At 46.0% G+C, this 114813-nt stretch carries 117 protein-coding genes, 7 tRNA genes, 3 rRNA genes and 2 pseudogenes (2 of these 129 cut by a window edge); 30 read left to right on the top strand and 99 right to left on the bottom strand.

Annotated features, from left to right (window positions below):
* The 5 genes from ICE90_RS01855 to ICE90_RS01835 all read right to left on the bottom strand — a co-directional run.
* Nucleotides 1–643, bottom strand: partial view of an ABC transporter ATP-binding protein gene (locus tag ICE90_RS01855; RefSeq protein WP_215321294.1) — the 5' portion only. Its footprint begins 212 nt before the window's first position; only the first 643 of its 855 coding nucleotides appear in the window; its start codon is at nt 641–643; the stop codon falls past the left edge of the window.
* Nucleotides 644–653: 10 nt separating this feature from the next.
* Nucleotides 654–2117 (bottom strand): glutamate synthase subunit beta, encoded by a 1464-nt coding sequence (locus ICE90_RS01850; protein WP_215321293.1) that lies wholly within the window; start codon nt 2115–2117, stop codon nt 654–656.
* Nucleotides 2118–2164: 47 nt separating this feature from the next.
* Nucleotides 2165–6910 (bottom strand): glutamate synthase-related protein, encoded by a 4746-nt coding sequence (locus tag ICE90_RS01845; protein WP_215321292.1) that lies wholly within the window; start codon nt 6908–6910, stop codon nt 2165–2167.
* Nucleotides 6911–7104: 194 nt separating this feature from the next.
* Nucleotides 7105–7809 carry a transposase gene (locus ICE90_RS01840; RefSeq protein ID WP_215321291.1) on the bottom strand — a complete coding sequence of 235 codons (705 nt, stop codon included), beginning with the start codon at nt 7807–7809 and terminating at the stop codon, nt 7105–7107.
* A 12-nt stretch (nt 7810–7821) separates the two neighbouring features.
* Nucleotides 7822–10158, bottom strand: coding sequence for a penicillin-binding protein 1A (locus tag ICE90_RS01835; RefSeq protein WP_216190691.1), 2337 nt, complete (start codon nt 10156–10158; stop codon nt 7822–7824).
* Between the two features lie 105 nt (nt 10159–10263).
* Here ICE90_RS01835 and ICE90_RS01830 point away from each other — a divergent pair, with 105 nt between their 5' ends.
* From ICE90_RS01830 to aroB, 4 genes are read left to right on the top strand one after another with little or no spacing between them, the layout of a single operon-like run.
* Nucleotides 10264–10992: a hypothetical protein gene (locus ICE90_RS01830; RefSeq protein ID WP_216190690.1), complete on the top strand. Its 729-nt coding sequence runs from the start codon at nt 10264–10266 to the stop codon at nt 10990–10992.
* Nucleotides 10989–12110, top strand: a complete 1122-nt coding sequence (locus tag ICE90_RS01825) for a secretin and TonB N-terminal domain-containing protein (protein WP_255533265.1) — start codon at nt 10989–10991, stop codon at nt 12108–12110. The genes ICE90_RS01830 and ICE90_RS01825 overlap by 4 nt, the downstream gene beginning before the upstream one ends.
* A gap of 12 nt (nt 12111–12122) precedes the next feature.
* Nucleotides 12123–12647, top strand: coding sequence for a shikimate kinase (locus ICE90_RS01820; protein ID WP_215321288.1), 525 nt, complete (start codon nt 12123–12125; stop codon nt 12645–12647).
* Between the two features lie 16 nt (nt 12648–12663).
* A complete protein-coding gene (gene aroB / locus ICE90_RS01815; RefSeq protein WP_251368557.1) occupies nt 12664–13746 on the top strand; it encodes a 3-dehydroquinate synthase in 1083 nt (360 codons plus the stop codon).
* Here the strand turns inward: aroB and cyaY are convergent.
* The gene (gene cyaY, locus ICE90_RS01810; protein WP_255533264.1) at nt 13743–14165 is read right to left on the bottom strand and encodes an iron donor protein CyaY; all 423 of its coding nucleotides are present in this window, start codon (nt 14163–14165) and stop codon (nt 13743–13745) included. The genes aroB and cyaY overlap by 4 nt on opposite strands.
* Nucleotides 14166–14167: 2 nt before the next feature.
* Between cyaY and ICE90_RS10865 the strand changes: the two genes are divergently transcribed.
* Nucleotides 14168–14359 carry a lipoprotein gene (locus ICE90_RS10865; protein WP_223146583.1) on the top strand — a complete coding sequence of 64 codons (192 nt, stop codon included), beginning with the start codon at nt 14168–14170 and terminating at the stop codon, nt 14357–14359.
* Nucleotides 14359–15657 carry a diaminopimelate decarboxylase gene (gene lysA, locus ICE90_RS01805; protein WP_216190689.1) on the top strand — a complete coding sequence of 433 codons (1299 nt, stop codon included), beginning with the start codon at nt 14359–14361 and terminating at the stop codon, nt 15655–15657. The genes ICE90_RS10865 and lysA overlap by 1 nt, the downstream gene beginning before the upstream one ends.
* Nucleotides 15658–15755: 98 nt before the next feature.
* Here lysA and ICE90_RS01800 read toward each other — a convergent pair whose 3' ends face one another.
* Entirely contained in the window at nt 15756–16481 is a 726-nt protein-coding gene (locus ICE90_RS01800) for a cytochrome c (protein ID WP_216190688.1), read from the bottom strand.
* A 114-nt stretch (nt 16482–16595) separates the two neighbouring features.
* Between ICE90_RS01800 and yihA the strand changes: the two genes are divergently transcribed.
* Together yihA and hemB are read left to right on the top strand one after the other, a co-directional pair.
* The gene (yihA, locus tag ICE90_RS01795; protein WP_215321284.1) at nt 16596–17261 is read left to right on the top strand and encodes a ribosome biogenesis GTP-binding protein YihA/YsxC; all 666 of its coding nucleotides are present in this window, start codon (nt 16596–16598) and stop codon (nt 17259–17261) included.
* The gene (gene hemB / locus ICE90_RS01790) at nt 17239–18273 is read left to right on the top strand and encodes a porphobilinogen synthase (RefSeq protein WP_255533263.1); all 1035 of its coding nucleotides are present in this window, start codon (nt 17239–17241) and stop codon (nt 18271–18273) included. Before yihA ends, hemB begins: the two co-directional genes overlap by 23 nt.
* Nucleotides 18274–18290: 17 nt before the next feature.
* On the opposite strand, the gene dsbD is transcribed toward hemB, so the two are convergent.
* The 53 genes and pseudogenes from dsbD to ICE90_RS01525 all read right to left on the bottom strand — a co-directional run bounded on the left by dsbD (nt 18291) and on the right by ICE90_RS01525 (nt 58389).
* Nucleotides 18291–19970 carry a protein-disulfide reductase DsbD gene (gene dsbD / locus ICE90_RS01785; RefSeq protein ID WP_216190687.1) on the bottom strand — a complete coding sequence of 560 codons (1680 nt, stop codon included), beginning with the start codon at nt 19968–19970 and terminating at the stop codon, nt 18291–18293.
* Nucleotides 19967–20317 carry a divalent-cation tolerance protein CutA gene (gene cutA / locus ICE90_RS01780; RefSeq protein ID WP_215321282.1) on the bottom strand — a complete coding sequence of 117 codons (351 nt, stop codon included), beginning with the start codon at nt 20315–20317 and terminating at the stop codon, nt 19967–19969. The genes dsbD and cutA overlap by 4 nt, the downstream gene beginning before the upstream one ends.
* Nucleotides 20318–20386: 69 nt before the next feature.
* Nucleotides 20387–20779: a 50S ribosomal protein L17 gene (gene rplQ, locus ICE90_RS01775; protein ID WP_072582073.1), complete on the bottom strand. Its 393-nt coding sequence runs from the start codon at nt 20777–20779 to the stop codon at nt 20387–20389.
* 16 nt (nt 20780–20795) lie between these two features.
* Nucleotides 20796–21776: a DNA-directed RNA polymerase subunit alpha gene (gene rpoA, locus ICE90_RS01770; protein ID WP_215321281.1), complete on the bottom strand. Its 981-nt coding sequence runs from the start codon at nt 21774–21776 to the stop codon at nt 20796–20798.
* Nucleotides 21777–21799: 23 nt separating this feature from the next.
* Nucleotides 21800–22423 carry a 30S ribosomal protein S4 gene (rpsD, locus tag ICE90_RS01765; protein ID WP_215321280.1) on the bottom strand — a complete coding sequence of 208 codons (624 nt, stop codon included), beginning with the start codon at nt 22421–22423 and terminating at the stop codon, nt 21800–21802.
* Nucleotides 22424–22540: 117 nt separating this feature from the next.
* The gene (rpsK, locus tag ICE90_RS01760; RefSeq protein WP_011901923.1) at nt 22541–22948 is read right to left on the bottom strand and encodes a 30S ribosomal protein S11; all 408 of its coding nucleotides are present in this window, start codon (nt 22946–22948) and stop codon (nt 22541–22543) included.
* An 18-nt stretch (nt 22949–22966) separates the two neighbouring features.
* On the bottom strand, nt 22967–23332 hold the full coding sequence (rpsM, locus tag ICE90_RS01755; RefSeq protein WP_071464450.1) for a 30S ribosomal protein S13: 366 nt from the start codon (nt 23330–23332) through the stop codon (nt 22967–22969).
* Between the two features lie 24 nt (nt 23333–23356).
* Nucleotides 23357–23473, bottom strand: a complete 117-nt coding sequence (gene rpmJ / locus ICE90_RS01750) for a 50S ribosomal protein L36 (protein WP_012357167.1) — start codon at nt 23471–23473, stop codon at nt 23357–23359.
* Between the two features lie 35 nt (nt 23474–23508).
* Nucleotides 23509–23727 (bottom strand): translation initiation factor IF-1, encoded by a 219-nt coding sequence (gene infA / locus ICE90_RS01745; RefSeq protein WP_068320132.1) that lies wholly within the window; start codon nt 23725–23727, stop codon nt 23509–23511.
* Nucleotides 23728–23731: 4 nt separating this feature from the next.
* Nucleotides 23732–25069 (bottom strand): preprotein translocase subunit SecY, encoded by a 1338-nt coding sequence (gene secY / locus ICE90_RS01740; RefSeq protein WP_215321279.1) that lies wholly within the window; start codon nt 25067–25069, stop codon nt 23732–23734.
* Between the two features lie 17 nt (nt 25070–25086).
* Nucleotides 25087–25527 (bottom strand): 50S ribosomal protein L15, encoded by a 441-nt coding sequence (gene rplO, locus ICE90_RS01735; RefSeq protein WP_071464448.1) that lies wholly within the window; start codon nt 25525–25527, stop codon nt 25087–25089.
* 27 nt (nt 25528–25554) lie between these two features.
* The gene (gene rpmD / locus ICE90_RS01730; protein ID WP_216154302.1) at nt 25555–25743 is read right to left on the bottom strand and encodes a 50S ribosomal protein L30; all 189 of its coding nucleotides are present in this window, start codon (nt 25741–25743) and stop codon (nt 25555–25557) included.
* Between the two features lie 24 nt (nt 25744–25767).
* Nucleotides 25768–26286: a 30S ribosomal protein S5 gene (rpsE, locus tag ICE90_RS01725; protein ID WP_011901917.1), complete on the bottom strand. Its 519-nt coding sequence runs from the start codon at nt 26284–26286 to the stop codon at nt 25768–25770.
* An 18-nt stretch (nt 26287–26304) separates the two neighbouring features.
* The gene (rplR, locus tag ICE90_RS01720) at nt 26305–26658 is read right to left on the bottom strand and encodes a 50S ribosomal protein L18 (RefSeq protein ID WP_046329386.1); all 354 of its coding nucleotides are present in this window, start codon (nt 26656–26658) and stop codon (nt 26305–26307) included.
* A gap of 13 nt (nt 26659–26671) precedes the next feature.
* On the bottom strand, nt 26672–27205 hold the full coding sequence (rplF, locus tag ICE90_RS01715; RefSeq protein WP_215321277.1) for a 50S ribosomal protein L6: 534 nt from the start codon (nt 27203–27205) through the stop codon (nt 26672–26674).
* Between the two features lie 10 nt (nt 27206–27215).
* On the bottom strand, nt 27216–27611 hold the full coding sequence (gene rpsH, locus ICE90_RS01710) for a 30S ribosomal protein S8 (protein ID WP_011901914.1): 396 nt from the start codon (nt 27609–27611) through the stop codon (nt 27216–27218).
* Nucleotides 27612–27635: 24 nt separating this feature from the next.
* Nucleotides 27636–27941, bottom strand: a complete 306-nt coding sequence (gene rpsN / locus ICE90_RS01705) for a 30S ribosomal protein S14 (RefSeq protein ID WP_011901913.1) — start codon at nt 27939–27941, stop codon at nt 27636–27638.
* 9 nt (nt 27942–27950) lie between these two features.
* Nucleotides 27951–28493 (bottom strand): 50S ribosomal protein L5, encoded by a 543-nt coding sequence (rplE, locus tag ICE90_RS01700; protein ID WP_046329383.1) that lies wholly within the window; start codon nt 28491–28493, stop codon nt 27951–27953.
* 16 nt (nt 28494–28509) lie between these two features.
* Nucleotides 28510–28818, bottom strand: coding sequence for a 50S ribosomal protein L24 (gene rplX / locus ICE90_RS01695; protein WP_011901911.1), 309 nt, complete (start codon nt 28816–28818; stop codon nt 28510–28512).
* Between the two features lie 9 nt (nt 28819–28827).
* On the bottom strand, nt 28828–29196 hold the full coding sequence (gene rplN, locus ICE90_RS01690; protein WP_072582069.1) for a 50S ribosomal protein L14: 369 nt from the start codon (nt 29194–29196) through the stop codon (nt 28828–28830).
* A gap of 183 nt (nt 29197–29379) precedes the next feature.
* Entirely contained in the window at nt 29380–29649 is a 270-nt protein-coding gene (gene rpsQ, locus ICE90_RS01685) for a 30S ribosomal protein S17 (RefSeq protein ID WP_011901909.1), read from the bottom strand.
* Between the two features lie 12 nt (nt 29650–29661).
* Entirely contained in the window at nt 29662–29856 is a 195-nt protein-coding gene (rpmC, locus tag ICE90_RS01680) for a 50S ribosomal protein L29 (RefSeq protein ID WP_215362451.1), read from the bottom strand.
* 14 nt (nt 29857–29870) lie between these two features.
* Complete coding sequence (rplP, locus tag ICE90_RS01675) at nt 29871–30284, bottom strand: 50S ribosomal protein L16 (protein WP_011901907.1); 414 nt, start codon at nt 30282–30284, stop codon at nt 29871–29873.
* A gap of 2 nt (nt 30285–30286) precedes the next feature.
* Nucleotides 30287–31114 carry a 30S ribosomal protein S3 gene (gene rpsC / locus ICE90_RS01670; protein WP_215321275.1) on the bottom strand — a complete coding sequence of 276 codons (828 nt, stop codon included), beginning with the start codon at nt 31112–31114 and terminating at the stop codon, nt 30287–30289.
* 8 nt (nt 31115–31122) lie between these two features.
* Entirely contained in the window at nt 31123–31455 is a 333-nt protein-coding gene (gene rplV / locus ICE90_RS01665; protein ID WP_202816811.1) for a 50S ribosomal protein L22, read from the bottom strand.
* 7 nt (nt 31456–31462) lie between these two features.
* Nucleotides 31463–31741 carry a 30S ribosomal protein S19 gene (rpsS, locus tag ICE90_RS01660; protein WP_046329379.1) on the bottom strand — a complete coding sequence of 93 codons (279 nt, stop codon included), beginning with the start codon at nt 31739–31741 and terminating at the stop codon, nt 31463–31465.
* A gap of 20 nt (nt 31742–31761) precedes the next feature.
* Nucleotides 31762–32592: a 50S ribosomal protein L2 gene (rplB, locus tag ICE90_RS01655; protein WP_215321274.1), complete on the bottom strand. Its 831-nt coding sequence runs from the start codon at nt 32590–32592 to the stop codon at nt 31762–31764.
* 2 nt (nt 32593–32594) lie between these two features.
* On the bottom strand, nt 32595–32909 hold the full coding sequence (gene rplW, locus ICE90_RS01650) for a 50S ribosomal protein L23 (RefSeq protein ID WP_072582065.1): 315 nt from the start codon (nt 32907–32909) through the stop codon (nt 32595–32597).
* Nucleotides 32906–33526, bottom strand: a complete 621-nt coding sequence (gene rplD, locus ICE90_RS01645; RefSeq protein ID WP_011901901.1) for a 50S ribosomal protein L4 — start codon at nt 33524–33526, stop codon at nt 32906–32908. Before rplD ends, rplW begins: the two co-directional genes overlap by 4 nt.
* 11 nt (nt 33527–33537) lie before the next feature.
* Complete coding sequence (gene rplC / locus ICE90_RS01640) at nt 33538–34194, bottom strand: 50S ribosomal protein L3 (RefSeq protein WP_072582122.1); 657 nt, start codon at nt 34192–34194, stop codon at nt 33538–33540.
* A 197-nt stretch (nt 34195–34391) separates the two neighbouring features.
* Nucleotides 34392–34703 (bottom strand): 30S ribosomal protein S10, encoded by a 312-nt coding sequence (gene rpsJ / locus ICE90_RS01635; RefSeq protein WP_011901899.1) that lies wholly within the window; start codon nt 34701–34703, stop codon nt 34392–34394.
* A 123-nt stretch (nt 34704–34826) separates the two neighbouring features.
* Nucleotides 34827–36017, bottom strand: a complete 1191-nt coding sequence (gene tuf / locus ICE90_RS01630) for an elongation factor Tu (RefSeq protein WP_215321266.1) — start codon at nt 36015–36017, stop codon at nt 34827–34829.
* Between the two features lie 50 nt (nt 36018–36067).
* The gene (gene fusA, locus ICE90_RS01625) at nt 36068–38170 is read right to left on the bottom strand and encodes an elongation factor G (protein ID WP_215321273.1); all 2103 of its coding nucleotides are present in this window, start codon (nt 38168–38170) and stop codon (nt 36068–36070) included.
* Nucleotides 38171–38197: 27 nt separating this feature from the next.
* Nucleotides 38198–38668 carry a 30S ribosomal protein S7 gene (gene rpsG / locus ICE90_RS01620; protein WP_011901897.1) on the bottom strand — a complete coding sequence of 157 codons (471 nt, stop codon included), beginning with the start codon at nt 38666–38668 and terminating at the stop codon, nt 38198–38200.
* A 161-nt stretch (nt 38669–38829) separates the two neighbouring features.
* Nucleotides 38830–39210 carry a 30S ribosomal protein S12 gene (rpsL, locus tag ICE90_RS01615; protein ID WP_072582063.1) on the bottom strand — a complete coding sequence of 127 codons (381 nt, stop codon included), beginning with the start codon at nt 39208–39210 and terminating at the stop codon, nt 38830–38832.
* A 177-nt stretch (nt 39211–39387) separates the two neighbouring features.
* Nucleotides 39388–43650, bottom strand: a complete 4263-nt coding sequence (gene rpoC / locus ICE90_RS01610) for a DNA-directed RNA polymerase subunit beta' (RefSeq protein WP_215321272.1) — start codon at nt 43648–43650, stop codon at nt 39388–39390.
* A 1-nt stretch (nt 43651) separates the two neighbouring features.
* Nucleotides 43652–47752, bottom strand: a complete 4101-nt coding sequence (rpoB, locus tag ICE90_RS01605) for a DNA-directed RNA polymerase subunit beta (protein ID WP_216190686.1) — start codon at nt 47750–47752, stop codon at nt 43652–43654.
* A gap of 226 nt (nt 47753–47978) precedes the next feature.
* A complete protein-coding gene (rplL, locus tag ICE90_RS01600) occupies nt 47979–48353 on the bottom strand; it encodes a 50S ribosomal protein L7/L12 (protein ID WP_173941805.1) in 375 nt (124 codons plus the stop codon).
* 159 nt (nt 48354–48512) lie between these two features.
* Nucleotides 48513–49031, bottom strand: a pseudogene (gene rplJ / locus ICE90_RS01595) (50S ribosomal protein L10); the annotation flags it as partial.
* A gap of 238 nt (nt 49032–49269) precedes the next feature.
* Complete coding sequence (gene rplA, locus ICE90_RS01590; protein ID WP_215321269.1) at nt 49270–49971, bottom strand: 50S ribosomal protein L1; 702 nt, start codon at nt 49969–49971, stop codon at nt 49270–49272.
* Nucleotides 49972–49973: 2 nt separating this feature from the next.
* Nucleotides 49974–50405, bottom strand: a complete 432-nt coding sequence (gene rplK / locus ICE90_RS01585) for a 50S ribosomal protein L11 (RefSeq protein ID WP_068320088.1) — start codon at nt 50403–50405, stop codon at nt 49974–49976.
* Nucleotides 50406–50552: 147 nt separating this feature from the next.
* Nucleotides 50553–51125, bottom strand: a complete 573-nt coding sequence (gene nusG / locus ICE90_RS01580; RefSeq protein ID WP_072582060.1) for a transcription termination/antitermination protein NusG — start codon at nt 51123–51125, stop codon at nt 50553–50555.
* Nucleotides 51126–51132: 7 nt separating this feature from the next.
* Nucleotides 51133–51510, bottom strand: coding sequence for a preprotein translocase subunit SecE (gene secE, locus ICE90_RS01575; protein ID WP_215321267.1), 378 nt, complete (start codon nt 51508–51510; stop codon nt 51133–51135).
* Nucleotides 51511–51530: 20 nt separating this feature from the next.
* Nucleotides 51531–51606 (bottom strand) — tRNA-Trp (locus tag ICE90_RS01570).
* Between the two features lie 27 nt (nt 51607–51633).
* Nucleotides 51634–52824 (bottom strand): elongation factor Tu, encoded by a 1191-nt coding sequence (gene tuf / locus ICE90_RS01565; RefSeq protein WP_215321266.1) that lies wholly within the window; start codon nt 52822–52824, stop codon nt 51634–51636.
* Between the two features lie 64 nt (nt 52825–52888).
* Nucleotides 52889–52963: transfer RNA gene (locus ICE90_RS01560), tRNA-Thr, on the bottom strand.
* Between the two features lie 21 nt (nt 52964–52984).
* Nucleotides 52985–53058: transfer RNA gene (locus ICE90_RS01555), tRNA-Gly, on the bottom strand.
* A gap of 5 nt (nt 53059–53063) precedes the next feature.
* Nucleotides 53064–53148, bottom strand: a tRNA-Tyr gene (locus ICE90_RS01550).
* Between the two features lie 105 nt (nt 53149–53253).
* Nucleotides 53254–53367, bottom strand: a 5S ribosomal RNA gene (rrf, locus tag ICE90_RS01545).
* A 106-nt stretch (nt 53368–53473) separates the two neighbouring features.
* A 23S ribosomal RNA gene (locus ICE90_RS01540) occupies nt 53474–56347 on the bottom strand.
* 268 nt (nt 56348–56615) lie between these two features.
* A tRNA-Ala gene (locus ICE90_RS01535) sits at nt 56616–56691 on the bottom strand.
* A gap of 30 nt (nt 56692–56721) precedes the next feature.
* Nucleotides 56722–56798, bottom strand: a tRNA-Ile gene (locus ICE90_RS01530).
* 58 nt (nt 56799–56856) lie between these two features.
* Nucleotides 56857–58389 (bottom strand): 16S ribosomal RNA (locus ICE90_RS01525).
* The 16S, 23S and 5S rRNA genes sit together here with 5 tRNA genes alongside, the layout of an rRNA operon.
* 481 nt (nt 58390–58870) lie before the next feature.
* On the opposite strand from ICE90_RS01525, the gene ICE90_RS01520 reads away from it, so the two are divergent.
* On the top strand, nt 58871–59527 hold the full coding sequence (locus ICE90_RS01520) for a GNAT family N-acetyltransferase (protein WP_215321265.1): 657 nt from the start codon (nt 58871–58873) through the stop codon (nt 59525–59527).
* A gap of 9 nt (nt 59528–59536) precedes the next feature.
* On the opposite strand, the gene ICE90_RS01515 is transcribed toward ICE90_RS01520, so the two are convergent.
* From ICE90_RS01515 to ICE90_RS01505, 3 genes are all read right to left on the bottom strand, one after another.
* Complete coding sequence (locus ICE90_RS01515; protein WP_251368486.1) at nt 59537–59830, bottom strand: c-type cytochrome; 294 nt, start codon at nt 59828–59830, stop codon at nt 59537–59539.
* A gap of 78 nt (nt 59831–59908) precedes the next feature.
* Nucleotides 59909–60559 (bottom strand): BON domain-containing protein, encoded by a 651-nt coding sequence (locus tag ICE90_RS01510; RefSeq protein WP_215321263.1) that lies wholly within the window; start codon nt 60557–60559, stop codon nt 59909–59911.
* Between the two features lie 34 nt (nt 60560–60593).
* Nucleotides 60594–61196 carry a phosphoheptose isomerase gene (locus ICE90_RS01505; protein ID WP_215321262.1) on the bottom strand — a complete coding sequence of 201 codons (603 nt, stop codon included), beginning with the start codon at nt 61194–61196 and terminating at the stop codon, nt 60594–60596.
* Between the two features lie 104 nt (nt 61197–61300).
* On the opposite strand from ICE90_RS01505, the gene rsmI reads away from it, so the two are divergent.
* Nucleotides 61301–62194, top strand: coding sequence for a 16S rRNA (cytidine(1402)-2'-O)-methyltransferase (gene rsmI, locus ICE90_RS01500; RefSeq protein WP_216154297.1), 894 nt, complete (start codon nt 61301–61303; stop codon nt 62192–62194).
* A gap of 51 nt (nt 62195–62245) precedes the next feature.
* Here rsmI and ICE90_RS01495 read toward each other — a convergent pair whose 3' ends face one another.
* Nucleotides 62246–62473, bottom strand: a complete 228-nt coding sequence (locus ICE90_RS01495; RefSeq protein ID WP_251368485.1) for a hypothetical protein — start codon at nt 62471–62473, stop codon at nt 62246–62248.
* 104 nt (nt 62474–62577) lie between these two features.
* Here ICE90_RS01495 and ICE90_RS01490 point away from each other — a divergent pair.
* The 3 genes from ICE90_RS01490 (at nt 62578) to ICE90_RS01480 (ending at nt 64104) form a co-directional block, all read left to right on the top strand.
* A tRNA-Arg gene (locus ICE90_RS01490) sits at nt 62578–62653 on the top strand.
* Between the two features lie 82 nt (nt 62654–62735).
* A complete protein-coding gene (locus ICE90_RS01485; RefSeq protein WP_251368484.1) occupies nt 62736–63878 on the top strand; it encodes a fatty acid desaturase in 1143 nt (380 codons plus the stop codon).
* A gap of 40 nt (nt 63879–63918) precedes the next feature.
* A complete protein-coding gene (locus tag ICE90_RS01480; protein ID WP_041396810.1) occupies nt 63919–64104 on the top strand; it encodes a hypothetical protein in 186 nt (61 codons plus the stop codon).
* Between the two features lie 35 nt (nt 64105–64139).
* Here the strand turns inward: ICE90_RS01480 and ICE90_RS01475 are convergent, their stop codons facing one another.
* Nucleotides 64140–64784 (bottom strand): MBL fold metallo-hydrolase, encoded by a 645-nt coding sequence (locus ICE90_RS01475; protein ID WP_216863816.1) that lies wholly within the window; start codon nt 64782–64784, stop codon nt 64140–64142.
* A 79-nt stretch (nt 64785–64863) separates the two neighbouring features.
* Between ICE90_RS01475 and gcvH the strand changes: the two genes are divergently transcribed.
* Nucleotides 64864–65256: a glycine cleavage system protein GcvH gene (gcvH, locus tag ICE90_RS01470; RefSeq protein ID WP_255533262.1), complete on the top strand. Its 393-nt coding sequence runs from the start codon at nt 64864–64866 to the stop codon at nt 65254–65256.
* A gap of 13 nt (nt 65257–65269) precedes the next feature.
* Here the strand turns inward: gcvH and priA are convergent, their stop codons facing one another.
* The 26 genes from priA to dnaA form a co-directional block, all read right to left on the bottom strand.
* On the bottom strand, nt 65270–67396 hold the full coding sequence (gene priA / locus ICE90_RS01465; RefSeq protein ID WP_216190684.1) for a primosomal protein N': 2127 nt from the start codon (nt 67394–67396) through the stop codon (nt 65270–65272).
* A gap of 265 nt (nt 67397–67661) precedes the next feature.
* The gene (gene hemE / locus ICE90_RS01460) at nt 67662–68780 is read right to left on the bottom strand and encodes a uroporphyrinogen decarboxylase (RefSeq protein ID WP_216191293.1); all 1119 of its coding nucleotides are present in this window, start codon (nt 68778–68780) and stop codon (nt 67662–67664) included.
* Nucleotides 68781–68789: 9 nt separating this feature from the next.
* Nucleotides 68790–69206, bottom strand: a complete 417-nt coding sequence (locus ICE90_RS01455) for a F0F1 ATP synthase subunit epsilon (RefSeq protein WP_215321259.1) — start codon at nt 69204–69206, stop codon at nt 68790–68792.
* A 12-nt stretch (nt 69207–69218) separates the two neighbouring features.
* Complete coding sequence (gene atpD / locus ICE90_RS01450) at nt 69219–70619, bottom strand: F0F1 ATP synthase subunit beta (protein WP_072582052.1); 1401 nt, start codon at nt 70617–70619, stop codon at nt 69219–69221.
* 55 nt (nt 70620–70674) lie between these two features.
* Entirely contained in the window at nt 70675–71544 is an 870-nt protein-coding gene (gene atpG, locus ICE90_RS01445) for a F0F1 ATP synthase subunit gamma (RefSeq protein ID WP_215321258.1), read from the bottom strand.
* Between the two features lie 17 nt (nt 71545–71561).
* Nucleotides 71562–73103, bottom strand: coding sequence for a F0F1 ATP synthase subunit alpha (atpA, locus tag ICE90_RS01440; protein WP_072582050.1), 1542 nt, complete (start codon nt 73101–73103; stop codon nt 71562–71564).
* A gap of 45 nt (nt 73104–73148) precedes the next feature.
* Entirely contained in the window at nt 73149–73685 is a 537-nt protein-coding gene (locus ICE90_RS01435; protein WP_216190683.1) for a F0F1 ATP synthase subunit delta, read from the bottom strand.
* Nucleotide 73686: 1 nt separating this feature from the next.
* Nucleotides 73687–74157 carry a F0F1 ATP synthase subunit B gene (locus tag ICE90_RS01430; protein ID WP_072582048.1) on the bottom strand — a complete coding sequence of 157 codons (471 nt, stop codon included), beginning with the start codon at nt 74155–74157 and terminating at the stop codon, nt 73687–73689.
* A 63-nt stretch (nt 74158–74220) separates the two neighbouring features.
* Nucleotides 74221–74487, bottom strand: a complete 267-nt coding sequence (atpE, locus tag ICE90_RS01425) for a F0F1 ATP synthase subunit C (protein WP_011901869.1) — start codon at nt 74485–74487, stop codon at nt 74221–74223.
* Nucleotides 74488–74532: 45 nt separating this feature from the next.
* A complete protein-coding gene (atpB, locus tag ICE90_RS01420) occupies nt 74533–75408 on the bottom strand; it encodes a F0F1 ATP synthase subunit A (protein ID WP_215321256.1) in 876 nt (291 codons plus the stop codon).
* Nucleotides 75409–75448: 40 nt separating this feature from the next.
* Nucleotides 75449–75940 carry an ATP synthase subunit I gene (locus ICE90_RS01415; RefSeq protein ID WP_216190682.1) on the bottom strand — a complete coding sequence of 164 codons (492 nt, stop codon included), beginning with the start codon at nt 75938–75940 and terminating at the stop codon, nt 75449–75451.
* A gap of 69 nt (nt 75941–76009) precedes the next feature.
* The gene (locus tag ICE90_RS01410; RefSeq protein ID WP_216190681.1) at nt 76010–76900 is read right to left on the bottom strand and encodes a ParB/RepB/Spo0J family partition protein; all 891 of its coding nucleotides are present in this window, start codon (nt 76898–76900) and stop codon (nt 76010–76012) included.
* 23 nt (nt 76901–76923) lie between these two features.
* On the bottom strand, nt 76924–77694 hold the full coding sequence (locus ICE90_RS01405; protein WP_216190680.1) for a ParA family protein: 771 nt from the start codon (nt 77692–77694) through the stop codon (nt 76924–76926).
* A gap of 17 nt (nt 77695–77711) precedes the next feature.
* On the bottom strand, nt 77712–78380 hold the full coding sequence (gene rsmG, locus ICE90_RS01400) for a 16S rRNA (guanine(527)-N(7))-methyltransferase RsmG (protein WP_216190679.1): 669 nt from the start codon (nt 78378–78380) through the stop codon (nt 77712–77714).
* On the bottom strand, nt 78373–80295 hold the full coding sequence (mnmG, locus tag ICE90_RS01395; RefSeq protein ID WP_216190678.1) for a tRNA uridine-5-carboxymethylaminomethyl(34) synthesis enzyme MnmG: 1923 nt from the start codon (nt 80293–80295) through the stop codon (nt 78373–78375). The genes rsmG and mnmG overlap by 8 nt, the downstream gene beginning before the upstream one ends.
* A 106-nt stretch (nt 80296–80401) precedes the next feature.
* Nucleotides 80402–81139: a TSUP family transporter gene (locus ICE90_RS01390; RefSeq protein ID WP_216191292.1), complete on the bottom strand. Its 738-nt coding sequence runs from the start codon at nt 81137–81139 to the stop codon at nt 80402–80404.
* Nucleotides 81140–81254: 115 nt separating this feature from the next.
* Nucleotides 81255–82184, bottom strand: a complete 930-nt coding sequence (locus ICE90_RS01385) for a branched-chain amino acid ABC transporter permease (RefSeq protein WP_216190677.1) — start codon at nt 82182–82184, stop codon at nt 81255–81257.
* Between the two features lie 2 nt (nt 82185–82186).
* Nucleotides 82187–83107, bottom strand: a complete 921-nt coding sequence (locus tag ICE90_RS01380) for a branched-chain amino acid ABC transporter permease (RefSeq protein ID WP_216190676.1) — start codon at nt 83105–83107, stop codon at nt 82187–82189.
* Nucleotides 83108–83125: 18 nt separating this feature from the next.
* Complete coding sequence (locus tag ICE90_RS01375) at nt 83126–84349, bottom strand: ABC transporter substrate-binding protein (protein WP_215321248.1); 1224 nt, start codon at nt 84347–84349, stop codon at nt 83126–83128.
* Nucleotides 84350–84371: 22 nt separating this feature from the next.
* The gene (locus ICE90_RS01370) at nt 84372–85076 is read right to left on the bottom strand and encodes an ABC transporter ATP-binding protein (protein ID WP_215321247.1); all 705 of its coding nucleotides are present in this window, start codon (nt 85074–85076) and stop codon (nt 84372–84374) included.
* A complete protein-coding gene (locus ICE90_RS01365) occupies nt 85073–85840 on the bottom strand; it encodes an ABC transporter ATP-binding protein (protein ID WP_215321246.1) in 768 nt (255 codons plus the stop codon). Before ICE90_RS01365 ends, ICE90_RS01370 begins: the two co-directional genes overlap by 4 nt.
* A 106-nt stretch (nt 85841–85946) precedes the next feature.
* Nucleotides 85947–86162 carry a DUF3717 domain-containing protein gene (locus tag ICE90_RS01360; protein ID WP_215321245.1) on the bottom strand — a complete coding sequence of 72 codons (216 nt, stop codon included), beginning with the start codon at nt 86160–86162 and terminating at the stop codon, nt 85947–85949.
* Nucleotides 86163–86172: 10 nt separating this feature from the next.
* Nucleotides 86173–86667 carry an SET domain-containing protein gene (locus ICE90_RS01355; RefSeq protein WP_215321244.1) on the bottom strand — a complete coding sequence of 165 codons (495 nt, stop codon included), beginning with the start codon at nt 86665–86667 and terminating at the stop codon, nt 86173–86175.
* A 3-nt stretch (nt 86668–86670) separates the two neighbouring features.
* Nucleotides 86671–89169 (bottom strand): DNA topoisomerase (ATP-hydrolyzing) subunit B, encoded by a 2499-nt coding sequence (gene gyrB / locus ICE90_RS01350; protein ID WP_216190675.1) that lies wholly within the window; start codon nt 89167–89169, stop codon nt 86671–86673.
* 11 nt (nt 89170–89180) lie between these two features.
* Entirely contained in the window at nt 89181–90296 is a 1116-nt protein-coding gene (gene dnaN, locus ICE90_RS01345; RefSeq protein WP_216154274.1) for a DNA polymerase III subunit beta, read from the bottom strand.
* Between the two features lie 264 nt (nt 90297–90560).
* Entirely contained in the window at nt 90561–91988 is a 1428-nt protein-coding gene (gene dnaA, locus ICE90_RS01340) for a chromosomal replication initiator protein DnaA (protein ID WP_255533261.1), read from the bottom strand.
* A 222-nt stretch (nt 91989–92210) separates the two neighbouring features.
* Here dnaA and rpmH point away from each other — a divergent pair, with 222 nt between their 5' ends.
* The 7 genes and pseudogenes from rpmH to mnmC form a co-directional block, all read left to right on the top strand.
* Nucleotides 92211–92345 (top strand): 50S ribosomal protein L34, encoded by a 135-nt coding sequence (rpmH, locus tag ICE90_RS01335; protein ID WP_011903922.1) that lies wholly within the window; start codon nt 92211–92213, stop codon nt 92343–92345.
* A gap of 71 nt (nt 92346–92416) precedes the next feature.
* Nucleotides 92417–92671 carry a ribonuclease P protein component gene (rnpA, locus tag ICE90_RS01330; protein WP_255533260.1) on the top strand — a complete coding sequence of 85 codons (255 nt, stop codon included), beginning with the start codon at nt 92417–92419 and terminating at the stop codon, nt 92669–92671.
* The gene (gene yidD, locus ICE90_RS01325) at nt 92672–92914 is read left to right on the top strand and encodes a membrane protein insertion efficiency factor YidD (RefSeq protein ID WP_216154273.1); all 243 of its coding nucleotides are present in this window, start codon (nt 92672–92674) and stop codon (nt 92912–92914) included.
* A gap of 6 nt (nt 92915–92920) precedes the next feature.
* Nucleotides 92921–94588, top strand: a complete 1668-nt coding sequence (yidC, locus tag ICE90_RS01320; RefSeq protein ID WP_215321240.1) for a membrane protein insertase YidC — start codon at nt 92921–92923, stop codon at nt 94586–94588.
* 43 nt (nt 94589–94631) lie between these two features.
* The gene (mnmE, locus tag ICE90_RS01315) at nt 94632–95993 is read left to right on the top strand and encodes a tRNA uridine-5-carboxymethylaminomethyl(34) synthesis GTPase MnmE (RefSeq protein WP_216191290.1); all 1362 of its coding nucleotides are present in this window, start codon (nt 94632–94634) and stop codon (nt 95991–95993) included.
* Between the two features lie 90 nt (nt 95994–96083).
* Nucleotides 96084–97949, top strand: coding sequence for a phosphoenolpyruvate carboxykinase (GTP) (locus ICE90_RS01310; protein ID WP_216190674.1), 1866 nt, complete (start codon nt 96084–96086; stop codon nt 97947–97949).
* A 48-nt stretch (nt 97950–97997) separates the two neighbouring features.
* Nucleotides 97998–98999 (top strand): annotated as a pseudogene (gene mnmC, locus ICE90_RS10795) (FAD-dependent 5-carboxymethylaminomethyl-2-thiouridine(34) oxidoreductase MnmC); the annotation flags it as partial.
* A 59-nt stretch (nt 99000–99058) separates the two neighbouring features.
* Here the strand turns inward: mnmC and ICE90_RS01305 are convergent.
* Both ICE90_RS01305 and dprA read right to left on the bottom strand, forming a co-directional pair.
* Nucleotides 99059–101731, bottom strand: coding sequence for a DNA topoisomerase III (locus tag ICE90_RS01305; RefSeq protein WP_216190673.1), 2673 nt, complete (start codon nt 101729–101731; stop codon nt 99059–99061).
* 220 nt (nt 101732–101951) lie between these two features.
* Nucleotides 101952–102626, bottom strand: coding sequence for a DNA-processing protein DprA (gene dprA, locus ICE90_RS01300; RefSeq protein WP_215321237.1), 675 nt, complete (start codon nt 102624–102626; stop codon nt 101952–101954).
* A 71-nt stretch (nt 102627–102697) separates the two neighbouring features.
* On the opposite strand from dprA, the gene def reads away from it, so the two are divergent.
* From def to ICE90_RS01265, 7 genes are read left to right on the top strand one after another with little or no spacing between them, the layout of a single operon-like run.
* On the top strand, nt 102698–103213 hold the full coding sequence (gene def, locus ICE90_RS01295; RefSeq protein WP_215321236.1) for a peptide deformylase: 516 nt from the start codon (nt 102698–102700) through the stop codon (nt 103211–103213).
* Nucleotides 103214–103221: 8 nt separating this feature from the next.
* Nucleotides 103222–104220, top strand: a complete 999-nt coding sequence (fmt, locus tag ICE90_RS01290) for a methionyl-tRNA formyltransferase (protein ID WP_216190672.1) — start codon at nt 103222–103224, stop codon at nt 104218–104220.
* A 2-nt stretch (nt 104221–104222) separates the two neighbouring features.
* Entirely contained in the window at nt 104223–105089 is an 867-nt protein-coding gene (gene htpX / locus ICE90_RS01285) for a zinc metalloprotease HtpX (protein WP_215321234.1), read from the top strand.
* 1 nt (nt 105090) lies between these two features.
* The gene (gene rsmB, locus ICE90_RS01280; RefSeq protein ID WP_216190671.1) at nt 105091–106407 is read left to right on the top strand and encodes a 16S rRNA (cytosine(967)-C(5))-methyltransferase RsmB; all 1317 of its coding nucleotides are present in this window, start codon (nt 105091–105093) and stop codon (nt 106405–106407) included.
* Nucleotides 106404–106985, top strand: coding sequence for a DUF4390 domain-containing protein (locus ICE90_RS01275; RefSeq protein ID WP_251368481.1), 582 nt, complete (start codon nt 106404–106406; stop codon nt 106983–106985). The genes rsmB and ICE90_RS01275 overlap by 4 nt, the downstream gene beginning before the upstream one ends.
* Nucleotides 106982–109291, top strand: a complete 2310-nt coding sequence (locus ICE90_RS01270; RefSeq protein WP_216154269.1) for an ATP-binding protein — start codon at nt 106982–106984, stop codon at nt 109289–109291. The genes ICE90_RS01275 and ICE90_RS01270 overlap by 4 nt, the downstream gene beginning before the upstream one ends.
* A gap of 2 nt (nt 109292–109293) precedes the next feature.
* A complete protein-coding gene (locus ICE90_RS01265; RefSeq protein ID WP_215321231.1) occupies nt 109294–109977 on the top strand; it encodes a response regulator in 684 nt (227 codons plus the stop codon).
* Between the two features lie 468 nt (nt 109978–110445).
* Here ICE90_RS01265 and ICE90_RS01260 read toward each other — a convergent pair whose 3' ends face one another.
* The 4 genes from ICE90_RS01260 to ICE90_RS01245 form a co-directional block, all read right to left on the bottom strand.
* On the bottom strand, nt 110446–110820 hold the full coding sequence (locus ICE90_RS01260) for a hypothetical protein (protein WP_216190670.1): 375 nt from the start codon (nt 110818–110820) through the stop codon (nt 110446–110448).
* Between the two features lie 39 nt (nt 110821–110859).
* Nucleotides 110860–111006 (bottom strand): hypothetical protein, encoded by a 147-nt coding sequence (locus ICE90_RS01255; protein WP_216190669.1) that lies wholly within the window; start codon nt 111004–111006, stop codon nt 110860–110862.
* A gap of 55 nt (nt 111007–111061) precedes the next feature.
* The gene (locus ICE90_RS01250; RefSeq protein ID WP_216190668.1) at nt 111062–111505 is read right to left on the bottom strand and encodes a hypothetical protein; all 444 of its coding nucleotides are present in this window, start codon (nt 111503–111505) and stop codon (nt 111062–111064) included.
* A 268-nt stretch (nt 111506–111773) separates the two neighbouring features.
* Entirely contained in the window at nt 111774–111992 is a 219-nt protein-coding gene (locus tag ICE90_RS01245; RefSeq protein ID WP_216190667.1) for a hypothetical protein, read from the bottom strand.
* A 330-nt stretch (nt 111993–112322) separates the two neighbouring features.
* On the opposite strand from ICE90_RS01245, the gene ICE90_RS01240 reads away from it, so the two are divergent.
* Nucleotides 112323–112955 carry a rhomboid family intramembrane serine protease gene (locus ICE90_RS01240; RefSeq protein WP_216190666.1) on the top strand — a complete coding sequence of 211 codons (633 nt, stop codon included), beginning with the start codon at nt 112323–112325 and terminating at the stop codon, nt 112953–112955.
* Complete coding sequence (locus ICE90_RS01235) at nt 112952–113785, top strand: hypothetical protein (RefSeq protein ID WP_216190665.1); 834 nt, start codon at nt 112952–112954, stop codon at nt 113783–113785. The genes ICE90_RS01240 and ICE90_RS01235 overlap by 4 nt, the downstream gene beginning before the upstream one ends.
* An 81-nt stretch (nt 113786–113866) precedes the next feature.
* On the opposite strand, the gene ICE90_RS01230 is transcribed toward ICE90_RS01235, so the two are convergent.
* Nucleotides 113867–114754, bottom strand: a complete 888-nt coding sequence (locus ICE90_RS01230; protein WP_216190664.1) for a hypothetical protein — start codon at nt 114752–114754, stop codon at nt 113867–113869.
* Nucleotides 114754–114813 carry the 3' end of a hypothetical protein gene (locus ICE90_RS01225; RefSeq protein WP_216190663.1) on the bottom strand. It continues 483 nt past the right edge of the window, so 60 of the gene's 543 nt are visible here — the last part of the coding sequence; its start codon lies off the right edge, out of view; the stop codon is at nt 114754–114756. Before ICE90_RS01225 ends, ICE90_RS01230 begins: the two co-directional genes overlap by 1 nt.

Below are 114813 nucleotides of genomic sequence, written 5' to 3'. Positions count from 1 at the left end.
CCAATAAACTCGTGGCTCCTAGGGCGTTATTCAGATCACGAATTAAGCGTGCTGTGATGCCAAGAGAGATGGGATCCAGGCCAGCAAATGGCTCGTCGTACATGATGAGGGGTGGATCTAAAGCAATGGCTCTAGCGAGGGCAACACGTCTTGCCATGCCACCAGAAATTTGCGAAGGCATTAAGTCTCTTGCGCTGCGCAAGCCAACTGCATTCAATTTCATAAGCACTAAGGAGTGCAATAGCTCTTCACTGAGATCTGTATGTTCACGAAGAGGAAAAGCAACGTTTTCAAAAACACTCAGGTCAGTGAACAATGCTCCGAACTGAAAAAGCATTCCCATGCGACGACGGGCAGCCATCAACTCGGGACCATTCATCTTGCCAATGTCTTGACCTTCAAATAAAACTTGACCTGATTGAGCATTAAATTGCCCGCCGATCAATCGAAGAATGGTGGTCTTGCCGCATCCGGAGCCGCCCATTACAGCCACTACCTGGCCGCGTCGGAACTCCATATTGAGTCCAGACAAAATCTGACGTTCACCTAGAGCATAGGAAAAGTTGACGTCTTTAATAGCGACGACAACTTCACCTGCAGCTTGCTTGCTTACATCCAAAGAATTTGGCTGGCCACTGTTCATATCCTCGATATTATCGGGGCAAAACAGATGACCCCATTAAATACTGGTCTACTGCTTGGGCGCATTGACGACCCTCACGAATTGCCCAAACCACCAAAGACTGTCCACGACGCATATCGCCAGCAGCAAATACCTTAGGAACGTTCGTTTGGTAGGCATTTTGACCATCTACGGTTGCTTTTGCATTACCGCGAGCATCTTTCTCAACGCCAAACGCGCTCAATACCTGCTGAACTGGGGACACAAAACCCATAGCCAAAAGCACTAAATCTGCCTTAATTTCGAATTCTGAGTTTGGCACTTCAGCCATTTTGCCGTCTTTCCACTCCAGACGAACGCCAATCAGTTTCTCAACTTTGCCGTTTTTGCCTTCAAAACGCTTGGTTCCAACAGACCAGTCACGATCACAACCTTCTTCATGTGAAGAGGATGTGCGTAATTTTGTTGGCCAATATGGCCAAACTAAAGGGGTGTTCTCAACTTCTGGGGGTTGAGGGAGCAATTCAAACTGAGTAATCTTGGTTGCGCCGTGACGGTTTGATGTTCCAACGCAATCTGAACCTGTATCACCACCGCCAATAACAACTACATGCTTATCAGTTGCACGAATTTCATTTTTGAAATCACCAGCATTTTCTTTGTTTTGCGGAATCAAAAATTCCAACGCATAGTGCACGCCAGCCAACTCACGACCTGGAACCGGCAAATCACGTGGCTGCTCTGCACCACCGGTGATCACTACCGCATCAAAGTCTTTCATCAATTGCTCAGGAGAAACTGTCTTATTGGAGTAATTTTTTACTTCGGCGCCAATCGCCTCTTTACCAACGAAAACACCCGTCTCAAATTTAACGCCTTCAGCTTGCATCTGCTCAACACGACGATCAATCAACCACTTTTCCATCTTGAAATCAGGAATACCGTAACGCAGTAAGCCGCCAACACGATCATTCTTTTCAAATACAGTGACGTCATGACCAACGCGAGCCAATTGCTGTGCAGCCGCCATACCCGCTGGGCCACCACCAACTACTGCGATTTTTTTACCAGTCTTCGTTTTGGAAGGTTGCGGCTTAACCCAACCACTTTCCCAACCTTTATCAATAATGGCATGCTCAATAGACTTGATACCGACTGCAGTGCTATTGATCCCTAAGGTACAAGCAGCTTCGCAAGGAGCTGGGCAAATGCGACCAGTAAATTCTGGGAAGTTATTGGTTGATTGCAAAACATCTAATGCATTCTTCCAATCATTCTGAAATACCAAGTCATTGAAGTCGGGAATGATGTTGTTAACTGGGCAGCCGTTATTACAAAACGGGATACCACAATCCATACAACGTGCGCCTTGAATCTTCGCTTCTTCATCAGTTAGTGCTGCCACAAACTCTTTGTAATGATGGAGGCGTTTAACCGGCGCTTCGTACGTCTCACCGACGCGCTCAAACTCCATAAATCCAGTGACCTTACCCATATCGAATCCTTAGTATCTTTTCTTAATGTCTTTATTAATTAAGTGGCTTATGCCGCAACGGTTTTGTTCTGAGCTTTTTCCCACAATTCACCTAGAGCACGCTTGTACTCAGTTGGGAGAACCTTCACAAAGCGACTGCGGGTATTTTCCCAATCAGCCAAGATTGCCTTAGCGCGCTCAGAGCCAGTGTGACGGAAATGACGCTCGATCAAGCCCTTCAAAATTTGCTCGTCCGTCAAACGCTCGCCGCCATCTTTCACATCGATAGGGGCATGCCATTCAGACTTCGGCATCTTGGCAATTTGCTCTGCAGAAGGCAGCACTTTTTCTAGTGTTGCCATGCTGGTATTGCAACGCTTATCGAACAATCCATCCTCGTCGTAAACATAAGCAATACCACCGCTCATACCTGCAGCAAAGTTACGCCCTGTTGCGCCCAATACAACTACTGTTCCACCCGTCATGTATTCACAACCATGGTCGCCAGTACCCTCAACAACCGTTGTAGCACCAGAGTTACGAACTGCGAAACGCTCACCAGCTACGCCATTAAAGAAGGCTTCACCAGCAATTGCGCCGTAGAGAACAGTATTACCAACGATGATGTTCTTAGCGGTATCGCCACGGAACTCATGAGGAGCACGAACAATCACACGTCCACCTGACAAACCTTTGCCAACATAGTCATTACCGTCGCCAACTAAGTCTAATGTGATTCCCCGTGACAAGAAGGCTGCAAAGCTTTGACCAGCCGTGCCATTTAATTGAATGTGTATCGTGTCATCCGGCAAGCCTGCGTGACCATAACGCTGGGCAACTTCTCCAGAGAGCATTGCGCCTACAGTACGATTCACGTTCTTCACCGGAACAATGAAGGAAACCTTCTCGCCACGCTCTAATGCAGGCTCACTCTTCTCGATCAAGATGTTATCAAGCGCACTAGCTAGGCCGTGATCTTGAGTTAATACTTGGTAACGTGGAACTTCGCTTGCTACTTGTGGTTCAGCAAATATCTTGCTGAAATCCAAGCCGTGCACTTTCCAGTTTTCAATGCCCTTACGGGTATCCAACAAATCAACACGACCAATTAAGTCATCAAACTTGCGAATACCGAGCTGCGCCATGATCTCGCGAGCTTCTTCAGCAATAAAGAAAAAGAAGTTCACCACATGCTCAGGCTTGCCTGAGAATTTTTTACGCAATTCCGGGTCTTGAGTAGCAACACCAACTGGACAAGTATTCAAATGACACTTACGCATCATGATGCAACCCTCAACCACCAATGGCGCTGTCGCAAAACCAAACTCGTCTGCACCTAACAAAGCGCCAATCACTACGTCACGGCCTGTTTTCATCTGACCATCAGCCTGAACACGAATACGGCTGCGCAAACCATTGAGAACCAATGTTTGTTGTGTTTCAGCTAAGCCGAGTTCCCATGGAGAGCCAGCGTGCTTGATTGAAGACAGCGGAGATGCGCCAGTTCCGCCATCATGACCAGCGATCACAACGTGGTCTGCTTTCGCTTTTGCCACACCAGCAGCAATAGTTCCAACACCCACTTCAGATACCAACTTCACAGAAACGTCAGCCTTTGGATTAACGTTCTTCAAGTCATGGATCAACTGAGCGATATCTTCAATTGAGTAAATATCATGGTGCGGAGGAGGAGAAATCAAACCAACACCCGGCACAGAGAAGCGCAACTTACCGATGTAATCAGATACTTTTCCTCCAGGCAACTGACCGCCTTCACCAGGCTTAGCACCTTGGGCCATCTTGATCTGAATCTGATCGGCAGAACGTAAGTACTCAGTAGTCACACCAAAACGACCAGAAGCAACTTGCTTAATCTTGGAGCGCAATGAGTCGCCGTCCAACAATGGAATATTAGCCTCAACTACATCGCTACCCAAGATGCTGGCTAAAGTCTCGCCTTTTTTGATTGGGATACCTTTAAGCTCGTTCACATAACGATTTGGATCTTCACCACCCTCACCCGTATTGGACTTGCCACCGATACGGTTCATAGCAATCGCCAAAGTAGCATGGGCTTCTGTAGAGATCGAGCCCAAAGACATCGCGCCCGTTGCAAAACGCTTAACGATTTCTTTTGCAGATTCCACTTCATCCAATGGAATCGCTTTTGCTGGATCGAGCTTGAATTCAAACAAACCACGCAGAGTCATTTGACGCTTGGTTTGATCGTTAATGATGTTGGCGTACTCTTTATAAGTCTGATAGCCCTTCTCAGCACCAATACGAGTGGAGTGCTGCAACTTCGCAATCGTGTCTGGAGTCCACATATGATTCTCACCACGAATACGGAAAGCATATTCACCACCAGCATCGAGCATATTAGTTAAAACTGGATCGTTACCAAATGCAGCTGTGTGCATACGTAAAGCTTCTTCAGCCACTTCAAATACGCCGATACCACCAACATTTGATGGAGTACCCTTGAAGTATTGATCGATGATGTCGTGATTTAAACCAATCGCTTCAAAAATCTGTGAACCGGTGTAGGACATGTAAGTAGAGATGCCCATTTTGGACATGACCTTTTGCAGACCCTTACCTACAGCTTTTACAAAGTTCTTCACTGCTTTTTCAGCAGATAAATCTCCAGACAATCCTTTAGCCATTTCCGCTAAAGTTTCCATGGCGAGGTATGGATGAATGGCTTCTGCGCCATAGCCAGCCAAGAGCGCAAAGTGATGAGTCTCACGGGCGCTGCCAGTTTCAACCACTAAGCCGACGCTGGTACGCAAACCTTTTTGCACCAAATGCTGATGGATAGCAGATGTTGCCAACAAAGCCGGAATGGCGACATGCTTCTCATCAACCTGACGATCGCTCACGATCAAAATGTTGTAGCCAGAACGTACGGCATCTGCAGCCTCAGCGCACAAGGATGCCAAGCGAGCTTCAATGCCCGCTTTACCCCATGAAGCTGGATAGCAAATATCCAATTCGTAAGAGCGGAATTTGCCATTGGTGTAGTGACCAATGTGGCGAATCTTGGTGATGTCATCAAAATCCAAAATGGGCTGACTAACTTCTAAACGCATTGGAGGGTTGATGTTATTGGTATCTAATAAATTAGGCTTTGGCCCAATGAAAGAAACTAAAGACATCACCATATTCTCGCGAATCGAGTCGATTGGAGGATTGGTCACCTGCGCAAATAATTGCTTGAAGTAGTTATAGAGAGGCTTGTCCTTATTAGACAGAACAGCCAATGGACTGTCATTACCCATTGAACCAATAGCCTCTTCACCATTCATGGCCATTGGTGCCATCAAGAATTTGATGTCCTCTTGCGTATAACCAAATGCCTGTTGACGGTCTAATAATTTAGCTGCTGGACGAATAGTCGTTTTCTCGTCAATCAAATCTGCTTTGCTGGCATCAACTTCATCCAACTTCACACGAACTGCGTCGATCCAGCTCTTATATGGCTTGGCTTTAGAAACGGCATTCTTGAGCTCAACGTCATCAATAATGCGACCTTGCTCCATGTCGATCATGAACATCTTGCCTGGCTGCAAACGCCATTTTTGAACGATCTTACTTTCAGGAATTGGCAATACGCCCGCTTCAGAACCCATGATGACCAAGTCATCGTCGGTTACGTAATAACGTGCTGGACGCAAACCATTTCGGTCCAAGGTTGCGCCAATTTGACGACCATCAGTAAATGCCATCGCCGCAGGTCCATCCCATGGCTCCATCATTGCTGCGTGATATTCGTAGAAGGCACGACGATTGTCATCCATCAACGCATGCTGTTCCCATGCTTCAGGAATCATCATCATCATGGCCTGGGCTAAAGGGTAGCCAGACATCACCAGCAACTCTAAGCAGTTATCAAAGCACGCAGTATCTGACTGACCTGGATAAATCAACGGCCAGAGTTTTTGCAAATCATCGCCAAGAACTGGGGAGCTAATAGCGCCCTCACGTGCATTAACCCAATTGACGTTACCTTTAACAGTGTTGATCTCACCGTTGTGCGCAATCATGCGATATGGATGCGCTAATTCCCATGCGGGGAAAGTATTAGTGGAGAAACGTTGATGCACTAAAGCAAGCGCGGATACAGTGCGCTTGTCTTGCAAGTCTTGGTAATAAGCACCGACTTGATTCGCTAACAGCAAACCCTTGTAAACAATGGTTCTAGCGGACATTGATGCAACGAAATATTCTTTGCCATGCTTCAAATGCAAATCTTGAATTGCATGACTTGCTGTTTTACGAATCACATACAACTTACGCTCGAGCGCATCGGTTGTCATGATGTCGCGGCCACGACCAATAAAAATTTGACGGATAAATGGCTCTGTCATTTGTACTGTTGGAGACATCGGCAATTTCACATCTACCGGAACATCTCTCCAGCCCAAAACAACTTGCCCCTCTAAGCGCACAGTGCGCTCTAGCTCTTGTTCGCAGGCCAAACGGGAAGCATGCTCTTTCGGCAAGAAAATCATGCCAACGCCATACTCACCTAATGGTGGCAAAGTCACGCCTTGCTTTGCCATTTCTTCGCGATACAAAGTATCTGGGATCTGAATCAAGATACCAGCGCCATCACCCATTAAAGGATCGGCACCAACCGCTCCCCGGTGATCTAAGTTCTCAAGGATCTGTAAACCCTGAGAAACGATCTCATGAGATTTCTTACCTTTGATATGTGCAACGAATCCTACGCCGCAAGCGTCATGCTCATTTCTAGGGTCATATAAACCTTGAGCGATAGGGCGAAGATCTGTATTTAATTTTGTAGTCATAGTATTTCCGAGGGGCGACAAAGGCCTAATTACTTTTGGAGGATCCAATATAGGTGAATACCCACACCGATGCAATAGAAATAAAATGAGTCTGTCCCATTTATTTAGATGTCGCACCAATATGAATTCTATATATGGGGACAGAGTCGAAATACTCAATACCCTATTGGAAATATAGGGAAAGCATTAATCAACTAAGTGATTGAATTTAAAGAGTGAATTTTTCTAGGGCGCCCACGATGGCGAATTAATGCAAGCTCCGGAGTATCTTTAAAGAGCTTTTTGGCATAAATATCACTGACCCAAGGCTTGGATCGCAATAGAGATTCTGTGATTTGGCGGTCTTCCCAGTGAGGCGCACCCTCTTTTACAAAGTTTGACCAGCTCATCTGCCTCTCAAAAGGGGTGTTACCCAACTTCCAAAAATGCTGATGGTCTACCAACCAAGGCTCTGCATTGCCACCAATGTGGGTTGCAAAACTCGTCCATGTAGAGCTTTGGGGATTGGATTCATATCCAGCCCTGACCGGGTTGAGCTCTATATAACGCTGGCAGCGTAAAAAATAATCCGGGTCAATCAAAGATGAGCGATATCGCCCCTCCCAAATGGTTCCCGAGCGGCGATGCTGTTGATTGAAATATTGGGCATAACGGCGACCAAGAGACTGCATTGTTTTCGCAAGCGAATCTTCGCTTTGGGGAGTCATGAGCAAATGCACATGGTTAGGCATTAAAGCAAACGCATGCACGGCACAACCAAACTGCCTAGCAGCTTCACGCAGCCACTCTAAATAAGTGCGCCGATCTTCATCGGCAAAGAAAATATTTTCACGATTATTGCCGCGGACCATCACATGCATTGCTTGGCCTGGTATTACTGTGCGCGCTTGCCGTGCCATGTTGAAAACGAACTATTGCAGTTCGCGCACACCGCCATTGGTAGCAAAGTCCGGGATAAACCAGTCGCCATCAACTTGCGTTACGCCGCTTGGCACTTCGCGAGAGATCTGAGGGCTATCCTTTAATGCAGTCGCCATATAAGAAATCCACATTGGCAAAGCAAGTCCGCCACCAGTCTCTCGATCGCCCAAACTCGCAGGCTTATCAAAGCCAATCCATGCAATCGCAACTACTTTAGGGTTATAGCCAGCAAACCAGGCATCATGCGAATCATTCGTTGTGCCTGTTTTACCTGCAATGTCGCTTCGTCCCAACTTACCACGCGCTGAGGCTGCGGTACCCGTCTTGGTTACTTCTTGCAGCATGCTATCCATTACAAATGCAGTGCGCGCATCTAATACACGAGGCGCATCTTCACCCGCATGCGTAGGCTTTGCTTCGAACATGACGGTGCCTTTAGAGTCCACCATCTTGTCAATCAAGAATGGATCCACACGATAGCCCCCATTGGCAAATACACTATAAGCAGAGGCCATCTGCAACGGGGTTACAGAACCCGCGCCCAAAGCCATTGTTAAGTAAGGGGGGTGCTTTTCTGGCTCAAAGCCAAAACGCTGAATATATTCTTGCGCATAAGAAGGGCCGATGGCGCGAATAATGCGAACCGACACTAAGTTCTTTGATTTTGCCAAGGCATTGCGCAGGCGCATCATGCCATCATATTTGCCATCGTAGTTTTTTGGCTCCCAAGCCTGACTGCCAGTCTCCATGCCACCAATAGATAAAGGTGCATCGTTCACCATCGTACTTGGGGTAAAGCCTTTTTCAATGGCGGCGGCATAGATAAATGGTTTAAATGAGGAACCAGGCTGACGTAAAGCTTGCGTCACGTGATTAAATTGGTTACGACGGAAATCAAAGCCGCCCACTAAAGATAGAATTGCGCCGGTCTCTGCATTCATGGACACAAAGGCAGCCTCAACTTGTGGCAGCTGGGCCAATTTCCAAACCCCTCCATCTGAAAGAAGTCGCACTATAGCGCCAGGGCGCAAGCGTTTTTTGGGCTGAGTGCTATCAGTAATAGAAGCAGCCGCCAATTTCATACCCTCACCTTTAATAGTGATGGTGTCACCAGTCGAAATCATGACTTGCATTTCTTTCGGTTTAACGTCGAGCACAATCCCAGACTGCAAATCATCCAACTGCGGATAAGCAAGTAATGCCTCGTCAATCGCGCGCTGGCGCTTCACAGAGTCTTCGGGAAGATCGATAAAACCCTCTGGGCCACGATAAGCATGCCGTAAATCGTATTCAAAAATTCCACGTCGGACTGCTTTATAAGCGGCATCTTGATCGGCTTTTAAGATAGTCGTGTAGACGTCGATCCCTTGTGAATAGATTGCCTCTCCATACTGCGTGAAGAGTAATTGACGAACCATTTCAGCGGGGAAGTCAGCACGAACCGCAAACTCATTACCCAAGCCGCGAATATGTAATTCTTCAATCATCGCTTTTTGGTATTCCTCTGGTGTGATGTAACCCAGATCGCGCATGCGCTGAAGAATGTACTCTTGACGAATCTTGGCACGGCGGTAGTTGGTCACTGGGTTATAAGCCGAAGGCGCCTTAGGCAGGCCAGCCAGCATTGCGGCTTGAGCAATGCTAATGTCCTTCAATTCAATACCAAAGTAAATTTGCGCTGCGCTTGAGAAACCAAAAGCTCTTTGACCCAAGAAAATTTGGTTCATATAGATTTCTAAAATCTTGTCTTTAGTCAGTTGAGATTCAATCTCCCATGCCAAAAGAATTTCGTAAATCTTGCGGCTAAATGTCTTCTCGTTACTTAAGAAGAAATTTCTTGCCACCTGCATTGTGATGGTCGAGGCGCCCTGAGCTAAATGTCCGCGGAGATTGGCAACCCCCGCTCTAAGAACCCCAACGTAGTCAACCCCGCCATGGGAATAGAAACGATCGTCCTCTGTAGCAATAACGGCGTTTCGCATTGCCATCGGAATTTCATTTAGCGGGATGACTTTACGACGCTCTTCACCAAACTCACCAATCAATACCTTATCTGCGGTGTAAATCCGCAGAGGTGTTTTTGGGTTGTAATCAGTTAAAGCGGAAATTTTTGGCAAATTCGGCTTGGCAATTAAAAAAGCATAGCCAAGGGCCAGTGATAGGGCTATCGCGCCTACAGCGGCAACAATGAGTAAAGCCTTTATTAAAGGACTGCCTGATGAATTCCTTGGCAAGCCAGGCTCTACTCGTGAATTCCGAGGACGTCTATCGGATGGACGAATGGGACGCTGATTCAGCGGCGGCTTGTCTTTTGGAGGTAAGGCCATATGTCCAAATTATAGGGCGCTTAGACAATTCCCCTAAAACCTCCAAAATTCTTGTTTTGCTTATAGATAAGATCTGATTTCTGACGGTGGGTTCAATCTAGGCTGATGGATTTTCGGCACCCAAAACAGAAGAATATGGGTATGCCAGCACGCCATATTTCCAGCCAATCTTTTGATGAAATTCTGAGTGATCTCGGCGATGACCCAGCCATCCCCGACCCCCATGGAATACGCAAGCCCCCTCCCCATCAAAGCACACCGCATAGAGCTCCAAACCAAGGCAGAAGTAATCCCTTTACGGAGTCCTTAAATCCTATTCAGATCCGCAATTCACTACAAGGAATTGCGCTTCCAATCGCCTTGATTGGCGTCTTGCTGGCAGCAGCTATTGCATTTTTTGTGGCCTACACCTCACTGAATAAGCAATCCCAAGATGCCTTGGAGAGACCCCAACAACAGCTTTTGGAATTGAAAAAAGAGATGCTATTAATGCGTGATCAAATTAACAATGATCAAGATGAGCTATATCTAGCAATATATGAAATAGAAGTAAGTATTGACTTATTAAAGGAAAGAAAGCCTGAAACAAGGACTCTGAACAGGCCGCAAGCACCAACCCATGAGTCCGAGCTACGCCGCTGGCAGTACCTTGGCACATCCCAAATGGGCAACACCCAGCAAGCCTATTTTCATACAGGGAAAAGCCATCTTGTCTTTGAGAGGGGGGCGCAGGTTTTAGGGGAATGGCACCTAAGCTCTATCGAAAAAGGACTTGTGACCCTGACCCATGCCCAGGGCAAATCTCTGGTTCTGAAGGCTTCAAAAAGCGAATGAAGCTCAGCCTAAATAACCCCCAGAAATACTTCAAACTGCTCACCTCTTGGTTAGCTGTATTGATGCTTTTATCCAGCAATACAGCAATGGGTAATGCGCCCTCACAAAATCATTTCCTGATCCCTATTAGCCTGCAATTTACCGATATTGAATTAACTGAACTTTTAGAAACTATGGCGAAATTGGGTAATACCAATTTTTTATTAAGCGAATCCATTAAAGGGAAGATCTCGATAGACCTTAGAAATACCCCTTGGCAAACAGCCCTTCACTCTATTCTGGCGAGCCGCGGTTTACGACTGGTGCGCAACGGAGAAATCTACTGGATTGGGCCTCACGCAGAAATCCAAGCCTTTCAGAAATTCCGGCGTGAAGACGCCGCCCTTCCGTTTGGTGGAGACCACATGAATAGTCCCAGGCAAATCCTCATAGAAGCCCGAATAGTTGAGGCTGATGAACGCTTTGCCCGTGAGCTAGGGGTTAAGCTGGGATATCAAGCTAATGGTATCGGAGATAAAACAGATCAAAAATTGATTGGCAGCATGGATCTGGGTGGCGCTGGTTTGAGTGGTTTTAATCCAGCAACTATAGCCGCAACCTTAGTCTCCAGAAATGGGAGCCGCATTCTGCAGGCAGAACTTTCTGCGCTTGAGTCTGAAGGTCAGGGAAAGATTCTTTCTAACCCACGCATCATGACTGGCGACCAAGTGAAGGCAACCATTGAGCAAGGTACAGAACTACCCTACCAAACCTCGAATCAAAATGGCAGTAAATTGCAATTTAGAAAGGCAAACCTTCGCCTAGAGGTTTTGCCAAAAATCCATCCAGATGGAAAGATATCAATGCTAGTGGGCATTAATAAGGACACGGTAGGCATGAAAACAGAACAGGGATATGCCATTGACACCAAAAGCCTGAGTTCAGAGGTCACCGTTGAAAATGGCGGGACAGCCATCATTGGTGGCATTTTCCAAACCACTGAACGGGAAGACGAAGTCAAAATCCCGCTCTTAGGCGATATACCCCTCATTGGTCATTTTTTTCGCCATAAATCCAAATTACAAGATAAAACAGAGCTACTTGTCTTTTTAACTCCGACTGTTCTCGACAAACCCTAATAAAATCGGAGGGTGAACTCCTCGACAAACAATATCTTTCTAATCGGCCTCATGGGCGCTGGGAAGTCGACCGTTGGTAAGGTCTTGGCCAAAAAATTAGGGCGCCGCTTTCTAGATGCCGACCATGTGATTGAAGAGCGCTGTGGCGTAAAAATCCCCGTCATTTTTGAAATGGAAGGCGAAGAAGGATTTCGCAAAAGAGAAGCTCAAGCCATCCGTGAAATCACTGCCGAGCAAGATATTATTTTGGCAACCGGCGGTGGCGCTGTTCTCTCACCAGAAAATCGGCAGGCATTAAGTGAGGGTGGCACCGTGATTTATCTTCACGCAAACCCAATTGAACTTTGGCATCGCACCAAAGGTGGCGAGGGTCGCCCCTTATTAAAAAATGGGGATGCCAAAAAGATTTTAGAAAACTTATATGCCGTTCGCGATCCTCTGTATCGTGAAATCGCTGACCATGTGATTGAGACTGGCAAGCCTAGCGTTAATCAGCTGGTCAATACCTTAATCATGCAGCTTGAACTTTCCGCTTAAATATATTGGCACTATGATGAAAACACTTGAAGTTGATCTTGGCAATCGCAGTTACCCGATTTATATTGGCAAAGATCTGATTGATCAAGCAAGCTTATTTAAGGCCTGTGAAAAAGCAACCTCTATTTACATTGTTAGTAACACTACGGTTGCCCCGCTCTATGCTGAGCGCCTAACTAAGACGCTGAGCACCTTTGGGAAGCCTGTTAGGACAATTGTTCTACCTGATGGCGAGTCATACAAAGACTGGAAAAATCTTCAGTTGATTTTTGATGATCTTTTAAAGTTTGGCGCTGATCGCCACACCATGTTGGTTGCCCTGGGTGGTGGCGTTATAGGCGATATGACTGGATTTGCTGCGGCTAGCTTTATGCGCGGCATTCGCTTTATCCAAGTACCCACTACCTTGCTTGCACAGGTAGACTCTTCCGTTGGCGGTAAAACGGGCATCAATCATCCGCTAGGTAAAAATATGATTGGCGCCTTTCATCAGCCGGCCGCTGTGATTGCCGATCTCAATACCTTAAAGACTCTACCCCCGAGAGAGCTATCTGCTGGGCTTGCTGAAGTTGTGAAGCATGGCGCTATTGCAGATGCCGAGTTCTTAAATTGGATTGAATCTAATGCCTCACCGCTGCTAGCCTGCGACACAGAAGCAATGGGTCATGCCGTCTTACGTTCCTGTGAAATTAAATCTGCAGTAGTTTCCGCAGATGAAAGAGAGGGCGGTATTCGTGCAACCCTCAATTTTGGTCATACCTTTGGTCACGCAATTGAAGCGGGTATGGGCTACGGCGAATGGCTACATGGTGAAGCAGTCGGATGTGGCATGGTGATGGGTGCGGATCTGTCACGTCGACTCAACTACATTAGCGACGCAGATTTCCAGCGTCTCACCAAAATCATCCAATCTATGAATTTACCAACTACGCCGCCAAAGTTTGGTGTAGGGCGTTATATGGAACTTATGCAGGTTGATAAAAAAACCGAGGGCGGTCAAATCCGTTATGTTGTTTTAGAAAAGATTGGTAAAGCCCAGATTAAAAGCGTAGCTGATGCCCAAGTGATTGAAACTTTAAGTGCTACTGGCGCAGCTTAAATCAAGCTCATATTAACTGCTTGACCAGCCTGAGCGCTCGTAAACCCAGTCAAATCGCTTAACAGCTCTTTTCCTGTTTTGGTATCAAGCCACAAAGGTTGTGCCATAGTGCCAGCCCAGCGATAGTGATATCCACCCGATTTGGCAGCGACCCAAATCTCATGCAAAGGTGGTTGAGTATTAATCACAATGACACTTTTATCCTTAAAACGAATATTAATAACGTTCCCACCTTGGCGCTCAATATCCAAGTCGAGATCTAATGCTTCATCAGCAGTCTCCAACGCCACCTCTATGGAATGCAATAAATTGCTTCCCAGCTGGTAAAACTGCTTGTCATCGATGGTTTCTACGCCTGGATCGTTTGGATTCATACCGGAGTCCTGCATGCTATATTCAATCATTCGTTTTAGAGACATTCATGATAGCGATTCTTAATAGAACCCTCTGCCTTAGCCTTCTAATATCCCTTGTTGGGTGTGGGGTAAGAGGACCGCTATTTATGCCAAATGTGCCACCAGTTCCGTCAGCTCCTACAGAGCCGGAACCTAAAGGCAAGCTATACCCACCTCAAACCCCTGCTAGCCCAAGCAATTCTTCATCGGCCAAGTAATGAAAAGCAAAGCAATCCCCCTTCCTAAGTTATCCGGGTTTACTGAACGCGATGGCAACTGGAATGCCGAAGAAATTCCACTCGCAGACTTAGCAAAAGAATTTGGTACGCCGCTGTACATCTACAGCAAAAAAGCATTGACTGAAGCTTACCAAGCCTACGACAAGGCATGCGTTGATAGCAATGGCAAACGTCGTGCCCGCGTGCACTATGCCATGAAGGCAAACAGCAATTTAGCGGTGATTGATTGCTTTAAAAAACTGGGTGCTGGATTTGATTTAGTGAGTGGCGGTGAGTTAGCTCGTGCATTAGCAATTGACGCAGATCCAAAGAGCCTAGTATTTGCAGGTGTAGGTAAATCTGCTGCTGAAATCACTACAGCCCTCAAAGCTGGCGTCAAATGTATTAATGTTGAATCGATTGCTGAACTGCATAAGATTAATCGCGTAGCCACTGAACTCAATTGCCGCGCCCCGATTTCCTTACGCGTTAATCCTGATGTAGATGCGCAAACCCATCCTTATATTTCCACTGGGCTTAAGGGCAATAAATTTGGCATCGCATATCACGAGGTTTTAAAAACCTATCGTGAAGCATCGCAACTTTCTCAAATAGATGTAGTTGGAATTGATTGTCACATTGGCTCTCAAATCACGACCACCGCCCCTTACTTAGATGCGTTAGATAAAGTGTTAGATCTTGTCGTGCAACTGAAAAAAGAGGGTATTGTGATTCACCATCTTGATCTCGGTGGTGGTCTTGGTATTTCTTATAGTGATGAAACCCCGCCAGACATTACTGAATTTACGAACACCTTATTGAATCGAGTGGCTGAGCGTGGTTTTGGTCACCTTGACGTTGTGCTTGAGCCAGGCAGGTCATTAGTAGGCAATGCTGGCGTGCTACTAACAACTGTAGAGTATTTAAAGCCCGGTGCTGAGAAGAACTTCTGCATTGTTGATGCTGCAATGACTGAACTGATGCGACCTGCCCTATATGAAGCACATCATGGAATAGTGCCCGTACAAAAGAAGGCAGCAAAAGCATTGACCTATGACATCGTTGGTCCTGTTTGCGAATCTGGCGACTGGCTGGGAAGGGATCGTCATCTTGCGGTAGAGGAAGGCGATCTTCTAGCCATTCTGTCTGCTGGCGCTTATGGTTTTGTAATGGCATCCAACTACAACACGCGCCCTAAACCTGCGGAGATTATGGTTGATGGAAAAAATGCTTACGTTATTCGCACTCGCGAAAAAACTACTGACTTGTTTTCTTCTGAAACAGTTTTACCAAGTTAACAATCAGTAATTGGAGCACATTTAAACACTTTGCAAAAGTTTTAGTCAATAAAAAACCCCGCTGAAGTAGCGGGGTTTTGTTTTAAGGCTTTAGCTAATTAATGCAAGCCTGCGATGTAATCAGCTACCGCTTTCATTTCTTTATCCGAAAGCTTTGAAGCAATCGTTGTCATTTGACTACTGTTGGTGCGCACGCCTTCACGGAACGCTAGCAACTGGGCATTATTGTATTCAGCCCATTGACCGCCAAGGAGTGGGTACTGAGCAGGAATACCAGCGCCTGTTGGGCTGTGGCAGGCAGCACAAGCTGGAACGCCTTTTGCTGCAATACCACCACGATAAATACTTTGGCCTAATGCGATTGTTTCTTTATCTTGAGCAACACCCTGGGAGATAGGCTGCTTAGATAAAAAAGCTGAAATATTTTGCATGTCTTCTTGAGTCAAAGTGGCGGCCATACCCATCATGATTGGATTTGCGCGAGTGCCTTCTTTAAAGTTTTTCAACTGCTTTGTAAGGTATGCAGCATGCTGTGCGGAAAGCTTTGGCCATGTACCAATCGCACTTTGACCTTTAGGGCCATGGCAAGTGATACAGGCGGTTACGCCACGAGTTGCATCACCATTTGAATACAGTGCTTCACCCGCGGCTGGATCAACCTTAGGTTTACCTGGAACTTCTGCTTTAGCTTCTGGAGCGGCTGCCATAGGAGCAGCATCGGCAGCAAAAACTGCACCAGATACGCCGATCAGAGCGAAAATGGAGAGAACCGCAAAACCAGCCCGTAAGCCAGTTAATTTGGAGATTTGAGAGGTTTGACGCATTATGTTTACCTTGGCAAAAATTCCTAAAAGTGTTTGGGCCCTGCATTTACAACTTTTTACCCAACACCATGAGATATTTCATGATTTTGCGTGATTTTACAATAGCTTCTGGACATGTCTAAACTCTTTCAAGCCCGATTCGCCACTACAGTCAATGATACCCATTGTCTACCTGCCACCCCGCTGAGAGAGGTGGCCTTTGCTGGCCGCTCAAATGCAGGCAAATCTAGCGCCCTTAACATCCTTTGCAACCAAAAAAGGCTAGCTTTTGCCAGTAAAACGCCTGGACGCACCCAACATATTAACTATTTCGGTGTTTTTGCAAAAGATGACCTGCTAGCTTATTTGGTTGACTTGCCAGGCTACGGCTATGCAGCAGTCAATCACGAGACCAAATACCACTGGAATGCCCTCCTAAGCGACTATTTACAGGAGCGAGAGCAGTTGGTAGGCATGATCCTGATCGTGGACTCAAGGCGCGGTATCACCGAGCTAGACGAGCAAATGATTCAGTGGTTTGTACCCACTGGCAAACCTATTCACGTTTTACTCAGCAAATGCGACAAACTAAACAAAAGTGAGTGCAAGCATGTGCTGGAGGCGGTACGCCAGCAATTACAACAATATGACCCAGCCCTACCGGATGGAACGGGTGACTCTAAGCAACTTACGGCACAATTATTTTCAAGCACCAAACGGATTGGCCTAGAAGAGGCAGATAATTTAATTATTAAATGGCTATTTGAAGCAGAAACTCATGAAGATGAAATCACCAGCTAACTCATTGCTTAGTTTTCCAGAACACCGTCCTCGCCGCATGCGTCGTGATGATTGGTCACGTCGCCTCATGCAAGAGCACAATGTTTCGGCAAATGATTTAATCTACCCCGTCTTTCTACTTGAAGGTCAAGGCAAATCCGAAGCAGTTGCCTCTATGCCTGGTGTTAACCGCTTTTCATTAGACCTGCTCATGCCAATTGCACAAGAATGTGTGGATTTAGGCATTCCAGTTCTTGCGCTTTTTCCAGTAATCGATAGCGGATTAAAAACACCTGATGGTGAGGAAGCCTTTAATTCAAAAGGACTCATCCCTACGGCTGTTCGTGAACTCAAAAAACGTTTCCCCAATTTAGGCATCATGACTGATGTAGCGCTTGATCCATATACAAGCCATGGTCAAGATGGCGTACTCGATGAGCAAGGTCGTATTCTGAATGATGAAACGACTGCCATCTTGGTTCAGCAAGCGATCACACAAGCAGAAGCTGGTGTTGATATTGTTGCACCATCAGACATGATGGATGGGCGCATCGGAAAAATTCGTGAAGCGCTCGAGCAAAAGAATTTAATTCACACCCGAATCATGGCTTACTCAGCTAAATATGCCTCTGCCTTTTATGGCCCCTTTAGAGATGCAGTTGGTTCTGCAAAAAACCTAGGTAAGGCCGATAAAAAAACATATCAAATGGATTGCGCCAATAGCGACGAGGCTTTGCGGGAGGTTGCTCTTGATATCAGCGAAGGTGCAGATATGGTCATGGTGAAGCCCGGTATGCCTTATTTGGATATTGTGCGTCGCGTCCGTGAAGAGTTTGACTACCCGACTTATGCCTATCAAGTAAGCGGTGAATATGCCATGCTCAAAACTGCCGCACAAAATGGCTGGCTAGATCACGATGCTGTGATGATGGAATCGCTGCTCGCCTTTAAACGCGCAGGTGCTGATGGTGTTTTGACTTACTTTGCACTCGAAGCAGCACGCCTACTTAAAAAAAACGCAGCAGGCAAATAAAAAACAAATTTGATTTTTTATTGAGTGCTTGCTGCTTGTTTTAATCGTTCTATAAAACGCTGGGGTGGCATGTAGCCAATCACACGTTGGTCTTTTAGCTCTCCTGAATTTTGATTGAAGATCAGAATTCCTGGGGGGCCAAATAAACCGAAGCGCTTAAGTAATACCTGGTTCTCAGGGCTATTTGCAGTAACGTCAGCTTGTACTAAGACAAACTGTTTTAGCTCTTTACTTACCTCTGGATTTGTAAAGGTATTTACTTCCATCTCCTTACAGCTAATACACCAGTCCGCATAAAAATCTAGGAGGACCACTTTCTTTTCTTCCTTGGCTTTGCTTAGTTGCGTATCTAACTCTGCAGGCGAATGAATCACTACAAAAGATAAATCACCAACCTCATGAATGCTCTGGCCGTTCACTAATTTTGTAGCTCCTGCAACATCATTTTTCTGGAGCAATGGCGAGGCAATCCATGCTGCCGTGGCGACCAGAAGAACTCCCAAGGTACGCTGTAAATAAACCATCCAAATACCCGTGGATGGAATCAGAATGCGGGCCTCAATCGCAATAAAGAATAGTGGTAGCCCCATTCCTAGGGCCATTACAAAAAGGAGTCCTGCGCCTAGACTCATAGAGCCGGTTTGCGCAATAAAGGCTAAAACGCCTGCCAGGGGCGCTGTAATACAGGGGCTGGCTACTAAAGTAGAAATACCCCCCAAAGCAAAAGCACCAAATACATTGCCGCCCTTTTGGCGCCCTGCCAACCGATCTACATGGTGATGCCATGATTGCGGCAACCGTAGGTCATACAAACCAAACAAACTGCCTGAAAGGGCCAAAAGTAGTAGGGCAAAAGCAGCTAATGCAAAGGGGCTCTGCAATGCACGCTGTACGCTCCCACCAAGGGCCGCCATAAGCACACCTGCCAAGGCGTATACCAACGCCATACCCAAGACATAGGCTAGCGCTAAGATACTGGCACGCCCCTTGGTTACAGCCTTACCGTCTTGAGTACCAAAGATAACGCTCGACAAAATAGGCAACATGGGAAGGACGCAGGGTGTAAAAGCGAGCGCAAGCCCCAATACAAAGAAAGCTAGAAATAAATAAGCAGTTGAAGTGCTTTCTAAAAAGCGACCAATAGCATTGACGTCATCACGCTCACGCCATAAATCGGCCAAGCCGAATTCGCCGCCAACCTGGGAGCTAGATAAAGGCATGCCATCTAAAGCATCTGGAATCGGAGCTACTTTAACCCCAGGACCGGCGAGTAAAAATTTCAGGGTCATAGGTGGATAGCAAATGCCTGCCTCGGCGCAACCTTGCAGTGTTACAGCTGCATGGATCGGCTTGCCATCGGCAGGCTTTACATCTAAAAGTACTAGGAAGGGTTCTTTATAAACTTGCAGTTTTTTCTGAAAAGTTTCATCAAACTTCACCACGCCTGATGGCAATGAAGGCCCTATATTGCTTAGCTTCTCGGCCTGCGTGCCCGCTTGGAACTTTAAAGATTCTTGGTAGATGTAATAGCCTTTAGCAGGCAAAAATTCCAGCTCCACTTGATTGGAATTTTCTAACCAAGAAGCCTCCACTCGGAACGCTTTCTCTGGGGGCAAGAAATCCGGCGCAGCAAAAACTTGCGCGGACAGGAATAAAAATAGGGCAAAGATCCTTGCTACAAAGGAATACATTCTCATGACTTCGAATTTACCTCAGACTGTACCCACTTGCCGTATTGCTTTTCATATTGCTCAGGGGAAAAGGCCAATATTTCCGGCAGGTCATAAGGATGCTGTTCTTGAATAAAGCTGGAAATTTCCAGCCATTTACTTGCGATAGTTTTCGCAGAAAGCAATACTTCATGCTCCTCGCAAACTTTACCCTTCCAGCGATAAATTGATTGAATACCCTCCGTAAGCTGCACACAAGCGGCGAAATTTCTCTCCACCAAGGCTCTTGCCAAGGCTGTGGCAACCTCTAAATTAGGAAGGCTCGTTAGCACCACCAAAAGCTTGCTGGAATTGGCTAGGGAGTTTTCAGACATTCTGTATTTATAACCTGATAAATGAAAAAAGCCAGACCGAAGCCTGGCTTTTTACCGTAACACCGAGACTTAAGCCTCTTCAGTTACTGCTGTTTCTTCAACTTCTGGGCGATCTACTAACTCAACCAAGGCCATTGGCGCATTGTCGCCATGACGGAAGCCAAACTTCAAAATACGAAGATAGCCACCTGGACGTGTTGCGTAACGTGGACCCAGCTCTGTAAAGAGTTTGGCTACGATATCGCGATCACGTGTGCGATTGAATGCTAAGCGACGGTTTGCTAAGTTGTCTTTTTTACCTAAGGTAATCAAGGGCTCAACAACCATGCGCAATTCTTTTGCTTTTGGCAAAGTCGTTTTAATGACCTCGTGCTCCAAAAGTGAATTGGACATGTTGCGCAGCATCGCCAAGCGATGTGATGATGTTCTGTTTAGTTTGCGTAAGCCGTTTCCGTGACGCATGATGCTTCCTTTCTAATTATTTCTCGAGGTTAGCTGGAGGCCAGCTTTCGAGTTTCATGCCAAGACTTAAGCCACGAGCAGCCAATACATCTTTGATTTCATTCAAAGATTTGCGACCCAGATTAGGCGTCTTCAACAATTCATTCTCAGTACGTTGAATCAAGTCACCGATGTAGTAAATGTTCTCAGCCTTCAAGCAGTTTGCAGAGCGAACTGTCAGCTCGAGATCATCAACCGGACGCATCAACATTGGATCAACCATTGATGAGCGGCTTGGTGCTAAATCACCAGAAACTTCGCTGCTCTCAAGAGCCGCGAATACAACTAATTGGTCAACCAAGATGCTAGCTGCTTGACGAATTGCTTCTTCAGGAGACAACACACCGTTTGTTTCAATCGTCATTACTAAACGATCGAGGTCGGTACGTTGCTCAACACGAGCAGACTCAACAGCATAGCTAACACGGCTTACTGGGCTGAATGAGGCATCCAGCACAATACGACCAATGATCTTAGTAGCTTCGTCGCTGTACTGACGAACGTTACCAGGTACATAACCACGGCCTTTTTCAACCTTGATCTGCATGTCTAACTTACCACCAGCTGACAAGTGAGCGATCACATGATCAGGGTTCATGATTTCTACATCATGTGGCAAATCGATATCTTTTGCCGTAACAACCCCTGGGCCTTCCTTGCGCAAATTGATAGTAACTTCATCACGTGACTGCAACTTAAATACGATACCTTTGAGGTTCAACAAGAGGTTTACTACATCCTCTTGAACTCCATCCAAAGTGGAGTACTCATGAACAACGCCTGCAATAGCTACTTCAGTTGGCGCATAACCAACCATCGAGGACAAGAGTACGCGACGTAATGCATTTCCGAGTGTGTGGCCATAGCCACGCTCGAACGGCTCCATAACAACCTTAGCTTGGTTGGCGGTAAGCGCTTCAACAGAAATAATCTTTGGCTTGAGCAAATTTGTTTGCATATTTTTTCCTTGAGAGTGCCTAATTAGCGTGAATACAATTCGACGATCAAACTTTCATTAATTTCACCGCTAATATCTTCACGGTCAGGCACTTGCTTAAATGTTCCCTCGAGCTTAGCTGCGTCAACTGAAACCCAAGTAACAGCTGCCATTTGTCCGACTAAATTGAGTGATTCTGTAATACGCGTTTGCTTCTTCGCTTTTTCACGAATCGCAACTACATCACCAGGCTTAACCTGAATTGATGGAATATTGACAGGGCTACCATTGAGCAAAATTGCACAGTGAGAAACCAACTGACGTGCTTCAGCGCGTGTTGAACCAAAACCCATGCGATACACCACATTGTCTAAACGTGACTCAAGCAACTGGAGCAATGTTTCGCCAGTGTTGCCCTTGCGACGCTCAGCTTCTGCGAAGTAACGACGGAATTGACGCTCTAATACGCCATAGATACGCTTAACCTTTTGCTTTTCACGCAATTGATTACCGTAATCAGATGTTCTTGAGCCAGATGTACGGCCATGTTGACCAGGCTTAGTATCTAACTTGCACTTGTCTGACAGGGCGCGACGAGCGCTCTTTAAAAATAAGTCGGTACCTTCCCGACGTGCTAATTTGGCCTTAGGCCCTAAGTAACGTGCCACGATGCTTTCCTTTCTTTGCCGCAGCCTTACGACCGACGGTGAGTTCGCCCTTTAAATCAGGCGAACAGTGGGCTTTAATAAAAACTACTGAAACTGTTGTACTGCCAACTTCCAAGCTTAAATACGACGACGCTTAGGAGGGCGGCAACCATTATGTGGAACTGGAGTTACGTCTTGAATCTCAGTGATCTTGATGCCTAATGAGTTCAATGCACGAACTGCTGATTCACGACCTGGGCCTGGGCCTTTGATCTGAACTTCCAAGTTCTTAATACCGCATTCAACGGCTGCTTTACCAGCAACTTCTGCAGCTACCTGAGCAGCAAAAGGTGTTGATTTACGTGAGCCCTTGAAACCCTGGCCGCCGGAAGTTGCCCATGAAAGTGCATTTCCTTGACGATCAGTGATCGTAATAATGGTGTTATTAAAAGAAGCGTGAACGTGTGCAATACCGTCAGCAACGTTCTTTTTAACCTTCTTACGAGCGCGCTGTGAAGCGGCGGAAGCGGATTGTTGTTTTGCCATGTCAATAAACTTTCTTGATTATTTCTTCAGTTGCACGCCGGACTTACGCGGGCCCTTGCGGGTACGAGCGTTTGTCTTAGTACGTTGACCACGTACGGGCAAGCCCTTACGATGACGTACGCCACGGTAGCAACCTAAGTCCATCAAACGCTTGATGCTCATAGTTACTTCACGACGAAGGTCACCTTCAGTGATGAACTTACCTACTTCATCGCGTAACTTTTCCAAGTCAGCGTCAGTAAGATCTTTAACTTTTTTATTGATTGCAACACCTGTGGTTTGACAAATTTTGTTAGCACGAGTTGTGCCAATGCCAAAAATTGCTGTTAAACCGATAACAGTATGTTGATGATTTGGGATGTTTACCCCAGCGATACGTGCCATGAGATTTCCTCTTAATTAACCAGATCAGCCTTGACGCTGCTTATGACGTGCGTCAGAAGAACAGATCACGCGAACAACGCGTTTGCGCTTAATGATCTTGCAATTTCTGCAAATACACTTAACGGATGCTAAAACTTTCATAACTCACCTCTAAAAAAATTGGTACTTCTTAATCTTTACTTCGCGCGGAAAATGATTCTGGCGCGCGTTAGGTCGTAAGGAGTCATCTCCACCGTCACCTTGTCTCCCGGCAAAATACGGATGTAGTGCATCCGCATCTTTCCGGAAATGTGCCCTAGAACCACATGTCCGTTTTCCAGCTTCACGCGAAACATCGCGTTCGGCAAATTCTCTACAACTTCTCCCGCCATCTGAATTACATCGTCTTTAGACATTCAGTTAAGCGCCCATCTTAAAGTTGGCTTTCTTCATCAAAGAGCCGTACTGCTGTTGCATGACAAATGACTGAACCTGAGCCATGAAATCCATTGCAACAACAACAATAATTAATAATGAAGTACCGCCGAAATAAAACGGCACGTTGTACTTCAAGACCAGGAATTCTGGTAACAAGCAAACCAGAACCATGTAAATTGCACCAGCCAGAGTTAAGCGCACCAAGATTTTATCGATGTAGCGCGCTGTTTGGTCGCCTGGACGAATACCAGGAACAAAGGCACCACTCTTCTTTAAGTTCTCAGCAGTCTCACGACTGTTAAATACCAACGCGGTATAGAAGAAACAGAAGAAAATAATCGCAGCTGCGTACAAAATCGTATACACGGGTTGACCAGGAGCTAAGGTCGCTGCTAAGTCTTTAATAATTCTGCTGAACATATTGGTTGGCTCGCCTGATGTAAACCAGCCAGCAATCGTTGCAGGAAACAAAATAATAGATGAAGCAAATATTGGAGGAATAACGCCTGCCATGTTCAACTTCAATGGGAAATAAGAGGACTGACCACCGTAAATCTTGTTGCCAACTTGACGCTTAGCGTAGTTCACCAAGATACGGCGCTGACCGCGCTCTACAAACACCACAAAATAAGTTACTGCTGCAACGATCACAACGATCAAAAGCGCAGAAATAATATTCATTGAGCCAGTACGAACCAGCTCTAACAAGCTAGCCAATGCATTTGGTAAACCAGAAACAATGCCACCAAAAATAATGATAGAGATGCCATTACCCAAGCCACGCTCAGTAATTTGTTCACCCAACCACATTAAGAACATTGTGCCTGTTACCAAAGTAACTACTGTATTCAATTCAAACATCAAACCTGGGTTAATAACTAAACCTGGTTGAGCCTGTAAAGCAACAGAAATCCCTAATGCTTGGAATGTAGCCAAGAACACAGTGCCGTAGCGCGTGTACTGAGTAATCTTGCGTTGACCTGCTTGGCCTTCTTTTTTCAAAGACTCTAGAGAAGGCACAACAATCGTCATTAACTGCATGATGATCGATGCGGAAATATACGGCATGATTCCCAAAGCAAAGACAGTGAAGCGAGATAAAGCGCCACCAGAGAATAAGTTGAACATTCCCAAGATACCGTCTTTTTGGCCAGAGAACAACTGCGCTAATTGATCTGGATCGATTCCAGGGACTGGAATATGAGCACCCAAACGGAACACGAGCAAAGCCAACACCAGGAAGACTAAGCGTTGGCGTAATTCGCCAAACTTGCCACCTGTTGCTGCAGTGCTTGCGTTATTGGTAGGTGCTAATGCCATATCTACTAAAAGACCTATTAAACCAATTCAACCAATTTGCCGCCAGCTGCTTCGATTGCTGCTTTTGCGCCGGCAGTAGCTGTAATACCCTTGAGGGTTACAGCAATCTTGAGTTCGCCAGTCTTGATAACCTTAACTGCATTGATTTGCTCACCAGCAAAGCCGTGTGCCTTCAATACCAATAAGTCCACTTCTGGCAAATTGATTTTTGCTAAATCGTTCAATGTAATTTGACCAACGTGACGACGTGTCAAAGACACGAAACCGCGTTTTGGCAAACGACGATACATAGGCATCTGACCGCCTTCAAATCCAACCTTGTGGAAACCACCAGAACGGGATTTTTGACCTTTGTGACCACGGCCAGCAGTTTTACCAAGACCAGAACCAATACCGCGACCAACGCGACGACGGTTTTTCTTGGAGCCTTCTGCAGGTTTAATTGTGTTGAGTTGCATATTCTTCGCCTATTTACTTGCTAGTTATCAGCCAACGACTTTAACTAGATAAGAAACTTTATTAATCATGCCGCGAACAGCTGGAGTGTCTTCCAATTCAGAAACTGAATTGATGCGACGAAGGCCTAAGCCTCGTACAGTTGCACGGTGGCTTTCGCGTGTACCGATCAAGCTGCGTACTAATTGCAGTTTGACTTTAGAGATAGTTGTTGTCATTTGTAGATTCCTAATCTTTTGGTCTTAGCCGAGAATCTCTTCAACTGACTTACCGCGTTTAGCAGCAATCTCAGCAGGAGTACTCATCTTGCTCAAGCCATCAATGGTTGCACGAACCAAGTTGTATGGGTTTGTAGAGCCAAGTGACTTAGCAACCACATTAGTTACGCCCATTACGTCGAAAATTGCGCGCATTGGGCCGCCAGCAATAATTCCAGTACCGTCTTTAGCTGGGGAAATCAAAACGCGTGACGCGCCATGTTGACCAGTAACGGTGTGCTGCAAAGTGCCTTTACGTAAAGTAACTTTGATCATCTTGCGACGAGCTTCATCCATTGCCTTTTGAACAGCAACTGGCACTTCTTTAGATTTGCCCTTACCCATGCCGATGCGGCCATCGCCATCGCCAACTACAGTAAGTGCGGCGAAGCCGAGAATACGACCACCCTTAACCACTTTAGTTACACGATTAACAGCGATCATCTTCTCGCGAAGACCATCATCACGCTCTTCGTTTTGCATCTTAGTTTGCATTTTTGCCATGTTTTTTCCTAAACCCTATTAGAACTTCAGGCCGGCTTCACGCGCAGCTTCAGCTAAGGCCTTAATACGGCCGTGGTAACGATGACCGGAGCGATCAAATGCAACATCAACAATGCCTGCCTTAACAGCACGCTCAGCAACTAATTTGCCGATTTGTTTTGCAGCTTCAGCGTTGCCGCCGTTTTTGATCGCTTGGCGCAAATCTTTTTCCATTGTTGAAGCGGCTGCTACAACTTTGGTTCCGCATGGGCTATAAACCTGAGCAGAAATATGAGTATTGCTACGGATAACTGTTAAGCGATTTGCCAATGCTTCGGCAATGCGAATACGAGTCTGCCTAGCGCGTCTTTGTCTGGATTCGTCTTTATTCATTTTCTAATCTCGCTTACTTCTTCTTAGTTTCTTTCAGATGCACAACCTCATCCACGTAGCGAACACCCTTGCCTTTGTATGGCTCTGGTGAACGGTATGCGCGAACTTCAGCTGCGACCTGGCCAACTTGCTGCTTGTTGGAACCTTTGATAATGATTTCAGTTTGCGATGGAGTCTCAGCTTTTACACCCTTTGGTAGGTTGTAAATAATGTCGTGTGAGAAACCTAACTGCAACTTCAATGTTTCACCTTGAGCAGCAGCGCGGTAACCAACGCCTACTAAGCTGAGCTTGCGCTCAAAGCCAGCAGTTACGCCAACAACCATGTTGTTAACCAAAGCACGGGCTGTACCTGACTGTGCACCAGCTTCTGGTGAGTTGTTATTTAAAACAACTGTCAATACGCCATCTTCTTGTTTCAAACCAACAGAAGGATGCAAGTTGTGTGTCAAAGTGCCCAATGGACCCTTAACAGTTACGTTTGCACCGTTGATGCTGATCTCAGCGCCTTTAGGAACTGTAATTGGTGATTTACCTACGCGGGACATATTTCGCTCCTTAAGCTACGTAGCAAATAACTTCGCCGCCCACGCCTGTTGCACGTGCTTTACGGTCTGTCATTACGCCTTGAGGGGTTGAAATAATTGCAATGCCCAAGCCATTCATTACTTCTGGAATGTCATGGCGACCTTTATAGATGCGTAGACTTGGTGTTGATACACGGTCAATACGCTCAATAACAGGACGGCCTGCATAGTATTTGAGATCAATATGGAGCACTGGCTTAGCTGCTTCACCTTTGATTTCAAAACTTTCGATATAGCCTTCATCTTGCAAAACTTTTGCGATGGCTACTTTTACTTTTGACGACGGCATCAAGACTACGGGTTTCTGCACTGCTTGCGCATTGCGGATCCTTGTCAACATGTCGGCGATTGGATCGCTGATACTCATGAGTTCTCCTAATTCTTTCGCCGCTTACCAGCTGGCCTTGGTTAAACCGGGGATTTCGCCACGGAAGGCGATTTCACGAATCTTGCTACGAGCCAAACCGAATTTACGGAATGTGCCACGTGGTCGACCGGTTAATGAACAACGATTTCTTTGACGAATCGGGCTTGCGTTACGTGGAAGTGCCTGTAGTTTTAAGCGAGCTTCATAGCGCTCTTCATCGCTGCGTGATTGATCAGCGATGATCGCTTTGAGTTCGGCACGCTTTACAGCGTACTTCTCTACAGTTTTTGCGCGCTTATTCTCGCGCTCAATTAGGGATAGTTTTGCCACGTTAGCCTCTTAATTGCGGAAAGGGAATTTGAATGCCGCCAACAAAGCTTTTGCTTCTTCGTCGGTTTTAGCAGTCGTCGTAATACTGATATTGAGACCGCGGAGGGCATCAATTTTGTCGTATTCGATTTCAGGGAAAATGATCTGTTCTTTAACGCCGATGTTGTAGTTACCACGGCCGTCAAATGCTTTACCAGAGATACCGCGGAAGTCACGTACGCGTGGCAATGCAACAGTTACGAAACGATCCAAAAATTCGTACATGCGTGCACCACGCAATGTCACCATTGCACCGATTGGGTAGCCTTGGCGAATTTTGAAACCTGCAATCGCTTTTTTCGCTTTAGTTACAACTGGCTTTTGGCCCGCAACTTTAGTTAAATCACCAACTGCATTTTCGATAATTTTCTTGTCGTTCACTGCATCACCCAAGCCCATGTTCAGGGTTACCTTAGTGATACGTGGAACTTCCATTACAGACTTATAACCAAATTTGGCGATTAAATCTGCAACAACTTTTGCTTGATAGTGTTCTTGAAAACGTGTGCTCATAATTTCTCCGTGCCCCTTATGCGCTTAAAGTTGCGCCAGTGGTTTTGAGGAAACGTTGCTTTTTACCATCCACGAGTTTGATACCAACACGTGATGGCTTGCCGTTACCGTCAACCACAGCCACATTAGAAATGTGAACAGGCATCGTCTTGTCAATCATGCCGCCAGTAACACCGGCTGCTGGATTTGGCTTAACGCTCTTTTTATAAATATTTACGCCTTCGATCACTAACTTGTTCTCGAGAACGGCTGTAACAGTTCCTTGCTTGCCCTTATCACGGCCAGTCAACAGAACTACGGAATCACCTTTACGAATCTTTTTCATATCAGCCTCTTAAATAACTTCGGGGGCGAGAGAAACGATCTTCATGAACTTCTCAGTACGCAACTCGCGCGTCACTGGTCCAAAGATACGTGTGCCAATTGGCTCTAACTTAGCGTTGAGCAATACCGCAGCGTTGCCATCGAACTTAATCAATGAACCATCTGGACGGCGAACACCCTTAGCAGTTCTCACAACTACGGCGTTATAAATATCACCTTTTTTAACACGGCCACGTGGAGCAGCAGACTTAACGCTGACTTTGATGACATCACCAATACTGGCGTAACGACGCTTAGAGCCGCCCAATACCTTGATGCACAACACTTCACTGGCGCCTGTGTTATCGGCAACCTGTAATCTACTTTCGGTTTGTATCATTTCTAATCCCCAACTTATTGGCCAAAGGCAAACAGTCTTGGTTCCGTCTATGGGCTTTAACGAGAGCTAAAACCCGGAATTAATGAAAAACACTGCTTCTCCAATAAAACCAGAGAAGCCTTCTATTCTACTACGAAAAAAAGGGATTTGGGAAGAATCTTCACCAAAATCCCCAATATTTCTTTAAATACCCTTTGAAGCCTCAACCAAACGGGTCACAACCCAAGATTTAGTACGTGAAATTGGCTTAGATTCAGCAATTTCAACGGTATCACCCATCTTGTATGTGCCAGCTTCGTCATGAGCATGATATTTTTTGGACTGGCCAACATACTTGCCAATCACTGGATGCTTAACTTGACGCTCAACCAACACCGTCACAGTCTTTTGCATTTTGTCGCTAACAACGCGTCCCACGAGGGTACGGCGCAAGGGTTTAGATAATTCTGTCATATCCCTTTTTCCTTATTTCTGTGCAGTCTTTTGGGCGATAAAAGTCTTCACACGAGCGATGTCGCGCTTATTTTTACCCAATTGGCTGGTATTTGTGAGTTGCTGAGTGCCTTTTTGCATGCGGAGCTTGAAACCGGTCTTGAGCAACTCGGTTAACTCTGCATTTAAAGCTGTCAGATCTTTTGAAGCTAATTCTGTATTTTTCATAATCTCTATCCCGATCAACCTAAGTGGCGAATCACGAAAGTGGTCTGTAAAGGCAACTTAGCGGCAGCAAGCTTGAAAGCTTCGCGCGCCAATTGCTCATCAACACCGTCCATCTCGTAGAGCACTTTGCCTGGTTGAATTTCAGCTACGTAGTACTCTGGATTACCTTTACCGTTACCCATACGTACTTCAGCAGGTTTTTGTGAAATTGGCTTATCTGGGAAAATGCGAATCCAAATACGGCCACCACGTTTAATGTGACGAGTCATTGCACGACGTGCTGACTCGATTTGACGAGCAGTCAAACGACCACGGCCAACGGCCTTCAATCCAAAGTCACCAAAGGCTACGGAACTACCACGTGTTGCCACGCCAGTGTTGCGACCTTTTTGTTCCTTACGATACTTGCGACGCTTTGGTTGTAGCATGCTTACTCTCCTGACTTCTGCGTATCTGCGGCAGGTGTTTCAACCTTACGCACACGCTTTACTGCTGGCTTAGCAGCAACTAATGGCTTGTCTGTGCCAGCAGCTGGTTTACGAGCAGCTGTCTTGCTTGGGGCACGACGAGTTTTCTTTTCTTCGGCAGCTGGTTCAGCTGATGGAGCAACCACTTGAGCTTCTGCACCACGACCCAATGTGTCGCCTTTGTATACCCAAACTTTTACACCAATGATGCCGTATGTAGTTTCAGCTTCTGATGTTGCGTAATCAATATCAGCCTTCAATGTATGAAGTGGAACACGACCTTCGCGATACCATTCGCGACGAGCGATCTCAGCACCATTCAAACGACCTGATGACATGATTTTGATACCTTGCGCGCCAAGGCGCATTGCATTTTGCATTGCACGCTTCATCGCACGACGGAACATGATACGTTTTTCGAGCTGCTGAGTAATTGAGTCGGCAATTAATTGCGCGTCAACTTCTGGCTTACGAATTTCTTCAATGTTCACGTGAACTGGAACACCCATACGCTTTTGCAATTCGCGGCGGAGCACTTCAATATCTTCGCCTTTTTTACCGATTACAACGCCTGGACGTGAACTATAGATGGTGATGCGGGCATTCTTTGCAGGACGCTCAATCACAACTTTACTTACGGATGCATTCTTCAACTTCTTTTTGAGATAGATGCGGACATCTACGTCCTCTTTCAACATCTTCGCAAAGTCAGTATTGTTTGCATACCAACGTGATGTCCAATTCTTCGTTACCGCGAGTCGGAATCCGGTTGGGTTTATCTTTTGTCCCATATCTTTCCTTAGTTACTCAAGGTCACGGTAATGTGACATGTTTGTTTTTCAATTTGATTACCACGACCCTTAGCGCGTGCTGTGAAGCGCTTCAAGGAAGTACCTTTATCAACAATAATTGTTGAAACCTTGAGCTCATCAATATCAGCGCCTTTATTGTGTTCAGCGTTGGCCACTGCAGACTCAACCACTTTTTTCACAATGAAGGCAGCTTTCTTGGGGCTGAAATTCAAAATGTTTAATGCGCGTGCAATTGGCAAACCACGAATTTGGTCTGCGACCAAACGTGTCTTTTGCGCAGAAATGCGGGCGCTCTTGTGAATAGCTTTAACTTCCATCATCATCCCCTTACTTCTTCGTTACTTTCTTGTCAGCAGCGTGACCTTTGAAAGTACGGGTCAAGGCAAATTCGCCTAACTTATGACCCACCATGTTTTCTGATACATAAACCGGAACGTGTTGACGACCGTTATGCACAGCAATCGTCAGACCAATAAAGTCTGGGAGGATTGTTGAACGGCGTGACCAAGTTTTGATCGGCTTTTTGTCTTTGTTGGCTTGTGCGACTTCAACCTTGTTTACCAAGCTGGCTTCGCAAAATGGGCCTTTTTTAGCTGAACGTGTCATATCTATTTTTCCTTAATCGCTTAACGCTTTTGACGACGTTGAACGATCATCGATGTTGTACGCTTGTTACGACGTGTACGATAACCTTTAGTTGGAGTGCCCCATGGAGATACTGGTACACGGCCTTCACCAGTTTTACCTTCACCACCACCATGTGGGTGATCTACTGGGTTCATTGCCACACCGCGAACGGTTGGGCGAATACCACGCCAGCGATTTGCACCAGCTTTACCAATAACACGCAAGCTGTGCTCTTCGTTGCCAACTTCACCAATAGTGGCGCGGCACTCAATCAGAACACGGCGCACTTCGCCTGAGCGCAAACGCACTTGAGCGTATACACCTTCACGGGCCAACAATACTGCTGAACCACCGGCCGAGCGTGCTACTTGAGCACCCTTACCCGGCATGATTTCTACACAGTGAATCGTGCTACCAACCGGAATGTTGCGAATTGGCAAGTTATTACCAGACTTGATTGGGGCTTCTGAGCCACTCATCAATGCCTGACCAACAGTCATCCCTTTTGCAGCAAGAATGTAGCGACGCTCACCATCAGCAAACACGATCAATGCAATATTTGCACTACGGTTTGGATCGTATTCCAAGCGTTCAACTTTTGCTGGAATACCATCTTTGTCGTTGCGTTTGAAATCAACAACACGATAGTGATGCTTATGACCACCACCTTTATGACGGGTAGTGATGTGACCATTATTGTTACGACCCGCTTTTTGGAATTGTGGCTCTACCAACGCTGCAAAAGGTTTACCTTTATGCAGGTCAGGATTTACCACCTTGACCATTGAACGACGACCTGGTGAGGTCGGTTTTGTCTTCATCAAAGGCATGATTAATTCGCCTCCGCTTCAAAGTTAATTTCTTGACCTGGCTTCAAGCTTACGTAGGCCTTCTTAGTGTGGTCACGACGACCTTCAAAACGGCCATAGCGCTTAGGCTTACCCTTTTGATTCACGATTTGAACAGAATCAACTTGCACTTTGAAGAGCAATTCAACCGCTTGTTTTACATCGAGTTTATTTGCGTCGCGAGCTACTTGGAAAACTACTTGTTCGTTTTTCTCTGCAACCATAGTGGCTTTTTCAGAGATAACCGGTCCAAGCAGAACCCTCATTAGGTTGTGATCATTTTTACGGACTTGGCTCATTTCAGCAACTCCTCAATTTTTGCGATCGCAGCTTTGCTAACCAATACTTTTTTGTATTGGACCAAAGCTAATGGATCAGCGTGCTGTGGCTCACATACAGCAACTTTATGCAAGTTACGTGATGCCAAGTACAAATTCTCGCTAACCTGATCAACAATAATCAAGACTGAATCCAAGCCCATTGCTTTAACTTTGTCAGCTAAAACTTTAGTCTTTGGAGCGTCAAGAGAAAATTGATCAACAACATTCAAACGACCTTCGCGAGCTAACTGAGACAAAATAGATCTCATACCAGCGCGGTACATTTTCTTGTTTACTTTTTGGCTGAAATTCTCTTCTGGAGAATTCGGGAATATACGGCCACCTCCACGCCACAGCGGGGAAGAGCTCATACCAGCACGTGCACGACCAGTACCTTTTTGACGCCAAGGTTTCTTGGTTGTGTGCTTAACTTGCTCACGGTCTTTTTGTGCACGGTTACCGCTACGTGCATTAGCTTGGTAAGCCACTACAACTTGGTGTACCAATGCTTCGTTATATTCACGTTCGAATACTTCTGGTGAAGCTTGTACGCCTGCACCTAAAGTACCGTTGTCTTGGAGAAGCTTAAGTTCCATATTCGCTCTCCTTATTTCTTCTTCAACGGTGTTTTAACCGCTGGAGTAACAATAACTTTACCGCCTGGGGCACCTGGAATAGCGCCTTTAACCATGATCAGATTACGTTCTGAATCAATGCGTGCGATGACTAAATTTTGAACTGTACGTGTAACGTCACCCAAGTGACCGGTCATACGCTTACCAGGGAAAACACGACCTGGGTCTTGCGCCATACCGATAGAGCCTGGTACGTTATGTGAACGTGAGTTACCGTGGGATGCACGACCAGAAGCGAAGTGATAACGCTTGATGGTACCTGCGTAGCCCTTACCGATAGACACACCTTGTACGTCCACTTTTTGACCAGCAGTAAATGCAGTGTCAGCAGGAATTACTTGTCCTGGCGTCATTTCTGCAATTTTTGCTGCATCTAATTGGAATTCGTTGAGGCCGTTACCTGCCATCACACCAGCTTTGGCGAAGTGACCAGCCATTGCTTTAGTAACGCGAGTAGCTCTACGTGTGCCATGTGCTAACTGGATAGCATCATAGCCATCAGTTGCCTGGGTCTTGATTTGAGCGATTCTGTTGTCGCTCACGTCAATTACGGTCACAGGGATTGAGTCCCCTTCGTCCGTAAATAGACGGGTCATGCCGACCTTGCGGCCGATTAAGCCTAAGCTCATATTCATGCTCCACGCCGACTTCGATTGGTCGGCAAAATTAATTTAAGTGATTTACAAGTAAAAGTACTTCTAAATCAATAACTTACAACGTTTTTAGTGCTGATAAAACTAAGATTATCGCCCAAATAATTGAGCGAAGCCTTAGATTCTATCCCGAAAACCCAGTCTTGACAAGCAAAAAGGCTGGAAACAACAAATTACTGCAACTTAATTTCAACGTCCACGCCTGCTGGAAGGTCTAACTTCATCAAAGCATCTACAGTTTTCTCTGTAGGATCAACTATATCCATCAAACGGAGATGGGTGCGGATCTCTAACTGATCACGGGATGTCTTGTTCACGTGTGGTGAACGCAAGATATCAAAACGCTCAATACGGGTTGGCAAAGGAACTGGACCCTTAACAACTGCACCAGTACGCTTAGCTGTATCAACGATTTCAGCTGCAGACTGGTCGATTAAACGGTAATCAAATGCTTTAAGGCGAATACGAATTTTTTGGTTTTGCATATTAATTCCAAAGAGCGTTGTGGTGCTGCCACGTTATACATCTAAAGAGCTCGGTGACATCAGCAGCACTGATGTCACCGGTTAGCAAACCGCTAAATATTTTTACTAATTAAAACTTACTACTTAAGCCAAAATCTTTGCAACCACGCCAGCGCCAACAGTACGGCCACCTTCACGGATCGCAAAACGTAAACCTTCTTCCATCGCGATTGGAGCGATGAGCTTTACGGTAATCGAAACGTTATCACCAGGCATCACCATTTCTTTGTCTTTTGGCAACTCGATTGAACCAGTTACGTCCGTAGTACGGAAGTAAAACTGTGGACGATAGTTGTTAAAGAATGGAGTATGACGACCACCTTCATCTTTACCCAAGATATAAACCTCGGCTGTAAAGTGAGTATGTGGGGTGATTGAACCTGGCTTAGCCAATACTTGGCCGCGCTCAACTTCTTCACGTTTTGTACCGCGTAACAAGATACCAACGTTATCGCCTGCTTGACCTTGGTCGAGCAATTTGCGGAACATTTCAACACCAGTACAAGTAGTCTTGAGTGTTGGCTTGATACCGATAATTTCGATCTCTTCACCAACCTTAACAATACCGCGCTCGATACGGCCTGTAACTACAGTACCGCGACCAGAGATAGAGAACACATCTTCTACTGGCATCAAGAATGCGCCGTCAACAGCACGTTCTGGAGTAGGAATAAAGGTATCCAAAGCTTCAGCCAATTTCATGATGGCTTCTTTACCCAATGGGCCTTCGTCGCCTTCAAGAGCTAACTTAGCAGAACCACGGATGATTGGTGTGTCATCGCCAGGGAATTTGTATTTAGATAAAAGCTCACGAACTTCCATTTCTACGAGCTCTAACAACTCTTCGTCATCAACCATGTCGCACTTGTTCAAGAACACGATGATGTAAGGAACGCCCACTTGGCGTGCCAAGAGGATGTGCTCACGAGTTTGTGGCATTGGGCCGTCAGCAGCAGAGCAAACTAAAATTGCGCCGTCCATCTGAGCAGCACCAGTAATCATGTTCTTCACGTAGTCAGCATGTCCTGGGCAATCCACGTGTGCGTAGTGACGGTTTGCAGTCTCGTACTCAACGTGCGCAGTATTAATCGTAATACCACGTGCTTTTTCTTCAGGAGCAGCATCGATCTGATCGTATGCTTTAGCTTCGCCACCGAATGCTTTAGAAAGCACGGTTGCAATTGCTGCTGTCAATGTGGTTTTACCGTGGTCAACGTGACCGATGGTGCCTACGTTTACGTGCGGTTTTGTCCGCTCGAATTTTTCTTTTGCCATTTTTGTCTGCCTTCTTTAGCTAGTCAATATTCAAAATTAATGTGGATAAATTACTTCGCTTTAGCAGCCATAACTGCTTCAGCAACGTTCTTCGGTGCTTCGGAATAATGCTTAAACTCCATGGTGTAGGTAGCGCGACCTTGGGTCAACGAGCGCAAGCCAGTTGAGTAACCAAACATCTCTGCCAACGGCACTTCAGCGCGAACGATCTTACCGCCGCCTGGAATGTCGTCCATACCTTGCAAAATACCGCGACGGGATGAGAGATCGCCCATTACGTTACCCATGAAATCTTCTGGTGTTTCTACTTCAACAGCCATCATCGGCTCAAGTAACACTGGCGCTGCTTTACGCATACCGTCTTTGAATGCCATAGAGCCCGCCATCTTAAATGCGTTTTCATTGGAGTCAACATCATGGTATGAACCGAAGAACAATGTAGCTTTGATATCAACGACTGGATAACCAGCCAAAATACCGGAGTTCAATGTTTCGCGAATTCCTTTTTCTACAGCAGGGATGTATTCGCGTGGAACCACACCGCCCTTAATAGCGTCAATGAATTCAAAACCTTTGCCTGGCTCTTGTGGCTCAAGCTTCAATACCACGTGACCGTATTGACCGCGACCACCAGACTGCTTAACAAACTTACCTTCGATTTCTTCGCAAACTTTACGAATAGTTTCGCGATAGGCAACTTGTGGCTTACCAACAGTTGCTTCAACACCAAACTCACGACGCATACGGTCAACCAAAATTTCCAAGTGGAGCTCGCCCATACCGGAAATAATCGTTTGACCAGATTCTTCATCTGTCTTAACGCGGAATGATGGATCTTCTTGTGCCAAACGATTCAAAGCAAGACCCATTTTTTCTTGGTCTGGTTTTGTCTTTGGCTCAACTGCTTGTGAGATAACTGGCTCTGGGAATACCATGCGCTCCAAAATAACAATGCTATCTGGGTCACATAATGTTTCGCCAGTAGTTGCGTCTTTTAGACCAACTGCAGCAGCGATATCCCCTGCGTAGACTTCTTTAATTTCTTCACGTTGGTTGGCATGCATTTGCAATAAACGACCAACACGCTCTTTCTTACCCTTGATTGGGTTGTAGATTGTGTCGCCAGATTTCATTACGCCCGAGTAAACGCGGAAGAAGATGAGCTGGCCAACAAATGGGTCAGTCATAATCTTAAATGCCAATGCAGAGAATTTCTCAGCATCGTCAGCTTTACGTGTTGTTGGGGTGCCGTCTTCCAATTCACAAGGAACTGGTGGAACGTCTAATGGGGATGGCAACAACTCAACCACCGCATCCAACATCGCCTGAACGCCTTTGTTTTTGAAGGCAGTTCCGCACATCATTGGAATGATTTCATTAGCAATCGTACGTTGACGCAACGCTTTTTTGATTTCTTCTTCGGTTAACTCTTCGCCACCAAGATACTTCTCCATCAACTCTTCTGAACTTTCAGCAGCGGCTTCAACCATCTTTTCGCGCCACTCATCTGCAGATGCCTTTAATTCAGCAGGAATCTCTTCGTAGCTAAACTTAGTGCCTTGTGAAGCCTCATCCCAATAGATGGCCTTCATTTTTACCAAGTCCACAACGCCCTTGAAGTTTTCTTCAGCGCCAATAGGAATCTGGATCAAGATAGGATTTGCTTTAAGGCGTAACTTCATCTGGTCATAGACCTTAAAGAAGTTCGCGCCAGTGCGGTCCATCTTATTTACAAAAGCTAAACGTGGAACTTGATACTTGTTAGCTTGACGCCAAACAGTTTCAGATTGTGGCTGTACACCACCAACCGCACAGTAAACCATGCAAGCACCATCCAACACGCGCATTGAACGCTCAACTTCAATAGTGAAGTCTACGTGTCCTGGGGTATCAATAATATTGATACGGTGCTCTGCGAAATTACCAGCCATGCCCTTCCAGAACGTTGTAGTAGCAGCAGATGTAATCGTGATGCCACGCTCTTGCTCTTGCTCCATCCAGTCCATGGTTGCAGCGCCATCATGTACTTCACCAATTTTATGATTAACACCGGTGTAGAACAAAACGCGTTCTGTAGTTGTTGTCTTGCCTGCGTCAATGTGCGCAGAGATACCAATATTGCGGTATCTGTCGATGGGGGTTTTACGTGCCACTGTTGGTGCCTTTTCTTTACTATTTGATTAGAAGCGGAAATGTGAGAAAGCTTTGTTAGCTTCTGCCATACGGTGAACTTCTTCACGCTTCTTCATTGCTCCGCCGCGACCTTCTGCAGCTTCTAATAATTCGTTGGCCAAGCGTTGAGCCATAGATTTCTCACCGCGCTTTTTAGCGGCTTCGCGCACCCAACGCATTGCCAAAGCAGAGCGGCGTGATGGGCGAACTTCAACAGGAACCTGGTAGTTAGCGCCACCAACACGACGGCTCTTCACCTCAACCATTGGCTTTACGTTGCCCATAGCTGTTGAGAAAATTTCGAGTGGTTCTTTGTTTGCTTTTTTCTCGATGTGATCAAAGGCACCGTAAACGATACGCTCTGCAACCGATTTCTTACCGTCCAACATAAGGACGTTCATGAATTTAGCTACTTCTACATTACCGAATTTTGGATCCGGCAAAATTTCCCGTTTGGGAACTTCACGACGACGTGGCATAACTACTCCTTCAGTTCAGTTAGGGGCGACCCACATGGATCACCCGCTCCGGCCGCCCTACTATCTAAGAAGATTCTTAGACGAGACAACCACTTACTTGTCTTTTAAGTCTGACAAACGAAGACCTACTACAAATACTTCAGCAAAAATCTATTGAAAGATTAAGCAGATTTCTTAGCGCGCTTAGCACCGTACTTGGAACGAGACTGCTTACGGTCTTTAACACCTTGCAAGTCAAGTGAGCCACGAACGATGTGGTAACGAACACCTGGCAAATCCTTTACACGACCACCACGGATTAACACTACTGAGTGTTCCTGGAGGTTATGGCCCTCACCACCAATGTATGAAATCACTTCAAAACCATTGGTTAAGCGAACTTTGGCTACTTTACGGAGCGCAGAGTTAGGCTTTTTAGGAGTAGTGGTGTACACACGTGTACAAACACCACGGCGCTGCGGACTGTTTTCCAGTGCAGGGCTCTTGCTTTTAACGATCAGCCTGGATCTTGGCTTACGTATTAATTGATTAATTGTTGGCATAAAATAGCTCGGTTAGTACTTCTTTGTTGCTTTCTTCAAGAAAATCAATGACTTAGAGAATTTCTAGGTCAAAAAGACCCTCTTCTGAATCAGTAGAACTCAGCATTCTAGCTTGGCCAGCCTTTTCCGTCAACCAAATGGGGAAAAAACTGGCCATTTCTGGCCAGAATTACCAAATTAGCTCGGATCAGCCTCCCCAGCAGGAGCAACGACTTCAGCCTCAATTTCTACAGGCATATTGGCCATTGCCTCTTCTTCGGCGGCAATCATTTGAGCGCGATCACGCTCGAATTGCTCTCTGACCTTGCGTGCACGGCGGTAAGACAAGCCGGTACCAGCAGGAATCAGACGACCAATAATGACGTTTTCCTTGAGGCCACGGAGTGTATCGGTCTTGCCCATAATTGCGGCTTCAGTCAATACACGGGTGGTTTCTTGGAAAGAAGCCGCTGAAATGAAGCTGTCGGTCGACAAGGATGCTTTTGTAATACCCAACAGCACGTTCTCGAACTGGGCTGGGCGCTTACCTGCAGCAATCACTAAATCGTTAGCGTCATACAGTTTTGAACGCTCAACTTGCTCACCAGTGATGTAAGCGGTATCGCCGCCATCAGTAATTTGCACACGACGCAACATTTGACGCACGATCACTTCAATGTGCTTGTCATTAATCTTCACGCCCTGCAAACGGTAAACGTCTTGAACTTCATCAACGATGTAGATCGCCAACTCTTCAATACCGCGGAGAGTCAAGATGTCATGTGGATCAGCAGGGCCTTCCACAATCATCTCGCCCTTGTTCACAACTTGACCGTCATGAACAAGAACTTGCTTCTCTTTAGGAATCAAGAATTCATTGGCTTCGCCGTCCATATCAGTAATAACCAAACGTTGTTTACCTTTGGTTTCCTTACCGAATGACACTGTTCCAGTCACTTTCGCCAATACTGCTGCATCTTTTGGTGAACGTGCTTCGAACAATTCAGCAACGCGTGGCAAGCCACCGGTAATGTCGCGAGTCTTCTGTGATTCGATTGGAATACGCGCCAATACTTCACCAACTTCAACTTTCTGACCATCTTTAACCGTAATCAAAGCACCTACTTGGAGGCCAATGTTTACTGGATGATCAGTACCGGCGATCATGACTTCGTTACCCTTGTCATCAACCAAGTTGATCATTGGACGAACGCCTTTGCTAGCAGCAGAACGACGCTTACCGTCAATCACCACCAAAGTGGAGAGACCAGTAACTTCGTCAACCTGCTTAGCAACAGTTACACCTTCTTCGACGTTGTCGAAGCGAGCGATACCAGCGTACTCAGAAATAATCGGACGTGTTAATGGGTCCCATGTCGCCAAGCTTGCGCCAGCCTTAACAGCTGCATCTTCTTTTAACAAGAGAGTTGCGCCATAAGGCACCTTATGGCGCTCACGCTCACGACCGTTCTCATCAACGATCAAGGCTTCGCCAGAACGTGAAATCACGATCTGCTCACCCTTCGCGTTCTTGACAACACGCATCGTGGCAGAGAACTTCAAAGCACCGTTAGATTTGGCTTCAATATTGCTTGCAACTAATGCACGTGACGCTGCGCCACCAATGTGGAAAGTACGCATAGTCAACTGTGTGCCTGGCTCGCCGATAGACTGAGCGGCGATCACGCCAACTGCTTCACCAACGTTTACCAAACCACCGCGACCTAGATCACGTCCGTAGCACTTCGCGCACAAACCAAAGCGAGTTAGGCAAGACAATACTGTGCGAACTTTAACTTCGTCGATACCCAATGCAACGATTTGATCAACATGATCTTCATCGAGCAATGTGTCGTTCGGAACAATGACTTCTTGTGTGTCAGGATGAACGATGTCACCGATACATACACGACCCAAAATACGGTCACGCAATGCTTCGATAATTTCGCCGCCTTCAACCAGCGCCTTCATGGTTACACCATTAGTTGCGCCGCAATCATCTTCAATCACCACGAGATCTTGAGTAACGTCGCACAAACGACGTGTCAAGTAACCAGAGTTCGCTGTCTTCAACGCTGTATCAGCCAGACCTTTACGAGCACCGTGAGTTGAAATGAAGTACTGCAATACGTTCAAGCCTTCACGGAAGTTCGCAGTAATTGGGGTTTCAATGATGGAGCCATCAGGCTTGGCCATCAAACCACGCATACCAGCCAACTGACGAATCTGCGCTGCAGATCCACGTGCACCAGAATCCGCCATCATGTAGATGGAGTTAAAGGACTCTTGACGAACAGTCTTACCGTTACGGTCGAGTACGTCAACGTGTGACAACTCGTCCATCATCGCCTTACCAACTTGGTCGCCTGCAGCACCCCAAATATCAACCACGTTGTTATAACGTTCTTGATTGGTTACGAGGCCTGACATGAACTGCTTGTCGTACTCTTTAACCTTGGCAGAAGCCTCAGTGATGATGCGCTCTTTAGAGGTCGGGATCAACATATCGTCGATCGCAACTGAGATACCAGCGTTGGTTGCCAAACGGAAACCAGACTGCAAGAGGCGGTCAGCAAAAATAACCGTTTCACGCAAACCGCACTTACGGAATGATGTGTTGATCAAACGTGAGATTTCTTTTTTCTTCAAAGGCTTATTAATTTCCTCGAAAGACATGCCTTTAGGCAAAATCTCAGACAAGATTGCGCGGCCAACTGATGTTTGGTAGATCTTGGTCTTCTCAGCAAAACGGGCGTCGCCCTCTGCCTTCTTGTCCACAATCTCAAACTCAGTAATACGGACAGCAACACGAGAAGCCAATTCAACTTGACCTGCTTCGTATGCACGTACCACTTCAGTAATGTTAGCGAAGACCATGCCTTCGCCTTTACCGTTGATCTTGTCACGTGTAGCGTAATACAGACCCAACACCACGTCCTGTGAAGGTACGATAGATGGTTCGCCGTTGGCTGGGAACAATACGTTGTTCGAAGCCAACATCAATGTACGCGCTTCCATTTGCGCTTCGAGCGACAAAGGTACGTGAACCGCCATTTGGTCACCGTCAAAGTCTGCGTTAAATGCCGCGCAAACTAATGGGTGCAATTGGATTGCCTTACCTTCAATCAGCATTGGCTCGAAAGCCTGAATACCGAGACGGTGCAATGTAGGCGCACGGTTCAACATGATTGGATGTTCACGAATCACTTCTTCGAGAATATCCCAAACGATTGGAGTCTGGCTTTCAACCTCTTTCTTCGCAGCCTTAATCGTGGTTGCAATTCCTAAAGTCTCAAGCTTGTTGAAAATAAATGGTTTGAACAATTCCAAGGCCATCAATTTTGGTAAGCCGCACTGATGCAATTTCAATGTAGGGCCAACCACGATGACTGAACGACCAGAGTAGTCAACACGTTTACCCAACAAGTTTTGACGGAAACGACCGCTCTTACCTTTAATCATCTCAGCCAAGGACTTGAGAGGACGCTTGTTAGCACCAGTCATAGCCTTACCGCGACGACCGTTGTCGAGCAATGAGTCCACCGCTTCTTGCAACATCCGTTTTTCGTTACGAACGATGATCTCTGGTGCACGCAACTCTAACAAGCGCTTTAAACGGTTGTTACGGTTAATTACACGACGATAGAGGTCGTTCAAATCTGAGGTAGCAAAGCGACCGCCATCCAATGGCACCAATGGGCGCAATTCTGGTGGCAATACTGGCAGCACTTCCATGATCATCCAGTCAGGCTTAATGCCTGAAGTCTGGAACGCCTCGAGCACTTTTAAGCGCTTAGCGTATTTCTTGATCTTGGCATCGCTACCAGTAGCTTTTAAATCAGCGCGAATCGTTTCTACTTCGCGATCGATATCAATCGAACGTAAGAGGTCACGAATACCTTCCGCACCCATGATGGCGGTAAATGCACCGTCACCATACTCTTCAGTCTTGGCAATGTATTCATCTTCAGACATGATCTGACCGCGCTTCATTGCGCCTTCAGGAGTCATACCAGGATCTACAACTACATATGCTTCAAAGTAAAGAACGCGCTCGATATCACGCAATGTCATATCGAGAACCATACCTAAACGGGATGGTAAAGATTTCAAGAACCAAATGTGCGCTACAGGGGCTGCCAACTCAATGTGGCCCATGCGCTCACGACGTACCTTAGCGAGAGTAACTTCAACGCCGCACTTCTCGCAGATAACGCCACGGAACTTTAAGCGCTTGTACTTACCGCATAAGCACTCGTAGTCTTTAGTTGGTCCAAAAATCTTGGCGCAGAACAAACCATCACGCTCGGGCTTAAAAGTCCGGTAGTTGATGGTTTCTGGTTTGCGTACTTCACCAAAAGACCATGAGCGAATTTTCTCAGGAGATGCGAGACCAATTTTGATGACATCAAACTGCTCTTCGCCCTGCGTTTGCTTAAATAAATCGAGCAATGCTTTCATATCAGTTGCGCTCCATGTCAATGTCAATACCCAACGAACGGATTTCTTTTACCAGCACGTTGAAGGATTCGGGCATGCCAGCATCAATCGTGTGCTCGCCCTTGACGATGTTTTCGTAAACCTTGGTACGGCCTGCGACGTCATCGGACTTCACTGTCAGCATTTCCTGCAAGACATATGAAGCACCGTATGCTTCGAGGGCCCAGACTTCCATCTCACCAAAGCGCTGACCACCGAACTGAGCTTTACCGCCCAATGGCTGTTGCGTTACTAAAGAGTAAGGTCCGGTTGAACGAGCATGCATCTTGTCATCGACCAAATGGTGGAGTTTCAAGACGTGCATTACGCCAACAGTTACTGGACGCTCAAATTGGTCGCCGGTACGGCCGTCGCACAAAATCATTTGCTGACGTGATGGCGTCATCTTCAAAGATTTAGCAACATCTTCTGGATACGCCAACTCGAGCATACGTCCGATTTCAGCTTCAGTAGCACCGTCAAACACTGGGGTTGCAAATGGCAAGCCTTGGCGGAGATTCTCAGCCAAAACAGTGATCTGCTCATCAGTGAAGTTGTCGATATCTTCAACACGACCTGTTTCGTTGTAAAGCTGCTTGAAGAACTTACGCAATTCAGTTTGCTTAGCGTGCTCACGAACCATCTCATCGATACGCTTACCAATACCTTGGGCAGCCCAACCTAAGTGGGTTTCCAAGATCTGTCCAACGTTCATACGGGAAGGAACGCCCAATGGGTTCAAGACGATGTCTACAGGGCGTCCGTCAGCCATAAATGGCATATCTTCTGCTGGGGCGATTTTAGAAACCACACCCTTGTTACCGTGACGACCGGCCATCTTGTCACCAGGCTGCAAGCGACGCTTAACGGCCAAGTACACCTTAACCATCTTCGTTACGCCAGGTTGTAAATCATCGCCCTGGGTAAGCTTGGTGCGCTTCTCTTCAAAAGCTTCATCAAACTGTTTACGCTTCGCTTCGATAGAAGATTTAATCGCTTCAACTTGTGAGGCAACCTCATCATCCGCTGGACGAACATCGAACCAATGGTATTTGTCCAAATCAGCAAGATATTCCTTGTCGATCTTGGTGCCTTTAGCCAATTTCTTAGGGCCACCGTTGGCAACTTTGCCAATCAACAGCTTTTCTAAACGCATGAAGGCATCGCCCTCAACAATACGGAGCTGGTCGTTTAAGTCCAAACGATAGCGTTGTAATTCTTCTTGAATGATTGACTGTGCACGTGCATCGCGCTCAATACCTTCACGGGTGAAGACTTGAACATCGATAACAGTACCAATCATTCCAGATGGAACGCGCAATGAAGTATCTTTAACGTCAGATGCTTTTTCACCGAAGATCGCACGGAGCAGCTTCTCTTCCGGAGTGAGAGTTGTCTCACCCTTTGGAGTTACCTTACCAACCAATACGTCGCCAGCTTCAACTTCAGCACCGATGTAAACAATACCGCTCTCATCCAAGCGGGAGAGTTGTGACTCAGCCAAATTGGAAATATCGCGAGTAATTTCTTCTGAACCAAGCTTGGTATCACGGGCAACAACCGACAACTCTTCAATATGAATAGAGGTGTAGCGGTCGTCAGCAACAACTTTTTCAGAGATCAAGATTGAATCTTCGAAGTTGTAACCGTTCCATGGCATAAATGCCACAGTCATGTTTTGACCCAAAGCCAATTCACCTAAGTCGGTAGATGCGCCGTCAGCAACCACGTCGCCGCGGACAACACGATCACCAGCCTGAACGATTGGGCGTTGGTTAATGTTGGTATTTTGATTTGAACGGGTGTACTTGATGAGGTTATAAATATCCACACCAACTTCACCAGCCGCTGTCTCGTCATCGTTTACACGAATAACTACACGGTTTGCGTCAACATAATCAACGATACCGCCGCGGGAAGCCAAAATCACAGTACCAGAGTCAACCGCAACAATACGCTCTAAACCCGTACCAACCAATGGCTTGTCTGGACGCAAGCAAGGAACTGCTTGACGCTGCATGTTCGCACCCATCAACGCACGGTTTGCATCATCGTGCTCTAAGAATGGAACGAGTGAAGCAGCAGCAGAAACAATCTGGCTAGGAGCAACGTCGATGAAATCGATGCGCTCTGGGCTAACCATCATGGTCTCACCAGCTTGACGAGCAGAAACCAATTCGTCGGCCAACTTACCGCTCTTGTCGATTGTTGCGTTTGCCTGAGCAATCACATACTTTGCTTCTTCAATAGCAGAGAGGTAAACCACTTCGTCGCTTACCTTGCTATTGGAAACCTTACGGTACGGAGTTTCTAAGAAGCCGTGCTCATTCAGACGCGCAAATAACGCGAGTGAGTTGATCAACCCAATGTTTGGTCCTTCTGGAGTTTCAATTGGGCAAACACGTCCGTAGTGGGTTGGATGCACGTCGCGCACTTCAAAGCCTGCGCGCTCGCGGGTCAAACCACCAGGTCCCAACGCAGAAATACGACGCTTGTGCGTAATCTCTGAGAGTGGGTTGGTTTGGTCCATAAACTGGGACAACTGTGAAGAACCGAAGAACTCACGAATAGCAGAAGAGATTGGCTTGCTGTTAATCAAGTCATGAGGCATGAGGTTTTCTGTTTCGGCTTGGCCGAGACGTTCTTTAACCGCACGCTCAACACGTGACAAACCAGCACGGAATTGGTTTTCAGCCAATTCACCTACGCAACGTACGCGACGATTGCCTAAGTGATCGATGTCATCGACTTCGCCTTTGCCGTTACGCAAGTCAACCAAAGACTTGATGGTGTCGAGGATGTCTTCATCCGATAAAACCATTTTGCCTTCCATCTCAGAACGACCGAGACGGCTGTTAACTTTCATACGGCCAACGCGTGATAAATCGTAACTATCTTCGTTGTAGAACAAGCGCTGGAACAAGGCTTCAACAGCATCTTCTGTTGGAGGCTCACCAGGACGCATCATGCGATAGATGGCAATACGAGCAGCCATTTGATCCGCAGTTTCATCGGTACGCAATGTCTGAGAAATGTATGCGCCAGAATCTAAATCATTGGTGTAGATAGTTTCTAATTGCTTGATGCCTGCATCGCGCAATGTCGCCAATACCTCTTCAGTGATTTCATCATTAGCATAAGCCAAAATTTCACCAGAATCTGGATCAACAATATTGCGTGCAACTACACGACCAATTAAATAGTCATCTGGTACAGCGATTGTTTTTGTCTTAGCAGCCTCGAGTTCACGGATGTGCTTTGCATTGATACGCTTGTCTTTTTGAATAACTACAACGCCATTCTTGTCGAGCACATCGAAGCTAGCCAACTGACCACGCAAACGCTCTGGTACAAATTCCATTGAACCGCCATTGGCTGTTAATGAGAAATGGTCAAAGTTAAAGAAGTTAGCAAGAATCTGTTCGTTGTTTAAACCAATTGCTTTGAGCAAAATGGTGACAGGCATCTTACGACGACGGTCAACGCGGAAGTAGAGAATATCTTTTGGATCGAACTCGAAATCGAGCCATGAACCACGGTAAGGAATGATGCGTGCTGAGAACAGCAACTTACCTGAGCTGTGTGTCTTGCCCTTATCGTGTTCGAAGAACACGCCTGGGGAACGATGCAACTGAGAAACGATGACGCGCTCAGTACCGTTAATCACAAAAGAGCCATTTTCTGTCATGAGTGGAATTTCACCCATGTAGACTTCGCTCTCTTTTACCTCTTTAACCTTAGTAGGCGCTTCGCGATCATAAATAATCAAGCGAACTTTTGCGCGTAAGGCAGAGTGGTATGTGTAACCACGTTGCTGACATTCTTTAACGTCAAATGGTGGTTGTGACAACTGGTAAGACACGTATTCCATACGTGCATAGCCGTTGTTAGACACAATTGGGAATGCTGATGTAAAGGCAGCTTGAAGTCCCTCAGTAAGACGAGACGTTGCTGGCTTTTCAGCCTGTAAAAATTTAGCGTAGGATTCCAGCTGCGTTGCGATCAGGTACGGAACCTGGTGGTTATTTACTCGCTTAGCAAAGCTTTTACGGACTCGCTTGCGTTCGGTGAAGCTATAGTTCATTTCATCTCCGAATTCAGCGACTGTACAAAGATTTGGCGATTGGCCACTACCAATCACTGGCGGACAACACTAAACCGATAGATTTAGTGTCCGACCAAACTTGCATTCTGCAGTCGTATCAGAAGGCAAACCCGATTTCAATCAGAAATGAAATCGGGTTTGACCTCTAAAGATCAAACCCAACGTAACTAACGACTCCTTTTGGGAGGCGCTAGAAAAGTTTGTATTACTTGATTTCTGACTTAGCGCCTGCTTCGTCAAGCTTCTTCTTAGCTTCTTCAGCTGTCTTCTTATCAACAGCTTCTTTGATTGGCTTCGGTGCACCATCAACCAAGTCCTTAGCTTCTTTCAAGCCAAGACCAGTAATTTCGCGAACTGCCTTAATTACTGAAACCTTGTTTGCGCCAGCTTCGAGCAAGTTAACAGTGAATTCTGTTTGCTCTTCAGCAGCAGCGCCGCCAGCTGCACCAGCAGGACCAGCAACAGCCATCGCTGCAGCTGAAACGCCAAACTTCTCTTCGAACGCCTTAACCAAGTCGTTCAAATCCATAACGGACATGCTACCTACTGCATCAATGATTTCTTCTTTAGTAATCGCCATTTTTAGCTCCTAATACTTAAATAGTTAATTTGTCGCTTATTCAGCGGCAGGGGTTTCAGGTGTTTCTGTTCCAGCTTCTGGGGCTGCGGCTGCAGGCTCAGCACTTGCTTCTGGAGCGGCGGCTTCAGCAACTACTTCTGCTGGGGCTGCCACTACTTCTGCTACCGGTGCTGCAACAGGAGCAGGTGCTCCTTCTGCCTTTTGTGCTGCTACTGCGCCCAATACGCGAGCCATCGCAGATACAGGCGCCAACATCACACCCAACAACTGAGATAACAACTCATCGCGGCTTGGAATAGACGCGAGGGATTTAACACCCGCTACGTCCAACAACTTGCCGTTATATAAGCCAGCAGTAATGACTAGCTTGTCTTGAGTCTTAGCAAAGTTCTGCAATACTTTTGCCGAAGCAATCGGATCAGCAGAGATGCCGTAGATCAAGGGGCCAACCATCGAATCAGCAAGGGGCTCAAACTGTGTGCCTTGTGCAGCACGGCGTGCCAATGTGTTCTTCAAAACGCGAAGATATACACCTTGGTCACGTGCGCTAGCACGTAGCTTTGTCAACTGCTCTACTGGAATACCACGGTATTCAGCGAGCACGACAGTTTGGGCTCCAGCCAATTGAGCGCCGACATCAGCAACAATCGCTTTTTTGTCTTGTACATTCAAAGGCACGGTTTAACTCCATAAAAACCAACTGTTTCCAGTTGGGGTTACACACCAGCGTCTGATCATTTGTTCACAAAGTTCTTGTGAAAATCTTTTCAGGGTCGCCATCTGCGCTGGTTATTACTTTCGTAACGATTAAGAATTCATCTCTATAAAAGCAAGCTCATTCACCAACGGTCTTTGATGTTCGACTCTCACTCGAAGAGCAGGAGTCGACCCAAAGTTCTTTTTTGTTACAGGCTAATTAAGCTGCTGCCTGTAACGATGCTTGGTCTACGCGTACGCCTGCACCCATAGTGCTGCTTACGGCAACCTTCTTTAAATAAATACCCTTAGATGCAGGTGGCTTCGCTTTATTTAAAGCTTCGAGCAAAGCGAGCAAGTTTGATTTCAATGCAGTCGGCTCGAATGAACGACGGCCAATGCTTGCGTGCACTATACCGGCTTTGTCCACACGGAACTGAACTTGACCAGCTTTTGCATTTTTAACTGCAGTAGCAACGTCAGGAGTCACTGTTCCAACTTTTGGATTCGGCATCAAACCACGCGGGCCCAATACTTGACCTAAAGTACCAACAATTTTCATTGTGTCTGGAGATGCGATCAAAATATCGAAATCAATTTTGCCGCCTTTAATTTGTTCTGCAAGCTCTTCCATGCCAACAATTTCTGCACCAGCGGCTTTAGCTTGTTCAGCCTTCTCGCCTTGAGCAAAAACGGCTACACGAACATGCTTACCTGTACCAGCTGGGAGCACTACCGCGCCACGCACAACTTGGTCAGATTTCTTAGCATCAATGCCTAACTGAACAGCAACATCGATAGACTCATCAAACTTAGCAGTTGCACACTCTTTAACGAGGTTCAATGCGTCATCTAATGAATAGAACTTGTTGCTATCAACCTTAGATTGAATTGCTTTAACGCGTTTAGATAATTTAGTCATGATTAGAGACCTTCCACAGTGATGCCCATGGAACGGGCGCTACCAGCGATTGTTCTAACAGCTGCGTCCATATCGGCTGCTGTCAAATCTGGCATTTTTGCTTTAGCGATTTCTTCCGCCTGAGCACGAGTAATGGAGCCCACTTTATCGGTATGAGGACGTGGTGATCCTTTTTCAATCTTCGCAGCCTTCTTAATCATGATGGTTGCTGGAGGAGTCTTCATGATGAATGTGAAGCTCTTATCAGCAAACGCTGTAATCACGACTGGAATTGGTAGGCCAGGTTCCATGCTCTGAGTTTGAGCATTGAACGCCTTACAGAATTCCATAATGTTAAGACCGCGTTGACCCAATGCTGGACCTACGGGTGGTGATGGATTTGCTTTACCTGCAGGGATCTGCAGCTTAATAAAGCCAATAATCTTCTTTGCCATGTGTGCTCCTTAAAGCGCGCCTAACCCCATAAGGAAAGACCGCCGTTGAGTAAACGCTTCGCTAGTTTTTGGCTTTCTAGCTCCGCTCCTCGGTTATTGCTAACCACTTAACTACTAACTACTAAAACCAGGACTAAGTCCTCGTTTTTACATCTTTTCTACCTGGCCGAACTCCAGCTCAACTGGGGTACCGCGGCCGAAAATTGTAACAGAAACGCGCAATCTTGACTTCTCATAATTGACTTCTTCGATATTTCCGTTGAAATCAACAAATGGTCCTTCTTTAACTCGCACGATCTCGCCAACTTCAAATAGGGTCTTAGGCTTGGGTTTATCCACCCCAGCCTGCATTTGATCCATGATTTTTGCTACTTCCGCAGTGGAAATCGGGCTTGGGCGGTTGCGTACGCCGCCTACGAAACCGGTTACTTTTGGTGTATTTTTCACCAAATGCCAGCTCTCATCGGTCATTTCCATCTCAATTAGGACATAGCCTGGGAAGAAACGACGCTCAGAAACTGACTTGGTACCGGACTTGATTTCCACAACCTCTTCGGAAGGGACCAAAATACGGCCAAATTTCTCAGGCATTCCAGAGCGTGCAATACGCTCTTCAAGACCTCTTTTCACGCTCTTTTCCATTCCGGAATAAGCATGAATGACGTACCAGCGCATATTGCCGATAGCCTGTGGATTAGTAGCTACTTCAGAATCAATCATTTTTTACTCACTTCCAGCCCAAAAAGACTGAAAAAACTAGCCATTCAATCAATTTGTCTGCAATCCATAAAAATAAGGACATGATCAGAACAAAGCCAAATACGACTAGAGTCATTTGGGTGGTCTCTTTACGAGTTGGCCAAACAACCTTTTTTACTTCATACCAAGAATCTTTTGCGTAGGCGATAAAACGGCGCCCATCTGGTGAAATCGCCACAATTAAAACTGCAGCAGCAATACCACCAAACAAAACAGCGAGACGAATCAACATAGATTGATCTACCAGCGTGTAGTACAAGACTAGCGCTGCAACGACGACTAAAGCAGCTAGTCCAGAGACCCAGCCGCTTTTTTCTTCAGTATGACTTGCTGTTTGATGAGACATTTTGCTTTCAGTTCAAATCGTGGCAGGGGCGGAGGGCATCGAACCCCCAACCTTTGGTTTTGGAGACCAACGCTCTGCCAATTGAGCTACACCCCTTTATAAAAACTAATTAAAACTTACTACTTAAGCCAAAATCTTTGCAACCACGCCAGCGCCAACAGTACGGCCACCTTCACGGATCGCAAAACGTAAACCTTCTTCCATCGCGATTGGAGCGATGAGCTTTACGGTAATCGAAACGTTATCACCAGGCATCACCATTTCTTTGTCTTTTGGCAACTCGATTGAACCAGTTACGTCCGTAGTACGGAAGTAAAACTGTGGACGATAGTTGTTAAAGAATGGAGTATGACGACCACCTTCATCTTTACCCAAGATATAAACCTCGGCTGTAAAGTGAGTATGTGGGGTGATTGAACCTGGCTTAGCCAATACTTGGCCGCGCTCAACTTCTTCACGTTTTGTACCGCGTAACAAGATACCAACGTTATCGCCTGCTTGACCTTGGTCGAGCAATTTGCGGAACATTTCAACACCAGTACAAGTAGTCTTGAGTGTTGGCTTGATACCGATAATTTCGATCTCTTCACCAACCTTAACAATACCGCGCTCGATACGGCCTGTAACTACAGTACCGCGACCAGAGATAGAGAACACATCTTCTACTGGCATCAAGAATGCGCCGTCAACAGCACGTTCTGGAGTAGGAATAAAGGTATCCAAAGCTTCAGCCAATTTCATGATGGCTTCTTTACCCAATGGGCCTTCGTCGCCTTCAAGAGCTAACTTAGCAGAACCACGGATGATTGGTGTGTCATCGCCAGGGAATTTGTATTTAGATAAAAGCTCACGAACTTCCATTTCTACGAGCTCTAACAACTCTTCGTCATCAACCATGTCGCACTTGTTCAAGAACACGATGATGTAAGGAACGCCCACTTGGCGTGCCAAGAGGATGTGCTCACGAGTTTGTGGCATTGGGCCGTCAGCAGCAGAGCAAACTAAAATTGCGCCGTCCATCTGAGCAGCACCAGTAATCATGTTCTTCACGTAGTCAGCATGTCCTGGGCAATCCACGTGTGCGTAGTGACGGTTTGCAGTCTCGTACTCAACGTGCGCAGTATTAATCGTAATACCACGTGCTTTTTCTTCAGGAGCAGCATCGATCTGATCGTATGCTTTAGCTTCGCCACCGAATGCTTTAGAAAGCACGGTTGCAATTGCTGCTGTCAATGTGGTTTTACCGTGGTCAACGTGACCGATGGTGCCTACGTTTACGTGCGGTTTTGTCCGCTCGAATTTTTCTTTTGCCATTTTTAATCTGCCTTTAGTTAACTCTTAAACCAAACACGAAATACACAATTAATAAAATCAAACATGGTGCCCATGGGCAGGATCGAACTGCCGACCTCTCCCTTACCAAGGGAGTGCTCTACCACTGAGCCACATGGGCGAAATCTAATGCAACAAATTCTGGAGCGGGATAAGAGAATCGAACTCTTGACCGAAGATTGGAAATCTGCTGTTTTACCATTAAACTAATCCCGCACATCTGGTGGAGGGGGTAGGATTCGAACCTACGTAGGCATAGCCAACAGATTTACAGTCTGCCTCCTTTAGCCGCTCGGACACCCCTCCGCGAACCCAATATTCTGACTCCAAATGGAGTTTCTGTCAATATCTCTAAACGCTTTGCACAAGTAAAAACGCCCAGACCTAAGAGGGTCTGGGCGTCGCATTGGTGCCCGGCAGTTACCTACTTTCACACGGGTAATCCGCACTATCATCGGCGTAAAGTCGTTTCACTGTCCTGTTCGGGATGGGAAGGAGTGGTTCCAACTTGCTATGGTCACCGGGCGTAGAGGGTCGAGTTGCTGATTAAATCAACAACTCTATTTGAGTAAGCATGTAATAAGGATGCAGATTAAATCTGGCAAACATCCAACACAATAGTGCTGGTTATAGGATCAAGCCTAACGGGCAATTAGTATCGGTTAGCTTAATGCATTACTGCACTTCCACACCCGACCTATCAACGTTGTGGTCTTCAACGACCCTTTATGTAGGTTAAACCTACGGGAGATCTCATCTTCAGGCAAGTTTCCCGCTTAGATGCTTTCAGCGGTTATCTCTTCCATTCATAGCTACCCTGCGATGCTTCTGGCGAAACAACAGGTACACCAGCGGAATGTCCACTCCGGTCCTCTCGTACTAGGAGCAGCCCCCGTCAAATCTCCAACGCCCATGGCAGATAGGGACCAAACTGTCTCACGACGTTTTAAACCCAGCTCACGTACCTCTTTAAATGGCGAACAGCCATACCCTTGGGACCGGCTACAGCCCCAGGATGAGATGAGCCGACATCGAGGTGCCAAACACCGCCGTCGATATGAACTCTTGGGCGGTATCAGCCTGTTATCCCCAGAGTACCTTTTATCCGTTGAGCGATGGCCCTTCCATACAGAACCACCGGATCACTATGACCTGCTTTCGCACCTGCTCGACTTGTCGGTCTCGCAGTTAAGCACGCTTTTGCCATTGCACTTTAGGTACGATGTCCGACCGTACCAAGCGTACCTTCGTACTCCTCCGTTACACTTTGGGAGGAGACCGCCCCAGTCAAACTGCCTACCATGCACTGTTCCCGACCCGGATAACGGGCCAAGGTTAGAACCTCAAATAAATCAGGGTGGTATTTCAAGGTTGGCTCCAACAGAACTAGCATCCTGTTATCAACGCCTCCCACCTATCCTACACAGACCGATTCAAAGTCCAATGCAAAGCTACAGTAAAGGTTCATGGGGTCTTTCCGTCTAGCCACGGGTAGATTGCATCATCACAAACATTTCAACTTCGCTGAGTCTCAGGAGGAGACAGTGTGGCCATCGTTACGCCATTCGTGCAGGTCGGAACTTACCCGACAAGGAATTTCGCTACCTTAGGACCGTTATAGTTACGGCCGCCGTTTACTGGGACTTCAATCAAGAGCTTGCACCCCATCATTTAATCTTCCAGCACCGGGCAGGCGTCACACCCTATACGTCCACTTTCGTGTTTGCAGAGTGCTGTGTTTTTATTAAACAGTCGCAGCCACCTTTTTATTGCAACCCTTTCGTCCTCCCCTTGTACAGGGTCAAACTACCAGGGCGTACCTTATCCCGAAGTTACGGTACAAATTTGCCGAGTTCCTTCTCCTGAGTTCTCTCAAGCGCCTTAGAATACTCATCTCGCCCACCTGTGTCGGTTTGCGGTACGGTCTTGTTAGACTGAAGCTTAGAGGCTTTTCTTGGAACCACTTCCAATTGCTTCGCGAATAAATTCGCTCGTCTCACGCCCTTGAATTACGCTACCGGATTTACCTAATAGCCATCTCCAACGCAAGAACCGGGACTTCCAACACCCGGACAACTTTCCGCGATCCGTCCCCCCATCGCATCTAACAATGGTCAAGGAATATTAACCTTGTTCCCATCAGCTACGCATCTCTGCCTCGCCTTAGGGGCCGACTCACCCTGTTCCGATGAACGTTGAACAGGAAACCTTGGGCTTACGGCGAGGGGGCTTTTCACCCCCTTTATCGCTACTCATGTCAGCATTCGCACTTCTGATACCTCCAGCATCCTTTACAAGACACCTTCACAGGCTTACAGAACGCTCTCCTACCATCACATTGCTGTGATCCGCAGCTTCGGTTATATGCTTAGCCCCGTTACATCTTCCGCGCAGGACGACTCGATCAGTGAGCTATTACGCTTTCTTTAAAGGATGGCTGCTTCTAAGCCAACCTCCTGACTGTTTTAGCCTTCCCACTTCGTTTCCCACTTAGCATATATTAGGGACCTTAGCTGGCGGTCTGGGTTGTTTCCCTCTTGACACCGGACGTTAGCACCCGATGTCTGTCTCCCGTGCTTGCACTTGTAGGTATTCGGAGTTTGCTATGGCGCAGTAATCCGCAATGGACCCCACTACCATGACAGTGCTCTACCCCCTACAGTGATACACGAGGCACTACCTAAATAGTTTTCGGAGAGAACCAGCTATTTCCAGTTTTGTTTAGCCTTTCACCCCTATCCACAGCTCATCCCCTAACTTTTCAACGTTAGTGGGTTCGGTCCTCCAGTACGTGTTACCGCACCTTCAACCTGGCCATGGATAGATCAACTGGTTTCGGGTCTACACCCAGCAACTAGCGCCCTATTCGGACTCGCTTTCGCTACGCCTTCCCTATTCGGTTAAGCTTGCTACTGAATGTAAGTCGCTGACCCATTATACAAAAGGTACGCAGTCACCCCTTACGAGGCTCCTACTGTTTGTATGCACACAATTTCAGGATCTATTTCACTCCCCTCCCGGGGTTCTTTTCGCCTTTCCCTCACGGTACTTGTTCACTATCGGTCGATTACGAGTATTTAGCCTTGGAGGATGGTCCCCCCATATTCAGACAGGATTTCACGTGTCCCGCCCTACTTGTCTCTAGCCTAGTACCACTCAATAATTTTCACATACGGGACTATCACCCTTTATTGTTGGACTTTCCATTCCATTCTGTTAATTACTGAGATATCACTAGAAGGCTGTTCCCATTTCGCTCGCCACTACTCTGGGAATCTCGGTTGATGTCTTTTCCTCTTGCTACTTAGATGTTTCAGTTCACAAGGTTCGCTTCTCATACCCTATGTATTCAGGTATGGATACCACAAAAGTGGTGGGTTTCCCCATTCAGAAATCCCCGGATCAAAGCTTATTTACCAGCTCCCCGGGGCTTATCGCAGGTTATAACGTCTTTCGTCGCCTGTAATCGCCAAGGCATCCATCATGTGCACTTATTCACTTGATCCTATAACGAGCACCATTGCTAGTACCTGTTAAAGGTTTTACTTCTACTTCTGACATGTTTGCCGTAATCCAAACTGTAAGTACTTTGTTAAGAACTTGGTAAAACTCGTTTGTATTACTGATTGATGATTCAATCTTTACCCTTATTACATTGCCAAATGTCCTCTCAAAGAAACATTTGACACTTTGCTTACTCAAATTTTTAAAGAACAGCCATAAATGGCAAAACTAAACGATTAAATATTCGCTTAGTTTTGACATTTAGATGATGGTGGAGGATGACGGGATCGAACCGACGACCCCCTGCTTGCAAAGCAGGTGCTCTCCCAGCTGAGCTAATCCCCCAACGTCCCACTAAGTCTTGTTTCTGGCTGGTGGTGGGTCTGGTAGGACTTGAACCTACGACCCCTGCGTTATCAACACAGTGCTCTAACCAGCTGAGCTACAGACCCGTGGCTTTTATTGTCAACCGATAAGTGTGGGCACTAGGATTCAGCATCTTTTCTCTAGAAAGGAGGTGATCCAGCCGCACCTTCCGATACGGCTACCTTGTTACGACTTTACCCCAGTCATGAACCCTGCCGTGGCAGTCGCCCTCCTTGCGGTTAGGCTAACGGCTTCTGGCAAAACCCACTCCCATGGTATGACGGGCGGTGTGTACAAGACCCGGGAACGTATTCACCGCGACATTCTGATCCGCGATTACTAGCGATTCCAGCTTCACGTAGTCGAGTTGCAGACTACGATCCGGACTACGATGCATTTTCTGAGATTAGCTCCCCCTCGCGGGTTGGCAACCCTCTGTATGCACCATTGTATGACGTGTGAAGCCCTACCCATAAGGGCCATGAGGACTTGACGTCATCCCCACCTTCCTCCGGTTTGTCACCGGCAGTCTCTTTAGAGTGCTCTTGCGTAGCAACTAAAGACAAGGGTTGCGCTCGTTGCGGGACTTAACCCAACATCTCACGACACGAGCTGACGACAGCCATGCAGCACCTGTGTTCACTTTCTCTTACGAGCACCTAATGTATCTCTACTTCGTTAGTGACATGTCAAGGGTAGGTAAGGTTTTTCGCGTTGCATCGAATTAATCCACATCATCCACCGCTTGTGCGGGTCCCCGTCAATTCCTTTGAGTTTTAATCTTGCGACCGTACTCCCCAGGCGGCTGACTTCACGCGTTAGCTACGTTACTCAGGATGTAAATCCCGAACAACTAGTCAGCATCGTTTAGGGCGTGGACTACCAGGGTATCTAATCCTGTTTGCTCCCCACGCTTTCGTGCATGAGCGTCAGTGTTATCCCAGGGGGCTGCCTTCGCCATTGGTATTCCTCCACATATCTACGCATTTCACTGCTACACGTGGAATTCTACCCCCCTCTGACACACTCTAGCTATACAGTCACAGGCGCCATTCCCAGGTTAAGCCCGGGGATTTCACGCCTGTCTTGTATAACCGCCTGCGCACGCTTTACGCCCAGTAATTCCGATTAACGCTCGCACCCTACGTATTACCGCGGCTGCTGGCACGTAGTTAGCCGGTGCTTATTCTTCAGGTACCGTCATTCCCGGACTGTGTTAGAGCCGGTGTTTCTTCCCTGACAAAAGAGCTTTACAACCCGAAGGCCTTCTTCACTCACGCGGCATTGCTGGATCAGGGTTTCCCCCATTGTCCAAAATTCCCCACTGCTGCCTCCCGTAGGAGTCTGGGCCGTGTCTCAGTCCCAGTGTGGCTGATCGTCCTCTCAGACCAGCTACTGATCGTCGCCTTGGTGGGCTTTTACCCCACCAACAAGCTAATCAGGCATCGGCCGCTCTAATCGCGCGAGGTCTTTCGATCCCCCGCTTTCCCCCTCAGGGCGTATGCGGTATTAGCACAGCTTTCGCTGCGTTATCCCCCACGATAAGGTACGTTCCGATGTATTACTCACCCGTTCGCCACTCGCCACCAGGTGCAAGCACCCGTGCTGCCGTTCGACTTGCATGTGTAAGGCATGCCGCCAGCGTTCAATCTGAGCCAGGATCAAACTCTTCAGTTCAATTCCTGTGATCCTTGCGGATCGTCGCACTCATTCAAGAAATTGACTTGGTAATAAAACCAAATCTTTTTACTGTCTATGAGTACTATTTATTTACATCTGTCCCGAAGGACTGGATGCTTTCACTTAGTACCCACAATTATCGGTTGACTAATTTTTAAAGAGGGCTGACTTGTTTCGTATTTCATAAAACATTCAGCAGAGAGGTGAGACTATATCCCACATTTTCAGGGTCGTCAACACCTTTCGTACTCTTTTACTTAAAAAAGGCTAAGTTTTTTCTTACTTTAAAAATATAGTCAATTAAAACAATGGTTTAGATTTTAAAAAAAATTTCAACTTTTTTAAAAAAATCCTATTTTTTAAGGTTTAGACCTAGTCAACCCAAAAATTACACTGTTTTTTCATTCTTATTTGGCGTATTTCCAACAAACCTAGGGAAAACCCTGAAATTTTCCCTTATCCCTGCTAAAATATTGCTATGCACAATAAATTAGCGAATAGCCACTCACCCTCAAGCCCGCATTCTGCCGGGAGAGCTGTGCCTGTTCGCGAACTTCACGCTGGATATAAACAGGAAATACTGAATCATTTATTGCAACTTAATGATGAAGATAGACGTCTACGATTTGGTACTCAGACCCCCGACGAAGTGATTCGTCACTATGTGGAGGGTCTAGATTTCAATCGGGATGTCATTTTTGGTGTTTTCAACTTAGATCTGAAACTTGTTGGCATGGCCCATTTAGCCTATTTGCCAGAGCACAAAGGCGAGGCACGAGCTGCTGAATTTGGTGTGTCAGTGCTACCAGAAGGGCGCTCTCAGGGCCTGGGCACAGCATTGTTACAACGCTCAGCCGTTCACTCACGCAATACCAGCATTGAAACCCTTTACGTTCATTGCCTTGCCAATAACAAAGCCATGATGCATCTGGCGCAAAAGGCAGGGATGACAGTTGAGTACGCCTATGGCGATGCTGATGCTTGCCTTAAGCTGCCCCCAGCAAATACCGCAACTATTGTGGAAGAGGCCGCCAATGAGCAGTGGGCTGGCATGGACTACGCCCTAAAAGAAAACCTCAAGCGCTCTAATGAAGCCTGGTGGTGGTTTCTAGGCAGACCAGGCTTAGCGCGCTAATTTACAGCTCTAGTTTTTGTAGGGCGCTCCACGCAAGATCCAGCCGCTTAATGTAGATAGATCTGCATTACTTAATTTTGAGTTGGCCGGCATAGGTACAACGCCCCATGAACCAGACCCCCCTTTAGCAATCTTATTTTTTAAAAATACTTGAGCGTTTGAATCGTTTTTATATTTTTCTGCCACCGCTTGAAAACTAGGGCCCACAATTTTTTTATTCACTGCATGACAACCCAAGCAAGCGTTTTGTTTTGCAAGTACGAATGCATTCTCATCTTCAACATTCGCCTGCGCAACAGACATGAAAAGAGCGAGCGTTGTAAATAAAAAAACTATTTTTACAATTACTCGCTTTTTTAGCATCGACAACCTACGAAAAAATTATTGAAATTTTGGAGGGCTACTAGATTGAGTTTGATCTGCTTTGCCTTGCTTTTCTAAGCGAACTTTTTCTTCTTGAGAAATGATGTCGAAGTAAACATAAACATCTTTTACGCCATTGGTATTGCTCGCAATTTTCTTGGCAAGGTCAGCCTCACTTTGCGTCAAGATCCCCATAAGATAGACGCTACCCCCTTCCGCCACTATAACCATAGAGTTTGACGGTAACTGGTCAGTAAAGACCATTTGTGTTTTGATCTTAGACTCCAGATAAGAGTCATTTGCGCGTGATGTGTAGTTACTGTTTGGCCCAACAACCAATTCATTAAACACGGAGCGCGCATTCTTCATCGCCTTGACATAAGCTCCTGCGTCACCCTTAATATCAGCATCCTTCACTTCGCCAGTGAGCAATACTTTTTGATTAAACGAAGTCACGTTAATGTGTGCGTTATCACCAAATCTTTTTGCTAGCGCATTCTCTGCCTCTAACTCAATGCCTTTGTCAATTGCTTGCACGGCTGGTGTGCGTCGATCCGCCATAACGGCAGCGCCCGCCGCTACCCCGCCAACAGCAACCACTGCGCATGCAGAAAGTTGTGAAACAACGAGAGTAGCGAGAAACAGTTTTCTGAGGAATGAGATTTTCATTTGGGTAATTTCTGTATTGAAGTAACAATAATTTTCAGTCGAGTAGTACGTGATCTACGCCATCACATAAAGCATGTAGCAAAACCAAATGCGTTTCTTGAATGCGCGCAGTTCGCGTAGATGGTGCACACAAGTGGACATCATCTTTATCTAATAGTTGTGCAATCTTGCCACCACCATTGCCAGTGAATGCGATGACTTTCATACCAAGCTTTTTGGCAGCCTCAATGGCTTTAATCACGTTCTTCGAATTCCCTGAGGTTGAAATACTCAACAGAATGTCGCCTTTTTTCCCAAGGCCGCGAACTTGCTTACTAAAAATCTCGTCGTAGCTATAGTCATTTCCAATAGCCGTAAGAATTGAAGTGTCTGTCGTCAAAGCAATCGCAGCCAACTCTTGACGCTCTCTCTCAAAGCGACCAACGAGTTCTGCTGCAAAGTGTTGCGCATCAGCGGCAGAGCCGCCATTGCCACAGGCCATGATCTTACCGCCGGTACGCAAACAATCCACCATCGCCAGTACGCCCCTAGCAACAGATTCGGGGAGCAGTTTTTCAGCCTCTTGTTTTACGGCAATGCTATCCAGAAAATGCTGGGAGGCACGCTGACGCAAACGTTCGTTGATATCTTTTTCCATAACAATATTATGCGCCAAAGATGTCCTAATCTCAGTAGCAATCAGCTTATCCCAAAAGCAACGTATCCTCTTACTAATTGTTTAACTTTTTTCAGGCAGCCCCCATGGAATTTAGCTCTTTCGATTTTTTAAAGCAGCAGGACTTGCCTGCTGGGGCTTTGTACATGGTTGCGACACCTATCGGCAATTTGGGTGACATTACTTTGCGGGCCCTGCATGTTCTCAATTCAGTCGATGGGATCGCCTGTGAGGACACTAGACATAGCGCGGCATTACTCCAACAATTTGGCATTCATAAAAAATGTTTAGCGTTGCACGAACACAATGAAATTGGCGGTGCTCAAACAGTCATACAACACCTCTTAAATAATGAGCGCTGGGCCTATATTTCAGATGCCGGAACCCCAGGAGTCTCGGACCCAGGGGCAAAGCTGGTAAATGAGGTTCAAAAAGCAGGGCTAAGAGTAATTCCCATTCCGGGCGCAAGCGCTGTATCAAGCGCCATCTCAGCAGCCGGCTCAGTGATGCATCACTCGGAAGGGCGCTTTCAGTTTTTAGGTTTTTGGCCCAACAAAACTAAAGAACGCGATGCTCTACTGCAGGACATCTCCAGCAGTAAAAAGGCAAGCATCTTTTTTGAGTCTCCACACCATATTAGAGAAACCCTTACATTGCTTGCAAAAAATTTAGAGGCCGATCGTCAGCTTTTAGTCTGCCGTGAATTAACCAAAAAATTTGAGCAGCTGGTGCCACTTCAAGCGCAAGACGTTACTCACTGGCTAGAGACAGCAGAGAGCCTTAAGGGTGAATTTGTCATTGTGGTTGCAGGGCGATCAGCCAATAGCGATGAGACTCCAGAGCATTCAGCTCTCTTGTTGTGGGCTAATGCGCTGAGCCCCTATATGGGGAGCAAAGAAATTGCTGCCGTTCTTTCGCAAACTTTAGGCCTCACAAAAAAAGAAGCCTACCAAATTGCTTTAGATGCAAAGAGTGAGTAGTTAAAAATAAAAAGCTGGCACAAGGCCAGCTCTTCAATATGCACCGAGGGCTTATTTGGCGCTAGTGGCAGGAGCCGCAGGCTCGTTAGCATCTTTAAAATTCAATTGCGCTACTGGCTTAATGATTTGATCAGCAGAAGCAGATGAATCTGCGCGCTTGCCATTGTTCACAAACACCATTAACAACAAAATGATGATGAGTGGCACAAAAAAGCTTGCAAACACCATGATGATGAGTTGTTTTGGGGACTTAATTAGACTTCCGTGCTCGTTGCTCATAAGAATTTATCGTTTGACGGGTTTTAGGGTGGTTTTGTCGAGATTATAACTAGAGAGAAGGGTTATAGACACTTACAATAGAGGGGTAACCAGTTTTTCCACTAGCGCCCGTAGCTCAGTGGATAGAGTATTGGCCTCCGAAGCCAAGGGTCGCAGGTTCGATTCCTGCCGGGCGCGCCAAAAATCAAGGGGTTTTTGACCTACATCATGCGGAAAATTGCGAAAACCGCTATCATTTGCACCTAACTTATTGATTCTTATCGTGTCTACACATCTAAATACCGCCCTTTCAGAGCCTTCCTTAACTAACCCTTTGCACCCAGAGGCGCCATTACCGCATCGAAAAATCATTCGAAGCTGGCTAATCCCGATGGCACAAGGCGAAACTGGGCGCGCAATCATGCTCCTAGCAATCGATGCCTTCCTCTGGCTAGGCTGTATTGCAGGAACGATCTTCGTAGAGAGTGTTTTACTCAAAATTGTTTTTGGTTTGATTGCCGGTTTTGTAACAGGTCGCATCTTTATTTTGGGTCACGATGCTTGCCATCAAAGTTACACACCCAATCGCGAACTGAATAAAGTATTGGGTCGTATTGCGTTCTTGCCATCTCTTACACCATATAGCTTGTGGGATGTTGGTCATAACGTTGTGCATCATGGTCAAACCAATCTAAAAGGTTTTGATTTTGTATGGGCACCCCTATCAAAATCAGAATACGACGCGCTTCCCCCGCTGCGTAAGGCTCTAGAACGCCTTTACCGTAGCGGCTGGGGCCCTGTTTTTTATTACCTCATTGAAATTTGGTGGAGACGTGAGTACTTCCCAAATGCAAAAAACAAGCCTGGTGATCGTCCTATTTTCTTAAAAGACAATTTGCTTGTTACCGCATTTGCAATCATTTGGATTGGTTGCTTAATTGCTGGAGCCATCGCTACCGGGCAGTCTATTTGGATTGGCTTGATCACTGGCTTTGCGGTGCCATTCTTGTTCTGGAACGGCATGATTGGATTTGTGGTTTACGTGCACCATACCCATCCAAAAGTCTCTTGGTATGACAAGAAATCGGAGTGGTTACGCGCCCAGCCGTTTGTATCCACAACTGTTCACCTGACTTTTAACTGGATTTGGGGCAAATTGATGCACCACATCATGGAGCACACTGCGCATCATGTGGATATGAGCGTACCGCTTTATCGCCTGCCAGAGGCCCAACAGACCCTAGAAACGATCCTTCCAGAGCGTATTTTTGTACAAAAGTTCTCTTGGGGCTGGTATTTCGATACTGCGCGCAAGTGCAAGCTCTATGACTTTGAAAACAAGGCTTGGTTAGATTTTGACGGGAACAAAACGGCCGATTCGGTACGGGTTGTGCTAACCCCAGCCCCAGCGGGACAAAACGGGTAAAATAGATCTCTGTATAAGATTTGCCTTACCCGGATTGCCCATGACTACATCGACTCCAGCAGCTACCCAAGAAACCTCCCAGAGCCTGAAATTTTGCTCTTCTTGCAGCCGTGAAAAACGACTTGAGGGTGGCACATGGATTCCGACAAGTAATCGCAAGCAGCGCTGGATCTGCGCCAGCTGTTTATACAACCGTACGCATCGTACCGGTTCAGCCAAAACCTAATACTCACTTGTAGTTCAAATGGCTAGATTCATTAGCTACGCGCCATCTCCCACATAGGGATTCGTTTTGCGCTCTTGACCAAACGTGGACATTGGTCCATGACCCGGAACAAACTGCACGTCATCGCCTAAGGGCAATAATTTCGTTTTAATCGCATTAATTAAATCCGCATGATTGCCACGTGGAAAATCCGTTCTGCCAATTGAACCAGCAAACAAAACATCCCCAACTATTGCTAGACGATCTTCTTTATCAAAAAATACAACGTGGCCGGGCGTATGACCAGGACAATGAAATACCTCAAGATCAATATTTCCCACCTGAACATGATCACCATTATTTAACCAGCGGTCAGGCTCGAAAACTTTGGCATACCCAAAACCAAAACGCACTGTTTGTTCTGGTAACTGATCAATCCAAAAACGCTCTTCCTCTTGTGGGCCCTCAATAGGAACGCCCAGTTGGTCGGCCAAATCTTTCGCAGCCGCACAATGATCCAAGTGCCCATGAGTAAGCAAAATCTTTTTAGCCTTACCGCCCATCTGCTTAAGGCCCTTAAGGATCTTTTCAATATCACCGCCAGGATCAACCACAGCAGCGTCGCCAGTCTCTTGGCAAACTAGGATTGAGCAATTTTGCTCATAGGGAGTAACGGGAACAATTCCTAATTTAATTGGCATACGTACAAGCAGTTAAATGAATCATTTGGGAAAGCTAGTTTATGGGAGTCGGCATAAAATGCACCTAAAGGATAAAACAATGAACAGCCAAGATACATTTAAATTTGCAGAAACTCACGAATGGGCCGATCAAGAAAATGATGGCTTAGTTTGGGTTGGTATTAGCAATCATGCACAAGAAGCGCTAGGCGATGTGATGTTCTTTCAAGCCCCAAAACTTGGGCAACAAGTAAAGCAGGGTGAGGCTATTGCGGTTATTGAGTCAGTGAAGGCGGCCAGTGATATTCATGCGCCAATAAGTGGCGAGATTGTTGCCCTCAATGAAGAGGTTGATACATCGCCTGAAATCGTCAATGAAAATCCATATGGTATTTGGTTATTCAAAATCAAACCCGCCTCCGATGAAGTTCTTGCTCAAGAACTCAATCAACTCTTGACCTCAGAAATATATAACGCGGGCCCTGGCGTCTAATATCTGAAATCAATTAGATTGAAATGGGGTCGCGTTCAATTAACCATCGAATGCGCCCTTCTTTACTAATGCGTCCCTGGGAGCGCTCTCGCAAATAAAGATCCGTTGCCTCTAAGATTTCTTGCAGGTTTTTACGATTATCAGACTCCACCAGAAGTTGGGCGCGTTCCGAGCCCGCTACGCGCATCATTGCCTTGGGGACCGGATCATAGACTCTGAGGTCATTATTTATATGGCCCCGAGACTTTAAATATCCCTTCAGGCTACTCAAAAACTGAATTGCTTTATCTAAACTTTTAGCCTCAGCATGGATAAGGGCCTGGTAGGCAAAAGGCGGCAAGCCAGCCTCTTTTCTTTCATTGGCCGTAAAGCTTAAAAACCCATCTACGTCATGGTGCAGTAAAAACTGAAAAACTGCAGACTCCGGAAACTGCGTTTCAATATAAATAGCACCACCTGCTTCACCATCCTTATTGGATCGCCCAGCCCGCCCTGCAACCTGAACTAACTGGGCAAATAATCGCTCTGCCGCCCTAAAGTCTTGAGAGAACAATCTACTATCTGCATCCAGCACAGCAACTAAGCCAATATTTTGGTAATCGTGCCCCTTGGCAATCATCTGGGTCCCAACAACGATATCGACATTACCTTCGTGAATTTCCTGAAATAACTCTTCGGCGCCCTTACTCTTTCTACTGGAATCTGTGTCGACCCTCAGCACTCTTGCGCCTGGCCACATCTCCTCAATGGAGTCTTCGATCTTTTGAGTACCTTGTCCCAAAGTTTTTAAGTCGGCATTGCCACAGTCAGGACAATGGCTTGGAATTGATTTAACCAAGCCGCAGTGGTGGCAACTTAAAACCGACTTCCTGCCTAGTGCTCCTGATTTATGCAGCACCATATAGGAGCTACATTGCTCGCATCTTGAGAGCCATGAGCAAGCGCCGCAGCTAAGCACTGGAGCATAACCTCGTCGATTGATGAGTATTAGGCTTTGCTGCTTATTTTGTAGATTCTGGCTAACGGCCTTCGCAAGGGCTTTAGTAATCAGGCTTTTGGATTTTGGCTTCTCTATATCGCCCGGACTAAATTGTGTTTGTGGATCGCGCGTATTGATCAAATGCACTTTTGGCAAGCTTGCGCCTTGCGCGCGCTGATCCAGACGAATATATTCATAACGGCTAGCCCTGGCAGCCATCCAAGTCTCAAGCGATGGTGTAGCAGAGGCCAATAAGATCGGTATCTTAAGGTCGTGGGCACGCCATATCGCAAGATCCCTTGCAGAGTAACGGATACCATCTTGCTGTTTATAAGATGGATCATGCTCTTCATCAACAACAATGGCGCGCAGACTAGGCAGGGGAGTTAATGCAGCCAATCTTGTTCCCAAAATAATTTGGGCTTTACCACTCATCGCATCATGCCAGGCGATGCCTCTAACTTTTTCACTCACGCCACTGTGAAGCACGACCATTTTTTTATCTGGAAAATAAGCGCGCACTCTGCGCTCCAACTGTGGCGTTAAATTAATTTCCGGCACCAAGAGCAATGCCTGTGCGCTTGCATCTTCCAAAATGCCGCTTAACCAATTTAAAAATACAGCCGTCTTTCCGCTACCAGTTTGTCCTTGTAACAGTATTGCTTTGAATTCACTTGAAGGAATGGTGCGCAATTTTTTTAAGGCAAGTTTTTGGCCATCGTTCAGATGGACCTCATCAACATAACCCTCAATTGCTTCTAATGTGATTTTTTTCTTTTGTTTTTCTTCGTCCGCCGCTAATTTCTTGGGGATCTTTTCCCAATCATCTGGCTTTTTCCACATCTGTGGAATGGTGGGAATAATGGTCTCGCCTAGCGCATGAATGTAATACTGGCTGGCAAAGTTCATTAACTTCAATACTGCTGGGTCCAAGGGGGGAAGGGGCGCAATTTTGCTTACCCCTTTTAATTTATCAAGATCATAGTCTGAGTGAGCGCTTACTTTAATTACCAATCCCACCAGTGAACTGCGCCCAAAGGGAACCTCAACAATTGCCCCCACCTGTGGGCTCCCCCCCAATGCCTTGTCGTCCCACAAGTAGTCAAAACCCTGGGCAAGGGGCTTATCAACAACAACTTGGACAACGATCGGAGGGGGCATGATTTACTTCAAATCTTTAGTTTGCTTGTGGATAAGTCTGTGGATATCATCCGAGGATTCTGATTTATAAGCTAATTTATCAGCTTTCAGATTCTGCACTCATTTAAAGCTTTTTAGTAATTATTTATATAAATCAATGACTTGTAAAGATATTCGAAAGTGAATTTTCATCATTATTCGCAATCTCACTGAATTTCGAATTTTCCCGTTATCTGTGCATAACTTTCGCTAAAAATCCTAGCGTCAAGTTAGCAATCACTCAGTATTACGACTTAGTCCTGAGAGCCCTTGAGCTCTCAATGACCGCTTCGGCAAGAGCCGTAACACTTTCAGGAGGGGTAAATTGAGAAATCCCATGCCCTAGATTAAAGATATGTCCGTCTAGAGGATGTAAGCCCGATTTAAGGGCTGGAGCACTCGCCAAATCCTCAAGCAAAAGGTTTGCTTGCCGTGCAATTTCTTTTGGCTCCGAGAACAGAATAAGCGGATCTAAATTACCTTGCAATGCTAATGGCTTGTTCAATGCCAGCAATTGTTTGCGTGCGCGACTCAGTGACATTGTCCAATCAATGGCAATAACATCAGCACCAACTTGCGCCATATCGCTCAACCAAATCCCACCGCCTTTGGTAAACATGATTACTGGAATTTTTCTGCCTTCATGTTCGCGTGGCAATAAAGAAATCACTTTTTGCATTGAAGCCAGAGACATTTTTTGATACCAGCCATCTGGCAGCATTCCACCCCAGGTATCAAAAATCATCAAAGCCTGAGCGCCTGCTTTAACTTGCTCTATCAAATAGGCTGCGACTGACTGAGCATTGATATCAAGGATGTGCTGCATCAAGTCAGGACGACTAAACATCATCGTTTTGGCATGACGAAAATCATCGGCACTTGAGCCATCAATCATGTAGCAAGCTAATGTCCAAGGGCTTCCGGAGAAGCCGATCAAAGGCACACGCTGTTTACCCTCCTGTATCAATGCTTTGCGAATTTCTGAAACTGCATCAAAGACGTACTTCAACTGATCCATGTCAGCAACGCGTAATTTCATAACCGCCTCTTCAGTGCGAAGAGGATGTTCAAAGCTTGGGCCTTCGCCAGCGGTAAATTTCAAGCCCAATCCCATGGCATCAGGGATAGTCAAAATATCGGAGAATAAAATCGCCGCATCCAATGGATAGCGATCTAAAGGTTGAAGGGTTACTTCAGTAGCGTATGCAGGATTTTTTGCGAGCCTTAAAAAACTTCCAGCTCTGGCGCGAGTAGCGTTGTACTCGGGAAGATATCGACCGGCTTGACGCATGAGCCAAAGCGGTGTTTGATCAACCGCTTCGCCCAGGCAGGCCTTTAAAAACCGATCATTTAACAGCAAGGAGATGACCAGCTATTACTTTTTACGACGGAAACGTGCAATTGCAGCCAGCTGTGCAGCCGCCATTGCAAACTCAGATTGGGCCAAAGCCAAATCAAAGTCAGTGCCACGGTTTTGCATCGCTTCTTCAGCACGTTTCTTAGCTTCAATCGCTTTAGCTTCATCAAGATCATGTCCGCGAATAGCGGTGTCCGCTAAAACAGTAACGCGATCTGGCTGAACTTCTAAATAGCCACCTGCTACGAAAACAAACTCTTCATCACCATCAGCTTTTTCAATACGAACTGAGCCTGGACGAATACGTGTAATCAAAGGAGTGTGGCCGCGCAAAATGCCGAGCTCACCACTTTCGCCAGGAAGCGCAACAAATTTGGCCTCCCCGCTGAAAATAGACTGCTCAGCACTCACTACATCGACGCGTATGGTTGACATAATTTCCCTAGATTAAAGCTTCTTGGCCTTCTCGATGGCTTCATCAATTGAACCCACCATATAGAACGCTTGCTCTGGCAAGTGATCCAATTCGCCGCTGCAGATCATTTTGAAACCACGGATAGTTTCTTTCAGTGGAACGTATTTGCCTGGTGAACCAGTAAACACTTCAGCAACGTGGAAAGGCTGGGACAAGAAACGTTGAATCTTACGAGCACGTGATACTGACAACTTATCTTCTGGTGACAACTCGTCCATACCCAGAATTGCAATAATGTCGCGCAGCTCTTTATAGCGCTGCAATGTCATCTGTACTTCGCGAGCTACTTCATAGTGCTCTTGACCAACCACTTGTGGGTCGAGCTGACGGCTGGTTGAATCCAATGGATCAACCGCTGGGTAAATACCCAATGCAGCGATATCACGTGACAACACAACTGTGGAGTCTAGGTGCAAGAATGTTGTAGCTGGTGATGGATCGGTCAAGTCATCCGCAGGAACGTAAACGGCCTGAATAGATGTAACGGAACCAGTCTTGGTAGAAGTAATACGCTCTTGCAATTTACCCATCTCTTCAGCCAATGTAGGCTGGTAACCCACAGCAGAAGGCATACGACCGAGCAATGCAGAAACTTCGGTACCGGCCAATGTGTAACGATAAATATTGTCAACAAAGAACAAAATGTCACGGCCTTCATCACGGAACGCTTCAGCCATTGTCAGACCAGTTAACGCAACGCGCAAACGGTTGCCAGGAGGTTCGTTCATCTGACCAAACACCATCGCCACTTTGTCGATAACGTTAGATTCTTTCATCTCGTGGTAGAAGTCATTACCTTCACGAGTACGCTCACCAACACCAGCAAACACTGACAAACCTGAGTGTTGCTTAGCGATGTTGTTAATCAATTCCATCATGTTCACGGTCTTACCAACACCCGCGCCACCGAACAGGCCAACCTTACCGCCTTTAGCAAAAGGGCAAACTAAGTCAATAACTTTAATGCCGGTTTCTAACAAGTCCACAGAAGGTGAAAGCTCATCAAACTTAGGGGCTGGCTGGTGAATAGCACGACGCTCTTCGGTTGCAATCGGACCTGCGTCATCGATTGGGCGACCTAAAACGTCCATAATGCGGCCGAGGGTTGCTGGGCCAACAGGCACAGAAATTGGACCGCCAGTAGATTTCACTTCCATGCCACGACGCAAGCCATCGCTGGCGCCCATGGCAATCGCGCGAACTACGCCGTCACCAATTTGTTGCTGAACTTCAAAGGTCAAACCTTTTTCAGCAAATGATTTTTCACCGCTATCAACTAATGTCAACGCATCATAAATGTTTGGCATTTTGTCGCGTGGGAACTGAATGTCCACCACTGGACCGATACATTGCACGATATTTCCGTTACTCATCGCATTTCTCCGCTTTTAATTCCTGAATTCTTTCGTATTCCTAAACGCTGACTGCTTAAACCGCAGCCGCTCCGCCAACAATTTCTGACAACTCTTTAGTAATAGCAGCCTGTCGTGTTTTGTTGTATTCCAATTGCAATTCGCCAATGACGTTCTTCGCATTATCTGAAGCGGCCTTCATAGAGACCATACGTGCAGACTGCTCAGAAGCCATGTTTTCAGCAACTGCCTGATAAATCATTGCCTCAACGTAACGCTTAAGCAGGCCATTCAAAATAGACTCTGCGTCAGGTTCGTAGATGTAATCCCAAGAATTGCCTGTTTTCTCTTGTGGAGTCAAAGCTTCTGGCTCCAAAGGTAAGAGTTTTTCTAAAACAGGCTCTTGTTTCATTGCATTTACAAAGCGGGTAAATGCCAAATAAACGGCATCAATCTCGCCACGCTCAAACGCTTCTAATTGGGCAACAATTGCGCCAATCAAAACATCCATATGTGGTGTATCGCCAATTTGAATTGTTTGAGAAATCAATTTTGCTTTTGAGCGATTCAAAAATTGCAAACCTTTTGAACCAATTGCGGTGTACGCAATCTCAACATTTTTTTCTTGCAAATCGCGCACTTGGTTAGCAATCAAACGCAAGACGTTGGTATTTAAACCACCGCACAGGCCTTTGTCTGTAGTAACCAAAATCGTGCCAACTTTCTTCACCTCACGAGTTGCCATGTAAGCAGGGCGGAACTCAGGATTAGCTTTTGATAGATTGGCAACAATCTCACGAATTTTTTCAGCGTATGGACGCGCATTACGCATGCGCTCTTGGGCGCGACGCATCTTGGATGCGGCGACCATTTCCATTGCCTTCGTGATCTTGCGCGTGTTTTGCACGCTCTTGATCTTAGATCGTATCTCTTTTGTGCTTGCCATGATTTATGCGAGCCCTCTTAGAAAGAGGCAGAACGCTTGTAATCCTCAATAGCAGCGCGCAATGCAGCTTCGTCATCTTTACTCAAATCCTTGGTTTCTTCAATACGCGCAACTAAGTCAGCGAATTTAGATTTCAAATGATCTTGCAAGCCTTTTTCGAATGGCAATACGTTCTTTACCTCGAGATCATCGAAGTAGCCGTTATTAACAGCATAAAGTGAAGCGGCCATTTCCCAGACTTGGAGTGGCTTGTACTGAGCTTGCTTACACAATTCCGTAACGCGACGACCGCGCTCGAGCTGCTTGCGGGTTGCTTCGTCAAGGTCAGATGCGAACTGAGCAAACGCTGCCAATTCACGATATTGCGCCAAGTCAGTACGAATACCGCCAGATAACTTCTTAATCACTTTAGTTTGTGCAGCACCACCAACGCGGGAAACAGAAATACCGGCGTTAATCGCAGGACGTACACCAGCGTTGAACAAGTCAGTTTCCAAGAAGATCTGACCGTCAGTAATCGAAATTACGTTAGTTGGAACGAATGCAGAAACGTCGCCAGCTTGAGTTTCGATGATTGGCAATGCAGTCAATGAACCAGTCTTACCTTTTACGGCACCATTCGTAAACTTCTCAACATACTCAGCATTTACACGTGCAGCGCGCTCGAGTAAGCGTGAGTGGAGGTAGAAAACATCGCCAGGATAAGCTTCGCGGCCTGGTGGGCGACGGAGCAATAAGGAAATTTGACGATAAGCAACTGCTTGCTTAGTTAAGTCATCGTAAACAATCAAAGCGTCTTCGCCGCGATCGCGGAAGTATTCGCCCATGGTGCAGCCTGCATAAGCAGAGAGATACTGCATCGCTGCAGACTCAGACGCACTCGCTGCAACAACAACGGTGTACTCCATCGCGCCCAATTCTGTGAGCTTACGAACAACGTTAGCAATAGTTGAAGCTTTTTGACCGATCGCCACGTAAACGCAATAAACACCTTTACCTTTTTGGTTAATGATCGCGTCAACCGCAACGGCAGTTTTACCAGTTTGACGGTCGCCAATGATCAACTCACGCTGACCGCGGCCAATTGGAACCATCGCATCAATCGCCTTTAAACCAGTTTGTACTGGCTGGCTAACGGATTGACGTGCGATAACGCCTGGAGCAACTTTTTCGATAAAGTCAGTTAACTTAGTATTGATTGGGCCTTTGCCATCAATTGGCTGACCGAGCGCATTTACAACGCGACCAAGCAACTCTGGGCCAACTGGAACCTCCAAAATGCGACCCGTACATTTCACTGGGTCGCCTTCTTTAATGTGGGTGTATTCACCCAACACTACGGCACCAACAGAATCACGCTCAAGGTTTAATGCAAGGCCGATAGTGTTGTTAGGAAACTCCAACATTTCGCCCTGCATAACGCCTGACAAGCCATGTACGCGGCAAATACCGTCGGTCACTGAAATTACAGTGCCTTCGTTGCGAACTTGGGAGTCAACGCCCAATTCGCTAATTCGGCTTTTGATCAGCTCGCTGATCTCGGAAGGGTTGAGTTGCATTACTTACTCCTGGGTCTTATTTCGTATGTTCTTAATAGGGATCACTTATGCGCCAAGACTTGCTTGCATTTGAGCTAACTGAGCCTTAACTGAACTATCCATTACTTCATCGCCAACTTGAATGCGAACTCCGCCAATCAATGTTGGATCAATTTGGATGGTTGGGCGCAATTCTTTACCCCCAAAGCGCTTCTTCAAACTTGACAACAAATCATTTAACGCAGAACCCTCTAAAGGGAATGCGCTAGTAATATTTACTTCTGCAGCGCCTTCGCTTTTGTTCTTCATTGCTTCAAATTGATGGGCAATTTCAGGAACGGCTGCTAAGCGGTGGTTTTGATTAACAAGATTCAAAAAGCTGGCAACCTTGCCATCTAGCTTGGTTTTCACCATGCCAGAAAGTAACTTGCTTAAATCATCAGCCGATACTTTTGGGTTGTTTGACAGTGCAGCAACTTCTGGCAAAGCAGCAATCTGAGCCAATTCGTTTAATTGCTCCAAACAGCCTGTAAGCTCAGCTGGCTTAGCGCTTTGAAAAAGCGCTTCAGCATAAGGACGTGCAATAGTGGCTAATTCAGCCATATCAAAGTTCTGCCTTTAGTTGGTCAAGTAATTGGCCATGCGCTTTTGCATCAACTTCACGACGCAAAATTTGCTCGGCGCCTTTAACTGCGAGAACAGCCACTTCAGCACGCAGAACTTCACGGGCACGAGTAACTTGCTGAGCTGCATCTTGTTGGGCTTGAGAAATGATTCGAGCGGCTTCAGCTTGTGCGTTAGCACGAATTTCTTCGGCTGACATTTGTGCACGTTTCTCAGCTTCGGCAACGCGTTGAACACCTTCTTGACGTGCTTTAGTTAATTCTTGCTCAGCTTCATTGCTGGCTAGTGCGAGAGCTTCTTTACCACGCTCGGCAGCAGCTAAACCATCAGCAATTTTGCTTGAACGCTCATCTAACGCCTTAACCAGCGGTGGCCACACGAAGCGTGCAACAACCCACCATAAGACGAAGAAAACGATCATTTGCGCGAATAGGGTCGCGTTCAGATTCACGATATTCCTTTCAGTATTGTTGAGAACAGTTGGATGACTTGTTGGTCATCCACGCCAAAACAATTACTTAATAACTGCGAGCAGTGGGTTTGCGAAAGCAAACAACATTGCAACACCAACGCCGATCAAGAACGCAGCGTCGATCAAACCTGCCAAAAGGAACATCTTAGTTTGGAGTGGCTCCATCAATTCTGGTTGACGTGCACAAGCTTCGATGTACTTGCCGCCCATCAATGCGATGCCCAAACATGCACCGATCGCGCCGAGGCCGATGATGATGCCGATACAGATAGCTGTTGAACCTTGAATAGTTGCTAAAAATGCTTGCATGTTGCTGACTCCTGAAGTTAAAAGAGGTAAGTTAAAAATAAAATCTTAGTGATGGCTATGCGCTTGCCCGATGTAAACCAAAGTCAACATCATGAAAATAAAGGCTTGCAACAAAATAACCAAAATGTGGAAGATGGCCCAAGCTGATCCAGCAATAACGTGGCCCACCAATCCGAACAGGGATAAATCTAAATTAAAGGTCCATACGCTACCAAGCAAGGCAATCAATAAGAAGACCAATTCGCCAGCGTACATATTGCCGAAAAGTCGCATTCCTAAGGAAACGCCTTTCGCCAAATACTCAATAATATTCAAAGCGAGGTTAAATGGGGCTAAATACCATTTCGCGCCAAAAGGAGCGGAAATGAGTTCGTGCAAGAAGCCGCCGAAACCTTTTACCTTGAAGCTGTAAAAGAACACCAAAACCAACACTGAAAGGGACATGCCCATCGTTGCGTTTAAATCGGTTGTTGGAACCATGCGGTTATGCGGTACATGACCACCAAAGTTACCGATGAAATGATTTACGCCCAACACCCAATCCACAGGAATTAAGTCGAGGGTGTTTAAGAGAATGATCCAGAAAAATACGAAGAGCGCGAGAGGCGCAATGAAAGTACGATCGCCATGAACAATGCTCTTGGCTTGTGTATCGACCATCTCCACAATCATCTCAATCAAAGACTGAAACCGACCAGGAACACCAGGAGTTGCGCGACGCGCCGCAATCAACAAAATAAATACCGCTATGAAGCCCATCAATGAAGCCCAAAAAATGGTGTCTAAATTGATGACGCTGAAATCAACAATGGAGGATTGGTGCTCACCAGTGCTGGTGAGGTTTTGTAAATGCTCAGAAATGTACGCAGTTGGCGTCATTTGCTCGGCTGCCTCGTGGGCTTGGTGTACTTCGCTAGACATCTCTTAACTAGTCCTTTGTTTCAATCTCAATTGTCACTACTTAGCGCCACAACCACGCCAGCCACACACACTTCAAGGCAAGCAGGTAAGTCACCAACAAGGGGACCCAAAGCACGCCAGGGACGTAATACGCAATCCCTACAAACAACATCAATGTCACGGCGATTTTGATAAATTCACCCGAAACCAATGCCGCCAAAAATCTTCCCGGATTCAATCTTTGCGATTTTTTTGCTAACTCCAGCCTGACTAAAAACAGGGCTGTAGGCAAGACGCTAATTAAACCACCTAAAAAGGCCGACTGAGTATAAAGGCTTACCCGTACCGGCTCCCCAAAAATTGACCAAAACACCATGCTGATAGCCGTAATCAACACTTGGGCCAAAATAATTTTCCATGGTGAAAGGGATCGGTACTTTGTTGCATCACTTTGCTGCAGCGCAACAATTTCCTCTTTGCTGTAAACCCGAATAACTTCCTCGGGCTCATCCCACTCGTCTACCTCGGAAAATTGATTTTTTTGAGGAATCAATTTAGCCCCGGAAGTTTAGTGTGTGCAGTGCAATATGTCAAAGGATTTGGGGACATTTTTCGACCTAATTTAAGACTCAATACCCAATTTTTTTAATAGGGAATCTAATTCATCGAATTGGCTGAAGCGGAGCCTGAGCTCTCCACCCTTACCTTTAAGCTTAAATTCCGTGCTTAGGCCAATCAAATCTGCAATTTCTTGCGTCAAACGCTGCATATCTGGATCGCTGCTGGGTGAAGAAGTGCCTGGCTTACTTTTAGCCTTTTTGTCTCCAATTTGACCGCCCGCAATCACCAAGGCAGCCGTCATTCGCTCCGCCTCACGGACAGACAGACCCTGTGCCGAGATTCTCTGGGCTAAAGCCACCTGGCTAGATCCAGGAAGGGGCAGTAGCGCACGAGCGTGCCCCATATCAATATCTCCTGCCAACAACATGGCCTGCACCGGCTTTGCTAGCTGGGCGAGGCGCAATAAGTTGGTAATAGCACTGCGCGACTTGCCTACAGCCTTTGCTGCCTGTTCGTGCGTAAATCCAAACTCCTCAATCAACCTAGCTAAACCCTGCGACTCTTCGAGAGGATTTAAATCCTCTCGCTGCATATTTTCTACCAGGGCCATTGCTGCCGCAGCCTGATCATCGGCACCAGAAACTAAAACCGGAACCTCCTTTAAGCCCGCAATGGTTGCCGCACGAAAGCGTCTTTCGCCCGCAATAATTTCGTACTTACCAGGAGCCACCAGGCGAACCAAAAGGGGCTGCATAACACCTTGCTCGCGAATACTTTCTGCCAACTCTTGCAATGCACCGGCTTCCATTTTTTGACGTGGCTGATATTTGCCTGCCTGCAAAGCAGTTAATGGCAAACGATTGATTTCAGTGGAAGAATTTGCTTGCTGCGTCTTCTCTCCAAGCAACGCTTCAAGGCCTCTACCTAAACCTTTTTTCTTAACGGCAACCATGATCTTTATTTTCTTTCTAAAAATTACATGTGCTTGATGCGCTCAACCATCTCAGCACCAAACTCTAAATAGGCTTTTGCGCCACGTGATGATTTATCGAAAGCCACCCCAGGAAGCCCATAAGAGGGGGCTTCAGCAAGACGCACATTGCGCGGAATAATGGTCTTAAATACTTTGTCGCCGAAGTGCTCAAGCAGCTGATCGGAAACCTGTTGTTGCAAAGTCATGCGCGCATCAAACATGACGCGCAATAAACCAATGATGACTAAGTCGGGATTCAGATTTGCATGCACTTGTTTGATGGTATTTACCAAATCGGACAAGCCCTCCAATGCAAAGTATTCACACTGCATCGGCACAATCACACCATTTGCTGCGCACAATCCGTTGAGCGTAAGCAAAGACAAAGCAGGTGGACAATCAATCAAAATAAAGTCGTAATCGTTCACCACTTGAGCAAGCGCATCTTTCAAACGCGCTTCGCGCAAATCTAGATCTACCAATTCAATTTCAGCGCCCGCTAAATCACGATTCGCCGGCAACACGTCGTACCCAGAGCTTTCGCAACGCTGCACACATTCTTTAACTGCTGTCATACCAATTAATACCTGATATACGCTTGCGTTTAAGTCTGCCTTCTCTACTCCGGAGCCCATCGTGGCATTACCCTGAGGATCAAGGTCCACCAACAAAACACGCTGTTGTAGCCCTGCTAAACCCGCCGCCAAATTAACGGCGGTAGTGGTCTTACCAACACCACCTTTTTGATTTGCGATACAGAAAATTTTTGCCATGGCTACTTTTGGTTTACTTAAGAGGTGAGGGTGGATTTTCTCACGGGGGCCAACACCAAAAGGCGTCGCTCCACCGCTAAATTAGGGATGTGAAGGGGCTCATCGGCAACTAAGCGCCAATCGTCCATGGAAACATCTTTCATTTCGTCGTCAGCGCGCTTGGCCTTCATTGCAAATACCAGGCCATCGGGCTTTAAGAAGGGCAAAGACAAATCCAAAAAACGTGCGAGATTTGTAAACGCCCTAGAAATCACTGCATCAAACTGTGCCGGTTGTTGCACCGCAGCATCCTCCACTCGCTCACAAAGCACTTCAATATTTTTCAACTTCAACTTCCCGCGTACATGCTGCAAAAAAGCCGTCTTCTTCCGTATTGCCTCAATCAATGAAAGGTGCCAATCTGATTGAACAATAGCAATCGGAATGGCTGGTAGGCCGCCCCCTGAACCAAGGTCCGCAATCTTAGGAGACGAGGTCTTTAAGAAACGTTTCAATACTGGCAAAACTGCAATGGAATCAATAAGATGTAGTCGAATAGAATCTTTCTCGCCTTCGATTGCTGTGAGGTTATGAACCCGATTCCAGCGTCCCATTTCTTGCAAAAACAACTCTAAATCAGCGATATTGCTTGGACTTAACTCCAGCCCAAGATCCTCAATTCCCAAAGCAAGCAAACCCTCACTCATAGGTTTCTTGAGTACGGCCCAAGCCTTTTTTAAGGTGCACCAATAAAAGTGAAAGGGCGGCAGGCGTGACCCCTGAAATGCGGCCGGCCTGACCTAATGTTTCGGGTTTATGCAAATTCAGTTTTTGCTGAACCTCCTTAGATAAGCCAACAACCTGAGAGTAATCGAGTGATTCCGGTAAGGGGAATGATTCATTGTGTTCTTGACGAGCGATTTCAGTCGCCTGACGATCGATGTAACCCTGGTATTTAACTGAGATTTCTACCTGATCGCTAATTTGAGCAGCCAAGCCAAGATCTTCGTCTAGAGTTGCTGGAGCCCACATTCCATTGCCCAAAGCAGTAATTGCTTCATAAGTAACCCCTGGGCGCCTCAATAACTCCGTTAAGTTGCATTCATGAGACAGGCCTTGACCTAGCAACTGAGAAACTAGGGGTGCGGCCTCGTGTTTTGGGCCAACCCAAATATCTTGCAAACGAGATGTTTCACGTGAAACAGCCTCTTGTTTTCTGCAAAAAACTGCCCAACGATAATCATCCACCAAACCAAGCTCGCGCCCAATTGTGGTTAAGCGCATATCTGCATTATCTTCACGCAAGCTCAAGCGATATTCTGCTCGGCTTGTAAACATGCGATATGGCTCCTGGACTCCGCGGGTAATCAGGTCATCAACCAAGACACCAATATAGGACTCGCTGCGCTTGGGCAACCATGGCTCTTTTCCTTTGGCCGCTAAGCCAGCGTTAATTCCAGCCAACATGCCTTGCGCTGCAGCCTCTTCATAGCCAGTGGTGCCATTAATCTGGCCAGCAAAGTAAAGCCCACCAATAACCCTGGTCTCAAGGCTATGGCGTAATTGGCGTGGATCAAAGAAGTCATATTCAATTGCGTAGCCAGGGCGGACAATCACCGCAGACTCCATACCCCGAATACTGCGGACTAAGTCCCACTGAACATCAAAAGGTAAGCTGGTAGAAATCCCATTGGGATAAAACTCATTGGTTGTGAGGCCTTCTGGCTCCAAGAAGATCTGATGACTATTTCTAGAGGCAAAGCGATGAATCTTGTCCTCAATAGAGGGGCAGTAGCGGGGACCAACCCCCTCAATCACACCGGTATACATCGGTGAACGATCTAAACCGCCCCGAATAATATCGTGAGTCTTTTCGTTTGTATGAGAAATCCAGCAGGGAACCTGCTTAGGATGCTGCTCTGGACGCCCCAAATAAGAAAATACTGGCACTGGATCCAAGTCCCCAGGCTGCTCAAGCATGACTGAAAAGTCGATTGTTCGACCATCAATGCGAGGTGGAGTACCAGTCTTCAATCTTCCCTGAGGAAGCTTCAATTCCTTTAATCTAGCCGATAAGGAAACTGCTGCAGGATCACCCGCACGCCCACCGGCGTAGTTATTTAAGCCTACATGGATCTTTCCATCTAAAAAGGTGCCCGCCGTAAGAACAACTTTCTTTGCAGCAAACTCTAGGCCCATTTGAGTAACCACACCCTGAACCTCATCACCCTTAACCAATAAGTCATCAACTGCGGCCTGGAAGAGGGTTAAATTAGGTTGATTTTCTAGACGGCGCCGAATGGCGGCCTTATACAGAACTCGGTCCCCTTGAGCACGAGTAGCCCGAACAGCAGGGCCCTTACTAGAATTTAGAATGCGGAACTGAATGCCGGCTTCATCAGTAGCCGCAGCCATAGCGCCGCCCATCGCATCAATTTCTTTTACTAGATGGCCCTTACCAATCCCGCCGATGGAAGGATTGCAGCTCATGGCGCCCAAGTTTTCAATGCTATGGGTAATTAATAGGGTGTCGCACCCCATACGCGCCGACGCAAGCGCGGCCTCAGTCCCAGCGTGACCGCCTCCAACCACAATGACATCGAAACTTTTGGAATAACGCATGATTTGCCTCAGATAGGGCGATGATCATAGCATTTTGTTTGTTTCACGTGAAACAAAAGATTAAAAATTCCTAGAAAAACAATAGGCAGATTTCTAAGTAATTGATTTAATTGATGAAATAAGCATTCCAGGCTGACTTCAATATCAGCGCACTAACAATAGCTAAAAAGGCCTTTCTGACAAAGGCGCTACCATGCTTAATTGCCAATCGACTACCAAACTGACTGCCAGCTATATTAGCAACCATCATTGCAAACCCGAGAGGCCAGTTAATTTGACCGAGACTAGCCAACATCAAAATAGCTGCCAGATTGGTTGCCACATTTACCAATTTCGTTGCCGCAGACGCATGAAGAAAATCAAAACCAAAAAAGCGCACGAAACCAAACAACAAAAAACTGCCGGTACCAGGACCAAAGAAGCCGTCATAAAAACCAATTGTTAAACCAAGGACTACACCCTTGAGCTGTTGAAAACGCCCAAGAATTTTCGGCGCATGCGCCTCTCCAAGCGAAGGTTGAAACCAGGTGTACAGAAGCAGGAACAACAAAACAAATGGCAACGCTTTGCGCAAAGGCTCGGCTGGAAAATTGCTCACTGCATTTGCACCCAAAAGAGAGCCTACAAAACCCGCAACAATTGCTGGTAAAACAATTGCCCAAGGTAAAGAAACATGGCGCAAAAATTTACGCGCAGCATTAAAAGTCCCACCAACCGCAGCAACCTTATTCGTCGCTAGCAAAGTTGCGGGTGGAACATTGGGGTAAGCAGCAAACAGGGCGGGCACCTGAATCAAGCCACCACCTCCAGCTACGGCATCAACCAGACCAGCAAAGAAAGCCATTGCCAAAAGCAGTGGCCATATGAAAATTGAAAATTCGATGAGAGTCTCTTTTAATTGAATGAGTGCGGCGAAAGCGCCGCACTAAAAATCAAATAATAAAAGGAAAAACAAAAACTCAGTTTTTGTTTTTATAGTGCGCAGCAATCTCGCCAACAACGCCTCGACGGAATGCTAAAACACAAATGACAAAAATGAAGCCTGTTGCAATTGTGCTCCATGAGCCAATATTGGCAAGATAATTTTGCAGGCCAACGACAATTCCCGCGCCAACCACTGGGCCCAGAATGGTTCCCATACCACCAAGCAAGGTCATCAACACAACCTCGCCAGACATATGCCAATGAACATCGGTCAGTGTTGCCAACTGGAATACCAAAGATTTCATGGAACCAGCCAAGCCAGATAATGCGGCTGAGATCACAAAAGACATCAACTTAAAACGATCAACGTCATAGCCCAGGGAAATAGCGCGGGGCTCATTCTCGCGAATTGCCTTAAGAACCTGACCAAACGGAGAGTGCACTGTGCGCATGATGACGGCAAAACCAAACAAGAAAACCGCCAAAACAAAGTAATACATCGCAACATCGTCCTTTAGGTCAATCAAGCCAAATAACATGCCGCGGGGGACACCCTGTATTCCATCTTCGCCACCCGTAAATGGAAGCTGAACAGCTAAAAAGTAAACCATTTGCGAAAGAGCCAAAGTCACCATCGCAAAGTAAATGCCTTGTCTGCGAATGGCCAACGATCCAATTAAGAATCCCAAAACACCAGAGCCAACAACGCCCAACACAATTCCTAACTCAGGGGAGAGGCCCGCTTCTTTGCAGAAGTAGGCGGTAATGTAAGCAGCAGTTCCAAAAAATGCTGCATGACCAAAAGATAGAAGCCCGGTAAAACCCAAAAGCAAATTGAATGCGCATGCAAAAAGGGCGAAGCACAACACCTTCATTGCAAACACGAGATAAATAAAATCTTGGAAGGGCAATAACAGGGCAATTAAAACCAAGATGCCGTAAAGCAATTTTGTTTTTGGACTCATGCTTATTTCTCCCGCCCAAACAGTCCAGCAGGGCGAATCAAAAGAACAATTGCCATGATCACAAAAATCACAACGCCGGAGGCCTCTGGATAAAAGACCTTAGTCAGGCCCTCAACCAGACCCAAGCCCAAACCAGTAAGGATGGCACCCATAATCGAGCCCATACCACCAATCACCACCACCGCAAACACAACAATGATGAGGTTGGAACCCATCAACGGGTTCACCTGGAAAATGGGGGCTGCTAATACACCAGCAAAACCTGCTAGACCAACGCCATAGGCGTAGGCCAAAGAAATCATCAGCGGGACATTGATACCAAAGGCTTGTAGTAATTTAGGGTTTTCGGTTCCAGCGCGCAAATAGGCGCCCAACTTTGTTCTCTCAATCACATACCAGGTTGAGAAACATACCGTCATAGAAATGACCACAACCCAGATGCGATACTTCGGCAAGATGATGCCAAGAGACTCAAGGGGGATTGCCCCCTGCAGCATCTCTGGGGCTGGATAGCCCTCTCCAGAGATGCCGTACCAATGACGGAACATGCCCTCAATAATGAGAGCCAAACCAAAAGTCAACAACAAACCATATAGGTGGTCAAGGTGGTACAGGCGGCGCAACATCGTGCGCTCCAAAATTAAGCCAAATCCCGCCAAAACCAATGGCACAACAATAAGAGCAAACCAATAATTAATAGATAGGTCAGGAAAGCCAAGCCATTGGCTAATCTGGGTTAAACCAATCCAGGCAATAAAAGCGCCCATAGTGTACTGAGCGCCATGTGCAAAATTAATGATGTTGAGAAGGCCAAAAATAATGGCCAATCCCAAACTCAATATGGCGTAGAACGAGCCATTAATAAGCCCCACCAAGAGCTGGGCTACCAGCCCTTGAGGGGTAATTCCGAGAAGTTCAAACATTCTTGATTTCTAAATTTCTTACTTATTAACTAACTTGCACTTCGATTGCGAAAGCGGCAAAGTTGCTTCAGCAGCAGGGATCGTCGCGCGCACATTGTAATAATCCCACGGGCTCTTAGAGTCAGCAGGTTTCTTCACTTCCAACAAATACATGTCATGCTCAAACTTGCCATCCGCACGAATCTTGCCTTTGAAGAGGCCGTCATCGATGTTGGTTGATTTAAGCGCCTTCATTACAGCCTGCGTATCGTCTGTACCAGCTTTTTGAACCGCATTCAAATAAGCAAGAACGGATGAGTAAACACCGGCTTGAACCATGGTTGGCATACGCTTGTGTTGCAAGATAAAACGTTTGGAGAACGCGCGGGTCTTGTCATCCTTGTCCCAATAGAATCCTTCTGTAAGGTACATGCCTTGTGCGGCAGGTAGGCCCAAAGAATGCACGTCTGAGATAAACATCAATAAAGGAACAACGGTTTGTTTTTTGTTGATACCAAACTCAGAGGCTTGCTTAACGGTGTTGATAGTATCTTGACCAGCATTTGCCAAAGCAACTACATCCGCACCACTAGCTTGCGCCTTTAAAAGGTATGAAGAGAAATCGCTATTAGGGAAGGGGTGTTTGCTAGTACCCAAAACTTTACCGCCATTAGCAGTCACAACAGCTGTCGCATCTTTCTCAAGAGCAGCGCCGAAAGCATAGTCGGCAGTAATAAAGTACCAATTCTTTTTACCCTGTTTTACAACTGCTTTACCTGTGCCGTTTGACAGCGCATAGGTGTCATAAGCCCAATGCACATTGTTTGGCGTGCATTTTTCATTGGTAATGGTTAAAGAGCCTGCGCCAGAAACCAAAGTAATCTTGTTCTTTTGCTCTGCGACTTCCATCACAGCTAAGGCAACGTTGGTTGAAACCAATTCAACAATTACATCCACACCATCTTTGTCGTACCATTCGCGTGCTTTGTTAGCAGCGATGTCGGCTTTGTTCTGGTGGTCAGCGCTTACGAGCTCAATCTTCTTGCCAATTACAGTGCCGTCTTTGGAAAAGTCGGCAATCGCCATCTTTGCCGCAATTACCGCACCAGGGCCAGCCAAATCAGAGTAGGTTGATGAAAGGTCGGTTAATACACCAATCTTTACAACATCGCCACTTACCTTAGATCCACTTTGTGCAAACGCTGGGTTTGTACCAAACATAGTCGCCGCAACCAGACACGCGGTTATTTGCTTTAACTTCATTACCGTCTCCTATAGAAATCCACTAAACACCAAGATACTCATTTAATAAGGTTGCTTTTTCGGCAAGCTCGCTTTGTTGCACTACCTCAACCACATTTCCATGCTCAACAACATAATGACGATCAGCCAAGGGTGCAGCAAAACGAAAGTTTTGCTCAACCAACACAATCGTGAAACCTTTGTTGCGCAAACTGGTAACAACTTCACCAAGCTTTTGCACAATCACGGGCGCCAACCCCTCAGTAATCTCATCCAATAACAATAGCTTTGCGCCGGTTCTCAGAATTCGCGCCATCGCTAGCATTTGCTGCTCACCACCAGATAGGCGGGTGCCAGGGCTATTTCTTCTTTCATAGAGATTTGGAAACATTTCATAAATCTCATCCAAACCCATGCCGCCAGGAGCAATCTCCGGTAATAGCAAAAGGTTTTCCTCTGTACTCAAACTAGCAAAAATGCCTCTTTCTTCTGGGCAAAAACCAACCCCCAGACGAGCAATCTTATAAGTGGGCATGAAGATAGTTTCCGCCCCATACACCTCTACAGAACCAGCTCTTTTGCTAGTTAATCCTAGGATGGTCTTCAGAATGGTGCTTCGACCGGCGCCATTTCGTCCAAGTAAAGTAACCACCTCACCATCACGCACAGCAAAATTCACGCCATGCAAAATATGGGATTCGCCATACCAAGACTCTAAATTTTTAACCTCTAGCGCCATGGTGCTCATGAGTTATCTCCCCCGTGGCTACCCATATAAGCCTCAACAACCAATGGGTTGTTTGAAACCTCATGATAAGAACCCTCGGCCAGCACGGATCCACGCTGTAAAACGGTAATACGATCTGCAATTGAAGAAACCACCTTCATATTGTGTTCAACCATCAGAATAGTACGGCCCTTGGCCACTCGATCAATCAACTCTGTTACACGCTCAACATCTTCGTGGCCCATTCCCTGGGTGGGCTCATCCAAAAGCATTAACTCTGGCTCCATAGCTAAAGTTGTTGCAATTTCAAGCGCCCTTTTACGGCCATAAGCTAGGTTGAGAGTTTCCTCGTTGGCAAAATCTTCTAAGCCAACCTCATGAAGCAGCTCTAGTGCGCGCTCGTTAAGCACATTCAAGGAATTTCCAGACTTCCAGAAGTGAAACTCGGTACCCAATTCTCGCTGCAGTGCAACACGAACATTTTCAATAACCGTTAAATGTGGAAAAACTGCAGAAATCTGAAAAGAGCGAATAATGCCCCGTCTCGCAATTTGTGCGGGGGCCTCTTTAGTAATGTCAAAACCGTTGAATAAGATTTGTCCGCTGCTGGGCTCTAAAAATTTAGTCAGCAAATTGAAGCAAGTTGTTTTACCGGCTCCATTGGGCCCAATTAAAGCGTGAATAGTTCCCCGAGCGACATCTAGGTTCACATCGGTGACCGCGGAAAATCCCTTGAAGGATTTCCCCAGTCCAATTGTTTTTAATATTGTTTCTTGCAATGTCATACCCTCTACCCCCTACTTGGGAGCAAGAATACGAGAATACCCGAAGATGGCTTGGGTTTATATAGCAATAACCCTAAACAATTAAAGTGGCAACGCTAAAAAAATTTTAGGAAAGTTTTTGAAATTCCTGAATTGCTGAACGGGCCAATTCGTCTAAGACATCAACCGGAACCCTTTGGGCGCCCTGCACAATCATTAACGCATATGGTTTGGCGAGGGCCGAAGCTTCAGGGCAGAGCCGCAACTCATCACCCTCTGATGGGGACTGGCTGCGCCAGTAATTGATGGCAGCCTCTAATTCTTGGATTGTTACAAACAACATTAAATTGTTTTTACTTATCTTTGGTTGCAAGCATAGTGCCACGGCATTTTTTTGCACCACAACGGCACTCGTAATCTTTTTTCATTTGCTTGGTAATTTTGCCCTCAATATCAAGTGAGTAGTCATAAAACAACTCTTCACCAACCTTAAGGGCGCGCTTTGCATAAATAAACACGCGGGGCTCACCATCAAAACTATCTTCCCGAGTTTCGCAAATTGGCTTACATGAATGATTGATCCAGCGCGCAGCATTCCCGCCATATTTCGCATCAATCACACGGCCATCTTCTAAGGAAAAGTAAAAGGTGTGATTGGGGTCTTTGGGGTCATGTGGGTGGCGCTTCTCAGCAAGCTTCCAACTAATGCGCTCGCCTTTATATTCAATGATTGCTTGACCCTTTTTAATGGGCTTAGCAACAAAGACCCCTTTTCCATGAATCGGCGAAGACTTCACAACAATAGAGGAGCGGTCCACCTTAGGTGGTTTTAATTTTTTGGATGTCATAAATTAAACGTCTAAGTTGCGGGCAATGAGGGCATTTTTTTCAATAAATGCACGACGAGGCTCCACCTCATCCCCCATGAGTGTAGTAAAGACTTGGTCTGCAGCAATTGCATCTTCAATCTTTACCTGCAAAAGTGTCCTGGAGCTTGCATCCATCGTGGTTTCCCATAGCTGCGAAGGGTTCATCTCACCAAGACCCTTATAGCGTTGACGACTCAATACGCGCTCCGCCTCAGACAACAACCAGGCAAAGGCTGCTCTAAAGTCGCCAATAGTTTGCTCTTTTTGGTTTTTGTCTGGGTCACCACGACGAACCTTGGAGCCCGCCACAACTTTACCTGATAAAACAGCTGCGGCATTTGCAAGGCTTTGATAATCATCGCCATGAACAAAGTCAGAATTAATGGAAGAGAGCTTCAGATTCCCATGAATGCGGCGCGATAACAATAAACGGAAGCGCTCAGTACGGTCTTCTTTTTGAACAATAATTTCTGGTGGCAAAGCTAAAGGATTCAAAGAGTCCGCAAGCGCTTGCCTTAAACGATCAGCAGATTCATTTGCTGATTTTTCTGTATCCAAATTTAATGGTGTTCCTGAAGCAATTGCTCGCAGAGCATCTTCATCAATGGTGCGAGACAAGCGGTCAACAATGGACTGAATCACTTGATAGTGTTTTGCTAACTCATTGAGCGCCTCACCCTCAATAATTTCACCCAATGGTGTTTGTAGGGATGCTGTTTCAAGCGCAATTTTTAATAACAACTGATTTAGCTCGTTGTCGTCTTTAATGTACTGCTCATTCTTACCAAACTTTACTTTGTAAAGGGGTGGTTGGGCAATATAGATATGGCCACGCTCGATCAACTCAGGCATCTGTCTATAAAAGAAGGTTAATAGCAGGGTGCGAATGTGGCTACCGTCAACGTCCGCGTCGGTCATGATGATGATGCGGTGATAGCGCAATTTGTCTGCTTTATATTCTTCGATCCCGATGCCGGTGCCCAGAACGGTAATTAAAGTAACCACCTCTTGGCTAGCAAGCATTTTGTCAAAACGAGCTTTTTCAACGTTAAGGATTTTTCCTTTTAAAGGAAGAATTGCTTGGAAGTGACGATCACGCCCCTGTTTCGCAGAGCCCCCCGCAGAGTCTCCCTCAACAATAAAGAGTTCAGACTTCGTTGGGTCTTTTTCTTGGCAGTCGGCTAACTTGCCGGGCAGACCAAGTCCATCCAACACACCTTTACGCCTGGTCATATCACGCGCTTTGCGTGCCGCCTCTCTAGCGCGGGCAGCGTCAACAATCTTGCCGCACAGAATCTTGGCATCCGCTGGGCGCTCTTGCAGATATGCACTTAAGGCCTCAGCAACAATCTCCTCAACAGGCCCACGGACCTCGCTGGAAACTAATTTATCTTTTGTTTGGCTAGAGAATTTTGGCTCTGGAACTTTCACCGACAAAACACAGGCTAAACCCTCACGCATATCGTCGCCAGAAATTTCTACTTTTGCTTTCTTAGCAACTTCATGCTCATCAATGTATTTGTTAATGACGCGTGTCATTGCGGCACGCAAACCGGTCAAGTGTGTTCCACCATCCCGTTGTGGAATGTTATTAGTAAAGCAAAGTACTTGCTCACTAAAGCTGTCATTCCACTGCATAGATACTTCAGCGGTAATTTGACCACCTAAGTCTGAAGGGCGATTACCCTCAGCATAAAAAATATTAGGGTGCAGTACGTTTTTAGTTTGGTTGATGTACTCCACAAAGCCTTTTACACCACCAGAGAAAGCAAAATCTTCTTCTTGACCGGTACGTTGGTCAATAAGTTTGATGTGAACACCATTATTTAAAAACGAGAGTTCACGAATACGTTTAACCAAGATTTCATAATGAAACTCAACATTTCCAAAAATTGTCTCGTCGGCCAAAAAGTGAACTTCAGTTCCCGATAACTCAGTGTCGCCAGTAACGGTAATTGGAGAAACTAAAACACCATTCTCATCAACAACATTGCGATTTTGAATAACGCCGCGTGCAAATTCCATGTAGTGAGCTTTACCATCACGACGAATGGTTAACTTTAACCATTTGGATAGCGCATTTACACAACTAACACCCACACCATGAAGGCCGCCAGAAACTTTATAACTATTTTGATCGAACTTACCACCAGCATGGAGCTCAGTCATGACAATTTCAGCAGCACTACGTTTCGGCTCATGCTTATCGTCATATTTAATCCCTGTTGGGACACCACGACCATTATCGACAATAGAAATAGAGTTATCAGTTTGGATAACTACTGTGATTTCAGAACAATAGCCAGCCAAAGCTTCGTCAATGGAGTTATCCAAAACCTCAAATACAAGGTGGTGCAAACCCGTGCCATCGGATGTGTCTCCGATATACATCCCAGGACGTTTACGAACAGCCTCAAGACCCTCTAGGATTTGAATCGATGCAGCGCCGTACTGCTCTACTACTTTTTTTTCTTCAGTCATTTTTTTCTAAGTTAAATACGCATTGGCATCACAACATACTTAAAACTCTCTGAGCCAGGCAGAGTAATTACAGCACTGCTGTTTGCATCACCTAAGCTAATTTGAATCTTTTCGCTCTTTAGGTTTGATAAAACATCCAACAAATAGCTAACGTTAAATCCAATTTCTACTGCATCACCAGCATAGTCAGTCTCAATCTCTTCTTGAGCTTCTTCCTGCTCAGCATTGGTTGATTGAATGGTGATGCGGTTTGGGGAAAGAGAGAAACGGACACCCTTAAATTTGTCTGTTGTCAAGATAGCGGCACGCTGGAGTGCTGATTGAAGGGCATCACGACCAACTACGAGTGAGTTTTTATGACCCTTTGGAATGACCCTTTGGAAATCTGGAAACTTACCTTCAACTAATTTCGAAATTAATTCAATATCACCAAATGCAAACTTCACTTGATTAGCTGTCAGGCTAATTTCTAAAGATTCATCAGAATCCTCAAGTAAATGTTGGCACTCCAAAATTGTTTTGCGGGGAATAATAATTTCTTGTTTTTGACCAGAGCCCGATGGGGCCTCTGCCAGTTCAACTTGAGAGTAAGCAAGGCGGTGGCCATCTGTTGCCACCGCAACCACCTCTTTACCTTCAACCACCAACAACATCCCGTTTAAGTAGTAGCGAATATCTTGTTGAGCCATTGAAAAATGTACTTGGCTAATGAGTTGACGGAAACTCTTTTGTGACATCTTCCAAGCAGCGGTTACTTCACCCACACTTTGCATTACTGGAAATTCAGTTGCAGAAAGTGTTTGCAAAGAGAAGCGGCTTTTGCCGCTTTGAACAACCATTTTGTTATCTTTAAGATTTAAGGATACCGGGCCCTCTGGTAATGCACGCAATATATCTAGAAGTTTTCTGGCGGCAACGGTTGTTGTTACATCCTCTGTACCAACACCAAAATTAGCGTTCGTTGTAATTTGAATTTCAATATCAGTGGAGATGAATGAAACTTTTTCCCCAACTTTTTTAAATAAGAGGTTTGCCAAAATTGGCAGCGTATGTCTACGTTCAACAATTCCACTAACAACCTGAAGTGGTTTTAGTAGGCTATCGCGAGAAGTGTTAACGAGTTGCATTGCTTTTAAATCCTTGTATATATCTTAGTAGTAATAGTAATAAGGGCTCGAAATTCCGTGGATAAGTCAAAAACCCCTTACAAAACAACACATTGGAGACTAAAAAACCTGTGGAAAACTTTTGTATAAGCGCTGCATAAAAAGGGGATAACTTTTTATCAACACCCTATTTTTGCATGAAGCTGAATCTTTCCACAATTTATCCACATCTAATCCCCAAACTTATCCCTAGGGTTGTCCACAACCTTATCCACAAGTAAAAAACTACGCTTTTAAAGTTTGCTCAATAACATGAATTTCATGGTTTAGCTGCCCATCGTGTGCTCGCTCATCTGCAATTTTACGAACGGCGTGAAGGACTGTTGTGTGGTCCCTACCGCCAAATAATTCACCAATCTCCGGCAGGCTTTTTTGTGTCAACTCTTTGGCCATAAACATTGCAATTTGACGGGGTCGAGCAATGTTGGCTGGGCGCCTCTTGGAATACATGTCTGCGACCTTGATACTATAGAAATCAGCAACCGCCTTCTGAATATTCTCGACAGAAATTTGCCGGTTTTGAATAGAAAGCAGGTCTTTTAGGGCTGTTCTGGCAACCTCAATCGTTACTTCACGACCGTGGAACCGAACAAACGCCAAAATCTTTCTCAAAGCCCCCTCTAGCTCACGAACGTTTGAGCGTAAGTGTTTTGCCACAAAAAATGCAACATCCTCACTCATGGGGATGCCTTCACTAATAGCTTTTTTCATCAAAATGGCTACACGCATTTCAAGTTCTGGGGGCTCAATTGCAACTGTCAATCCAGAATCAAAACGGGAAATAAGGCGATCATCGATACCCGCCATTTCCTTGGGGTAGGTGTCACTAGTAATAATAACTTGAGCCTTATTGCTTAATAAAGCCTCAAAAGCATAGAAAAACTCTTCCTGAGTCCTGGATTTACCGCTAAAGAATTGAATGTCGTCAATTAGCAAAAGGTCTAAGGAGTGGTAGTAACGCTTAAAGCGGTCAAACGCTTTTTGCTGATAGGCACGAACCACATCAGAAACATACTGCTCAGCGTGGATATAACGAATTCGGGCGTTAGGCTTTTCTTTTAAGAGGTGGTTACCAATCGCATGAATTAAATGGGTCTTACCCAGACCTACCCCACCATATAAGAACATGGGGTTGTAAGAGGTTCCAGGGTTATGCGCCACCTGAATCGATGCCGCCCTGGCAAGTTGATTGGCTTTGCCAGTAACAAATGTTTCAAAAGTGAGGTTTGGGTTGAGCTTTGAGTGGTCCTCAATCTCAAAAGCGCTCTCCTCTACCGATATGTTTGGTGCCGGGACCTCTATAGAAACATTTTTTTCTATAGGCTCTTCCGTTGTTATGGGGGGCGCGGTATTGGTTGTGCCACCCTCTACAGAAAGCGTAAAACCGACATTAATGGGGCGCCCAAAATACTGGGAGGCTAACTCTTGGAATCGGTCTGCAAAGGTCTTTTTGGTCCAGTCCAACTTAAATCGATTGGGGGCTCCAATTGTTAGTGAGTCATCACTTTCAATAAAAGACAATAAAGTAAGGGGTTGAATCCATGTTTTAAACTGTTGGGGCGACAGTTCGCGGGATAAAATGCCTATAGCATCATCCCAGAACCCCAGTGGGCTAATTGAATTCAAGGCGGGAGGATTGTGTAAGTTGCTCATATTTTTGGAGGATCCATTGTAGCGATGCTCCAAAGTTATCCACAAGCAACAAAAACGTGGAAAAGCTGTGGATAACTTGTGAATAATAGAAAAATCTCTATTTAAATTAATGATTTGAGAGAAATTTCACAAAAAATAGAGAAAAACACCTACATATTCATCAAGATCGATTGACCTTTTGCTCTGCAACAAGGAAAATACTTGGTTTTCCAGGGATCGAACATGAAAAGAACTTACCAACCCTCAGTAACTCGTCGCAAGCGTACACACGGCTTCCGTATTCGCATGAAAACCAAAAGTGGACGCGCAGTTTTAAATGCTCGTCGTGCAAAAGGCCGCAAGCGTTTGGCTGTGTAATTTAGCCATTGAATAGCGCAAGGATTTCTGAACTACTAAAAACACGCCCCAAGACAAGTTTGTATTGGGGTATGTATGTTGCATCCACTCAAGAGGGCGTTAAACCTGACTTGGGGGTTGCAGTAGCAAAGAAGCTAGCCAAAAGAGCGGTTGATCGAAACCGCCTAAAGCGGATGATTCGCGAATTGGTTTGGACGGCTCAAGCCAGCAAGCTAAACAAAGATATTGTGGTTAAGCTCAAAAAACCAATTGGTCGCGAAACTCGAGGCAGACTCAGAAATAAAGAAAAAGAAATTTTGCGCTCTCAAATTTCGGGGCTGCTTTAGGTGCGAGTTTTAAATAATGTGGCAATTAAGTTGGTAAAAATATATCAACTAGCTTTAAGTCCTTATTTAGGTATGCACTGTAAGTATGTGCCGAGCTGTTCGCAATATGCATGTGACTGCTTTGGTCACTACGGATTTATTAAAAGCTTTGGTCTTACGGTGTGGCGTATTTTGCGCTGCAACCCTTTGTCACACGGCGGTTATGATCCTGCTGTAAAAGATACAAAACACCAACTTAAGTGAATATAAATGGACTTTAAAAAAACAATTCTTTGGGCAGTATTCTCGATGTCGGGTCTCATGCTCTACAACAATTGGCAGGTTCATGAGGGCAAACCATCCTTGTTTGGTGGAACTCCAGCTGTTGTTGCTTCATCAAACGATAAGGCGACACCACCCAAGGTTGATACCCCGGCGGCAATAGCAGGCACACCCATTACCCAGGCGCCTAACTCCAAAGCAATAACAGGCGAGAATGCTGAAAAATTTGTTTTGTCTAACGACCTTCTTTCATTGGAGATAAGCTCTGCGGGCGCAAACGTCGTTGGTGCGAAATTATTAAAAGAACTAACCGCAGATCAAAAACCAGTAGAAATTTTCCAACATACACCTACCCACACCTATGTAGCTCGCTCAGGTTTGGTAGCTGTTGGTAATGCAGATTTGCCCAACCATACCAGCACATTTAAGCTTGACCGCTCAGGTAAAGACGAGTCTGGTAGACCGTTTTTGGTTCTTTCCGCCGAGCGTAACGGTGTGAAACTAGAAAAAACATTTCTCCTGAATCCTCAAAGTTACGATGTTTATGTTGGGCATCGGGTTACACAGGTGGCAGCAAATGGAGCTCCACTGAGTTTGTATACAGAGATTGTGCGAGACGGCTCCCAGGAGCAAAAAATTGGACCTTTTGGAGGTGCTTTTTCTGCAAGCACTTTTACTGGGCCAGCAATTTATACCGATGGGGATAAGTTTAAAAAGGTCCCATTTACAGATATAGAGAAAAATAAATTTACTGCACCCGCACAGATATCGGCCGGACAGCCTGGCTGGGTTGCTATGGTTCAACACTACTTCGCTAGTGCATGGATTCCAGATGACAAATTGCCGCGAGATATTTACTCAGGAAAAATCGATAGTGATTTGTACCGAGTCGGAATGCAGACACAATTAGGCGCAATTCCAGCTGGAACCACATTAATCGCTAATGCGCAGTTATTTGTTGGTCCACAAGAAGAGCGCATGTTGGAAACCATAGCACCTGGACTGGAGCTGCTTAAAGACTATGGCTATCTAACTATTCTGGCCAAACCTATTTTTTGGTTGCTGGAGCACATTCACAATATTGCTGGTAACTGGGGCTGGTCTATTATTTTATTAACCATTTTGATCAAACTGGTTTTCTTCCCCTTGTCTGCTGCAAGTTACAAGTCTATGGCTCGCATGAAGGAAGTTCAGCCACGCTTGGCGGCTATGAAGGAGCAGTACAAGGGCGAACCACAAAAACTCAATCAAGCCATGATGGAGATGTATCGCAAGGAAAAGATTAACCCGGTGGGTGGATGTTTACCAGTTGTGATTCAGATCCCTGTGTTTATTTCTTTGTATTGGGTGCTGCTGTCATCAGTTGAGATGCGCGGTGCACCATGGGTTTTGTGGATTCATGACCTCTCAGTGCCTGATCCGTACTACATTCTGCCAGTCGTCATGGCTGTCTCGATGTTTGTGCAAACGAAGTTGAACCCAACGCCTCCAGACCCAATTCAGGCGAAGGTGATGATGTACATGCCGATCGTCTTTTCAATCATGTTCTTCTTTTTTCCTGCCGGTTTGGTGTTGTATTGGGTCACCAACAATATCCTGTCGATTACTCAACAATGGCAGATTAATCGGATTTTTGGAAAAAAGCCCGCTAAGTAGTTTGAGCGCAGCATAACTCGCTTGTAATAAATAAACAGCAATGATGACAAGAAAATTGCCCATCATTGCTGTTGCAACCGCGCCCGGCAAGGCGGGCGTCGGAGTTATTCGCATTAGTGGGAAAAATTTAAGCGCGATGACGAGCGCCCTGTTTCAAAAAAATCTTTCCCCAAGACAAGCAAACTTATTAACACTCTGTGATGAGAATGGCCAAGCCATTGATCAGCTCATTGCAATTTATTTTGTTGGACCAGCCTCTTTTACGGGTGAAGATGTTTTAGAGCTTCAGTGTCATGGTGGACCACAACTTCTTGAGCTAGTGATGAAGCGCTGTCTTGAGTTGGGCAAAGACGAGGGGCTTGTCATTGCGGAGCCTGGCGAATTTACCCTGCGCGCCTATCTCAACAACAAGATTGATTTAACCCAGGCTGAGGCTATTGCAGATTTAATAGACGCGCAAAGCGAGGCAGCTGTTCGCGGTGCAGCGCGTTCTTTGCAGGGTGCTTTTTCTGATGACATTAACAATCTCATTGAAGAAATTACTCAACTCAGAATTTTGGTTGAGTCAACTTTAGATTTCCCAGAAGAAGAAATTGAGTTTCTAGAAAACGCTCAGGCACGCCAGCGCTTAACCGCCGTTAAAGAAAAGTTACAGGCTTTACGTGCTGGCGCTAAGCAGGGAAAAATTTTGCGTGACGGCATTCAGCTAGTGTTGGCTGGAGCACCCAATGTGGGGAAAAGCTCTTTGCTTAATCGCTTGGCCGGTGAAGAGGTGGCCATTGTTACTCCTATTGCTGGGACAACCCGAGACCGGGTTAAAGAAAGCATCACCATTGACAGCGTGCCCATGCACATTATTGATACAGCTGGTCTGCGCGAAACAACTGATGTTGTGGAGGCAAAGGGCATTGAAAGATCCTGGGATGCCATTCGTTTGGCAGACGTAGTGATTTTTTTGACTGATGCTCAGTCGGCCCCCCAACAGGACGACCTAAAAACCCAGATTTTGAGGGAATTACCACCTAAATGCGCTGTGCTTGAGCTTGTGAATAAGGCTGATTTGCTCCAAGAATCATCAAAAACTGCATCCAGTGAAACTTTGCTGATTTCCGCCAAAACTGGAGAGGGAATTGAGGGGCTAAAACAGAAGATTTTGGAGCTTGTGGGCTGGGCTGGACCCCAGGAGGGTGCTATTTTGGCTCGTAGAAGACATTTGGACTGCATAGAGCGTGCGGCCGAACATATTGAAAAATCGGAAGAATTCGCGGCAAATGGCAACAATTCGCTGGAATTATTTGCAGAAGAGCTCTCTTTGGCCCAAAGACGCTTGGGTGAAATTACCGGAAAACTACTTCCAGACGACCTTTTGGGGAAAATCTTCAGCCAGTTCTGTATTGGCAAGTAAAGGGTTTGTGCTGTGTGTAGGTAGGGGTAAAAATTTGCCCAAAATGATAAAATTGTCGGATTAAAAAATTCAACCTTCATAGGGAAACATATGACTTCAACTACTGGCGGCCAGATTAATGTGAATGCGCCTGCTTACGTAAAAAACAAACGTCTAATTGAGTGGGTTGCCGAAGTAGCCGCCTTGACCAAACCAAATGCCATTCGCTGGTGTGATGGTTCTCAGGCTGAGTACGATGAGTTGTGCGAGTTGTTGGTAGGCGCGGGGGTCTTTAAGCGTCTGAACCCGGCCAAACGTAAAAACTCATTTTTAGCATTATCTGATCCTGAAGATGTGGCGCGTGTTGAAGACCGCACCTTTATCTGTTCAGCAAAGAAAGAAGATGCCGGCCCAACCAATAACTGGGTAGAGCCAAGCGAAATGCGCGCAACATTGAACCCATTGTTTGATGGCTGCATGCGCGGTAGAACAATGTATGTAGTGCCATTCTCCATGGGCCCAATCGGTTCACCAATTGCACACATTGGTGTTGAGTTGTCTGATAGCCCTTATGTTGCAATCAATATGAAGCTGATGACCCGCATGGGCAAAGCGGTTATTGATCAGTTGGGCGCCGATGGCGAGTTTGTTCCTTGCATTCATACGGTTGGCAAGCCTCTGGCCGCTGGCGAAAAAGATGTTGCATGGCCTAACAATAAAAACAAATATATTGTTCATTACCCCGAGACTCGTGAGATTTGGTCTTTTGGTTCTGGCTACGGCGGTAACGCATTATTGGGTAAAAAATGCTTTGCATTACGCATTGCATCCAATATGGGTCGCGATCAAGGTTGGTTGGCTGAGCATATGTTGATCTTAGGCGTAACCTCACCCGAAGGTAAGAAATATCACATCGCAGCTGCATTCCCATCTGCGTGTGGCAAAACCAACTTCTCCATGATGATTCCTCCAAAAGGATTCGAGGGATGGAAAGTTACTACCATTGGTGATGACATTGCTTGGATCAAACCACGCAAAGACCCCGTCACAGGCAAAACCCGTTTGTTTGCAATCAATCCAGAGTCTGGTTACTTCGGTGTGGCTCCTGGAACCAACCGTCAAACCAACCAAAACTGTATTGATTCTTTAAATCAAGATGTGATTTTCACTAACGTTGGTTTGACCGATGATGGTGATGTTTGGTGGGAGGGCTTGACAGAAACTCCGCCGGCGCATTTAATCGACTGGCAAGGTAAGGACTGGACTCCTGCTGATGGAGCCGCTGGTCGCAAAGCCGCACATCCAAATTCACGCTTCACTGTTGCTGCAACCAACAACCCAGCAGTTGATCCAAATTGGGATGATCCAGCAGGCGTTCCTATTGATGCCTTCTTGTTTGGCGGCCGTCGTTCAAATACCGTGCCTTTGGTTAGCGAGGCACGTGATTGGATTGAAGGCGTTTACATGGCTGCAACCTTAGGCTCCGAAACTACCGCAGCCATTACAGGACAAATCGGCGTTGTACGTCGTGATCCATTTGCAATGATTGCGTTTGCTGGTTACAACATGAGCGACTACTTCCAACATTGGCTCAATATTGGCAAGAAGCTCGAAGCTGAAGGCGCAGTATTGCCGAAGATCTACTGTGTGAACTGGTTCCGCAAAGATGAGAATGGCAAGTTTGTATGGCCAGGCTTCGGTGAAAATATGCGCGTTCTTTCTTGGATTTTGAATCGTGCTGAAGGCAAAGCTAGCGGTAAAGAAACGCCGTTCGGCATCACTCCAGAGTACAACGATATGCATTGGGGCGGTTTGGACTATTCGGTAGAGAAGTTCAGCAAAGCTATCACTGTAGGAGTTGATGATTGGAAGAATGAGCTTAAGTTGCACACAGAATTGTTCGAACACCTTGGTGATCGCTTGCCAAAAGAGATGAAAGAAACTCGTTCCAAGATTGAACAACGCTTGAATGCTTAAGCCCCATAAGTTTTTAGTAATATCAAGCGTTTTATCTAGACTTAATCAATGACCAAACCCCAACACCATGAAATAGTGGTGATTGGGGCCGGCATTTGCGGGGCAACCATTGCAAATGAGTTGCTCGAGCGCGGTAGAGCCGTTTGTGTTGTTGACGCCGCGCCTTCCCCAGCCACCGCCTGTTCAAGCCATGCTTATGCCATTGCGCATCCACATATCGGCAAAGGGTCCCCTCGTTTATTGCGCCTAACGCACCTTGCATTTTTACTAGCAGAGGCACGTTGGAAAAATGTGTGGCAGCAACACGGGATATTTCAGCCGACCAAAAAAAATAAAACTTTTGACCGAGCTGCAACAGAAGAGCATCTGCGTTCATTAGGTCTTGATGAAAATATAGCTATTGCTATGGATGCTCCAGAGGCTAACAAGTTTTGTGGAATCGAGCAAAGCGGTGTTTGGTTGCCGCGCGGTGCCGGCCTAAATTTGCATGAAACAAGTAAAGATTTATTACAAGAACATCAGCGATTAACTTATATATGGAATACGCGCATCGCGCGTTTAGAAAAGCTCGGCAATCAGTGGCATTTATTTGATGCCTCAAACAAATTGATTGCAACTGCAAGTCAAGTTGTGGCGGCCTGCGCCATGGAGGCCAAAGCTCTCATGAGCAGTATCGGCATTCGGTTGCCCTTAAGGCCTGTGCGTGGTCAGTTGAGTATTTTCACGGTAAAAGAAGGCGACCTTTGGGTCAAAAAACTACCCCAAGTTGGCATCTCTGGAGATGGATATTGTTTGCCCGCCAAGCAGCTTGATGATGGTAGCTATCAATGGATTGTTGGCTCTAGTTTTGATGAGGGTGAGGATGATCTCTCGCCAAGAGAAATCAGTGACGACTTCAATCGTGAGCAAGCTAAGCGCTTAGTAGATTACGAAGAGGGCAATCTTTCTTCATTAATGAAGTCTGGAGATTTTGTTGGTGTGCGTTGTGTGGCTGGAGATCGTTTGCCAATCATCGGCGCGCTTACACAGCGCCCAGGAATATTTTTAGCTACTGCCTTGGGGTCGAGAGGAATTTTGTGGTCCGCTCTAGCGGCTAAGCTGATTGCAGCTCAACTGCTAGAGGATGACTTTGCTTTACTTGCTCGTTTAGGTTTCGCTGCAGACTTAGTCGCCGCACTAGCGCCTGCCCGTTTTTTTGCTGGGGCAGCACCTTCGGCTTTAGGTGCTTTGGCCTCAAATTCAAAACCAATTTTGCCAGCAGAATCTAGCGCTAAATAGGCCTTAAAGCCACGCCCAGTACGGTTTGACTTAAAGTTGGTCAAAAGATCCGTCTTACCCTCTTTCAGCAATTTCTGAACCTGTTCTGGTGACACCTCTTGTTGCAACACCACTTTTCCGGTTTTGAAATCGCATGACTTATTTGGGCCAGTATTGTTTTCGCAAACGTAACGCATTCCATCTTCATATACTGCGCCTGAACATTTTGGACAAACACCTAGCGCTAAACGGCCAGTGAAATCAACCGCTTCAGTTTCATCATCTTGCGTATTACCAAAATCAAATTCGAGCTTGAAGCCTGCGTTCGGATAATCTTTATCGTCTTCCGGAATTTCGCTTAGCTTAATAATCGCTGCAAATGGGCGCCCCATTTTGCTGCGGAAGCCTTGTAGTGGCCCGATAGTTTTTTCTCGCAACAACTCTTCAACTTCAGGGTATTCAAATGCGCGTCCACCAGGTGTTTTGCTGATCGTAAAGCCACACTTTTCACAGGCAAAACGACGATAGTTTTCTTTTACCGGACCCTTACAGTGAGGGCATGGCGTGGTCATGGTGGCGTAGTCGCCTGGAATGGTATCGCTATCGTATTCTTTAGCGCGCTTGACGATACGTTGAGTCATTTGCGCGATCTCTTGCATGAAAGTATCGCGATTCATCTTGCCCTGCTCGATGAGAGAAAGTTTGTTCTCCCAACTGCCGGTGAGATCTGGGCGGGTTAACTCTTCGACATCTAAGCCGCGCAACAAAGTCATCAATTGGAACGCTTTAGCTGTTGGAATCAACTCACGAGCTTCTCGCACCATGTATTTTTCAGCGAGCAGACCTTCGATAATGGCGGCTCGAGTTGCTGGCGTACCCAATCCCTTTTCGGCCATCGCTTCGCGCATGTCATCATCATCAACCCACTTACCCGCGCTTTCCATTGCGGAGAGCAAGGTTGCTTCTGTGTAGCGTGCTGGAGGCTTGGTTTTCAATGGCACGGCTGCAATAGATTCAGTTTGCACTGCCTCGCCCTCTTGAACCGGGACGAGCTCATCGTCTGCTTGATTGGATTTGCCATAAACCGTTAGCCAACCAGGGTTTACAAGAACACGACCTTCGGTTTTAAAGTGGTGTCCGGACGCCTCGGTAATGCGTGTGGTCACGCGGAACTCTGCGGCAGGATAAAACACGGCTAAGAAGCGACGCACAACCAAGTCGTAGAGCTTGGCTTCGGGCTCGCTTAAAGTCTTAGGTGTTTCTAATGTTGGAATGATTGCAAAGTGATCAGAAATTTTAGAGTTATCAAAAATTCGTTTGTTTGGTTTTACCCAACCATAACCAGACTTGACCTTAGGATCCTTCGGGTCACCCTTCAAAATTTGTTTAGCAAAAGCACGATAGTCTTGCGAATGCTCGGCAAGGTTTTCCATGGTTTGTTTAACGGTATCAAGGTAGTCTTCGGGAAGCGCTTTTGCGTCGGTACGTGGATAGGTTAATACTTTGTGGCGCTCATACAAAGCCTGTGCAAGACCCAATGTATTTTTTGCAGAGAATCCAAAACGCGCGTTTGCCTCGCGTTGCAAGCTGGTTAAATCAAATAGTTGAGGAGCAAGCTGTGTAGCGGGCTTAGCTTCTTCAGTGACATTTGCTTTTTTGCCTCGGCATGCAGCCACAATACTTTGAGCTGCGGCTTCACTCCATAAGCGGTTCTCGCGCGCATCTGGCTCTGCAACATCCTTTTTAAATTTCGGGTCAAACCAGCGACCTTCGTATACGCCAGCAGCAGCGATAAATTCAGCCTTCACTTCCCAGTAATCTTTAGAGATGAACTTACGAATGAGCTCTTCCCGCTCGACCACAATAGAAAGTGTTGGGGTTTGTACGCGACCCACTGTCGTTAAGAAGAAGCCGCCGCTCTTACTATTAAAGGCAGTCATTGCACGGGTGCCATTGATGCCGACCAACCAGTCTGCCTCTGAGCGACAACGAGCTGCATCAGCAAGGGGCTTCATATCTTCATCGCTGCGTAAATTGGTAAAACCTTCGCGAATGGCGGCTGGAGTCATCGATTGCAACCATAAGCGCTGAATAGATTGCGACGCCTTTGCGTGTTGCGCAATCAAGCGGAAAATTAATTCCCCCTCACGTCCTGCGTCACAAGCATTAATGAGGGCGGTAACATCTTTGCGCTTAATGAGCTTTTGTAAAACCTTGAGTCGAGACTCAGTTTTTGCAATCGGACGTAAATCAAAATAAGGGGGCACCACTGGCAAGTTGGCGAATGACCATTTGCCACGCTTTACGTCAAATTCTTCGGGGGCGGCAATTTCCAATAAATGGCCAACCGCAGAAGAGATCAGGAATTCATCGCTCTCAAAATAATCTTCATACTTTGTAAAGCCACCCAAGGCCTTAGCAATGTCATTAGCAACAGAAGGCTTCTCTGCAATGATAAGTGCCTTAGGGTGGTCCCCAGCGGTAGTCTTTGGGCTGCTTTTTTTGGTAGTTGCTTTAGTTGCCACGCGTTATGCCTAAATTTGAGCTAGAAATGATGTTTTTTTGGTAAAACGGATGGCCAATTTAAACCAAAATCGGACTTGGCCAATTGCGTACCCTTTTTTATTATTAACCGATAAATTGGGAAAAGTCCAAAAACCGCTATTTTTGGCCACTTTTGGACGGCCCTATACCCCCCGGTTTTGGGTTCAAACCCCCTTTAAGTCATTTAAAGACAGTTTTTAATTAAAAACAAAGCTCTTCAAGAACATCATCTGGCCTAAAGGCTAGTTTTGCACCTTGCTGAATAAGTAGATGGCAGCCGGCAGAATTTGCGCTGTGGATGGGCCCAGGAAGGGCAAAAACTTCTCTTCCAAGGTCTGCGGCCAGGCGAGCAGTGATAAGGGAGCCCGACTTTTCAGCCGCCTCTATTACAACGACGCCAAGCGCTAAAGCGGCAATGATGCGATTTCTTCTAGGAAAGTGCCATGCCTTAGGCCCTGACCCCAGAGGGAACTCAGACACCAATACGCCCTGCTGGCTGATGGCCCTAGATAGTTCGATATTTTGCCGGGGGTAGACAACATCTATGCCGGTTCCTAATATTGCCGCAGTGCAGTGATTGGGCCCAAGCCCAATGGCAGACCTATGGGCAGCACTGTCAACCCCTTTTGCTAGGCCAGAAACGATCAAGGCGCCCGCTTTCGATAGCGCTTGGGCAAACAGGCATGCATTTTTTAAACCTTCAGGGCTGGCGTTTCTTGAGCCTACGATCGCAATCATAGGTCTCTTCAGAAGGTGAATGTCCCCATGGATATAAAGAGACCCTGGGGGATCATATAAATCATGGAGGCGATTTGGGTAATGGGGGCTCTGGCAGTTGACTTGGAGAATGGAATTGGGTGTCGGCGAAGTTTGCATAAATCAATTTTGTTCTTTGGGGGAATTGCGGCAATCAGGACAGACTGATAGCTCTGTTGGATAATTCTTATATGGCTTTGTTATCCGTCCTTTGTTACCCAGACCCGCGCTTGCACAAGGTTGCTAAACCAGTGGAGCAAGTGGACGCTCGCATTAAAAAAATTGTCGCCGATATGGCAGACACTATGTATGACGCTCCCGGCGTTGGCTTGGCTGCGACGCAGGTCGATATTCATGAGCGCATTGTGGTGATTGATGTGTCTGATGAACAAAATGAATTGATGGTTTTTATCAACCCAGAAATTGTTTGGGCAAGCTCTGAAACAAAATCTTGGCGCGAAGGTTGTTTATCTGTTCCAGAGTTTTATGACGAAGTCGAGAGGCCATCCGAGATTCGAGTGAAGGCATTAGATGTTGAGGGTAAAGAATTTGAAATAGAGGCCGATGGTTTATTGGCAGTTTGTTTGCAGCACGAGTTAGACCATTTGCAAGGCAAGGTGTTTGTGGAGTATTTATCCATACTCAAAAGAACTCGTATTTCACAAAAAATGAAGAAGCGCGCTAAAGAATTAGTAGGTCAGCGCTAAGCGCACCAATGAAAATTGTCTTTGCTGGAACTCCTGAGTTTGCTGCGCAAGCGATGCGCGCAATTTACGATGCTGGTCATGAAATTGTTTTGGCTTTAACGCAGCCTGATCGCCGTGCCGGCAGAGGTATGCACCTTCAGGCAAGCCCAGTTAAAGAGTTTGCTTTGCAAAAAAATATTCCTGTGCTGCAACCAGAGACATTGCGAATTACCAGCACTGATCCGCAAAAGCAGGCTCAATCTGCAGCCGCTAATGAGCGTTTATCCTCTATAGACTTTGATGTCATGGTGGTAGTTGCCTATGGTTTGATCTTGCCCCAAGAGGTCTTGGATATTAGCGAGAGAGCGGGAAGACACGGCAGCTTTAATATTCATGCTTCTCTATTGCCCCGTTGGCGTGGTGCAGCGCCAATTCAGCGAGCAATTGAATCTGGCGATCCCAAAACGGGGGTTTGCATTATGCAAATGGATGCTGGTTTGGATACCGGAGACACTGTTTTAGTCGCGGAACTTGAAATTGCTCGTGATGAAACGAGCGCAAGCTTGCATGATCGCTTAGCAGAGCTTGGCTCAAAATCGATAGTAGATGTTTTAAATGCTTTAGAGCAAGACAAAAATTTATCTCGAGTACCCCAAGAAAAAGACGGCATTACTTACGCTGAAAAAATACTGAAGAGTGAGGCTGAGATCGATTGGGCCCTTAGCGCCAAAGAAATCGACCAACGTATTCGGGCCTTTAATCCCTTCCCGGGGGCAAGCAGCAATCTCAATGGACTGGCTGTGAAGTTTTGGGATTCAAGGCTTGCAGACCCTAAGGCTGTCATCGCCACCGGTACTGTAGGCGAGGTCCTTGGGTTTGGTAATAAGGGCGCATATATACAGTGTGGTGAAGGGGTGCTTGAGGTCTTAGAGATGCAAAAACCGGGCGGTAAAAAAATAGATGCCAAAACGTGCTTGCAGCCGATTGGTGTTGGTGAAAAATTGTTGCGCTTTAAAACAAAGGAGTAGAAATGTTTAATTTTGCAAAGACTGCTGTTTTGATGGCAGCAATTACTGCACTCTTTATTGTGGTTGGCGGTATGTTGGGTGGTGAACAGGGCATGTTGATGGCCCTAGTACTGGCCATTGGAATGAATTTTTTCAGTTATTGGTTTTCCGACACCATGGTGTTGAAGATGACTAATGCACAGCAGGTTGATGAAAGATCTGCCCCCCAGTTTTACGGACTCGTTAAAGAGTTGTCGGAGAAGGCTGGCTTGCCGATGCCTAAAGTATTTTTAATTAATGAAGATGCTCCTAATGCTTTCGCAACAGGACGCAATCCAGACAATGCATCGGTTGCCGCAACAACAGGCATTCTGAAAATTCTCTCGAAGCGCGAACTGCGCGGCGTGATGGCACATGAGCTTGCCCACGTTCGCCATCGTGATATTTTGATTTCGACTATCGCCGCCACTATGGCGGGAGCCATTTCAGCATTGGCTAACTTTGCCATGTTCTTTGGTGGGCGCGATTCTGAGGGTAGACCAAACAATCCGATAGCTAGCTTGATGGTGGCAATTTTGGCCCCGATCGCAGCAAGCCTGATTCAAATGAGTATTTCTCGCGCAAGAGAATACGAGGCAGATCGCGGTGGTGCAGAAATAAGCGCTGATCCTGAGGCGCTAGCGCAGGCATTAGAAAAAATTCACAACTACGCACAAGGCATCCCGTTTCAAGCGGTTGAACAACATCCTGAAACAGCGCAGATGATGATTCTCAACCCCTTAAGTGCCGGCGGCCTTGCGCAACTATTTTCAACCCATCCACCTACTGAAGAGCGGGTGGCACGCTTAATGAGTATGGCTAAAAACGGGGTATATCCCGGAGTAAATTAATTTGACTGATCAAAAAACACCACGCAGTCTCCCGCTCTCGGAAGCAATCACGATTGCCGCACAAGCGGTCAGCGAGGTCATGAGCGGAAGATCGCTTACAGAGGTTCTGGATCAACTGGAGGCCCATGAGCGCCCGATCGTGCAGAGCCTGAGTTTTGATGCGCTCCGCAAATGGGTGCGCTCCCATGAATTCATTAAGCAATTTATTCCAAAGACTCCGCCTCTTGAGGTGGATCATTTGCTCAGCGTTGCGATTGCCTTATTTTTGCAAGATCCAGCCGAGAGCAAGGGCTATCCAGCTCATACGATTGTGGATCAGGCAGTGAAAGCCTGTGGCGAATATGACGAAACCATGTATGCCAAAGGTTTAGTGAATGCGGTCCTACGCAAGGTAAGCCTTGTAGTGCAGCCGCCAGAGGGCGAGAAGCATTTTCCACCCGATCCAATTCCAATGTACGTACCTGCTTGGTGGCGAGCAAACCTCAAGCGCAATTACTCTAAAGCATGGCAATCGATTTTGTTTCAACAAGCCAAGCGTGCACCATTAATTCTGCGTGTAAATCAAAAGCAATATACGCGTGAGCAATATCGATCCTTATTATCCGAGGCTGGCATTTCATCAAAACCAATAGATACATTGGCTGGGGTTCAATTGCCCGCCGCTCTCTTGTTGCCTGAGGCGGTTCCCGTATCGGACTTGCCTGGTTTTTATACTGGCGCTGTGTCTGTGCAAGACGCAGGTGCACAGCTGGCTGCGATCTTATTAAATCCCCAGGCGGGAGAGTTAGTGTTGGATGCCTGTGCAGCTCCCGGTGGAAAAACGGCGCATCTATTGGAGCTTGCAGATTGTTCAATGCGCGCTTTAGAGCTAGACGGTGAGCGCATTGGAAAAATTGGCGGCAACCTAGACCGACTTCGTTTGCAGTCTGACAAAGTCCGCGTGTTACGCGGCGATGCTTCCAAGGCGGCTTGGTGGGATGGCGTTCTTTTTGACAAAATTCTTCTTGATGCACCCTGCTCAGCTTCTGGAATAGTGTCGCGACATCCTGATATTTCATTTTTAAGGCGTGAAGCAGATATCAGGGCTTTGCAAGAAAGGCAGCGAGCCATTTTGAATCAGGCGTGGAAGATGCTCCAAGTGGAGGGCACCCTTTTGTACGTCACTTGCTCAATATTTCCAGAGGAGGGCGAGGAGCAGGCTGTTTGGTTTGCTGAGCAGCACTCCAATGCGGTACGATTAGCCGCTCCGGGCCAGATTTTGCCTGGTGAGCTAAACGACGGTTTTTACTATGCTTTGTTTAAGAAAAATGGGCCATGAGCCGAAGAATTAAACAATTCCTCTTTTTGTTCTTGATGGTGTTGGGTATTTTTTCAACCACCGTTAGCGCCGAAGGAATCAAGATCAAATCCTTTGAGTTGGAGAAGGTGGATAACGACTGGCTTCTCAATGCAGCTTTTCAGATCGAGCTATCTCCCGGACTGGAAGACGCAGTACAAAAAGGCGTCGTCCTCTATTTCCAAACGGAGTTTGATTTAATGCGATCGCGTTGGTATTGGTTTGATGAAAAGTCTGTGCTTGTGCAAAGGCAGACGCGGCTTTCTTATCAGCCATTGACACAGCAGTACCGAATTGCTTCAGAGGGCTTTACCTTTTCTGCCAAAACTATGTCTGAGGCATTGCAGGCGGTGGGGAGTATTGGTGGGTGGCGAGTCATTGACGGCACTCAACTAGATTCCAGTAAATCATATACGGCCAGCATGCGAATGAGCTTAGATCTCAGTAAGCTACCAAAACCATTTCAAGTAAACGCACTCAATAACCGCGAATGGAATGTATCAAGCGATTGGTATCGCTTCCTATTTTCTCCTAATGGCCCTAATTTAATTAAGCGATGAGATCGATAGCAGCCATGCTAGACCCGGGCTTTTTTACATCCAAGGCTTGGAGTAAAAAAATAATTCCAATCACGATAGGCGTGATTGGCGCCTTTGCTTTATTACTTTTAGTTTTATTGGCGATTGCCTCATCCAATACAGAATTTTTTGATAATTACTTCATTTGGCTCTATGCCGCTAATGTAGTGATTGGGGTTTGCTTAACTCTGGTTATTTTGATTTTGGTGGCTGTTATCGCCGTGCGATGGTATCGCGGGCACTTTGGCACGCGCTTGATTGCAAAGTTAGCAATGATTTTTGCTTTAGTCGGAATTGTTCCGGGCTTAATTTTGTATGGCGTTTCATTACAGTTTGTGTCGCGTAGTATTGAGACTTGGTTTGACGTCAAAGTGGAGACAGCCCTGAACTCGGGCTTAGAGTTGGGGCGCGTTACTTTGCGAGTGGCCCAAGAAGAAATTTTGGGCGAGGGTAATTTCATCGCCGAGCAGATTGTCCAAGTTCCATCGGGCACAACTACTGAGCAGGTAGCTGCATCAGTAATGAAAATTCGCAATCAATTTGGCATTCAAGAGGTTAGTCTCTTCAATATGCAGCGCAATTTGATTTTCACTAGCGAGCTAAAGCCTAAAAAATACTTTCCTGCGCCCAGCGCCGATGTGATTGCAGAAGCATTTAGCAAGAAAGGAGTGACCTTTTTAGACCAAATTGAAGTAGAAGGTGGCCAACGCGGTTATCGAGTCAGGGCAATTGTTCCCGTTATAAGAAAAAAATTGATTCACAACAAATTAGAATCTGGCAAAGAGATCGAAGACAAATATTTTTTACAACTAGTGCGCTATATACCTACCCCGTTGGCAAAAAACATTTTTGCTGTGGAGTCTGCATACAGTGAATATCAAGAAAAAGCGTTGGGGCGTACCGGCCTTCGCAAGATGTTTGTGGGAACCTTAACCCTTACCCTTTTCTTTGCAGTATTTGTGGCCATTACTTTGGCTTTGATGTTGGGTAGGCAGCTTGCACGCCCCCTTCTAATGCTTCTGAGAGGCACCCAGGCAGTTGCACAGGGAGATTTATCTCCCAAGCCAGAGCTCGATACTGGCGATGAACTTGGCATGCTTACACGGCAATTTAATGTCATGACTAGGCAGTTGGCCGACACCCGAACTTCTTTGCAAGAATCCAAAGCATTCTTAGAGCGCGTATTGGGAAGCCTCACGGCAGGCGTATGCATTTTTGATAAAAACTACAACGTTGTTTCTAGCAATGCGGGCGCAGATCGTATTTTTGGTCAAGACCTTACCCTACTCGATGGAAAGCCCCTCGGCAGCAGACCAGCTCTATTGGAGTTTGAGGGGGCCATCAAAGAAGGCTTTTCTACTATGAAGCTCGCAGTCCTGGGCGAGGGAGATGTAGAACAAAAGACCGCGCCGACTAATGCGCCGGTGTGGCAAAAACAAATTCAACTACACACTACAAATGAATTTGAAAATGAATTGGGGGTAACTCTGTTTGTGCGCGGTACAGAGCTGACTGGCGATTTACGTATGGTTGTTTTTGATGACATTACTGATGTGGTGAGCGCACAAAGATCTATCGCTTGGAGTGAAGTTGCTAGACGTCTTGCTCATGAAATTAAAAACCCTCTAACGCCCATTCAGCTCTCTGCGGAAAGATTGCAGCATAAGCTTGCGGGTAAGCTGAGCCCAGAGCAAGAGGAAATGATTAATCGCAGCACCGAAACCATCATTGGTCAGGTACAAGCCATGAAAGAAATGGTGAATGACTTTAGGGATTTTGCGAAGACGCCAACTCCACAACTCAAGCCTGTTTCCATCAACACGCTCACCTCAGAAATTTTGGGTCTATACGAGGGCAGTCCATTGCGCACTCAGTTAGATCCTCATTGCCCAGAGATCATGGGGGATCCCACACAACTAAGACAGGTAATCCATAACTTGCTACAAAATGCTCAAGATGCCACTCTTGAGGGGCCTCGCCCTAATAGTCCAGTAGAGGTTAAGACAGAATTAGTCCCTTATGGCGAACACAATGGCGTAGCTCAAAATGCTGTGCGATTAACAATAAGTGATAGTGGGGTTGGATTTCCAGCTAAGATATTGGCAAGAGCCTTTGAGCCTTACGTAACAACAAAGAGCAAAGGCACAGGTCTGGGTTTGGCAGTAGTTAAGAAAATTATTGATGATCACTCGGCCAAAATTGAAATTCGGAACCGTATGCAGGGTGAAGAAGTAGTTGGTGCGAAAGTGTCAATATTGTTTATGAATCTAGCAAAAGAGGCAGCATAAGCATGGCTAGTATTTTGGTTGTTGATGACGAGATGGGAATTCGTGAGCTTCTCAATGAGATTCTCACGGATGAAGGCCATACTGTGTACGCTGCAGAAAGCGCTGTACAGGCGCGCACTATTCGCGAACAAATGCGCCCCGATTTAGTCTTATTAGATATTTGGATGCCCGATACCGATGGTATTACCTTATTAAAGGAGTGGTCCAATACTGGCCAGCTCACGATGCCAGTAGTAATGATGTCTGGGCACGCAACGATTGACACTGCAGTTGAGGCCACGCGTATTGGCGCACTCAATTTTTTAGAAAAACCGATTGCTCTACAAAAGCTTTTAAAGACGGTTAGTAAAGCCCTGGAGAGCTCTCCTAAATATGTAGAGCCAGAACAGGTTAGAGCCGTTCAGTCGAGTGCTAGCTCCGTTATCGCACCAAAGCAAACAACAACCGAGTTGGTTGCCCCACCTACTGAGGGTGAATACATCAGTGGAATTGCAAAAACGTACTTTGATCTTCCTTTGAGGGAGGCAAGAGATTTGTTTGAGAAGGCGTATTTTGAACATCAAATGCAAATCATGGGCGGCAGTATGACCAAGATTTCAGAGTACACAGGTCTAGAGCGAACCCATTTGTACCGCAAACTGAAGGCCTTGGGAATAGATACCTCACGCAATAAGGGCGAGAGCTAGGTGACCGCCTAATAAGGGCAAGTACCACAAAACCTAGAAATCACGGGGTACTAAGCAAATTTGAGGATGATCCAACCCAATTCGTTATAATTCCAAGTCTTGGCCTGGTAGCTCAGTCGGTAGAGCAGAGGATTGAAAATATCCTGTGCGACGGCTCAAAGCCATTGTTTATAAGGCTCTCAGGGCGATAGCAAAAATGGTATGTGACACATTGTGTGACACACTACCCACAAAAAACTTTCACAGTACAAAAACTTTTTAGCAAACGTGGCGAACAGCGCGGGGAATATTTTTTCGTGTGGTGTGTTGCAAAAGTGTTAATGCTCGGGGGTATAGGTAAAAAATCACCAGCCCGAATCTGTAAGTACTTCACCATAATTTTTAGCGCGGTAAATTTTTTTGGACGCTAATACCATTTTCGCTATGCCTGTCGTCACCATACCCAATCTTTTCTGTAGCACTAGCATTTCACCTTAAATACCCGTCTTTCGGTGCTGTAGCTTGGTTTGAGGGTGGTATGGGTTGGGTGACATTAGTGGTGGGGGTTGGCAAAGGCTTGCGTGGGGCTACAGCAGTTTGTATGGGGGTTGGCAAAGGGGTGGCTTGCTGTACTTGAGGGGTTGATGATTTATTAGGTGGGGGTTGGTGTGGGGTTGATACACGTTTACCCATACGTCTGCCACCCTTAGCTTTACGTGGCAAAGCCCTAGCCTGTGCCTTGCGCTGTGCCTCAGCGTCCTTTTGCTGTTTAGCCTGTTGCGCTATAGCCGTCCACGTGTTGTCAATAATTACTCGCAGTAGCCCTAGTTGCTCTTCTGCATTTGTAAATTCATAAAGTCGCATTGCCTCTCTCCTTTCCTTATATTTAGCGAGAGGCTGTAATTAATAAACTTCTGTTGGTAAGTGAACAATATTGTCTTTGCCATATTGCCCTTGCAGTAGAAAGTAAGCGTCTTGTGAATTGCTTGCAACTATAAGTGTCTTAACAACAATGCCGCCTGCACGTACATAAGCTTCAAACGTTTTCATTAGTTCTCCAAAATTAAAAGGACTAATACTAGAAGTAGCATTAGTCCCGTTGTGCTCACTTACCAAAACCACTTTTTGTTAGCAAACTCATTTCATTAAGTGCTTCATCAAATTCACCATTAGCGGTTGCAAGTTTTAATTCAGTTAATGCTTTGACAAGCTCATCGTTGTCATTTAACTCAATTGCATTTGCTCCTTTTTTATTAAGCGGAATTGTTCTTGCTCCGTACTTAATAGCCAAATTAATTTTGCCGTTCTCAGCAACCCAAAACCACTCACGTACACGCTTAACTTTTTCTACAGTCATACGCTCGCCAGTTAATTTATTTGTGTAGCTACGCAGGTGTTTCGGCGCATACGTATTTCCGTTGCGTTTTGCCTCACACAGCATTAATTGGTGGTGAAGTTGAGAAATGAGCTTATTTCGCTTTACTACTATTGGTGCAACGCTTTTGCCCTTGTTTCCAGTCACCAGTTTTAGACTTGGTAAAAATGCCATTTTTGACTCCTATTTCACATTGTGGAATTACTAATGTACTGTCAGATATACTTTTTTCCTACGAAATTGCCTAATTTTTAGGCATCGTAAGTCTATGAAATATAAGGAAAAATAAGAAATTTTTAGGCTTTATTTGGTATAGCTAAATAAATGTACAAATGAGATATAAAAGTTGGCACGCTGAAGGTAATAGTGCTGTGAAACCCGTTCTGACGTGTGACGGTACACAATCGAGTTGCTCATTACTTGCCTCTTCGCACTACCTAGCCTAAATGGCTAGATGCTTAAAACGACGTCCCTGTGTGACAGTACCGTTTGCGAAGCTGTAATAGTTGGTAGCGCAGTAATGCGTGAATGTAGGCAAATACATATGTATAGGCTGAAAGTGAATGGGAACGCCACGATTTAACCCATAAGCACTCCACAAAGCTACTGATATAGGCTGTGGAAGTGTTGCGTTAGGCAAGCACATAAAAGGTGACAGCAAAACCTACCTTATCTTGTTAGTTCAAGTTGTGTGTATATCAGTTGTTAATCCTCAGTAAAAAGTGATTGGCTATAGCTACGCCCTTTAACAGGGCGTGGCTTGTGCTTCCTAGTAAAAAGGATTTAACAACAAAATTCATTAAATCAATAAGAAAGAAAAATGCGGAGAGCGTAAGCGATACGCAAGCTAACTACGCAGTAGTTTGCTTTTCACTCTTAAATCAAATAGCAAGTAGATATACTAGTGTTAATAAATTTAATAATTAATAGCTAAAAAATGTTTTTTATATATGCTGACAATTTAAGGCACGGGAAGATACAGCTAGGAGTTATGCTGTTAATAGCTTTACAAATATTATTCTTTTGTTTAAATGAGGTATATGGAAGCATCAGTTTTGGTGAAGACTATCCGCTTCAATTTGTGCCTATATTGTTCAGCTTAAAGCCAGTTGTTTATTCATACACATTAATTACGGCTACATTTCTACATACGGGTTTTTGGCATTTGTTTGGAAATGTAATGTTCTTTCTTGCTTTTGCAAGGACGCTGGAAAGACTATTTGGTACGCTGGTATTTCTTTCTGCCTATGTGTTTATTGGTGCATTGGCATTTATAGGCGATTGGATATTAAATCCAAATTCACTTACCCCTATTGTTGGAAGTAGTGGCGCAGTCTCTTTTTTAATGGGCGTTTATTTAATGCTCTTTCCTAAGTCCAAGCTACGATTAATCATTACCATCCCGCCTTTTTATAAAAGGTTTTGGATATCAGCTTACATATTTTTATTGCTATGGATTGGATTGCAGGCGTACGATATATTGACTGACAAAGGGCAAAGCGGTGTTGCGTATGCCACGCATATTTTTGGTTTTATTGTCGGCGTGATTGCGGCAATGGCGTGGAAAGAAATGGCGCCAGATACAGATAGGAAGTTAGGGGAATTAATGGAGAAAGAACAATGAATAGAAATGACGGATTACATATCCAAATTATCGCGTTTGCCCTACTAACGTCAGTACTCACGGCGCTAGCTAATTTATTGGTTGAAAATTGGTTTGGAATAAATGTATTTTCATTTGGGCTTTGGTTCATCTTGCCTGTTGGCGCAGTGATTGTTGGAATGGGTGGAGCAAGTGGCGGATTCTTGGCTTGTAAATATTTCAATATCAAACCTAACTGGCTTGATGCACTGGCATTAGCTGTTATTGCCGCCTTCACTATGTACCTAATTTATTACTTGGGATACATCACCCTTTTATTAGAAGACGGAAGTAAGGCTTCTGATTTAGTGGACTTTGGCACTTACTTGGACGTGATTGTGACTAAGTCCCATATGCGTATTGGGCGAGCACTTCAAAACGATACTGGTGAAGTTGGAAACTTTGGCTACCTATTGCTAGCAATTAAGTTTGTGGGTGTTCTACTCGGTGGATTTGCAATATTCGCAAATTTGAAGTCCCTTGCTATGTGTGAAAAATGTGGCGTTTATTACAAGAAAATTGCAAGCAAAGAAACTTCACACGCTACCACCAATGATGCACAAGCTGTTTATGAAAAAATGAATAGTGGCTCAATTGACGACTATAAGGAAGCTTTGCAAACTACAGCCAAGGGCGACTGTGAGGCAAAGATTAAATTTACTTTAATGCGCTGTCCCAAGTGCAAAGATGAATACATTTCAGAAGAATTCTTTGTGAAGGGTAAAGATAAAAACTTTGTTGCAGTTGCTGGACTAACTGGCAAAACTAATATCCCTAAAGATTCAGACTTTCAGCCTTTATTTCAGAAATAGACTTTGCTGAGATTAAATTAATGAATATATAAAAAACAAGACAAGCTATCCTGTGGCTTGTCTTGTTTTGGTGTAGCGACATCAGAAATCTGTGACGCTATTATTTTTAGCTGGCTTGGGCGTGCCGTTAATAATCTTATTGCTGTTTGTGATGATTTCGTTAAGCTCTTCATTTTTAGCGCTAAATGGAGCGGGCTTGCTGGTATCGGCTTGATTACCACTTGCAGTATTGTCTAAGTTGAATTGTGGATACTTATCCCATCTAATTATTGGCACTTCATTAAGCATTGAATATGTGTTGTCAGTCAGCTTCCGCTCTTTCATACAGGCGAGTGGCGCAGCCTTTGGGTTCTCATTTGCCAACTCTTGCAATTTACTGACTGGATACTGGTTGTACATAGTCGATGCTTTTAATGCATAAATTTTCCAGCCATCCTCACTAATAGCGTTTTTGTCTATACCAATTAAACCAACAGCTTCGTTAAGAGATTGGTTAACGTTTGCAATACTCACATTATTGTTTTTACGTATTCTGTAGTTAATGGCTGAAAGCATCATTGCGCTCCTTAACCTACATTCCGTTTCCATTTGTTTAGCGTTCAGTACTGTTGGTTTATATAGTGCAGGCTTATTGTTTTCCACAAGTGGTTTGTAGTGTCCATTCGGATACATACACAAATCCATCATTTGTTGTTGAAATTTCATACCACGTGCGTATGTAAATCTTGCATCAAAATAAACTTCATTAATTGCTTTTTTAATTAAAGCTGGCTGCATACCGCTCTGCTCAAAACTCGCAAGTGTTCCATATGCCTGTTGTGGTGATGCGCCGCTATCGCGCATTGATGCGGCGGTTGAATAAATAACACCAAGTTGAGCGCAATTTACGCCATTATTTGTAATGTCAGCACAGGCAATGTTGCTGAATGCAAGGATTGCGAGACAAATTAAAATATTTTTATTATTCATTAGTAGTTAATTACAAAATTGGCGTCTTTAGCATTGTCCCAGTTGATGATTGAGGCGTG

It is taken from the genome of Polynucleobacter sp. AP-RePozz3-80-G7 (assembly GCF_018882145.1).
In the GTDB taxonomy this organism is placed as follows: Bacteria; Pseudomonadota; Gammaproteobacteria; order Burkholderiales; family Burkholderiaceae; genus Polynucleobacter.
The sequence above is the reverse complement of the archived record's forward strand: the minus strand, read 5'-3'. Positions and strand labels throughout refer to the sequence as shown.

Bases quoted from the DNA above. Each gene is read 5' to 3' on its own strand.
- ICE90_RS01850 (WP_215321293.1), bottom strand. From the start codon at position 2,117: ATGGGTAAGGTCACTGGATTTATGGAGTTTGAGCGCGTCGGTGAGACG.
- ICE90_RS01845 (WP_215321292.1), bottom strand. From the start codon at position 6,910: ATGACTACAAAATTAAATACAGATCTTCGCCCTATCGCTCAAGGTTTA.
- ICE90_RS01840 (WP_215321291.1), bottom strand. From the start codon at position 7,809: ATGGCACGGCAAGCGCGCACAGTAATACCAGGCCAAGCAATGCATGTG.
- ICE90_RS01835 (WP_216190691.1), bottom strand. From the start codon at position 10,158: ATGGCCTTACCTCCAAAAGACAAGCCGCCGCTGAATCAGCGTCCCATT.
- ICE90_RS01830 (WP_216190690.1), top strand. From the start codon at position 10,264: ATGGATTTTCGGCACCCAAAACAGAAGAATATGGGTATGCCAGCACGC.
- ICE90_RS01825 (WP_255533265.1), top strand. From the start codon at position 10,989: ATGAAGCTCAGCCTAAATAACCCCCAGAAATACTTCAAACTGCTCACC.
- aroB (WP_251368557.1), top strand. From the start codon at position 12,664: ATGAAAACACTTGAAGTTGATCTTGGCAATCGCAGTTACCCGATTTAT.
- cyaY (WP_255533264.1), bottom strand. From the start codon at position 14,165: ATGTCTCTAAAACGAATGATTGAATATAGCATGCAGGACTCCGGTATG.
- ICE90_RS10865 (WP_223146583.1), top strand. From the start codon at position 14,168: ATGATAGCGATTCTTAATAGAACCCTCTGCCTTAGCCTTCTAATATCC.
- lysA (WP_216190689.1), top strand. From the start codon at position 14,359: ATGAAAAGCAAAGCAATCCCCCTTCCTAAGTTATCCGGGTTTACTGAA.
- ICE90_RS01800 (WP_216190688.1), bottom strand. From the start codon at position 16,481: ATGCGTCAAACCTCTCAAATCTCCAAATTAACTGGCTTACGGGCTGGT.
- yihA (WP_215321284.1), top strand. From the start codon at position 16,596: ATGTCTAAACTCTTTCAAGCCCGATTCGCCACTACAGTCAATGATACC.
- hemB (WP_255533263.1), top strand. From the start codon at position 17,239: ATGAAGATGAAATCACCAGCTAACTCATTGCTTAGTTTTCCAGAACAC.
- dsbD (WP_216190687.1), bottom strand. From the start codon at position 19,970: ATGAGAATGTATTCCTTTGTAGCAAGGATCTTTGCCCTATTTTTATTC.
- cutA (WP_215321282.1), bottom strand. From the start codon at position 20,317: ATGTCTGAAAACTCCCTAGCCAATTCCAGCAAGCTTTTGGTGGTGCTA.
- rplQ (WP_072582073.1), bottom strand. From the start codon at position 20,779: ATGCGTCACGGAAACGGCTTACGCAAACTAAACAGAACATCATCACAT.
- rpoA (WP_215321281.1), bottom strand. From the start codon at position 21,776: ATGCAAACAAATTTGCTCAAGCCAAAGATTATTTCTGTTGAAGCGCTT.
- rpsK (WP_011901923.1), bottom strand. From the start codon at position 22,948: ATGGCAAAACAACAATCCGCTTCCGCCGCTTCACAGCGCGCTCGTAAG.
- rpsM (WP_071464450.1), bottom strand. From the start codon at position 23,332: ATGGCACGTATCGCTGGGGTAAACATCCCAAATCATCAACATACTGTT.
- rpmJ (WP_012357167.1), bottom strand. From the start codon at position 23,473: ATGAAAGTTTTAGCATCCGTTAAGTGTATTTGCAGAAATTGCAAGATC.
- infA (WP_068320132.1), bottom strand. From the start codon at position 23,727: ATGTCTAAAGACGATGTAATTCAGATGGCGGGAGAAGTTGTAGAGAAT.
- secY (WP_215321279.1), bottom strand. From the start codon at position 25,069: ATGGCATTAGCACCTACCAATAACGCAAGCACTGCAGCAACAGGTGGC.
- rplO (WP_071464448.1), bottom strand. From the start codon at position 25,527: ATGCAACTCAACACAATTAAACCTGCAGAAGGCTCCAAGAAAAACCGT.
- rpmD (WP_216154302.1), bottom strand. From the start codon at position 25,743: ATGACAACAACTATCTCTAAAGTCAAACTGCAATTAGTACGCAGCTTG.
- rpsE (WP_011901917.1), bottom strand. From the start codon at position 26,286: ATGGCAAAAATGCAAACTAAGATGCAAAACGAAGAGCGTGATGATGGT.
- rplR (WP_046329386.1), bottom strand. From the start codon at position 26,658: ATGAATAAAGACGAATCCAGACAAAGACGCGCTAGGCAGACTCGTATT.
- rplF (WP_215321277.1), bottom strand. From the start codon at position 27,205: ATGTCCCGCGTAGGTAAATCACCAATTACAGTTCCTAAAGGCGCTGAG.
- rpsH (WP_011901914.1), bottom strand. From the start codon at position 27,611: ATGAGTATCAGCGATCCAATCGCCGACATGTTGACAAGGATCCGCAAT.
- rplE (WP_046329383.1), bottom strand. From the start codon at position 28,493: ATGAGCACACGTTTTCAAGAACACTATCAAGCAAAAGTTGTTGCAGAT.
- rplX (WP_011901911.1), bottom strand. From the start codon at position 28,818: ATGAAAAAGATTCGTAAAGGTGATTCCGTAGTTCTGTTGACTGGCCGT.
- rplN (WP_072582069.1), bottom strand. From the start codon at position 29,196: ATGATACAAACCGAAAGTAGATTACAGGTTGCCGATAACACAGGCGCC.
- rpsQ (WP_011901909.1), bottom strand. From the start codon at position 29,649: ATGACAGAATTATCTAAACCCTTGCGCCGTACCCTCGTGGGACGCGTT.
- rpmC (WP_215362451.1), bottom strand. From the start codon at position 29,856: ATGAAAAATACAGAATTAGCTTCAAAAGATCTGACAGCTTTAAATGCA.
- rplP (WP_011901907.1), bottom strand. From the start codon at position 30,284: ATGCTACAACCAAAGCGTCGCAAGTATCGTAAGGAACAAAAAGGTCGC.
- rpsC (WP_215321275.1), bottom strand. From the start codon at position 31,114: ATGGGACAAAAGATAAACCCAACCGGATTCCGACTCGCGGTAACGAAG.
- rplV (WP_202816811.1), bottom strand. From the start codon at position 31,455: ATGATGGAAGTTAAAGCTATTCACAAGAGCGCCCGCATTTCTGCGCAA.
- rpsS (WP_046329379.1), bottom strand. From the start codon at position 31,741: ATGACACGTTCAGCTAAAAAAGGCCCATTTTGCGAAGCCAGCTTGGTA.
- rplB (WP_215321274.1), bottom strand. From the start codon at position 32,592: ATGCCTTTGATGAAGACAAAACCGACCTCACCAGGTCGTCGTTCAATG.
- rplW (WP_072582065.1), bottom strand. From the start codon at position 32,909: ATGAGCCAAGTCCGTAAAAATGATCACAACCTAATGAGGGTTCTGCTT.
- rplD (WP_011901901.1), bottom strand. From the start codon at position 33,526: ATGGAACTTAAGCTTCTCCAAGACAACGGTACTTTAGGTGCAGGCGTA.
- rplC (WP_072582122.1), bottom strand. From the start codon at position 34,194: ATGAGCTTAGGCTTAATCGGCCGCAAGGTCGGCATGACCCGTCTATTT.
- rpsJ (WP_011901899.1), bottom strand. From the start codon at position 34,703: ATGCAAAACCAAAAAATTCGTATTCGCCTTAAAGCATTTGATTACCGT.
- tuf (WP_215321266.1), bottom strand. From the start codon at position 36,017: ATGGCAAAAGAAAAATTCGAGCGGACAAAACCGCACGTAAACGTAGGC.
- rpsG (WP_011901897.1), bottom strand. From the start codon at position 38,668: ATGCCACGTCGTCGTGAAGTTCCCAAACGGGAAATTTTGCCGGATCCA.
- rpsL (WP_072582063.1), bottom strand. From the start codon at position 39,210: ATGCCAACAATTAATCAATTAATACGTAAGCCAAGATCCAGGCTGATC.
- rpoC (WP_215321272.1), bottom strand. From the start codon at position 43,650: ATGAAAGCATTGCTCGATTTATTTAAGCAAACGCAGGGCGAAGAGCAG.
- rpoB (WP_216190686.1), bottom strand. From the start codon at position 47,752: ATGAACTATAGCTTCACCGAACGCAAGCGAGTCCGTAAAAGCTTTGCT.
- rplL (WP_173941805.1), bottom strand. From the start codon at position 48,353: ATGGCGATTACTAAAGAAGAAATCATTGATGCAGTAGGTAGCATGTCC.
- rplA (WP_215321269.1), bottom strand. From the start codon at position 49,971: ATGACTAAATTATCTAAACGCGTTAAAGCAATTCAATCTAAGGTTGAT.
- rplK (WP_068320088.1), bottom strand. From the start codon at position 50,405: ATGGCAAAGAAGATTATTGGCTTTATTAAGCTGCAGATCCCTGCAGGT.
- nusG (WP_072582060.1), bottom strand. From the start codon at position 51,125: ATGATTGATTCTGAAGTAGCTACTAATCCACAGGCTATCGGCAATATG.
- secE (WP_215321267.1), bottom strand. From the start codon at position 51,510: ATGTCTCATCAAACAGCAAGTCATACTGAAGAAAAAAGCGGCTGGGTC.
- tuf (WP_215321266.1), bottom strand. From the start codon at position 52,824: ATGGCAAAAGAAAAATTCGAGCGGACAAAACCGCACGTAAACGTAGGC.
- ICE90_RS01520 (WP_215321265.1), top strand. From the start codon at position 58,871: ATGCACAATAAATTAGCGAATAGCCACTCACCCTCAAGCCCGCATTCT.
- ICE90_RS01515 (WP_251368486.1), bottom strand. From the start codon at position 59,830: ATGTCTGTTGCGCAGGCGAATGTTGAAGATGAGAATGCATTCGTACTT.
- ICE90_RS01510 (WP_215321263.1), bottom strand. From the start codon at position 60,559: ATGAAAATCTCATTCCTCAGAAAACTGTTTCTCGCTACTCTCGTTGTT.
- ICE90_RS01505 (WP_215321262.1), bottom strand. From the start codon at position 61,196: ATGGAAAAAGATATCAACGAACGTTTGCGTCAGCGTGCCTCCCAGCAT.
- rsmI (WP_216154297.1), top strand. From the start codon at position 61,301: ATGGAATTTAGCTCTTTCGATTTTTTAAAGCAGCAGGACTTGCCTGCT.
- ICE90_RS01495 (WP_251368485.1), bottom strand. From the start codon at position 62,473: ATGAGCAACGAGCACGGAAGTCTAATTAAGTCCCCAAAACAACTCATC.
- ICE90_RS01480 (WP_041396810.1), top strand. From the start codon at position 63,919: ATGACTACATCGACTCCAGCAGCTACCCAAGAAACCTCCCAGAGCCTG.
- ICE90_RS01475 (WP_216863816.1), bottom strand. From the start codon at position 64,784: ATGCCAATTAAATTAGGAATTGTTCCCGTTACTCCCTATGAGCAAAAT.
- gcvH (WP_255533262.1), top strand. From the start codon at position 64,864: ATGAACAGCCAAGATACATTTAAATTTGCAGAAACTCACGAATGGGCC.
- priA (WP_216190684.1), bottom strand. From the start codon at position 67,396: ATGCCCCCTCCGATCGTTGTCCAAGTTGTTGTTGATAAGCCCCTTGCC.
- ICE90_RS01455 (WP_215321259.1), bottom strand. From the start codon at position 69,206: ATGTCAACCATACGCGTCGATGTAGTGAGTGCTGAGCAGTCTATTTTC.
- atpD (WP_072582052.1), bottom strand. From the start codon at position 70,619: ATGAGTAACGGAAATATCGTGCAATGTATCGGTCCAGTGGTGGACATT.
- atpG (WP_215321258.1), bottom strand. From the start codon at position 71,544: ATGGCAAGCACAAAAGAGATACGATCTAAGATCAAGAGCGTGCAAAAC.
- atpA (WP_072582050.1), bottom strand. From the start codon at position 73,103: ATGCAACTCAACCCTTCCGAGATCAGCGAGCTGATCAAAAGCCGAATT.
- ICE90_RS01435 (WP_216190683.1), bottom strand. From the start codon at position 73,685: ATGGCTGAATTAGCCACTATTGCACGTCCTTATGCTGAAGCGCTTTTT.
- atpE (WP_011901869.1), bottom strand. From the start codon at position 74,487: ATGCAAGCATTTTTAGCAACTATTCAAGGTTCAACAGCTATCTGTATC.
- atpB (WP_215321256.1), bottom strand. From the start codon at position 75,408: ATGTCTAGCGAAGTACACCAAGCCCACGAGGCAGCCGAGCAAATGACG.
- ICE90_RS01410 (WP_216190681.1), bottom strand. From the start codon at position 76,900: ATGGTTGCCGTTAAGAAAAAAGGTTTAGGTAGAGGCCTTGAAGCGTTG.
- ICE90_RS01405 (WP_216190680.1), bottom strand. From the start codon at position 77,694: ATGGCAAAAATTTTCTGTATCGCAAATCAAAAAGGTGGTGTTGGTAAG.
- rsmG (WP_216190679.1), bottom strand. From the start codon at position 78,380: ATGAGTGAGGGTTTGCTTGCTTTGGGAATTGAGGATCTTGGGCTGGAG.
- mnmG (WP_216190678.1), bottom strand. From the start codon at position 80,295: ATGCGTTATTCCAAAAGTTTCGATGTCATTGTGGTTGGAGGCGGTCAC.
- ICE90_RS01390 (WP_216191292.1), bottom strand. From the start codon at position 81,139: ATGGCTTTCTTTGCTGGTCTGGTTGATGCCGTAGCTGGAGGTGGTGGC.
- ICE90_RS01385 (WP_216190677.1), bottom strand. From the start codon at position 82,184: ATGAGTCCAAAAACAAAATTGCTTTACGGCATCTTGGTTTTAATTGCC.
- ICE90_RS01380 (WP_216190676.1), bottom strand. From the start codon at position 83,107: ATGTTTGAACTTCTCGGAATTACCCCTCAAGGGCTGGTAGCCCAGCTC.
- ICE90_RS01375 (WP_215321248.1), bottom strand. From the start codon at position 84,349: ATGAAGTTAAAGCAAATAACCGCGTGTCTGGTTGCGGCGACTATGTTT.
- ICE90_RS01370 (WP_215321247.1), bottom strand. From the start codon at position 85,076: ATGAGCACCATGGCGCTAGAGGTTAAAAATTTAGAGTCTTGGTATGGC.
- ICE90_RS01365 (WP_215321246.1), bottom strand. From the start codon at position 85,840: ATGACATTGCAAGAAACAATATTAAAAACAATTGGACTGGGGAAATCC.
- ICE90_RS01360 (WP_215321245.1), bottom strand. From the start codon at position 86,162: ATGTTGTTTGTAACAATCCAAGAATTAGAGGCTGCCATCAATTACTGG.
- ICE90_RS01355 (WP_215321244.1), bottom strand. From the start codon at position 86,667: ATGACATCCAAAAAATTAAAACCACCTAAGGTGGACCGCTCCTCTATT.
- gyrB (WP_216190675.1), bottom strand. From the start codon at position 89,169: ATGACTGAAGAAAAAAAAGTAGTAGAGCAGTACGGCGCTGCATCGATT.
- dnaN (WP_216154274.1), bottom strand. From the start codon at position 90,296: ATGCAACTCGTTAACACTTCTCGCGATAGCCTACTAAAACCACTTCAG.
- dnaA (WP_255533261.1), bottom strand. From the start codon at position 91,988: ATGAGCAACTTACACAATCCTCCCGCCTTGAATTCAATTAGCCCACTG.
- rpmH (WP_011903922.1), top strand. From the start codon at position 92,211: ATGAAAAGAACTTACCAACCCTCAGTAACTCGTCGCAAGCGTACACAC.
- rnpA (WP_255533260.1), top strand. From the start codon at position 92,417: ATGTATGTTGCATCCACTCAAGAGGGCGTTAAACCTGACTTGGGGGTT.
- yidC (WP_215321240.1), top strand. From the start codon at position 92,921: ATGGACTTTAAAAAAACAATTCTTTGGGCAGTATTCTCGATGTCGGGT.
- mnmE (WP_216191290.1), top strand. From the start codon at position 94,632: ATGACAAGAAAATTGCCCATCATTGCTGTTGCAACCGCGCCCGGCAAG.
- ICE90_RS01310 (WP_216190674.1), top strand. From the start codon at position 96,084: ATGACTTCAACTACTGGCGGCCAGATTAATGTGAATGCGCCTGCTTAC.
- dprA (WP_215321237.1), bottom strand. From the start codon at position 102,626: ATGCAAACTTCGCCGACACCCAATTCCATTCTCCAAGTCAACTGCCAG.
- def (WP_215321236.1), top strand. From the start codon at position 102,698: ATGGCTTTGTTATCCGTCCTTTGTTACCCAGACCCGCGCTTGCACAAG.
- fmt (WP_216190672.1), top strand. From the start codon at position 103,222: ATGAAAATTGTCTTTGCTGGAACTCCTGAGTTTGCTGCGCAAGCGATG.
- htpX (WP_215321234.1), top strand. From the start codon at position 104,223: ATGTTTAATTTTGCAAAGACTGCTGTTTTGATGGCAGCAATTACTGCA.
- ICE90_RS01275 (WP_251368481.1), top strand. From the start codon at position 106,404: ATGAGCCGAAGAATTAAACAATTCCTCTTTTTGTTCTTGATGGTGTTG.
- ICE90_RS01270 (WP_216154269.1), top strand. From the start codon at position 106,982: ATGAGATCGATAGCAGCCATGCTAGACCCGGGCTTTTTTACATCCAAG.
- ICE90_RS01265 (WP_215321231.1), top strand. From the start codon at position 109,294: ATGGCTAGTATTTTGGTTGTTGATGACGAGATGGGAATTCGTGAGCTT.
- ICE90_RS01260 (WP_216190670.1), bottom strand. From the start codon at position 110,820: ATGCGACTTTATGAATTTACAAATGCAGAAGAGCAACTAGGGCTACTG.
- ICE90_RS01255 (WP_216190669.1), bottom strand. From the start codon at position 111,006: ATGAAAACGTTTGAAGCTTATGTACGTGCAGGCGGCATTGTTGTTAAG.
- ICE90_RS01250 (WP_216190668.1), bottom strand. From the start codon at position 111,505: ATGGCATTTTTACCAAGTCTAAAACTGGTGACTGGAAACAAGGGCAAA.
- ICE90_RS01240 (WP_216190666.1), top strand. From the start codon at position 112,323: ATGCTGTTAATAGCTTTACAAATATTATTCTTTTGTTTAAATGAGGTA.
- ICE90_RS01235 (WP_216190665.1), top strand. From the start codon at position 112,952: ATGAATAGAAATGACGGATTACATATCCAAATTATCGCGTTTGCCCTA.
- ICE90_RS01230 (WP_216190664.1), bottom strand. From the start codon at position 114,754: ATGAATAATAAAAATATTTTAATTTGTCTCGCAATCCTTGCATTCAGC.